The 110,695-nt window shown below is 72.4% G+C and carries 122 protein-coding genes, 4 tRNA genes and 2 pseudogenes (2 of these 128 only partly in view); 29 read left to right on the top strand and 99 right to left on the bottom strand.

Annotation, left to right across the window (positions count from 1 at the left end):
- Together eccCb and XF36_RS35060 are read right to left on the bottom strand one after the other, a co-directional pair.
- Positions 1-1,934 carry the 5' portion of a type VII secretion protein EccCb gene (gene eccCb / locus XF36_RS01370; protein WP_349675559.1) on the bottom strand. Its footprint begins 601 nt before the window's first position, so only the first 1,934 of its 2,535 coding nucleotides appear in the window; its start codon is at positions 1,932-1,934; its stop codon lies off the left edge, out of view.
- Positions 1,855-3,267 carry a hypothetical protein gene (locus XF36_RS35060; protein WP_349675524.1) on the bottom strand — a complete coding sequence of 471 codons (1,413 nt, stop codon included), beginning with the start codon at positions 3,265-3,267 and terminating at the stop codon, positions 1,855-1,857. Before XF36_RS35060 ends, eccCb begins: the two co-directional genes overlap by 80 nt.
- Positions 3,268-3,385: 118 nt before the next feature.
- Between XF36_RS35060 and eccD the strand changes: the two genes are divergently transcribed.
- On the top strand, positions 3,386-4,780 hold the full coding sequence (gene eccD / locus XF36_RS01365) for a type VII secretion integral membrane protein EccD (RefSeq protein WP_060710566.1): 1,395 nt from the start codon (positions 3,386-3,388) through the stop codon (positions 4,778-4,780).
- Positions 4,781-4,827: 47 nt separating this feature from the next.
- Entirely contained in the window at positions 4,828-6,201 is a 1,374-nt protein-coding gene (gene mycP / locus XF36_RS01360; RefSeq protein WP_082375087.1) for a type VII secretion-associated serine protease mycosin, read from the top strand.
- Positions 6,202-6,346: 145 nt separating this feature from the next.
- Here the strand turns inward: mycP and eccB are convergent, their stop codons facing one another.
- Together eccB and XF36_RS01350 are read right to left on the bottom strand one after the other, a co-directional pair.
- A complete protein-coding gene (eccB, locus tag XF36_RS01355) occupies positions 6,347-7,777 on the bottom strand; it encodes a type VII secretion protein EccB (RefSeq protein WP_060710564.1) in 1,431 nt (476 codons plus the stop codon).
- Positions 7,778-7,894: 117 nt separating this feature from the next.
- Entirely contained in the window at positions 7,895-8,800 is a 906-nt protein-coding gene (locus tag XF36_RS01350; protein ID WP_060710563.1) for a metal-dependent hydrolase, read from the bottom strand.
- Between the two features lie 130 nt (positions 8,801-8,930).
- Between XF36_RS01350 and XF36_RS01345 the strand changes: the two genes are divergently transcribed.
- Positions 8,931-9,584 (top strand): TetR/AcrR family transcriptional regulator, encoded by a 654-nt coding sequence (locus XF36_RS01345; RefSeq protein ID WP_238589062.1) that lies wholly within the window; start codon positions 8,931-8,933, stop codon positions 9,582-9,584.
- Positions 9,585-9,587: 3 nt separating this feature from the next.
- On the opposite strand, the gene XF36_RS01340 is transcribed toward XF36_RS01345, so the two are convergent.
- Genes XF36_RS01340 through XF36_RS01330 form a run of 3 tightly spaced genes read right to left on the bottom strand, consistent with a single transcriptional unit; the run spans position 9,588 to position 12,377 of the window.
- A complete protein-coding gene (locus XF36_RS01340) occupies positions 9,588-10,031 on the bottom strand; it encodes a nucleoside deaminase (RefSeq protein ID WP_060710562.1) in 444 nt (147 codons plus the stop codon).
- Between the two features lie 10 nt (positions 10,032-10,041).
- Positions 10,042-10,971 (bottom strand): isopenicillin N synthase family dioxygenase, encoded by a 930-nt coding sequence (locus XF36_RS01335; RefSeq protein WP_060710561.1) that lies wholly within the window; start codon positions 10,969-10,971, stop codon positions 10,042-10,044.
- Positions 10,968-12,377: a purine-cytosine permease family protein gene (locus XF36_RS01330; RefSeq protein ID WP_060710560.1), complete on the bottom strand. Its 1,410-nt coding sequence runs from the start codon at positions 12,375-12,377 to the stop codon at positions 10,968-10,970. The genes XF36_RS01335 and XF36_RS01330 overlap by 4 nt, the downstream gene beginning before the upstream one ends.
- A 127-nt stretch (positions 12,378-12,504) precedes the next feature.
- Between XF36_RS01330 and XF36_RS01325 the strand changes: the two genes are divergently transcribed.
- A complete protein-coding gene (locus tag XF36_RS01325) occupies positions 12,505-13,098 on the top strand; it encodes a hypothetical protein (RefSeq protein WP_060710559.1) in 594 nt (197 codons plus the stop codon).
- On the opposite strand, the gene truA is transcribed toward XF36_RS01325, so the two are convergent.
- The 36 genes from truA to rpsL form a co-directional block, all read right to left on the bottom strand.
- A complete protein-coding gene (truA, locus tag XF36_RS01320) occupies positions 13,026-13,832 on the bottom strand; it encodes a tRNA pseudouridine(38-40) synthase TruA (RefSeq protein WP_202968534.1) in 807 nt (268 codons plus the stop codon). The genes XF36_RS01325 and truA overlap by 73 nt on opposite strands.
- Positions 13,833-13,918: 86 nt before the next feature.
- A complete protein-coding gene (rplQ, locus tag XF36_RS01315; protein ID WP_060710557.1) occupies positions 13,919-14,641 on the bottom strand; it encodes a 50S ribosomal protein L17 in 723 nt (240 codons plus the stop codon).
- Positions 14,642-14,643: 2 nt separating this feature from the next.
- Positions 14,644-15,696: a DNA-directed RNA polymerase subunit alpha gene (locus XF36_RS01310; protein ID WP_060710556.1), complete on the bottom strand. Its 1,053-nt coding sequence runs from the start codon at positions 15,694-15,696 to the stop codon at positions 14,644-14,646.
- A gap of 91 nt (positions 15,697-15,787) precedes the next feature.
- Positions 15,788-16,393 (bottom strand): 30S ribosomal protein S4, encoded by a 606-nt coding sequence (rpsD, locus tag XF36_RS01305; RefSeq protein ID WP_060710555.1) that lies wholly within the window; start codon positions 16,391-16,393, stop codon positions 15,788-15,790.
- A gap of 17 nt (positions 16,394-16,410) precedes the next feature.
- Positions 16,411-16,818 carry a 30S ribosomal protein S11 gene (rpsK, locus tag XF36_RS01300; RefSeq protein WP_020622915.1) on the bottom strand — a complete coding sequence of 136 codons (408 nt, stop codon included), beginning with the start codon at positions 16,816-16,818 and terminating at the stop codon, positions 16,411-16,413.
- On the bottom strand, positions 16,818-17,198 hold the full coding sequence (gene rpsM / locus XF36_RS01295; protein WP_020622916.1) for a 30S ribosomal protein S13: 381 nt from the start codon (positions 17,196-17,198) through the stop codon (positions 16,818-16,820). Before rpsM ends, rpsK begins: the two co-directional genes overlap by 1 nt.
- A 175-nt stretch (positions 17,199-17,373) precedes the next feature.
- Entirely contained in the window at positions 17,374-17,487 is a 114-nt protein-coding gene (rpmJ, locus tag XF36_RS01290) for a 50S ribosomal protein L36 (protein ID WP_020622917.1), read from the bottom strand.
- 61 nt (positions 17,488-17,548) lie between these two features.
- Positions 17,549-17,770, bottom strand: a complete 222-nt coding sequence (gene infA, locus XF36_RS01285; RefSeq protein ID WP_010228514.1) for a translation initiation factor IF-1 — start codon at positions 17,768-17,770, stop codon at positions 17,549-17,551.
- Between the two features lie 286 nt (positions 17,771-18,056).
- On the bottom strand, positions 18,057-18,902 hold the full coding sequence (map, locus tag XF36_RS01280) for a type I methionyl aminopeptidase (RefSeq protein ID WP_060710554.1): 846 nt from the start codon (positions 18,900-18,902) through the stop codon (positions 18,057-18,059).
- Between the two features lie 54 nt (positions 18,903-18,956).
- Positions 18,957-19,514 carry an adenylate kinase gene (locus tag XF36_RS01275; protein ID WP_060710553.1) on the bottom strand — a complete coding sequence of 186 codons (558 nt, stop codon included), beginning with the start codon at positions 19,512-19,514 and terminating at the stop codon, positions 18,957-18,959.
- 129 nt (positions 19,515-19,643) lie between these two features.
- Positions 19,644-20,954: a preprotein translocase subunit SecY gene (gene secY, locus XF36_RS01270; RefSeq protein ID WP_060710552.1), complete on the bottom strand. Its 1,311-nt coding sequence runs from the start codon at positions 20,952-20,954 to the stop codon at positions 19,644-19,646.
- A gap of 280 nt (positions 20,955-21,234) precedes the next feature.
- Positions 21,235-21,675, bottom strand: a complete 441-nt coding sequence (gene rplO, locus XF36_RS01265) for a 50S ribosomal protein L15 (protein ID WP_060714324.1) — start codon at positions 21,673-21,675, stop codon at positions 21,235-21,237.
- A gap of 17 nt (positions 21,676-21,692) precedes the next feature.
- Positions 21,693-21,878 (bottom strand): 50S ribosomal protein L30, encoded by a 186-nt coding sequence (rpmD, locus tag XF36_RS01260; RefSeq protein ID WP_020622922.1) that lies wholly within the window; start codon positions 21,876-21,878, stop codon positions 21,693-21,695.
- Positions 21,879-21,883: 5 nt separating this feature from the next.
- The gene (gene rpsE, locus XF36_RS01255; RefSeq protein WP_020622923.1) at positions 21,884-22,519 is read right to left on the bottom strand and encodes a 30S ribosomal protein S5; all 636 of its coding nucleotides are present in this window, start codon (positions 22,517-22,519) and stop codon (positions 21,884-21,886) included.
- 34 nt (positions 22,520-22,553) lie between these two features.
- Positions 22,554-22,922: a 50S ribosomal protein L18 gene (gene rplR / locus XF36_RS01250; RefSeq protein WP_145981557.1), complete on the bottom strand. Its 369-nt coding sequence runs from the start codon at positions 22,920-22,922 to the stop codon at positions 22,554-22,556.
- A 44-nt stretch (positions 22,923-22,966) separates the two neighbouring features.
- On the bottom strand, positions 22,967-23,506 hold the full coding sequence (rplF, locus tag XF36_RS01245; protein WP_060710550.1) for a 50S ribosomal protein L6: 540 nt from the start codon (positions 23,504-23,506) through the stop codon (positions 22,967-22,969).
- Positions 23,507-23,523: 17 nt separating this feature from the next.
- The gene (rpsH, locus tag XF36_RS01240; protein ID WP_060710549.1) at positions 23,524-23,922 is read right to left on the bottom strand and encodes a 30S ribosomal protein S8; all 399 of its coding nucleotides are present in this window, start codon (positions 23,920-23,922) and stop codon (positions 23,524-23,526) included.
- A gap of 121 nt (positions 23,923-24,043) precedes the next feature.
- Positions 24,044-24,229 (bottom strand): type Z 30S ribosomal protein S14, encoded by a 186-nt coding sequence (locus tag XF36_RS01235; RefSeq protein ID WP_020622927.1) that lies wholly within the window; start codon positions 24,227-24,229, stop codon positions 24,044-24,046.
- A 4-nt stretch (positions 24,230-24,233) separates the two neighbouring features.
- On the bottom strand, positions 24,234-24,797 hold the full coding sequence (gene rplE, locus XF36_RS01230; protein WP_020622928.1) for a 50S ribosomal protein L5: 564 nt from the start codon (positions 24,795-24,797) through the stop codon (positions 24,234-24,236).
- 1 nt (position 24,798) lies between these two features.
- Positions 24,799-25,125, bottom strand: coding sequence for a 50S ribosomal protein L24 (rplX, locus tag XF36_RS01225; protein WP_043277204.1), 327 nt, complete (start codon positions 25,123-25,125; stop codon positions 24,799-24,801).
- Positions 25,126-25,138: 13 nt separating this feature from the next.
- Positions 25,139-25,507 (bottom strand): 50S ribosomal protein L14, encoded by a 369-nt coding sequence (gene rplN / locus XF36_RS01220; protein ID WP_010228481.1) that lies wholly within the window; start codon positions 25,505-25,507, stop codon positions 25,139-25,141.
- 8 nt (positions 25,508-25,515) lie between these two features.
- Positions 25,516-25,719: a 30S ribosomal protein S17 gene (gene rpsQ / locus XF36_RS01215; RefSeq protein WP_233147801.1), complete on the bottom strand. Its 204-nt coding sequence runs from the start codon at positions 25,717-25,719 to the stop codon at positions 25,516-25,518.
- An 80-nt stretch (positions 25,720-25,799) separates the two neighbouring features.
- Positions 25,800-26,045, bottom strand: coding sequence for a 50S ribosomal protein L29 (rpmC, locus tag XF36_RS01210; RefSeq protein ID WP_060710548.1), 246 nt, complete (start codon positions 26,043-26,045; stop codon positions 25,800-25,802).
- On the bottom strand, positions 26,045-26,464 hold the full coding sequence (gene rplP / locus XF36_RS01205; RefSeq protein ID WP_020622932.1) for a 50S ribosomal protein L16: 420 nt from the start codon (positions 26,462-26,464) through the stop codon (positions 26,045-26,047). The genes rpmC and rplP overlap by 1 nt, the downstream gene beginning before the upstream one ends.
- 3 nt (positions 26,465-26,467) lie before the next feature.
- Positions 26,468-27,313 (bottom strand): 30S ribosomal protein S3, encoded by an 846-nt coding sequence (rpsC, locus tag XF36_RS01200; protein ID WP_020622933.1) that lies wholly within the window; start codon positions 27,311-27,313, stop codon positions 26,468-26,470.
- A complete protein-coding gene (gene rplV / locus XF36_RS01195; RefSeq protein WP_043277206.1) occupies positions 27,313-27,729 on the bottom strand; it encodes a 50S ribosomal protein L22 in 417 nt (138 codons plus the stop codon). The genes rpsC and rplV overlap by 1 nt, the downstream gene beginning before the upstream one ends.
- A gap of 37 nt (positions 27,730-27,766) precedes the next feature.
- Positions 27,767-28,048: a 30S ribosomal protein S19 gene (rpsS, locus tag XF36_RS01190; protein WP_020622935.1), complete on the bottom strand. Its 282-nt coding sequence runs from the start codon at positions 28,046-28,048 to the stop codon at positions 27,767-27,769.
- A gap of 15 nt (positions 28,049-28,063) precedes the next feature.
- Positions 28,064-28,897, bottom strand: a complete 834-nt coding sequence (rplB, locus tag XF36_RS01185; RefSeq protein ID WP_060710547.1) for a 50S ribosomal protein L2 — start codon at positions 28,895-28,897, stop codon at positions 28,064-28,066.
- A 16-nt stretch (positions 28,898-28,913) separates the two neighbouring features.
- On the bottom strand, positions 28,914-29,213 hold the full coding sequence (gene rplW, locus XF36_RS01180; RefSeq protein ID WP_060710546.1) for a 50S ribosomal protein L23: 300 nt from the start codon (positions 29,211-29,213) through the stop codon (positions 28,914-28,916).
- Positions 29,210-29,884: a 50S ribosomal protein L4 gene (gene rplD, locus XF36_RS01175; protein WP_020622938.1), complete on the bottom strand. Its 675-nt coding sequence runs from the start codon at positions 29,882-29,884 to the stop codon at positions 29,210-29,212. Before rplD ends, rplW begins: the two co-directional genes overlap by 4 nt.
- Positions 29,881-30,567 (bottom strand): 50S ribosomal protein L3, encoded by a 687-nt coding sequence (gene rplC, locus XF36_RS01170; protein WP_060714323.1) that lies wholly within the window; start codon positions 30,565-30,567, stop codon positions 29,881-29,883. Before rplC ends, rplD begins: the two co-directional genes overlap by 4 nt.
- Positions 30,568-30,583: 16 nt before the next feature.
- The gene (rpsJ, locus tag XF36_RS01165) at positions 30,584-30,889 is read right to left on the bottom strand and encodes a 30S ribosomal protein S10 (RefSeq protein ID WP_003938093.1); all 306 of its coding nucleotides are present in this window, start codon (positions 30,887-30,889) and stop codon (positions 30,584-30,586) included.
- Between the two features lie 488 nt (positions 30,890-31,377).
- Complete coding sequence (gene tuf / locus XF36_RS01160) at positions 31,378-32,571, bottom strand: elongation factor Tu (RefSeq protein ID WP_020622940.1); 1,194 nt, start codon at positions 32,569-32,571, stop codon at positions 31,378-31,380.
- A gap of 145 nt (positions 32,572-32,716) precedes the next feature.
- Positions 32,717-34,765 carry an elongation factor G gene (gene fusA / locus XF36_RS01155; RefSeq protein ID WP_060714322.1) on the bottom strand — a complete coding sequence of 683 codons (2,049 nt, stop codon included), beginning with the start codon at positions 34,763-34,765 and terminating at the stop codon, positions 32,717-32,719.
- A gap of 102 nt (positions 34,766-34,867) precedes the next feature.
- The gene (gene rpsG / locus XF36_RS01150) at positions 34,868-35,338 is read right to left on the bottom strand and encodes a 30S ribosomal protein S7 (RefSeq protein ID WP_020622942.1); all 471 of its coding nucleotides are present in this window, start codon (positions 35,336-35,338) and stop codon (positions 34,868-34,870) included.
- Positions 35,338-35,712 (bottom strand): 30S ribosomal protein S12, encoded by a 375-nt coding sequence (gene rpsL, locus XF36_RS01145; RefSeq protein WP_020622943.1) that lies wholly within the window; start codon positions 35,710-35,712, stop codon positions 35,338-35,340. The genes rpsG and rpsL overlap by 1 nt, the downstream gene beginning before the upstream one ends.
- Before the next feature lie 852 nt (positions 35,713-36,564).
- On the opposite strand from rpsL, the gene XF36_RS01140 reads away from it, so the two are divergent.
- Positions 36,565-37,248, top strand: a complete 684-nt coding sequence (locus XF36_RS01140; RefSeq protein WP_060710545.1) for an alpha/beta hydrolase — start codon at positions 36,565-36,567, stop codon at positions 37,246-37,248.
- Between the two features lie 158 nt (positions 37,249-37,406).
- Here XF36_RS01140 and XF36_RS01135 read toward each other — a convergent pair whose 3' ends face one another.
- Both XF36_RS01135 and XF36_RS01130 read right to left on the bottom strand, forming a co-directional pair.
- Positions 37,407-41,318, bottom strand: coding sequence for a DNA-directed RNA polymerase subunit beta' (locus tag XF36_RS01135; protein ID WP_060710544.1), 3,912 nt, complete (start codon positions 41,316-41,318; stop codon positions 37,407-37,409).
- A gap of 52 nt (positions 41,319-41,370) precedes the next feature.
- Complete coding sequence (locus XF36_RS01130; protein WP_060710543.1) at positions 41,371-44,880, bottom strand: DNA-directed RNA polymerase subunit beta; 3,510 nt, start codon at positions 44,878-44,880, stop codon at positions 41,371-41,373.
- A 539-nt stretch (positions 44,881-45,419) separates the two neighbouring features.
- Between XF36_RS01130 and XF36_RS01125 the strand changes: the two genes are divergently transcribed.
- Together XF36_RS01125 and XF36_RS01120 are read left to right on the top strand one after the other, a co-directional pair.
- Entirely contained in the window at positions 45,420-46,370 is a 951-nt protein-coding gene (locus tag XF36_RS01125; protein WP_238589060.1) for a cyclase family protein, read from the top strand.
- Positions 46,370-48,022: pseudogene (locus XF36_RS01120) on the top strand (AMP-binding protein); the annotation flags it as partial. The gene XF36_RS01125 and the pseudogene XF36_RS01120, both read left to right, overlap by 1 nt.
- An 81-nt stretch (positions 48,023-48,103) precedes the next feature.
- Here XF36_RS01120 and rplL read toward each other — a convergent pair.
- The 14 genes and pseudogenes from rplL to XF36_RS01055 all read right to left on the bottom strand — a co-directional run bounded on the left by rplL (position 48,104) and on the right by XF36_RS01055 (position 62,439).
- The gene (gene rplL, locus XF36_RS29790; RefSeq protein ID WP_020622231.1) at positions 48,104-48,493 is read right to left on the bottom strand and encodes a 50S ribosomal protein L7/L12; all 390 of its coding nucleotides are present in this window, start codon (positions 48,491-48,493) and stop codon (positions 48,104-48,106) included.
- Between the two features lie 40 nt (positions 48,494-48,533).
- Positions 48,534-49,100, bottom strand: a complete 567-nt coding sequence (gene rplJ / locus XF36_RS01115; RefSeq protein ID WP_020622230.1) for a 50S ribosomal protein L10 — start codon at positions 49,098-49,100, stop codon at positions 48,534-48,536.
- A 322-nt stretch (positions 49,101-49,422) separates the two neighbouring features.
- Complete coding sequence (locus XF36_RS01110; protein WP_060710541.1) at positions 49,423-50,271, bottom strand: hypothetical protein; 849 nt, start codon at positions 50,269-50,271, stop codon at positions 49,423-49,425.
- Positions 50,272-50,351: 80 nt separating this feature from the next.
- Positions 50,352-50,987 carry a hypothetical protein gene (locus XF36_RS01105; RefSeq protein ID WP_060710540.1) on the bottom strand — a complete coding sequence of 212 codons (636 nt, stop codon included), beginning with the start codon at positions 50,985-50,987 and terminating at the stop codon, positions 50,352-50,354.
- A 190-nt stretch (positions 50,988-51,177) separates the two neighbouring features.
- Positions 51,178-52,473: an MCE family protein gene (locus XF36_RS01100; protein WP_060710539.1), complete on the bottom strand. Its 1,296-nt coding sequence runs from the start codon at positions 52,471-52,473 to the stop codon at positions 51,178-51,180.
- Positions 52,470-53,783 carry an MCE family protein gene (locus XF36_RS01095; protein WP_060710538.1) on the bottom strand — a complete coding sequence of 438 codons (1,314 nt, stop codon included), beginning with the start codon at positions 53,781-53,783 and terminating at the stop codon, positions 52,470-52,472. The genes XF36_RS01100 and XF36_RS01095 overlap by 4 nt, the downstream gene beginning before the upstream one ends.
- Complete coding sequence (locus XF36_RS01090; protein WP_060710537.1) at positions 53,780-55,174, bottom strand: MCE family protein; 1,395 nt, start codon at positions 55,172-55,174, stop codon at positions 53,780-53,782. The genes XF36_RS01095 and XF36_RS01090 overlap by 4 nt, the downstream gene beginning before the upstream one ends.
- Positions 55,174-56,139, bottom strand: coding sequence for an MCE family protein (locus XF36_RS01085; protein WP_060710536.1), 966 nt, complete (start codon positions 56,137-56,139; stop codon positions 55,174-55,176). Before XF36_RS01085 ends, XF36_RS01090 begins: the two co-directional genes overlap by 1 nt.
- A gap of 239 nt (positions 56,140-56,378) precedes the next feature.
- A pseudogene (locus XF36_RS01080) lies at positions 56,379-57,383 on the bottom strand (MCE family protein); the annotation flags it as partial.
- Positions 57,380-58,831: an MCE family protein gene (locus XF36_RS01075; RefSeq protein ID WP_060710534.1), complete on the bottom strand. Its 1,452-nt coding sequence runs from the start codon at positions 58,829-58,831 to the stop codon at positions 57,380-57,382. The gene XF36_RS01075 and the pseudogene XF36_RS01080, both read right to left, overlap by 4 nt.
- Positions 58,828-59,670 (bottom strand): MlaE family ABC transporter permease, encoded by an 843-nt coding sequence (locus XF36_RS01070; protein WP_060710533.1) that lies wholly within the window; start codon positions 59,668-59,670, stop codon positions 58,828-58,830. Before XF36_RS01070 ends, XF36_RS01075 begins: the two co-directional genes overlap by 4 nt.
- Complete coding sequence (locus XF36_RS01065; protein WP_020622220.1) at positions 59,670-60,443, bottom strand: MlaE family ABC transporter permease; 774 nt, start codon at positions 60,441-60,443, stop codon at positions 59,670-59,672. Before XF36_RS01065 ends, XF36_RS01070 begins: the two co-directional genes overlap by 1 nt.
- Positions 60,440-61,552: an ABC transporter ATP-binding protein gene (locus tag XF36_RS01060; RefSeq protein ID WP_060710532.1), complete on the bottom strand. Its 1,113-nt coding sequence runs from the start codon at positions 61,550-61,552 to the stop codon at positions 60,440-60,442. Before XF36_RS01060 ends, XF36_RS01065 begins: the two co-directional genes overlap by 4 nt.
- 308 nt (positions 61,553-61,860) lie before the next feature.
- Positions 61,861-62,439 carry a TetR/AcrR family transcriptional regulator gene (locus XF36_RS01055; protein WP_145981224.1) on the bottom strand — a complete coding sequence of 193 codons (579 nt, stop codon included), beginning with the start codon at positions 62,437-62,439 and terminating at the stop codon, positions 61,861-61,863.
- A gap of 466 nt (positions 62,440-62,905) precedes the next feature.
- On the opposite strand from XF36_RS01055, the gene XF36_RS01050 reads away from it, so the two are divergent.
- Genes XF36_RS01050 through XF36_RS01035 form a run of 4 tightly spaced genes read left to right on the top strand, consistent with a single transcriptional unit; the run spans position 62,906 to position 66,423 of the window.
- On the top strand, positions 62,906-63,322 hold the full coding sequence (locus tag XF36_RS01050; protein WP_060710531.1) for an SCP2 sterol-binding domain-containing protein: 417 nt from the start codon (positions 62,906-62,908) through the stop codon (positions 63,320-63,322).
- Positions 63,319-64,098, top strand: coding sequence for a coniferyl-alcohol dehydrogenase (locus XF36_RS01045; protein ID WP_060710530.1), 780 nt, complete (start codon positions 63,319-63,321; stop codon positions 64,096-64,098). The genes XF36_RS01050 and XF36_RS01045 overlap by 4 nt, the downstream gene beginning before the upstream one ends.
- A 37-nt stretch (positions 64,099-64,135) precedes the next feature.
- A complete protein-coding gene (locus XF36_RS01040) occupies positions 64,136-65,410 on the top strand; it encodes a cytochrome P450 (protein WP_060710529.1) in 1,275 nt (424 codons plus the stop codon).
- The gene (locus XF36_RS01035) at positions 65,407-66,423 is read left to right on the top strand and encodes an LLM class F420-dependent oxidoreductase (RefSeq protein ID WP_060710528.1); all 1,017 of its coding nucleotides are present in this window, start codon (positions 65,407-65,409) and stop codon (positions 66,421-66,423) included. Before XF36_RS01040 ends, XF36_RS01035 begins: the two co-directional genes overlap by 4 nt.
- A 48-nt stretch (positions 66,424-66,471) precedes the next feature.
- On the opposite strand, the gene XF36_RS01030 is transcribed toward XF36_RS01035, so the two are convergent.
- The 9 genes from XF36_RS01030 to XF36_RS00990 all read right to left on the bottom strand — a co-directional run bounded on the left by XF36_RS01030 (position 66,472) and on the right by XF36_RS00990 (position 75,058).
- A complete protein-coding gene (locus tag XF36_RS01030; protein ID WP_060710527.1) occupies positions 66,472-66,849 on the bottom strand; it encodes an allophanate hydrolase-related protein in 378 nt (125 codons plus the stop codon).
- Positions 66,843-67,247 carry an AtzH-like domain-containing protein gene (locus XF36_RS01025; protein WP_060710526.1) on the bottom strand — a complete coding sequence of 135 codons (405 nt, stop codon included), beginning with the start codon at positions 67,245-67,247 and terminating at the stop codon, positions 66,843-66,845. Before XF36_RS01025 ends, XF36_RS01030 begins: the two co-directional genes overlap by 7 nt.
- A complete protein-coding gene (locus XF36_RS01020) occupies positions 67,244-68,881 on the bottom strand; it encodes a regulator (RefSeq protein ID WP_238589059.1) in 1,638 nt (545 codons plus the stop codon). The genes XF36_RS01025 and XF36_RS01020 overlap by 4 nt, the downstream gene beginning before the upstream one ends.
- Before the next feature lie 26 nt (positions 68,882-68,907).
- On the bottom strand, positions 68,908-69,585 hold the full coding sequence (locus XF36_RS01015) for a cysteine hydrolase family protein (RefSeq protein WP_060710524.1): 678 nt from the start codon (positions 69,583-69,585) through the stop codon (positions 68,908-68,910).
- Positions 69,582-70,325 (bottom strand): cysteine hydrolase family protein, encoded by a 744-nt coding sequence (locus tag XF36_RS01010; RefSeq protein ID WP_193393997.1) that lies wholly within the window; start codon positions 70,323-70,325, stop codon positions 69,582-69,584. The genes XF36_RS01015 and XF36_RS01010 overlap by 4 nt, the downstream gene beginning before the upstream one ends.
- A gap of 59 nt (positions 70,326-70,384) precedes the next feature.
- On the bottom strand, positions 70,385-71,740 hold the full coding sequence (locus XF36_RS01005; RefSeq protein WP_060710523.1) for an allophanate hydrolase: 1,356 nt from the start codon (positions 71,738-71,740) through the stop codon (positions 70,385-70,387).
- A 65-nt stretch (positions 71,741-71,805) separates the two neighbouring features.
- Positions 71,806-72,498 (bottom strand): GntR family transcriptional regulator, encoded by a 693-nt coding sequence (locus XF36_RS01000; protein ID WP_060710522.1) that lies wholly within the window; start codon positions 72,496-72,498, stop codon positions 71,806-71,808.
- 86 nt (positions 72,499-72,584) lie between these two features.
- The gene (locus XF36_RS00995) at positions 72,585-73,691 is read right to left on the bottom strand and encodes an NDMA-dependent alcohol dehydrogenase (RefSeq protein ID WP_060710521.1); all 1,107 of its coding nucleotides are present in this window, start codon (positions 73,689-73,691) and stop codon (positions 72,585-72,587) included.
- Between the two features lie 83 nt (positions 73,692-73,774).
- Positions 73,775-75,058: a sensor histidine kinase gene (locus tag XF36_RS00990; protein WP_060714319.1), complete on the bottom strand. Its 1,284-nt coding sequence runs from the start codon at positions 75,056-75,058 to the stop codon at positions 73,775-73,777.
- Positions 75,059-75,111: 53 nt separating this feature from the next.
- Between XF36_RS00990 and XF36_RS00985 the strand changes: the two genes are divergently transcribed.
- From XF36_RS00985 to XF36_RS00970, 4 genes are all read left to right on the top strand, one after another.
- Complete coding sequence (locus XF36_RS00985) at positions 75,112-75,786, top strand: response regulator (protein WP_060710520.1); 675 nt, start codon at positions 75,112-75,114, stop codon at positions 75,784-75,786.
- A 130-nt stretch (positions 75,787-75,916) separates the two neighbouring features.
- A complete protein-coding gene (locus XF36_RS00980; RefSeq protein WP_060710519.1) occupies positions 75,917-76,327 on the top strand; it encodes a sterol carrier protein in 411 nt (136 codons plus the stop codon).
- A gap of 92 nt (positions 76,328-76,419) precedes the next feature.
- Positions 76,420-76,704 (top strand): hypothetical protein, encoded by a 285-nt coding sequence (locus XF36_RS00975; RefSeq protein WP_060710518.1) that lies wholly within the window; start codon positions 76,420-76,422, stop codon positions 76,702-76,704.
- A gap of 59 nt (positions 76,705-76,763) precedes the next feature.
- Positions 76,764-77,864 carry a CaiB/BaiF CoA transferase family protein gene (locus tag XF36_RS00970; RefSeq protein WP_060710517.1) on the top strand — a complete coding sequence of 367 codons (1,101 nt, stop codon included), beginning with the start codon at positions 76,764-76,766 and terminating at the stop codon, positions 77,862-77,864.
- A 72-nt stretch (positions 77,865-77,936) separates the two neighbouring features.
- Here the strand turns inward: XF36_RS00970 and rplA are convergent, their stop codons facing one another.
- From rplA to rpmG (XF36_RS00900), 14 genes are all read right to left on the bottom strand, one after another.
- A complete protein-coding gene (gene rplA, locus XF36_RS00965) occupies positions 77,937-78,659 on the bottom strand; it encodes a 50S ribosomal protein L1 (protein WP_060710516.1) in 723 nt (240 codons plus the stop codon).
- 83 nt (positions 78,660-78,742) lie between these two features.
- A complete protein-coding gene (gene rplK / locus XF36_RS00960) occupies positions 78,743-79,177 on the bottom strand; it encodes a 50S ribosomal protein L11 (RefSeq protein ID WP_020623288.1) in 435 nt (144 codons plus the stop codon).
- Positions 79,178-79,248: 71 nt separating this feature from the next.
- Positions 79,249-80,079, bottom strand: a complete 831-nt coding sequence (nusG, locus tag XF36_RS00955) for a transcription termination/antitermination protein NusG (RefSeq protein WP_145981556.1) — start codon at positions 80,077-80,079, stop codon at positions 79,249-79,251.
- A 142-nt stretch (positions 80,080-80,221) separates the two neighbouring features.
- On the bottom strand, positions 80,222-80,569 hold the full coding sequence (gene secE / locus XF36_RS00950) for a preprotein translocase subunit SecE (protein ID WP_060710515.1): 348 nt from the start codon (positions 80,567-80,569) through the stop codon (positions 80,222-80,224).
- Between the two features lie 129 nt (positions 80,570-80,698).
- A tRNA-Trp gene (locus XF36_RS00945) sits at positions 80,699-80,774 on the bottom strand.
- Between the two features lie 109 nt (positions 80,775-80,883).
- The gene (locus XF36_RS00940) at positions 80,884-81,333 is read right to left on the bottom strand and encodes a MaoC family dehydratase (RefSeq protein WP_020623291.1); all 450 of its coding nucleotides are present in this window, start codon (positions 81,331-81,333) and stop codon (positions 80,884-80,886) included.
- The gene (locus tag XF36_RS00935; RefSeq protein WP_020623292.1) at positions 81,330-81,797 is read right to left on the bottom strand and encodes a MaoC family dehydratase N-terminal domain-containing protein; all 468 of its coding nucleotides are present in this window, start codon (positions 81,795-81,797) and stop codon (positions 81,330-81,332) included. The genes XF36_RS00940 and XF36_RS00935 overlap by 4 nt, the downstream gene beginning before the upstream one ends.
- Positions 81,798-81,823: 26 nt before the next feature.
- Positions 81,824-81,991 (bottom strand): 50S ribosomal protein L33, encoded by a 168-nt coding sequence (rpmG, locus tag XF36_RS00930; RefSeq protein WP_020623293.1) that lies wholly within the window; start codon positions 81,989-81,991, stop codon positions 81,824-81,826.
- A 42-nt stretch (positions 81,992-82,033) separates the two neighbouring features.
- A tRNA-Met gene (locus tag XF36_RS00925) sits at positions 82,034-82,109 on the bottom strand.
- Positions 82,110-82,149: 40 nt separating this feature from the next.
- Positions 82,150-82,222, bottom strand: a tRNA-Thr gene (locus XF36_RS00920).
- A 126-nt stretch (positions 82,223-82,348) separates the two neighbouring features.
- Positions 82,349-82,654 (bottom strand): 30S ribosomal protein S14, encoded by a 306-nt coding sequence (gene rpsN, locus XF36_RS00915; protein WP_020623294.1) that lies wholly within the window; start codon positions 82,652-82,654, stop codon positions 82,349-82,351.
- A complete protein-coding gene (gene rpmB / locus XF36_RS00910) occupies positions 82,654-82,890 on the bottom strand; it encodes a 50S ribosomal protein L28 (RefSeq protein ID WP_020623295.1) in 237 nt (78 codons plus the stop codon). Before rpmB ends, rpsN begins: the two co-directional genes overlap by 1 nt.
- A 3-nt stretch (positions 82,891-82,893) precedes the next feature.
- Positions 82,894-83,136, bottom strand: coding sequence for a 30S ribosomal protein S18 (gene rpsR, locus XF36_RS00905; protein ID WP_020623296.1), 243 nt, complete (start codon positions 83,134-83,136; stop codon positions 82,894-82,896).
- Complete coding sequence (gene rpmG / locus XF36_RS00900) at positions 83,136-83,303, bottom strand: 50S ribosomal protein L33 (protein ID WP_020623297.1); 168 nt, start codon at positions 83,301-83,303, stop codon at positions 83,136-83,138. The genes rpsR and rpmG (XF36_RS00900) overlap by 1 nt, the downstream gene beginning before the upstream one ends.
- An 81-nt stretch (positions 83,304-83,384) precedes the next feature.
- Between rpmG (XF36_RS00900) and mrf the strand changes: the two genes are divergently transcribed.
- From mrf to XF36_RS00870, 6 genes are all read left to right on the top strand, one after another.
- On the top strand, positions 83,385-84,635 hold the full coding sequence (mrf, locus tag XF36_RS00895; RefSeq protein WP_060710514.1) for a ribosome hibernation factor-recruiting GTPase MRF: 1,251 nt from the start codon (positions 83,385-83,387) through the stop codon (positions 84,633-84,635).
- A complete protein-coding gene (gene rpmF / locus XF36_RS00890) occupies positions 84,635-84,814 on the top strand; it encodes a 50S ribosomal protein L32 (RefSeq protein WP_060710513.1) in 180 nt (59 codons plus the stop codon). Before mrf ends, rpmF begins: the two co-directional genes overlap by 1 nt.
- A 91-nt stretch (positions 84,815-84,905) precedes the next feature.
- Positions 84,906-85,199 (top strand): hypothetical protein, encoded by a 294-nt coding sequence (locus tag XF36_RS00885; protein WP_060710512.1) that lies wholly within the window; start codon positions 84,906-84,908, stop codon positions 85,197-85,199.
- A 70-nt stretch (positions 85,200-85,269) separates the two neighbouring features.
- Positions 85,270-88,314 carry a helix-turn-helix transcriptional regulator gene (locus XF36_RS00880; RefSeq protein ID WP_064485355.1) on the top strand — a complete coding sequence of 1,015 codons (3,045 nt, stop codon included), beginning with the start codon at positions 85,270-85,272 and terminating at the stop codon, positions 88,312-88,314.
- Positions 88,315-88,479: 165 nt separating this feature from the next.
- Positions 88,480-90,180: a class I adenylate-forming enzyme family protein gene (locus XF36_RS00875; RefSeq protein ID WP_060710511.1), complete on the top strand. Its 1,701-nt coding sequence runs from the start codon at positions 88,480-88,482 to the stop codon at positions 90,178-90,180.
- A 210-nt stretch (positions 90,181-90,390) separates the two neighbouring features.
- Positions 90,391-91,002: a hypothetical protein gene (locus XF36_RS00870; protein ID WP_145981222.1), complete on the top strand. Its 612-nt coding sequence runs from the start codon at positions 90,391-90,393 to the stop codon at positions 91,000-91,002.
- Positions 91,003-91,009: 7 nt separating this feature from the next.
- Here XF36_RS00870 and XF36_RS00865 read toward each other — a convergent pair whose 3' ends face one another.
- Complete coding sequence (locus XF36_RS00865) at positions 91,010-91,240, bottom strand: hypothetical protein (protein ID WP_020623463.1); 231 nt, start codon at positions 91,238-91,240, stop codon at positions 91,010-91,012.
- Positions 91,241-91,450: 210 nt separating this feature from the next.
- On the opposite strand from XF36_RS00865, the gene tenA reads away from it, so the two are divergent.
- On the top strand, positions 91,451-92,119 hold the full coding sequence (tenA, locus tag XF36_RS00860; protein ID WP_060714316.1) for a thiaminase II: 669 nt from the start codon (positions 91,451-91,453) through the stop codon (positions 92,117-92,119).
- 5 nt (positions 92,120-92,124) lie between these two features.
- Here the strand turns inward: tenA and XF36_RS00855 are convergent, their stop codons facing one another.
- The 5 genes from XF36_RS00855 to XF36_RS33555 all read right to left on the bottom strand — a co-directional run bounded on the left by XF36_RS00855 (position 92,125) and on the right by XF36_RS33555 (position 95,952).
- A complete protein-coding gene (locus tag XF36_RS00855) occupies positions 92,125-92,529 on the bottom strand; it encodes a phage holin family protein (protein ID WP_060710509.1) in 405 nt (134 codons plus the stop codon).
- Positions 92,526-93,776: a serine hydrolase domain-containing protein gene (locus tag XF36_RS00850; RefSeq protein WP_202968463.1), complete on the bottom strand. Its 1,251-nt coding sequence runs from the start codon at positions 93,774-93,776 to the stop codon at positions 92,526-92,528. Before XF36_RS00850 ends, XF36_RS00855 begins: the two co-directional genes overlap by 4 nt.
- Before the next feature lie 57 nt (positions 93,777-93,833).
- Positions 93,834-94,634 (bottom strand): class I SAM-dependent methyltransferase, encoded by an 801-nt coding sequence (locus tag XF36_RS00845; RefSeq protein WP_168169443.1) that lies wholly within the window; start codon positions 94,632-94,634, stop codon positions 93,834-93,836.
- Positions 94,635-94,822: 188 nt separating this feature from the next.
- Positions 94,823-95,329 (bottom strand): hypothetical protein, encoded by a 507-nt coding sequence (locus XF36_RS33560; protein WP_238589058.1) that lies wholly within the window; start codon positions 95,327-95,329, stop codon positions 94,823-94,825.
- Entirely contained in the window at positions 95,326-95,952 is a 627-nt protein-coding gene (locus XF36_RS33555) for an amidase (RefSeq protein ID WP_238589057.1), read from the bottom strand. The genes XF36_RS33560 and XF36_RS33555 overlap by 4 nt, the downstream gene beginning before the upstream one ends.
- Before the next feature lie 364 nt (positions 95,953-96,316).
- Between XF36_RS33555 and XF36_RS00835 the strand changes: the two genes are divergently transcribed.
- Positions 96,317-96,580, top strand: a complete 264-nt coding sequence (locus tag XF36_RS00835) for a hypothetical protein (protein WP_060710506.1) — start codon at positions 96,317-96,319, stop codon at positions 96,578-96,580.
- 17 nt (positions 96,581-96,597) lie between these two features.
- Here the strand turns inward: XF36_RS00835 and XF36_RS00830 are convergent, their stop codons facing one another.
- Positions 96,598-96,807 (bottom strand): hypothetical protein, encoded by a 210-nt coding sequence (locus XF36_RS00830; RefSeq protein WP_238589267.1) that lies wholly within the window; start codon positions 96,805-96,807, stop codon positions 96,598-96,600.
- Between the two features lie 19 nt (positions 96,808-96,826).
- A complete protein-coding gene (locus tag XF36_RS00825; protein ID WP_145981220.1) occupies positions 96,827-97,993 on the bottom strand; it encodes a GNAT family N-acetyltransferase in 1,167 nt (388 codons plus the stop codon).
- Positions 97,994-98,085: 92 nt separating this feature from the next.
- Between XF36_RS00825 and XF36_RS00820 the strand changes: the two genes are divergently transcribed.
- Positions 98,086-99,723 carry a CocE/NonD family hydrolase gene (locus XF36_RS00820; RefSeq protein WP_060710504.1) on the top strand — a complete coding sequence of 546 codons (1,638 nt, stop codon included), beginning with the start codon at positions 98,086-98,088 and terminating at the stop codon, positions 99,721-99,723.
- 143 nt (positions 99,724-99,866) lie between these two features.
- Here XF36_RS00820 and XF36_RS00815 read toward each other — a convergent pair whose 3' ends face one another.
- Positions 99,867-100,235, bottom strand: a complete 369-nt coding sequence (locus XF36_RS00815) for a hypothetical protein (RefSeq protein ID WP_060710503.1) — start codon at positions 100,233-100,235, stop codon at positions 99,867-99,869.
- Between the two features lie 470 nt (positions 100,236-100,705).
- Between XF36_RS00815 and XF36_RS29785 the strand changes: the two genes are divergently transcribed.
- Positions 100,706-100,909: a hypothetical protein gene (locus XF36_RS29785; RefSeq protein WP_082375082.1), complete on the top strand. Its 204-nt coding sequence runs from the start codon at positions 100,706-100,708 to the stop codon at positions 100,907-100,909.
- A 117-nt stretch (positions 100,910-101,026) separates the two neighbouring features.
- On the top strand, positions 101,027-101,449 hold the full coding sequence (locus XF36_RS00810) for a hypothetical protein (protein WP_202968462.1): 423 nt from the start codon (positions 101,027-101,029) through the stop codon (positions 101,447-101,449).
- 214 nt (positions 101,450-101,663) lie between these two features.
- On the opposite strand, the gene XF36_RS00805 is transcribed toward XF36_RS00810, so the two are convergent.
- The 4 genes from XF36_RS00805 to XF36_RS00790 form a co-directional block, all read right to left on the bottom strand.
- Entirely contained in the window at positions 101,664-102,524 is an 861-nt protein-coding gene (locus XF36_RS00805) for an ABC transporter permease (RefSeq protein ID WP_060710501.1), read from the bottom strand.
- Entirely contained in the window at positions 102,521-103,396 is an 876-nt protein-coding gene (locus XF36_RS00800) for an ATP-binding cassette domain-containing protein (protein WP_060710500.1), read from the bottom strand. The genes XF36_RS00805 and XF36_RS00800 overlap by 4 nt, the downstream gene beginning before the upstream one ends.
- Positions 103,397-103,404: 8 nt before the next feature.
- Positions 103,405-103,785, bottom strand: a complete 381-nt coding sequence (locus XF36_RS00795; protein ID WP_060710499.1) for a GntR family transcriptional regulator — start codon at positions 103,783-103,785, stop codon at positions 103,405-103,407.
- Between the two features lie 171 nt (positions 103,786-103,956).
- A complete protein-coding gene (locus tag XF36_RS00790) occupies positions 103,957-104,205 on the bottom strand; it encodes a hypothetical protein (protein WP_060710498.1) in 249 nt (82 codons plus the stop codon).
- An 818-nt stretch (positions 104,206-105,023) separates the two neighbouring features.
- Between XF36_RS00790 and istA the strand changes: the two genes are divergently transcribed.
- Positions 105,024-106,283, top strand: coding sequence for an IS21 family transposase (gene istA, locus XF36_RS00780; protein ID WP_145981219.1), 1,260 nt, complete (start codon positions 105,024-105,026; stop codon positions 106,281-106,283).
- Complete coding sequence (gene istB, locus XF36_RS00775; protein WP_060713594.1) at positions 106,280-107,131, top strand: IS21-like element helper ATPase IstB; 852 nt, start codon at positions 106,280-106,282, stop codon at positions 107,129-107,131. The genes istA and istB overlap by 4 nt, the downstream gene beginning before the upstream one ends.
- A gap of 101 nt (positions 107,132-107,232) precedes the next feature.
- Here istB and XF36_RS00770 read toward each other — a convergent pair.
- Positions 107,233-107,314, bottom strand: a tRNA-Tyr gene (locus tag XF36_RS00770).
- 96 nt (positions 107,315-107,410) lie between these two features.
- On the opposite strand from XF36_RS00770, the gene XF36_RS00765 reads away from it, so the two are divergent.
- The gene (locus XF36_RS00765) at positions 107,411-107,902 is read left to right on the top strand and encodes a YajQ family cyclic di-GMP-binding protein (protein WP_060710495.1); all 492 of its coding nucleotides are present in this window, start codon (positions 107,411-107,413) and stop codon (positions 107,900-107,902) included.
- Positions 107,903-108,076: 174 nt separating this feature from the next.
- Here the strand turns inward: XF36_RS00765 and XF36_RS00760 are convergent, their stop codons facing one another.
- From XF36_RS00760 to htpX, 3 genes are all read right to left on the bottom strand, one after another.
- Positions 108,077-109,561 carry an amidase gene (locus XF36_RS00760; protein WP_060714313.1) on the bottom strand — a complete coding sequence of 495 codons (1,485 nt, stop codon included), beginning with the start codon at positions 109,559-109,561 and terminating at the stop codon, positions 108,077-108,079.
- A 28-nt stretch (positions 109,562-109,589) separates the two neighbouring features.
- Positions 109,590-110,276 carry a hypothetical protein gene (locus XF36_RS00755; RefSeq protein ID WP_145981218.1) on the bottom strand — a complete coding sequence of 229 codons (687 nt, stop codon included), beginning with the start codon at positions 110,274-110,276 and terminating at the stop codon, positions 109,590-109,592.
- 326 nt (positions 110,277-110,602) lie between these two features.
- On the bottom strand, positions 110,603-110,695 hold the end of the coding sequence (htpX, locus tag XF36_RS00745; RefSeq protein WP_060710492.1) for a zinc metalloprotease HtpX. Its footprint extends 768 nt past the window's final position; only the last 93 of its 861 coding nucleotides appear in the window; the start codon falls outside the window, past its right edge; the stop codon is at positions 110,603-110,605.

Raw genomic sequence — 110,695 nt, 5'->3', positions numbered from 1 at the left:
TTGCCGCCGCCGGAGTCGGCGAAGCAGAGCAGGTGCGGCTCGTCCGGGTCGAGCTCGACGGTGGCGAGCCGGTCCTCGTCGACGCCGAGCGCGGGCCCGCGGCCCGGTCCGGGCGGGAGCTCGGCGACCTCGATCCGGGCGGGCAGCAGCCGCACCGGGCCGACCGACGGGCCGTCCCAGGCGTCGTCGATCGCCCGGGCGGGGTCGGTGCCGGGGACCAGGCGGGGCGCGGCGAGGACGGTGGCCTCGCCGTCGGCGGACAGGCCGTGCCCGGGCAGCGCCGGCACGGCCGCGGCACGACGCCGGTCCACCTCGGAGTCCGACGGGTCGCCCAGCCGCAGCTCGACGCGGCTGCCGAGCTGGTCCTTGAGCGCCGGCCGGATCTCGGCCCAGCGGGCCGCGGACAGCGCGAGGTGCACGCCGTAGGCGAGCCCGCGGGCGGCGAGCGCGGTCAGCTTCTCGTCCAGGTCCTCGAACCCGGCGCGCAGCGCCGCGTAGCCGTCGACGACCAGCAGCAGGTCGGTGGCGGGCACCTCGACGAAGCCGCCCGCGGCGCGCCGGGCCCGGAACTCCTCGATCCCGGCGACGCCGTGCGCGGCGAACAGCTGCTCCCGCTCGTCGACGGCGGCGACGGTATCGGCCACCACCCGGCGCACCAGGTCGGTGCTGCGGCGGTCGGCGACGGTCCCGACGTGCGGCAGCCCGGCCAGCGGGGCCAGGGTCCCGCCACCCAGGTCGAGCACGTGCACACCCAGCTCGGCCGGGGTGTGGGTGAGCGCGAGCGCGGTGACGACGGTGCGCAGCGCGGTCGACTTCCCCGACCGCGGCCCCCCGACGACGGCGAGGTGCCCGGCCGCGCCGGACAGGTCCAGCACCAGCGGGTCGCGCCGCTGGGCGTAGGGCCGGTCGACCAGGCCGATCGGCGCGGCCAGCCGTCCCACCGGCCCCGGCGCACACAGCCCCCGCCCGGTCCGGACCAGCGGGTCGCCCAGCACCACCGGCAGCGGCGGCGGCTCCGCGAGCGGCGGCAGCCACACCCGGTGCGCGCGCGGGCCGGGCCCGGACACCGCCTCGGCGATGCGGTCGAGAACGGTGCCGGTGGGTGCCGGCTCGGGGTCCGGCGCCGGGAGCTGCGCCGAGGCGGGCAGCGCCACCGGGTCCGCGCGGAACGGCAGCGCGACCCGCGGCGCCCCCGGGGCCCGCCGGCGCGCGGGGCGCGGGGTGTCCGGGCCGGAGACGTAGGCGGCCCGGAAGCGCACGAGCTCGTCGGTGCCCGCGGACAGGAACGCGGCGCCGGGCGTCGGTGGGAGCAGGTGCGCGTCGGGCACACCCAGCACCGCGCGGGACTCCGCGGCGGAGAACGTGCGCAGCGCGATCCGGTAGGACAGGTGCGACTCCAGGCCACGCAGCCGGCCCTCCTCCAGGCGCTGCGAGGCCAGCAGCAGGTGGATCCCGAGGGAACGGCCGAGCCGGCCGATCGTCACCATCAGGTCGATCATCTCCGGCCGCTGGGCGAGCAGCTCGGAGAACTCGTCGACGACGACCAGCAGCGACGGCAGCGGGTCCAGCGGCGCCCCGTCCCGACGCAGCGTGTCGTGCTCGGCCAGCGACGACAGGTTCCCCGCGGCGCGCAGCACCTCCTGACGGCGGGTGATCTCCCCGGCGAGCGCGTCGGCCATCCGGTCGACCAGGGTCAGCTCCTCGGCCAGGTTGGTGATCACCGCGGAGGTGTGCGGCAGCCCGGCGAGCCCGAGGAACGTCGCGCCGCCCTTGAAGTCGACGAGCACCAGGTTGAGCTCGTCGGCGGTGTGCGTCGCGACCAGCCCGAGGACCAGCGTGCGCAGCAGCTCGCTCTTACCGGAGCCGGTCGCGCCGATGCACAGCCCGTGCGGCCCCGCACCGCCCTGTGCGGACTCCTTCAGGTCGAGCAGCACCGGTCGGCCGCCGCCGTCGGTGCCCAGCGGGACCCGCAGCCGCTCCGCGGGGCCCCGTCGCGACCGCAGCACCGCGACGCCGCCGGGGTCCGTCGTGGACAGACCGAGCAGCGACGGCAGCCCGCCCGCCGAACTGTCCACACCGGACGATTCGACGTCGGCGGTGCCGTCCGGGCGATAGCGCGCGAGCCGCCGCGCCAGCGCCAGCGCCTCGGCGACGACGAGCCCGTCGGGGACACCGACCTCCCGGCCGCCGGGCCCGCCGCGGCGCAGCGTGCGCACGCCGTCGGGCCCGGTGCCGGCGGCCAGGCGCAGCACCGACGCCGCGGGTCGGCGCCCGCCCGCGGGCCCCAGCCGCAGCACCGTCACACCGGGCAGCCCGGCCCAGGCACCGGGGGGGGTCGGCCGCCCCGTCCAGCACGACGAGCAGGTGCTGCTGGGCCGCGGACGGCTCGTCCACCCACCAGCGCCGCACCCGGTCCGGGTCGTCGGTGATCATCCGGACCGGCCCGACCGCGTCGGTGCGACGCGGGTGCGCCACGTGCGGCAGCCACTTTGCCCACTCCCAGCGCGCGGCCGCACCCCCCGGTGCGACGACGGCGAGCCGCGCGTCGTCGGGGCCGTGCCAGGTGACGTACTGGGCGACCAGGGCCCTGGCGAGGTCGAGCACCGGTGCGGCGTCCGGGGCCGGCTCGAGCCAGATCGTCGCCGACGCTCGGGTGTCGACGGCCACCGGGAGATCGTCCACCGTGGACCAACGGCGCAGGAACCGGCGCAGTGCCAGCGCGGACAGCGGTTCGAGTGTCTCCATCGGACCGGTGTGCGGTGCGGTGAGCCGGGTGGCGAGCCGCTGGGTGCCGCGCCCGGCCCGCAGGCGGCCGAAGTCGTCGTCGCCGGGGCGGCGCTCCCACAGCCGGTCCGCGGCGAGCACGTCCGGCCAGGCGGCCGGGTCGGGGTGCACGGTCTCCAGCGCGTGCCGCTGCTCGTCGGCGATCGCGCGGGCCCGCCCGCCCAGGACGTCGAGGTAGCGCAGGTAGTCGCGGCGGTCCTCGTCCATCGTCGCGGTGCGTGCTCCGGCGCCGCGGCCGCCGCCGGCCAGCATGCCCAGCGCGGACAACGCGAACATCCCGCCGAACAGCCACGTGCTCGTGTCCCCGCGCCCCAGCACGACGAACAGCAGCGCGCCGCCGACCATCGCCAGCGGCAGCAGCCGTTGCACGAGGCCGCCGGGGACCGGGCGCTCCGGCTCGGGCGGCGGTTCGAGCACCAGCTCGCCGCCGGGCAGCTCGGGCACCGAGCGCCGCGGACGTCGCATCCCGACGGTTCCCGCCATCGCCTGCCTCCCGTTCACGGTTCTCCCGAACGCCCACGGCGACACCGCGGCCGTCGGATACTCGCAGCCGCCCCGGGCCCGCCGGGGCCGTTCGGAGAGATCCGTCAGGGAGCCGCTCGTGACCTCCGTCCTGCCCGCACCGGCCGCGACCGACCCCGGCGACGCGACGTCCGCCGCCACGTCCGGGCCCGTGCCCGGCCGCTGGACCCGGGTCGGGGTGCACACCCCACGCGGACGGCTCGACGTGGCGCTGCCTGCCGATGTCGCCGTCGCCGAGCTGGTCCCGATGGTGCGTGAGCTGCTGGGCCGCGCCACCGCGGACACCCCGCAGGCGTGGCGGTTCACCGGACCCGCGGGCGGACCGCTGCCCGCGGCGGCCACCCTCGACGAACTCGGCGTCCGCGAGGGCGAGCTGCTGCACCTGGGCCCGCCGCGCCCGGCACCCGCGCCCCCCGTCCTCGACGACGCCGCCGAGACCGTCGCCGGGGCGGTGCGCGAGGCGGCCGACGCCGCCGGGACGGCGCGCTGGTCCGGCACCGCGGCGGCGGTCCTGGCGACGGCCGCCGCGGGCGCCGTGCTGTCCACGGTGGATGGAGTGTGGCGGCCGTGGGCGTGCGCGCTCGCCGCCGCGGGCGCCGTCGGTGCGCTGGTGGTCGCCCACCGTGGCCGCCACGACGACCGGCTCACGACCGCCGCCGCACTCTGCGCGGTTCCCGCCGCGGCGACGGCCGGGCTCACCGCGCTGCCAGGGCCGGCCGGGGCGGGGGCGCTGCTGCTCGCCGCCGCCGGGGCCGGGCTGGCCGCCGCCGCGGGCCAGGCGATCGCCCGGGCGGTGTCCCCGGTCCTGCTCGCGGTGGCCCTGGCCGCGTCCGGGACCGCCGTGGCGGCGCTGGCCCGGCTGCTGCTGGAGGCCCCGGTGACGGCCGTCGCCGCCGGTCTCGCGGCCCCGGCGCTCGCCGCCGGGCCGCTGCTGCCGCGGCTGGCGCTGCGCCTGGCCGGGATCCCGGCCCCGGCGGTCCCGACCGACGCCGACTCCGTCGCGGGCGCCGAGCAGGTGCTGCCCGGCGCGGAGCTGACCGCCCGGGCCGGGCTGGCCCGCGGGCTGCACACCGGGACGCTGGCCGGCACCGCGGTCGTCGCCGCCGGGGCGGGCGCCGTCGCCGCGACGGGGGGCTGGACCGGTGGTCTGCTGCTGGTGGTGACGACGGCGGTGCTGCTCCTGCGGGCCCGTGCGCTCGTCGAGCCGGCGCCGGCCCGCATCCTGACCGGGTCCGCGGTGGTCGCGGTCGCCACCGCCGCCGTCCCGGCGGCGCTCGCGCTGGACCCCGCGCCGCGGCTCGCCGTGGCGACCGGACTGCTGCTCGCCGTCGGGCTGGGGGCCGCGGCGGCGCGGGCGACGCCGTCGCCGCCGGCCCGCCGGGCGCTCGACGTGTGCGAGCTCGTCCTCACCGCCGCCGCGGTGCCCGCCGCGCTGGCCGCGATGGGCCTGTTCTCCCTGGTCCGCACTCTGTGACCGGACCGGCCCGACACCCCGCTGCCGCCCCACCGACGGCAGCACCGATGCGCCGAACGGTGCCGCTGCTGGCGGTACCCCTGCTGACGGTGCCGCTGCTGGCCGCGTCGGTCCTCGCGCTGCCCACCCCGCCCCGGTCCCCCGGCCCCGTCGCCCCCGCCATGTCCTGCGCCGTCCACACCCCCTGTGGCGTCGCCACACCCCACGCAGCAGGTGTGGGAGCAGGCGAAGGGGTGTGGACGCGGCCGGCCGTCGCGGCCGCCGAGCCCGGGCCGCCGGGACCGGCCGACGGGTTGCGGCAGACCCGCGCCTGCACCCCGCCCGGCGACGACGGCCCGGGCGCCGCCCGCGGTGCGGTCCCGCAGCCACCACCGGGGCTCGCGACCGGCGCGGGGCAGCTCGTCGCCGTCGTCGACACCGGGGTCGCGCCGCTGCCCCGACTGGCCGGACGGCTCGTCGGCGGCGGGGACTACCTCACCGGCGGCGACGGTCTCACCGACTGCGACGGCCACGGCTCCGACGTCGCGCTGCTCCTCGCCGGGGCCGCCGACCCCGTCACCGGGCTCGGCGCGGGCATGGCGCCCGGCGCGCGGATCCTGTCGCTACGCCAGTCCTCGGGGCGGTTCGCCGTGCGCGGCACCGACGGCGCCGAGCGACCCGCCGGCGAGATCCGCACCCTGGCAGCGGCGATCGACCGGGCCGTCGCACTCGGTGCGAGCGTCGTCAACGTGTCCGAGGTGGTGTGCGTGCCGTCCGCGCAGGTCGACTCCGCGGGGGGCGCACTGCGCGAGGCCGTCGACGACGCCGAACGGGCCGGGGTGCTGGTCGTCGCCGCCGCCGGGAACATCGACGAGGCGGGCACCTGCACCGGCGACCCGGACCTGCGGCCGCTGCCCGCGTCCTACGACTCGGTCCTCGCCGTCGGGGCGGTCGACGGCGACGACGTCCCCGGTGACTTCTCCGTGCCCGGTCCCTGGGTGGACCTCGCCGCCCCGGGCCAGGACCTGCCCCACCCGTCCGGACCGGACGGCGCGGTGGTCCGCGGGACGTCGTACTCGGCACCGCTGGTCGCGGGGACCGCGGCGCTGCTGCGCGAGCGGTTCCCGATGCTCACCCCGCGCCAGGTCGCCGACCGGTTGCGTGCCACGGCCCGCCCCACCGCGGGCGACGGCCGCACCGGCCACGGCGTGCTCGACCCCGGGGCCGCGCTGACCGCCGAGCCGCTGCTCCTGACCCCGGACGGTCCCGCCGGTCCCGGCGACCGCGCCGGCTCACCCGGGGCGGGCCGGGCGCCGCTGCCGCGCGCGACGACCCCGCCGCCGGACCTGCCGGCGGTGGCCGGGGTCGGGGCGGTCGCGGCGGTCGGCGGGGCGCTCGTCGCGGCGCTGGCGGGGCTGCGGCGCCGCCCCCGGCGCCCCTGAACTCCGGCCTCCGGCACTCCTTGCCCTGCACAGCCGCTCGCCCAGCAGCCGCCCGCAGCCCGCCGGTGTCGCCGCCGCCCCCGTGCGCGGCCGACCCCCTGTGGGCCGCCCCGTGTGGGGCCGATCCGTGCGCGGCGGCGCACGGTCAGCCCGGCAGGTCCGCCACCTCCCTCGCCGCCGCGACGCTCAGCACGCCCGCCCGCGGCAGCAGCCGCACCATCTCCGCCGGGGCGTCCCCCGCCACCCCGATCCCCAGCGCCCGCCCGGTCTCGGCGTCCGCGACGCCGTGCACCGCGCCGGAGGTGGCGAGCAGCAGGCGCGTCCCGCCGTCGCCGTCGCCGGTGTCGGCAGGCCCGGTCCGCAGCGGCCCCGGACCGGTCCCCGGCAGCACCACGGTGTCGAGGGCGGGCCCGGCGTCGTCGGCACCGGCCAGGCGTACCCGGACCGCGCCGGGCGCGACCGGCTCCTCGGTCCCCCCGACGAGTGCGCGCCGCCCCTCGCGCCATGTCCCGCACAGCACCGGCGGCACCTCGGCCACGGCGGTCATCTCGGCCCGGGCGGCGGGCCAGGCCTCGGCACCGGGCACCCGGGTCTGCGGGACGTCGTCGACCAGGCCGGGCGGCAGCGTCGCCGGCTCGGTCTGCCCGGTCCGGGAGCGGACGGCGTCGGCGAGGGTGACCGGGATCCGGGCGAGCCCGCCGTCGACCACCAGGAAGTACGTCGACCCGGCGCCGAGGGATTGGCTGCGCACGACCTCCCCGCTCCGCCCCAGCCCCGCGACGGGAGTCGGCTCCGGCGTGGGCACCCGCAGCGGCGCGCCCTCCGGGATCGCGGAGAGCAGACCGTCGCCGACCCGGCGGACGGGCGCCCCGAGCAGGCCGAGGCCGTCGAGGGCGTTCCGGTCGGCCGGGTCGAGCCGGTGCCGGGCGCCGTCGTGGACGAGGTAGGTGGCGCTGCCCTCGGCGGTCAGCAGGACGACCGGTTCCGGACCGGCCGGGGCGGGGCCGAGCGACCCCGCCAGCACCGTCGTGGTGCCGGCGCCGGCGCCCTCACCGCGGGTGTCGCAGACCGCCCACGCGGGCGGGACCGGGACCCCGTCGAGCGGCACGCCGACGGTGCCGGGCACCGCGGCGGGTGCGGTGCGCGGCGCCGCGGCCAGCGCGTCGTCGGGCACCGGGACGGGCACGGCGGTGGCGCCGTCGTCGCGTCCGTGCGCGGCCAGGACCAGCCGACCGGCGACCGGGTCGGGCACCGGCACGAGCAGCTCGGACCGGTCGGGAGCACGGAGCACGGCGTAGAGCACACCGCCGCGCTCCCCCTGCACCAGCGCCCGGGAACGCCAGTCGGTGGCCGGGTCGACCCGGGCCAGCAACGCCGCCACCGCGAGCGCGAGCAGCCCGACCAGCACTCCGGCGAACACCGCCCGATGCTGGGACCGGATCTGTTCGTGCCGCGGCACCGGGTCCGCCCGCACCAGGGCGGCCTCCATCCGGCGCACACCGAAGCGGTGGGCGTCGACCTGGTCGCGGGTCGCCGGGGCGCGCTGCACGCGCGCGGGGGCGGGATCGGTGCGCACCGCACGGACGGTAGGACGGCCGCGGCCCGACCGGACCCGATCCGCGGACGCTGCGTAGAAGTACGCCACCTGACCGCTGCGCGCGGCTCGGGCCGGTGCTGCGGCCGTGGAGCCGGGTCAGGAGTCCTCGCGGAGGGGACGGCGCAGCTGCTCGGCCAGGGCGCCGTCCTCGCCGAAGAGGGTGTCGCGCCAGCGCTGCTCCAGCTCGCGGGTGTCGTGCCGGTCGGGGTGGAAGCGCGGGTGCCCGAAGACGGGCATCCGGACCAGCACGCGGCGCAGGAACTGGCCGCGGCCGAACAGCAGGCGGTAGCCCTCGCGCAGGTCCCGCGGCCGCCGCCAGACGCCCTGCTGCACGAGCAGGTACACCCACCCGAACACGACCGCGGGCAGCACGGTGGCGACGACCAGCGGTGCGGCCCGGCCGCGCTCGGGGCCGTCGGTGCCGATGAGCTCGTAGACGTCCCAGGTCACGGACTTGTGCTCGAGCTCCTCGAGCGCATGCCAGTGCCACAGCTCGCGGATGTCGGCGTGCACCCGCTCGGCGAACTCGTCGCTGCCGAGGATGTCCTCGGCCATCACCGCGGTGAAGTGCTCCATCAGCGCCGTGCAGGCGAGCTGCTGACGCGGGGAGGTGCGGTCGAGGACCTTCAGGCCGAGCGCGACCGCGGCCTCCGGCACGTGCACCGGGAAACCGCGGGAGCGGAACGCCTCGTTGAGCCGGTCGTGCTCGCGGCTGTGGATGACCTCCTGCGCGGTGAACCCGGCGACCCTGGCGCGCAGCTCAGGCTCGGTCACCCGGTCCCGGAAGTGGATCACCGAGCGGACGAAGAAGTCCTCCCCCGGCGGGAAGATCGCCGAGAGCATCGCGAGGAACAGCGTCGCGGTCGCGTTGTCGGCGTAGGCCCAGCGGGCCATCTGCTCGGGCAGCCGGAAGTCCAGGTGACGTGGCGGGATGCCGACGTCGCCGCCGGTCAGCCTGCGCGGACGTGCGCCGGTTCCGTCATTGGTCGCCGTCTCGGTCACGTCGGTCCTCCGGTAGTCGACGAGTGGGTCGCATCCGGTACAGAATGTATCCCGTACATCGCGTACCCCTTACTGACCGATCATGGGTGGCGCCGGGCGCGGTGTCAACCAGGAGCGGGATGATGGCCGGGTGAACGGATCCGTGACCCCCGGCGACGGCCGCGCCCGTCGCTGGGCCGGGCAGCGGGCGGCCCGGCGGGCCGAGGTCGTCGAGGCCGCGATGGCCGCGATCGCCGAGCACGGACCGGAGGCCACGACCGAGCAGATCGCCGGTCGTGCCGGGGTCCCCCGGCCCGCGCTGTACCGGCACTTCGACGGCCTGGAGGACCTGCAGGGCGCGATCGCCGAGGCCGCGCTGGGCCTCTACTCCGAGGCGCTCGCACCGGTGTGGAGCCCGCGCGGGACGCCGCGGGAGATGCTCGTCGCCGCCATCGCGGCGCACGTGCGGTGGCTGGCCGCGCACACCGAGCTCTACCGCTACGTGCTGCGCGCCGCCGGGGTCACGACGGCCGTCACCGACATCCGGCACCGCATCGCCGACCGGATGACCGGCCTGCTGACCGGGGGCTACCCCGGGCTGCCCGCGACCGTCGCGGCGCCGCTGGCCGCGGGCGCGGTCGGGCTGGTCGACGGGGCGACCGAGCGCTGGCTCTCCTCGCCGGACCCGCTGCCGCTCGACGAGCTCGCCGAGCACCTGGCCCGGTGGGTCTGGTCGGTGCTCGACGCGGCGCTGCGCGAGGTCGCGATCGAGCTCGACCCGGACGTCCCGCTCACGGCGGGCTGAGCGCTACTCCGCGACGCCGATGTCCTCGTTCCACAGGTCGGGGCGCTCGGCGACGAACGCGGTCATCATGTCCACGCAACGCGCGTCGTCGAGCACCTGCACGCGCACCCCGTGCTCGGCCAGCCAGTCGTGGCCGCCGTGGAAGGTCCGGGCCTCCCCCACGAGCACCGCGCCGATCCCGAACTGCCGGATCAGCCCCGAGCAGTACCAGCAGGGCGAGAGCGTGGTGACCATCGTCGTGGACCGGTAGTCGCGGCGGCGGCCCGCGTCGCGGAACGCCGCGGTCTCGCCGTGCACCGTCGGGTCGCCGTCCTGCACGCGACGGTTGTGGCCGCGCCCGAGCACCTCCCCGTCCGGTCCGACGAGTGCGGCGCCGATCGGGATGCCCCCCGAGGCCAGCCCGGCCCTGGCCTGTTCCACCGCGACGTCCAGCCAGCTCGGATCCATGCGCGCGAACCTATACCGAGATCGCGTCGAGGCGTTGGCGCAGGAACGGCGCGGACACCACCGGCTCCAGCGCCGTCCGCCCGAGCGGCGGCGCCAGCGGCGTGACCACCGCGTCGTGGTCCAGCTCGAAGAAGAACACCAGCGACACCAGGTCCTCGGTCGGCGCGTGGGTCTGCGGCGGCAGCACCCGGTGCCGCCCGGCCCGCCAACGGTGCCCGGTCCAGTGCGCGAGCAGGTCGCCGACGTTCACCGTCAGCGCACCCGGGGTGTACGGCGCGTCGGTCCAGCCGTGCCCCTCGACGTCGACCTGCAGCCCGCCCGCCCCGGGCTCCCGGTCGAGCAGGGTGACGGTGCCGAAGTCGGTGTGCGGGCCGATCCGGAACTGACCGGGCAGCGGTGTCCCGGTCTCGGTCATCGGCGGGTAGCGGTTGATGTTGAACGTCCACGTCGGGTGGGTCGCGAGGTCGCGCAGCGTCGACGGCTCCTGCCCGAGCGCACCCGCACACAGCTCCAGCAGCGCGCCCGCGACGCGGGTCATCGCCGTGCAGTAGGCGGTCACTGCCTCCCGCAGCGCCGGGACCTGCGCCGGCCAGACGTTCGGCGGGAACCACACCGCGTCGGTGTCCGGGTCACCGGTCGGCGCGAAGGGCCCCACTGCGAAGGACTCCTTGAGGTCGGGCGGGGAGTCGCCGCCCTCGACGCGGTCGTTGGCCTCGACACCGGGGGGCAGCCACCCCCGCCCGCCGACGCCGACCGCGTAGCCGTGCTTGACCGGCTCGGGCAGCGCGAAGAACTCGCGCGCCGCGGCCCGCACCGCCTGCGCCGCGGCGTCCGGCACGCCGTGCCCGACGACCTGCAGGAACCCGGCCCGTTGCAACGCGATGTCCACCGCGGCCGGATCCGGCGCGGCCAGGTCCACGGTCGGGATGAGCTCGGTCACCGCGTCCCCCCGGGCGTCGCGACGGCGGTGCGGCGCACCAGCAGCGCGTAGAGCCCGGCCGAGAGCACCAGTCCGACCAGGAAGGTCACGTCGCCGATCCCAGGCAGCAGCCGCGGCACCAGCCCGGTGAACAGCTCCTGGTTCGCGAACAGCAGCACCGACACGACGACGCCGACGCCGAGCGCGATCGGACCCGCGTGGTTGCGGTACGTGCGGTCGTAGAGCAGATCGGGGTCGGTCGGGCGCAGCCACTGGTCGGTGAGCACCACGCCGAGCCACGGCCCGACCCAGTACACGACGACCAGCAGGAACGCCTCGTACCCGGACGCGGCGTCGCCGAGCGCGAACAGGGCGATCACGAACCCGACCGCCCCGAACGCCAGCGCGACGACGGCCCGCGCCCGCGCCAGCGGCACGTCGATGCCGAGGGCGAGGAACGCCATCGCCCCCGAGTAGACGTTGAGGACGTTCGCCGCGACCGCCCCGACCGCGATGGCGACCAGGGTCAGCACGGCCAGCCAGCCGGGCAGCAGGCCGGTGTAGTTCGCGACCGGGTTGTCAGAGTCGAGCCCGGCCGCGGTCGCCGCCCCGACCGACGCCGCGCCGACGGACATGAACACCGTGGTGGACAGGAACAGGCCGCCGCCCGCAGCGAGACCGGTGGCCCGCGCCGACACCGAGCGGGGCAGGTAACGGGAGTAGTCGGCGGCATACGGGCTCCAGCCCGCCGAGTACCCGACGACGGCGCCGACGGTCAGCAGGAACCCGCCGACCCCGCCCACCCCGTCCGGCGACGCGGCCGCCCCCGGGTCCGACCCGAGGAGCACCAGCACCGCCCCGACCCCGAGCACGAGCGCGAGCAGCGGGAACGCGAGCCGCTCGAACGCCTGCACCAGGTTGTGCCCGAAGAACGCGACGGCGACCTGGACGACGACCACCGCCACCAGCCACGCGACCGTCCCGCCGCCGGTGATCGCCGACAGCGCGAACGCGGCGCTGACGCTGTTCACCGCGAACCAGCCGAAGCCCGAGGTGATCGTCATCAGGGCGGCGGGCAGCGCGTTGCCGCGGTGACCGAAGGCGAGCCGCCCCAGCACCATCTGCGGCACCCCGGCGGCCGGTCCGCGGGCGGACAGGATCCCGTGGGCGATCGCGGCGAGCAGGTTCCCGACGACGATCGCCGCGATCGCCGCGGGCACCGTCTGCCCGAACGCCGTCACCGACAGCACGCCGACGAAGATCGTCGCGAACTCCAGGTTCGGCGAGGTCCACGTCCAGAACAGCTGGCGGGGCCTTCCGTGCCGCTCGGAGTCCGGTACGGGCTCGGTGGAGCCCGGTTCGACGGCGACGATGCGGTCGCCGTACCCGCGGTCCGCGGCCACGCCGACGGTGTTCTCGGTGGTCATCGGGCCACTCTGACTCCCGGGACACCCGAGACGGAACCTCGGTAACCGACTGTTGACACGGGTTGGGCCGTCCGGTCGGTAGTCCTGCGGATTCCGCCGGCAGGCCCGGTCCGCCACGATCGTCGGCATGCGGACGAACCTGAACGTGGCCCTGCAGGCCGGCGCCCTCCTGGCCTTCGTGGCCCTGCGGTTCACCGCGCCGGGCTGGTTCCTCATCATCCTGATCATGACCCTGGTGGGTCCGGCCCTGCTGATGGTCCCGACAGTCCTGTCGCTCACCGTGCTCCGACGCCGCGTGCTCACCCCCGCGGTGACGGCCCCGTTCCTCGCCTGCGCCGGATCCCTGCTCGCCGGCGGGCTGCTGATGCCCGACTTCGGCGACAGCGAGGACTCCGAGCGCGCCCCGCTGTCGGTGCTGCTCGAGTCCGCCGAGCTGTCCGCCGGGCCGACCGAGCCGCTGTACGTCCTCGGCTCGCTGGCCCTGCTCGGCTGGTCGGTGTCGCTGGTGTGGCTGGGGGGTGGCCCTGGCACTCGACGCCCGCTGGACCCACCGCGTCGCCGGGCCGCCGCACCCAGCGTGGGTGCGGCCGATCAACTGAGGCCGCTCGCCCCCGTCCGCGCGTCCGGGCCGGTCGCGACGGGGCCTGCTCAGCCCTCGCCCGGCACCCGGGTCCGCCGGGTCCGCTCGGCGCGGGCGGCGAGCTCGTCGTCGGCGGGGTAGTCGACGCCGGTCAGCGACAGGCCGTGCGGCGGCGCGACGGTCACCTCGGAGGCACGCACCTCGCGGCGCAGCAGCCCCGCGGGCCAGTCGACGGGCCTGCGTCCACGGCCGACCTCGAACACCGCGCCGACCAGGCTCCGGACCATCGAGTGGCAGAACGCGTCCGCCGAGACCGCCGCGACGAGCACACCCGGCTCACCCGGCGCGGGCGACCAGTCGAAGCGCTGCAGCGCGCGCACGGTCGTCGCGCCCTCGCGGCGCTTGCAGAACGCGGCGAAGTCGTGCTCGCCCAGCAGCAGCGCCGAGGCGGCGTTCATCGGCACCGGGTCCAATGGGTACGGCCAGGCGACGGTCTCCCGCGCCCGCAGCGGCTCGGCACCGAACGGGGCCGTGGTGACCCGGTAACGGTAGTGGCGGCGCAGCGCGGAGAAGCGGGCGTCGAAGGCGTCGGGCACCTGCCCGAGGTCGTGCACCCGCACGTCCGGCGGCAGCAGCCGGTTCAGCCGCCGGAGCAGACCGTCGATCTGCGGGGCGAGGGTCGCCGGGAGGTCGACGTGACAGACCTGCCCTGAGGCGTGCACCCCGGCGTCGGTACGTCCGGCGACGGTGAGCCGCAGCGGGGTGCGCAGCACGGTCGACAGTGCCTCGGTGAGCACGCCCTGCACGGTGCGCCGGGTCGGCTGCTGCGCCCACCCGGAGAAGTCGGTGCCGTCGTAGGCGACGTCGAGTCGCAGCCGCACGGTGCCCGGACCCGGACCACCGGAAACGCCGATGAGCCCGCCGTCGGTGACGGCGGGCTCATCGGAGTGGTGCGGACCGATCAGGAGTCGGAACCCTGCTGGGACGCCGGCTTCGCGAAGCCGGCCGCCTCGGCGGCCTCCTCGGTGGCGAACCAGACCTCGGCCACGGTGCGGTCGTAGAACGCCGAGCCGGGGACGTGGTAGAGCTTCGAGTCCTCGTTGCCCTTGATCTCGAAGCCCTCGGGGGCCTCGGCCAGGTCCTCCAGCGGGGCGTGCGAGCCCTCGCCGTAGGGCGCCTCGGACGTCTCGGACGCCTTCAGCTCCTCGGCGGCCGCGGTCGAGTCGGCCTGCGCCTGCTCGATCTTCTCCTCGGTCACCTCGACCGCAGCCGGGGCTTCCTGCGAGGCGGCCGCGCGACGGGCACGGTTGGCCTCGTCGGTGACCGTCTTCTGCTGGACCAGCTCGATGACCGCCATCGGGGCGTTGTCGCCCTTGCGCGGCATCGTCTTGGTGATCCGGGTGTAGCCACCGTTGCGGTCCGCAAAGAACGGGCCGATCTCGGTGACGAGGCGGTGCACGACCGACTTGTCGCGGATCACCTTCATGATCTCGCGCCCGTTGTGCAGGTCGCCGGCCTTGGCCTTGGTGATCAGCCGCTCCGCGTACGGACGCAACCGCCGGGCCTTGGCCTCGGTGGTGGTGATCCGGCCGTGTTCGAACAGCGAGGTCGCCAGGTTGGCCAGGATCAGCCGCTGGTGCGCGGGCGACCCGCCGAGGCGGGTACCCTTGGTGGGCTGGGGCATGGCTACAACTGCTCCGTTTCTGCGTAGTCCTGACCGTCGTCACCGAAGGTGTCCGGGTCGAACCCGCTCCCACCGTCGACGCCGTAGTCGCTCGCCGCCGCCGACGGGTCGAACCCGGGCGGGCTGTCCTTGAGGGCCAGGCCGAGACCGACGAGCTTCATCTTGACCTCGTCGATCGACTTGGCGCCGAAGTTGCGGATGTCGAGCAGGTCCGCCTCACTGCGGCCGACGAGCTCGCCGACCGTGTGGATGCCCTCGCGCTTGAGGCAGTTGTAGGACCGGACCGTGAGGTCCAGCTCCTCGATCGGCATCGCGAACGCCGCGATGGTGTCCGCCTCCTGCGGGGAGGGACCGATCTCGATGCCCTCGGCGTCCACGTTCAGCTCGCGGGCCAGGCCGAACAGCTCGACCAGGGTCTTGCCGGACGAGGCCAGCGCGTCCCGCGGGGTGATGGACGGCTTCGACTCGACGTCGAGGATGAGCTTGTCGAAGTCGGTGCGCTGCTCGACTCGCGTGGCCTCGACCTTGTAGGTCACCTTCAGCACCGGCGAGTAGATCGAGTCGACCGGGATCCGGCCGATCTCGGCACCGGTCGCCTTGTTCTGCATCGCCGGGACGTACCCGCGGCCGCGCTCGACGACGAGCTCGACCTCGAGCCGGCCCTTGTCGTTGAGCGAGGCGATGTGCAGGTCCGGGTTGTGCACGGTGACACCGGCGGGCGGGACGATGTCCCCCGCGGTGACCGCACCCGGGCCCTGCTTTCGCAGGTACATCGTCACCGGCTCGTCCTCCTCGGAGCTCACGACGAGCTCCTTGAGGTTGAGGATGATGTCGGTGACGTCCTCCTTGACCCCCGGCACGGTGGTGAACTCGTGCAGGACGCCGTCGATCCGGATGGACGTGACGGCGGCGCCGGGGATCGACGACAGCAGCGTCCGGCGCAGGGAGTTCCCGAGGGTGTAGCCGAAGCCCGGCTCCAGCGGCTCGATGACGAACCGCGACCGGGTCTCGGTGACGACGTCCTCGGAGAGTGAGGGTCGCTGAGAGATCAGCATGGGTGTGTGCCTCCTTCGCACCTGCGACAACCGCTATTTGATGTCGCAGCGGGAACCGCCGCCCCTCCCTGCGGGGCGGCGGCGGGTGAAGCTACTTCGAGTAGAACTCGACGATGAGCTGCTCGGTGACCTGGGTGTCGATCTGAGCGCGCTCGGGCAGCTGGTGGACGAGGATCCGCAAGGTCGACGGGACGACCTGCAGCCACGCCGGGACCGGGCGGTCGCCCTGGGTCTCCTTGGCGATGACGAACGGGTCGGTGTTCCGCGACTTGTCCTTGACGTCGATGATGTCGTAGCGCGACACCCGGTAGCTGGGGATGTCGACCTTCTTCCCGTTGACCAGGAAGTGGCCGTGGTTCACCAGCTGGCGGGCCATCCGCCGGGTGCGGGCGAGGCCCGCGCGGTACACGACGTTGTCGAGGCGCGACTCGAGGATCTGCAGCAGCTCGTCGCCGGTCTTGCCCTCCCGGCGGTGCGCCTCCTCGTAGTAGGCGCGGAGCTGCTTCTCCTGCAGGCCGTAGCCGAAGCGGGCCTTCTGCTTCTCCTGCAGCTGCAGGAGGTACTCGGTCTCCTTGATCCGGATCCGGCCGTGCTGGCCGGGCGGGTAAGGACGACGCTCGAACGCCTGGTCGCCGCCGACGAGGTCGGTCTTCAGTCGGCGGGACTTGCGGGTCATGGGGCCGGTGTAACGAGCCATGGTGGTTCTCCCTTCCCCTAGACCCGGCGCCGCTTGGGCGGGCGGCAGCCGTTGTGCGGCTGCGGGGTCACGTCGGAAATGGTGCCGACCTCGAGGCCGGCTGCCTGCAGCGAGCGGATCGCCGTCTCACGACCCGAGCCCGGGCCCTTGACGAAGACGTCGCACTTCTTCATGCCGTGGTCCATCGCCTTGCGGGCGGCGTTCTCGGCGGCCAGCTGCGCGGCGAACGGCGTCGACTTGCGCGACCCCTTGAGGCCGACGTGCCCGGACGAGGCCCAGGCGATGACGGCACCGGTCGGGTCGGTGATCGACACGATCGTGTTGTTGAACGTGGACTTGATGTGGGCGTGACCGTGCGCGACGTTCTTCTTCTCGCGACGGCGGACCTTCTTGGGTCCGGCACCCTGACGTGCGCGGGGCGGCATTACTTCTTACCTGCCTTCTTCTTACCGGCGACGGTCTTCTTCGGGCCCTTGCGGCCGCGCGCGTTGGTCTTCGTGCGCTGGCCGCGGACCGGAAGGCCGCGACGGTGACGGATGCCCTGGTACGAACCGATCTCGATCTTCCGGCGGATGTCCGCCTGGATCTCACGGCGCAGGTCACCCTCGACCTGCAGGTTCGCCTCGATGTACTCGCGGAGCTTGCTGACGTCCTCGTCGGTCAGGTCCTTCGACCGGAGGTCGGGGCTCAGCGCCGTGGCCTCGAGGATCTCCTTGGACCGGGTCCGTCCGACCCCGAAGATGTAGGTGAGCGCGATCTCCAACCGCTTTTCGCGGGGGAGGTCGACGCCGGCAACACGTGCCATGCGGCGTTGTCTCCTTGTTTGTCGTCCCAGGTCTTCCCGATGCCCGTCCCGTTCCGCCGCTGAGCTGAACGGGCCCCGGCCTGGTTCCGGGGGTGCTACCGGGCCCGTGTGGCCCGGCAGGTGCATCGGGGGCTTCTGCTGCGCGATCAGAGGATCGCGACCGGTACCGCTCTGCTCAGCCCTGGCGCTGCTTGTGGCGCAGGTTCGAGCAGATCACGATGATCCGGCCGTGACGGCGGATCACCTGGCACTTGTCGCAGATCTTCTTGACGCTCGGCTTGACCTTCACGTCGTCTGCCTCTGTGTGTCGTTCCTGTGGGTCTCGCGACCGACCGTGGTGGAGCTGGTCGTCACTTGTAGCGGTAGACGATGCGGCCGCGGCTCAGGTCGTAGGGCGACAGCTCGACGACCACCCGGTCCTCCGGAAGGATCCGGATGTAGTGCTGGCGCATCTTCCCGCTGATGTGTGCGAGCACCCGGTGGCCGTTCTCCAGCTCCACCCGGAACATCGCGTTCGGCAGGGGTTCGACGACCCGGCCCTCGACCTCGATCGCCCCGTCCTTCTTGGCCATGTCCTCCGCTATCCGTGACAGGTGTCGGTTGCCCCGATCGACAGCGGTGCCGACGACCGGTTCGGCGCACGAGGACGGAGCCGGACCGGGAACACTGTGGGGTACACGGAGCACACGGAGCGGACGTCACACGACGCGCCGAAGGTCCAGTGTACGGAGGCCGTGCGAGGCCGGCGCAGGCGGGGGTGACCGGCGTGGTAGACGTCCGGGCCGCCGACGGTAACGGACCGGCCCGGTCATGGACCAGTACCCGCGCGGAGCGCGTCGGACACCGGTGGGACGGCGCTCAGGCGCCGGGGCGGTCCGGTGCGCCGGCGGGCGCGGTCAGCAGCCACGGCCCGTCCTCGGTGACGGCGACGGTGTGCTCCCAGTGCACGGCGCGGCCGCCGGCCGCGGTGACGACCGTCCAGCCGTCCTCCAGCTCCAGGGTGTCCGGGTCCCCCGCGACGAGCATCGGCTCGACGGCCAGGGCCATGCCGGGGCGCAGCCGCGGGCCCTTGCCCGGCTCGCCGTGGTTGGGCAGGAACGGGTCCATGTGCATCGAGGTCCCGATGCCGTGGCCGCCGTACTCGGCGACGATCCCGTAGTCGGCGCGGTCGGCCGCGGCGGCGGCCCGGCACGCCTCCTGGATGGCGTAGGAGACGTCGGTCAGTCGGGCCCCGTCGCGGACGGCGAGGATGCCGGCGTCCATGGCGCCGCGGCAGGCGGCCGACAGCGCCAGGTCGGCGGGTGCGACGTCGCCGACGGCGATGGTCACGGCGGAGTCGCCGTGCCAGCCGTCGACGATCGCGCCGCAGTCCACCGAGATGAGGTCTCCGTCGGCGAGCACCTGCCCCGGCGACGGGATCCCGTGGACGATCTGCTCGTTCACCGAGGCGCAGATGCTCGCCGGGAAGCCGTGGTAGCCGAGGAACGAGGGGACGCCGTTGCCGTCGCGGATCGTCTGTTCGGCCAGCGCGTCGAGCTCCGCCGTGCTCACCCCGGGCTTCGCGTGCTCGGTGACCGCGGCCAGCGTGGCCGCGACCAGCGCGCCCGCCACCCGCATCGCCTCGAGCTGCCCGTGGGTCTTGAGCTCGATGTCCCGACCCCGGTAACGGGCGATCGCCCCGCGGATGCCGCCGCGACCGTTCATGTGCTCTTCCCTCGGTTCCCGTCGTGGTGCCGGTTCCGGCACCCCTCCGGGTCCTCAGCCGTCGTTGCGGTTCTGCAGCGCCGAGAAGACCCGGTCGGTGATCTCGTCGATCTCGCCGACGGCGTCGATCGTGACCAGCCGGTCACGGTAGTGGTCCAGCAGCGGAGCGGTCTCCTCGCGGTAGACCCGCTGCCGGTTGCGGATGGTGTCCTCGTTGTCGTCGCTGCGGCCGCGGCCGAGCAGCCGCTGGACCACGACCTCGTCGTCGACGTCGAACTGGACGACGGCGTCGAGCTCCAGCCCCTTCTCGGACAGGATCTTCTTCAGGGAGTCCGCCTGCGCCACGTTGCGCGGGAAGCCGTCGAGGATGAAGCCGTTCGCGGTGTCGGCGTCGCCGAGCCGGTCGCGCACCATCCCGACGGTCACCTCGTCGGGGACCAGGTCCCCGGCGTCCATGTAGCGCTTCGCCTCACGACCGAGCTCGGTCTCGTCCCGCAGGTTCGCCCGGAACAGGTCCCCGGTCGAGATGTGCGGGACGTCGAGCCGCTTGGCCATCTGCTCAGCCTGGGTCCCCTTGCCGGCACCGGGCGGTCCCACCAGAACGAGTCGCACGAGAACCCGACCTCCTGAAGTCTTGTCGTCCATGGCGCCGGCGTCCTCGCCGGCACACGATGCCCAAGGCACCACAATCGGGGCCGGGGCCCCGCACCGGGGTTCCCGCTCGGCCACGTTGCGGCGAGCCTAACGCAGGAAACCTTCGTAGTTACGCTGCATGAGCTGGCTCTCGATCTGCTTCAGGGTGTCGAGGCCCACGGTGACCATGATCAGCACGGCCGTGCCGCCGAACGGGAAGTTCTGGTTCTGGCCGCTACCGGTGATCCCGAGGAAGAAGTTCGGGAGCACCGCGATGAGCCCCAGGTACAGCGATCCCGGCAGCGTGATGCGGCTGAGCACGAAGTTCAGGTACTCCGCGGTGGGCCGGCCCGGGCGGATGCCCGGGATGAACCCGCCGTACTTCTTCATGTCCTCGGCGCGCTCGTCGGGGTTGAACGTGATGCCGACGTAGAAGTACGTGAAGAAGATGATCAGTGCTACGTACAACACGATGTGCACGGGATTGGACTGATCGACGAGATAGGTCTGCACGAACTGCTGGAACCAGCCGCCGTCGTTCCCGGCGAGCCGGGCGACCAGGTCGGGCAGGTAGAGCAGCGAGCTGCCGAAGATCACCGGCACGACGCCGGCCTGGTTGACCTTCAGCGGCAGGTAGGTCGAGGTGCCGCCGTACATGCGCCGGCCGACCATGCGCTTGGCGTACTGCACCGGGATCCGGCGCTGGCCGTTCTCCACGAACACGACGCTGGCGATGATCGCGAGCCCGAAGACGCAGACACCGGCGAATACCAGGCCGCCGGAGTTCTCCAGGATCAGCCGGCCCTCGGCGGGGATGCGGTGCGCGATCGAGGCGAAGATGAGCAGTGACATGCCGTTGCCGATGCCGCGCTCGGTGACCTGCTCGCCCAGCCACATCACCACCGTCGTCCCGGCGACCATCACGATCACGATGACGATCAGGGTGAAGACCGACGAGTCCGGGATGATCGGCAGCGCACAGCCCTGGAACAGCTGACCGCGCTCGGCCAGCGCCACGAAGCCGGTGGCCTGCAGCACGGCGATGCCGATCGTCAGGTACCGCGTGTACTGCGTGAGCTTGGCCTGGCCGGACTGGCCTTCCTTCTTCAACTGCTCGAACCGCGGGATGACGACCTGCAGCAGCTGCACGATGATGCTCGCGGTGATGTAGGGCATGATGCCCAGCGCGAAGATCGACAGCTGGAGCAGTGCCCCGCCGGAGAACAGGTTGATCAAGGAGTAGACGCTGGCGTTGTCGCCGCCCTCGACCTGACGGACACATTCCTGGATGTTGGGGTACGACACCCCCGGCGAGGGGATGTTCGCCCCGAGCCGGTACACCGCCACGATCGCCAGCGTGAAGAGGATCTTCCTGCGGAGATCCGGCGTGGTCAGGGCCGCCCGGACTGCGCTGAGCACTCGGTGATCCTCCTACGACGTCGGCGGCCCGACACCGCCTGCGCCGGCCCCTGAGGGGTCGGCCGGGTTGGTCGACGCGCGTTCCGCGCCTCGCGGGACACCCGGGCCGGTGTGTACCGGCGGGGGCTGCGCGCCTCGAGGCGCGCCAGGTAATCGGTGGACACTCGGTCCGGACGTGACTGTAACAGCGGCCCGGAAACGCCTCGGCGCCGCCCACGGGCCGGGTCCACCTGGGGTGGACCCGGCACCACGGACGGCGCCGGGGGACGTGCGGTGGGTTCTACAGCTCGGAGACGGAGCCGCCCGCCGCCGAGATCTTCTCGCGCGCGGACGCGGAGAACTTGTGGGCCTTCACGGTCAGGGCGACGCCCGAGAGCTCGCCCTCGCCGAGGACCTTCACGAGCTGGTTCTTGCGCACCGCGCCCGCCTCGACCAGCTCGGCCGGGCCGATCTCGCCACCCTGCGGGAACAGGACGGCCAGCTCGCCGACGTTCACGACCTGGTACTCGACCTTGAAGCGGTTCTTGAAGCCCTTGAGCTTCGGGAGCCGCATGTGCAGCGGCATCTGCCCGCCCTCGAAGCGCGGGGACACCGTCTTGCGGGCCTTGGTGCCCTTGGTACCGCGACCGGCGGTCTTGCCCTTGGAGCCCTCACCGCGACCCACACGGGTCCGCGCCTTCTTCGAGCCCGGGGCCGGCCGCAGGTCGTGCAGCTTGATCACGGAGTTCTCGTTCTCGCTCACGGCTGCACCTCCTCCACCGTCACGAGGTGGCGCACGGTGTGGACGTAACCGCGGGTCTGCGGGTCCGCCTCACGCACCACCGACTGCCGGATCTTGCGCAGACCGAGCGAACGCAGCGTGTCGCGCTGGTTCTGTTTGGTCCCGATCCGGCTCTTCACCTGGGTGATCTTCCACGTGGCCATGTCGCTCACACCTTCGCCGCGTCGGCCTCGGCGCGCTGGCGCATCATGCTCGCCGGGGCGACGTCCTCCAGCGGCAGACCGCGGCGGGCCGCGACCTCCTCCGGACGCTGCACCGACTGAAGCGCCGCCACCGTGGCGTGCACGATGTTGATGGCGTTGTCGGAGCCGAGGGACTTGGACAGGATGTCCGAGATCCCCGCGCACTCCAGCACCGCGCGGACCGGGCCGCCGGCGATGACACCGGTACCCGGGGAGGCCGGGCGCAGCATGACGACGCCGGCGGCGGCCTCACCCTGCACACGGTGCACGATCGTGCCGCCGATGCGGGGGACGCGGAAGAAGTTCTTCTTCGCCTCCTCCACGCCCTTGGCGATCGCGGCCGGCACCTCCTTGGCCTTGCCGTAGCCGACGCCCACCAGGCCGTCACCGTCGCCGACGATCATCAGCGCGGTGAAGCTGAACCGGCGGCCGCCCTTGACGACCTTGGCCACGCGGTTGATCGTGACCAGCCGCTCGATGTACGGGGTCTTGTCCTGGGCCGCCCCGCCACGGCCACCGTCCCGGCGGTCCCGGTTGTTGCGGTTGTCGTTCCCACCGCTGCCACCCGGGGCTCCGCCGTCACGCCGCGTACGTCCCGGCATCAGACAGTCCCTTCGATCTTCTCGGTCTGGTTCATCAGAACTCCAGGCCTCCCTCGCGGGCGGCGTCGGCCAGGGCCGCGATCCGGCCGTGGTAGGCCAGCCCGCCGCGGTCGAACACGACCGCGGAGATGCCCGCATCCTTGGCCCGAGCGGCGATGAGCTCGCCGACCTTGGCAGCCTTGGCCTTCTTGTCGCCCTCGACGCCACGCACCTCGGCGTCCAGGGAGGACGCGAAGGCCAGCGTGTGGCCCGCCAGGTCGTCGATCAGCTGGACGGTGATGTGCCGCGAGGAGCGGTTGACCGCCAGCCGCGGACGCACCGGCGTCCCGGAGATCTTCTTCCGGAGCCGGGCGTGCCGGCGGATGCGCGAGTCGCGGCGCTTGCGCGCCACCTGGGACGCCATCCGGCGGCGGGCGGCACCCGACACCGTCTCGTTCGTCTCGGCCATCACTTACCCGTCTTTCCGACCTTGCGGCGGACCTGCTCGCCGGCGTACCGCACACCCTTGCCCTTGTACGGGTCGGGGCGGCGCAGCTTCCGGATGTTGGCAGCGGTCTCGCCGACCAGCTGCTTGTCGATGCCGGAGACCGAGAACCGGGTCGGCGACTCGACCGCGAAGGTGATGCCCTCCGCCGGCTCGATGACGACCGGGTGCGAGTAGCCCAGGGCGAACTCAAGGTTCTTGCCCTTCAGCTGCACGCGGTAACCCACGCCGTGGATGTCCAGCTTCTTCTCGTAGCCGGCGCTGACGCCGACCACGATGTTGTTGACGAGGGAGCGGGTCAGGCCGTGGTAGGCCCGCACCTCACGCTCCTCGTTCGGGCGCTTCACCAGCACCGTGCCGTCGTCGTCACGCTCGATCGTGATCGGCTCGACAGCGGTGTGCGAGAGGGTGCCCTTGGGGCCCTTCGCGGTGACCGTGCGGCCGTCGATGGTGATCTCCACGCCCGACGGGACGGTGATGGGCAGCTTTCCGATGCGCGACATCGTTCGTTACCCCTCTCTCACCAGACGTAGGCGAGGACTTCCCCGCCCACGCCGCTCCGGTAGGCCTGCTGGTCGGTCATCAGACCCCGAGAGGTCGAGATGATCGCGATGCCGAGGCCCCCCAGGACCCGCGGCAGGTTCGTCGACTTCGCGTACACACGCAGACCGGGCTTGGACACCCGGCGCAGACCGGCGACGCTGCGCTCACGGTTGCGGCCGTACTTCAGCTCGACGACCAGGGACTTGCCGACCTCGGCGTCCTCGGTGTGGTGTGCCGCGATGTAGCCCTCCTTCTGAAGGATCTCCGCAATGGCGACCTTCAGCTTCGAGTGGGGCATCACGACGCGGTCGTGGTAGGCCGAGTTCGCGTTCCGCAGACGGGTCAACATGTCTGCGATCGGATCGGTCATCGTCATGGTGTATGTCTCTTTCCCGCCGTGGTTCCTCGTACCGGCGCGGTGCCCCTGTGCGGGGCACCGCGTCGATGCGGGCCTGCGGCGATCGGATCCGCTGCCCCGCGGACGCGGGGCGGTCGGATCACCAGCTGGACTTGCTCACACCCGGCAGCTCGCCGGCGTGCGCCATGTCTCGCAGGCACACGCGGCAGAGGCCGAACTTGCGGAACACGGCACGCGGCCGACCGCACTTGTTGCAACGGGTGTAACCCCGCACGGCGAACTTCGGCTTCGCGTTCGCCTTGTTGATGAGCGCCTTCTTCGCCATTCGCTCAGCTCTCCTTGAACGGGAAGCCCAGGTGGCGCAGCAGCGCCCGGCCCTCGGCGTTCGTGGTCGCGGTGGTCACGACCGTGATGTCCATGCCCCGCGGCCGGTCGATGGAATCCGGGTCGATCTCGTGGAACATCGACTGCTCGTTCAGGCCGAACGTGTAGTTGCCACGCCCGTCGAACTGGTTGCTCTCGAGGCCGCGGAAGTCGCGGATACGGGGCAGCGCGATGGTCAGCAGCCGGTCGAGGAACTCCCACATCCGGTCGTTGCGAAGAGTCACCTTCGCACCGATCGGCATGCCCTCACGCAGCTTGAACTGCGCGATGGACTTGGTGGCGCGACGCAGCTGCGGCTTCTGGCCGGTGATGGTGGCCAGGTCGCGCAGCGCACCGTCGATCAGCTTCGAGTCGCGGGCGGCGTCACCGACACCCATGTTCACCACGACCTTGGTCAGGCCGGGGATCTGCATGACGTTGGTGTAGCCGAACTCCTCGCGGAGCTTGTCGAGGATCTCGTCGCGGTAACGCTGCTTGAGCCTCGGCAGGGTCTTCTCAGCCGTGGTCATCTCAGATCTCCTTCCCGTTGCGCCTGGAGATCCGGACGCGGCGGGTGGTGCCGTCCTCGCCCTCGACGGTCTTCTTGCCGATGCGGGTCGGCTTGCCGTCGGAGTCGCACACCATCACGTTCGAGACATGGATGGCGGCCTCCTGGGTGACGATCCCGCCGCTCTCGGCCCCGCGCTGGTTCTGGCTGATCCGGGTGTGCTTCTTGATCCGGTTCACGCCCTCGACCAGCACGCGCTGGCGCTCCGGGTAGGCCGCGATGACCTTGCCCCGTGCACCCTTGTCCTTGCCGGCGATCACCAGAACGGTGTCGCCCTTCTTGACCTTCATCTTCGCCTTCATGTCAGAGCACCTCCGGGGCCAGGGAGATGATCCTCATGAACTTGCGGTCGCGCAGCTCGCGCCCGACCGGGCCGAAGATACGGGTCCCCCGAGGTCCGTTGTCCGCCTTGATCAGGACGGCGGCGTTCTCGTCGAAACGGATGTAGCTGCCGTCGGGACGGCGCTTCTCCTTCTTGGTGCGCACGATGACCGCCTTGACGACGTCACCACGCTTCACGCCGGCGCCGGGGATGGCCTCCTTGACCGTGGCGACGATGACGTCGCCGATCCCGGCGTAGCGCCGCGCGGAGCCGCCCAGCACCCGGATGCACAGGATCTCCTTGGCACCGGTGTTGTCGGCGACGCGCAGCCGCGACTCCTGCTGGATCACTTCGACTCCTACTTGGCCTTCTCGAGGATCTCCACCAGCCGCCAGCGCTTGGTCGCCGACAGCGGGCGGGTCTCCATGAGGCGGACACGGTCGCCGATACCGGCGGTGTTCCCCTCGTCGTGCGCCTTGACCTTGCTGGTCCGGCGGATGACCTTGCCGTACAGGGGGTGCTTCACCCGGTCCTCGAGGGAGACGACGATCGTCTTCTCCATCTTGTCGGACACGACCAGGCCCTCGCGGACCTTGCGCTCCCCGCGCTCCTCGTTCTTCGTCTCAGCCGAGTTATCGCTGCTCACGCCGCGCCCTCACTCTCGGTCGGTGCGGCGGAAAGGCCGAGCTCACGCTCGCGCATGACGGTGTAGCACCGCGCGATGTCGTGACGGACGGCCCGCAGCCGCCGGTTGTTGTCCAGCTGCCCGGTGGCCGTCTGGAAGCGGAGGTTGAACAGCTCCTCCTTGGCCTCCCGGACACGCACGACCAGCTCCTCGTCGGAGAGCTCGCGCAGCTCGGCGGCCTTGGTGTTGCCACTGCTCGCCATCAGATGTCACCACCCTCACGGGACACGATCCGGCACTTCATGGGCAGCTTGTGGATCGCACGGGTCAGAGCCTCGTGCGCCACCTCACGGTTCGGGAAGCTCATCTCGAAGAGCACCCGGCCCGGCTTGACGTTCGTGACCCACTTCTCGGGCGAACCCTTACCGGAACCCATGCGGACCTCGGCCGGCTTCTTGGTCATCGGGATGTCCGGGAAGACGTTGATCCAGATCTTCCCGCCACGACGGATGTGCCGGTTGATCGCGATACGCGCCGACTCGATCTGTCGGTTCGACACGTAGGCCGGCTCCAGCGCCTGGATGCCCCAGTCGCCGAAGGTGACCGCGGTACCACCGCTGGCCATGCCCTTGCGCTTGGGACGGTGCTGCTTGCGGTGCTTGACCTTGCGTGGGATCAGCATCGGTCAGCTCTCCCCACCGTTGCTCTGGTTCTCACCGGAGGCCGGGGCCTCGGCGGTCGCCGTCGCGGCGCCGCCGGCCTGGCCCGCGCTCTGCGCGGCACGCCCGGCCTCGGTGCTGGTCGCAGTGGTGCCCGAGGCACCGGAACGGCGCCGGGCCGGACGCTCGCGGCGCGGACCGCGGCCCGGGGCCTCGGCAGCGGCCGGGACGCCCTCGCGGCGGCCGCCGACGACGTCGCCCTTGTAGATCCAGACCTTGACCCCGATGCGGCCGAAGGAGGTCCGGGCCTCGAACAGGCCGTAGTCGATGTCGGCGCGCAGCGTGTGCAGCGGGACCCGACCCTCGCGGTAGAACTCCGACCGCGACATCTCGGCACCGCCGAGGCGGCCCGAGCACTGGACCCGGATGCCCTTGACCTGCGGGCTGCGCATGGCCGACTGGATGGCCTTGCGCATCGCACGCCGGAAGGCGACCCGGTTCGACAGCTGCTCGGCGACGCCCTGGGCGACGAGCTGCGCGTCGGACTCGGAGTTCTTGACCTCGAGGATGTTCAGCTGGACCTGCTTCTTGGTCAGCTTCTCGAGGTTGCCCCGGATCCGGTCGGCCTCCGCGCCACGGCGGCCGATCACGATGCCCGGACGCGCGGTGTGGATGTCCACCCGCACGCGGTCCCGGGTCCGCTCGATCTCGACCTTGGAGATGCCGGCCCGCTCCATGCCCTTGGAGAGCATGCGGCGGATCTCGACGTCCTCCTTGACGTACTCGGAGTACTGCTTGTCGGCGTACCAGCGCGACTTCCAGTCCGTGGTGATGCCCAGGCGGAAGCCGTGCGGGTTGATCTTCTGCCCCATCAGCGGGCCCTCCCCTTCGCACCACGACGGCCGGCCTTCTGCGGAACCGACTCGACCTCGATGGTGATGTGGCTCGTCCGCTTGCGGATGCGGTACGCACGCCCCTGGGCGCGCGGCCGGATCCGCTTCAGCGTCGGGCCCTCGTCGACCATCGCCACGGCGACCACGAGGGTCTCCGGGTCCAGGTCCAGGTTGTTCTCGGCGTTGGCCGCGGCGCTCGCCACGACCTTCGCGACGGGCTCCGCCGCGGCCTGCGGCGAGAACCGCAGGATCGCCAGCGCCTCGTCGACCGGCAGGCCGCGGACCAGGTCCACGACGCGGCGGGTCTTCATCGGCGAGCTACGGACGAACCGTGCCACGGCGCGCGCACGAGTCGGCTCGAGCGCAGCGCCGGTGGTCTCGGCAGTGTCTGCCATCTTCTCCACCTCTCCTTGTCGCTACTCGGGCCGGCTTCTAGCGCCGACGCGCCTTGCGGTCGTCCTTGATGTGACCCCGGAACGTGCGGGTCGGGGCGAACTCGCCCAGCTTGTGCCCGACCATCGAGTCGGAGACGAAGACCGGGACGTGCTTGCGGCCGTCGTGCACCGCGATGGTGTGACCGATCATGTCCGGGATGATCGTGGACCGACGGGACCACGTGCGGATCACGGTCTTCTTGCCGGACTCGTTGAGGGCGTCCACCTTCTTGAGCAGGTGGTCGTCCACGAAGGGGCCCTTCTTCAGGCTGCGCGGCATGTCTTACCTCCCTGCTCAGCGCTTCTTGCCGGTACGGCGCCGGCGGACGATCAACTTGTCGGACGGCTTGTTCTTGCGGGTACGGCCCTCGGGCGTGCCCGCCGGGTTCACCGGGTGGCGGCCACCGGAGGTCTTGCCCTCACCACCACCGTGCGGGTGGTCCACCGGGTTCATGACGACACCACGGACGGTCGGGCGCTTGCCCTTCCACCGCATACGGCCGGCCTTGCCCCAGTTGATGTTGGCGTGCTCCGAGTTGCCCACCTCGCCGACGGTGGCGCGGCAGCGCACGTCGACGTAGCGGATCTCGCCGGAGGGCATCCGCAGCTGCGCGTAGGGCCCGTCCTTGGCGACCAGCTGGACGCCGACACCGGCCGAGCGCGCGATCTTCGCGCCGCCACCGGGGCGGAGCTCGATCGCGTGCACCACGGTGCCCGTCGGGATGTTGCGCAGCGGCAGGTTGTTACCCACCTTGATGTCGGCCCGGGGACCGTTCTCGATCTTGTCCCCCTGCTTGAGCTTCGCCGGCGCGATGATGTAGCGCTTCTCGCCGTCGGCGTAGTGCAGCAGTGCGATCCGCGAGGTGCGGTTCGGGTCGTACTCGATGTGCGCGACCTTCGCCGGCACGCCGTCCTTGTCGTGACGACGGAAGTCGATCAGACGGTAGGCGCGCTTGTGCCCGCCCCCCTGGTGACGGGTGGTGATCCGCCCGTGCACGTTGCGGCCGCCCTTGTTGTGCAGCGGACGCAGCAGCGACTTCTCGGGGGTGTCGCGGGTGATCTCGGCGAAGTCCGACACGCTCGAGCCACGACGGCCCGGGGTGGTCGGCTTGTACTTACGAATGGCCATGGGTCAGCTCGCTCCCTCAGCTCGCCGGGCCACCGAAGACGTCGATCGCCTTGCTCTCCTCGGAGAGCGTGACGATCGCGCGCTTGGTGTCCTTGCGCTTGCCGTAGCCGGTGCGGGAGCGCTTGCGCTTGCCCGGGCGGTTCAGCGTGTTCACGCTGGTCACCTTGACCCCGAACACCTTCTCCACGGCGATCTTGATCTGGGTCTTGTTCGCGTCCGGTGCCACGACGAAGGTGTACTGGCGCTCGTCGAGCAGCCCGTAGCTCTTCTCCGAGACGACCGGCGCGAGCAGCACGTCCCGCGGGTCCGCGATCACTTGTCGGCCTCCTCAGCGCGGCGGCCGGCAGCCTTCGGCTTCGCGATCGGGCCGGCCAGGAACTCGTCCAGCGCCGCCTGCGTGAACAGCACGACGTCGTTGACGAGCACGTCGTGGGTGTTCAGCTGGTCGGGCGCGATCAGGTGGACCTGCGGCAGGTTGCGCAGGCTCAGCAGGGCGTTCTCGGCGGAACGCTCGACGACCGCGAGCACCCGGCGGGCGTCGGGCACGACGGCCTCGATCACCTTGCGGGCGGACTTGGTCGACGGCGCGTCACCCTCGGCGAAGGCGGACACGACGTGCACGGCTCCGGCGCGGGCCCGGTCGGAGAGGGCGCCACGCAGGGCGGCGGCCTTCATCTTCTTCGGGGTCCGCTGCGAGTAGTCGCGCGGGGTCGGGCCGTGGACGATGCCACCACCGGCGAACTGCGGCGCGCGGATCGAGCCCTGACGGGCGCGACCGGTGCCCTTCTGCCGGTACGGCTTCTTGCCACCGCCGCGGACCTCGCCGCGACCCTTCACGTCGTGCGTGCCCTGACGCGCGGCGTTGAGCTGCGCGGTCACCACCTGGTGCATGAGGGCGATGTTCGCCGTCACGTCGAAGACGTGGTCCGGGAGCTCGACGCTGCCGGAGGCGGAACCCTCGGGGGTCTTGATCTGCACGGTGCTCACTTGCCATCACCCTTCGCGGGGGTCTTCACCACGACGAGGCCACCGCGCGGACCGGGGACGGCGCCCTTGACGAGCAGCAGCCCGCGCTCGGCGTCCACCCGGTGGACCTTCAGGTTCTGCGTGGTCTGGCGGTCGGAACCCATCCGGCCGGCCATCCGCACACCCTTGAACACGCGGCCCGGGGTGGCGCAGCCGCCGATGGAGCCCGGCGAACGGTGCTTGCGCTGCGTGCCGTGCGAGGCGCCCAGGCCCTTGAACCCGTGGCGCTTCATGACACCGGCGAAGCCCTTGCCCTTGGTCACGCCCACCACGTCGACCTCGGCCACCTCGGCGAACGCCTCGACGGTGACCTCCTGGCCGGTGGTGTACTCGGCGGCGTCGGAGGTGCGGAGCTCCAGGACGTGGCGACGGGGGGTGACGCCGACCTTGGCGAAGTGGCCGGACTCCGGCTTGTTCACCTTGCGCGGGTCGATGGCCCCGTAGGCCAGCTGGACGGCGGTGTAGCCGTCGGTCTCCTGCGAGCGCACCTGCGTCACGACGTTCGGTCCGAGCTGGACCACGGTGACCGGCACGATGCGGTTGTTCTCGTCGAACAACTGGGTCATCCCGAGCTTGGTGCCCAGGAGGCCGGTGACCTTCTTCGTCTGCTTGGTGGCAGTCGTCTTCTTGAATGCAGCAGTCATCGTCTCCACCCCGCCGTCACTGAATGTTGACGTCGACGCTCGCCGGCAGGTCGATGCGCATGAGCGCGTCGACCGTCTTGGGCGTCGGGTCGAGGATGTCGATGAGTCGCTTGTGCGTGCGCATCTCGAAGTGCTCGCGCGAGTCCTTGTACTTGTGCGGCGAGCGGATGACGCAGTACACGTTCTTCTCGGTAGGCAGCGGCACGGGGCCGACGACCCGGGCACCGGTACGCGTCACGGTCTCCACGATCTTGCGAGCAGACGCGTCGATTGCCTCGTGGTCATAGGCCTTGAGCCTGATGCGGATCTTCTGTCCCGCCATGGTCGTCGGTCGTCCTCTTCTTCCTGCCGCGGGGGTGTCGCGGTTCGGCCCCGTAAGAACTCGCGCCGTGCTGCCACCGGATGTCCGGCGGGCCGGCTGCGGCCCGTGCTCTGTTCAGGTCTCTGTCGGCCCGGAGTCGCGCGTCCAGTTCCCTGGAGCACTCGTCCTGCCGGGGCTCTCCGGTCCACGAGGTCGGGCGTGTCGCGCCCTACCCGCATGGTTCTGCCCGGGTCACCGCGTCCCACCCCCGTCTGGGGCGGGCATGTCGCTCGGAATCTCCCCGGCTTCAAGGCGGACCGTGGAACCGGGGCTGACAACGAACATGGCGCGTGGTTCGCGACCTCTGAACTACCGGGAACCGGGAACAGGGGCGGCGCTCCCACGCGCCATGCTCATCGTGCAACCCGTCAAGGATGACACACCGCTGTGCGGCACCCTCGACCGGGGGGTGGGTAACGGGGCCGCCCTGGTGGGACGACCCCGTCACGTCACGCGTTGATCTTGGTGACCTGGCCGGCGCCCACGGTGCGGCCACCCTCACGGATGGCGAACTGCAGGCCCTCCTCCATGGCGATCGGCTGGATCAGCTGAACGCTCATGGTGGTGTTGTCACCCGGCATGACCATCTCGGTGCCCTGCGGGAGGGTCACGACACCGGTCACGTCGGTCGTCCGGAAGTAGAACTGCGGACGGTAGTTGTTGAAGAACGGCGTGTGACGGCCGCCCTCGTCCTTGCCCAGGATGTACACCTGGCCCTCGAACTCGGTGTGCGGGGTGATCGAACCCGGCTTCACGACGACCTGGCCGCGCTCCACGTCCTCACGCTTGATACCGCGCAGGAGCAGACCGACGTTCTCGCCGGCGCGACCCTCGTCGAGGATCTTGCGGAACATCTCGACACCGGTGACGGTGGTCGAGGTCTTGTTCGGCCGGATCCCGACGATGTCGACGGTCTCGTTGACCTTGACGATGCCGCGCTCGATACGGCCGGTGACGACCGTGCCGCGACCGGTGATCGTGAAGACGTCCTCGACGGGCATGAGGAACGGCTTCTCGACGTCGCGCTCGGGCTCCGGGATGGCCTCGTCGACCGCGTCCATGAGCTCGACGATGGCCTCGGCCCACTTGTCGTCGCCCTCGAGCGCCTTCAGCGCCGAGACGCGCACGATCGGGAGGTCGTCGCCCGGGTAGTCCTGAGCCGACAGCAGCTCGCGGACCTCCATCTCGACGAGCTCCATGATCTCCTCGTCGTCGACCATGTCCGCCTTGTTCAGGGCGACGACGATGTACGGCACGCCGACCTGACGCGCGAGCAGCACGTGCTCACGGGTCTGGGGCATCGGGCCGTCGGTCGCGGCGACCACCAGGATCGCGCCGTCCATCTGGGCGGCACCGGTGATCATGTTCTTCACGTAGTCGGCGTGCCCGGGGCAGTCGACGTGCGCGTAGTGCCGCTTCTCGGTCTGGTACTCGACGTGCGCGATCGAGATCGTGATACCGCGCTGACGCTCTTCGGGCGCCTTGTCGATCATGTCGAACGCCGACGCCTCGTTGAGGGTCGGGAACTTGTCGTGCAGAACCTTGGTGATGGCCGCCGTCAGCGTGGTCTTGCCGTGGTCGATGTGACCGATGGTGCCGATGTTGACGTGCGGCTTGGTCCGCTCGAACTTCGCCTTCGCCACTGCTGGGTCCTCCTGGACTCGTGTCTGTACTCCGCCGTGCTGACGGCAGGTCTGTCGGTGTCGGGTGTGCGGGCCGCGGACCTTACCGATCCGCGGACCGCACCCTCCGAGCAGGTCGAGCACTGGGGCCCGCCCCGGGGAGCTCTTACTCGCCCGTGGCCTTCGCGATGATCTCCTTCGCCACGTTCGCCGGAACCTCGGCGTAGGAGTCGAAGACCATCGTGTAGTTCGCCCGGCCCTGGGTCCGCGACCGCAGGTCGCCGACGTAGCCGAACATCTCGGACAGCGGCACGGTCGCCTTGACGACACGGGCACCGGCCCGCTCCTCCATGGCCTGGATCTGGCCGCGGCGGGAGTTCAGGTCACCGATGACGTCGCCCATGTAGTCCTCGGGCGTCATCACCTCGACGGCCATCATCGGCTCGAGTATGGCGGGGCTCGCCTTGCGGGCCGCCTCCTTGAACGCCATGGAACCGGCGACCTTGAAGGCCATCTCCGAGGAGTCGACCTCGTGGTACTGACCGTCCAGCAGCGTGAGCTTCACACCGACCACGGGGTAGCCGGCCTGGATGCCGTACTGCATGGCGTCCTGGGCACCGGCGTCGACCGACGGGATGTACTCCCGCGGGACACGGCCACCGGTGACCTTGTTCTCGAACTCGTACAGCGCACCGTCACCGCTGGTGAGCGGCTCGAGCTTGATGATGACGCGGGCGAACTGGCCCGAACCACCGGTCTGCTTCTTGTGCGTGTACTCGAACTTCTCGACGGCCTTCTTGATGGTCTCCCGGTAGGCCACCTGCGGCTTGCCGATGTTGGCCTCGACCTTGTAGTCGGACTTCATCCGGTTGACCAGCACCTCGAGGTGCAGCTCGCCCATGCCGGCGATGATGGTCTGGCCGGTCTCGTCGTCCAGGGAGACCTGGAACGTCGGGTCCTCCTCGGCCAGCTTCTGGATCGCCAGGGAGAGCTTCTCCTGGTCCGCCTTCGACTTGGGCTCGACGGCGACCTGGATGACCGGGTCCGGGAAGGTCATCGACTCGAGGACGATCGGGTTCTGCGGGTCGCAGAGCGTGTCGCCGGTGGTCGTGTCCTTCAGACCGATGACCGCGTAGATGTGGCCGGCCACGGCCTCGTCGACCGGGTTCTCCTTGTTGGAGTGCATCTGGAAGAGCTTCCCGATGCGCTCCTTCCGGTCCTTGGTCGAGTTGATGACCTGGGCGCCGGCGGCGACCTGACCCGAGTAGACCCGGATGTAGGTCAGCTTGCCGAAGAACGGGTGCGCGGAGATCTTGAAGGCCAGCGCCGAGAACGGCTCGTCCTTCGACGGCTTGCGGCTCGCCGGCGTCTCACCGTCGGTGAGGAAACCCTCGACCGGCGGCACGTCGTACGGCGACGGCAGGTAGTCGATCACCGCGTCCAGCATCGGCTGGACACCCTTGTTCTTGAACGCCGAGCCGCAGAGGACCGGGTACGCGGCGCGGTCGTTGACCAGCCGGCGCACGCCGTTCTTGATCTGCTCGACGGTCAGGTCCTCGCCACCGAGGTAGAGCTCCATGAGCTCGTCGTCGGTCTCGGCGACCGCCTCGAGGAGCTGGGTGCGGTACTCCTCGGCCTTGGCCTGGAGCTCCGCCGGGATCTCCTCGACGGTGTAGTCCTCGCCCTTGGCGACCTCGCCGCGCCAGGTGAGGGCACGCATCTCGACCAGGTCCACGACACCGATGAAGTCGTTCTCGGAGCCGATCGGGATCTGCAGCGGGAGCGGCGTCGCGTTCAGCCGGTCCTTGATGGTCTGGATGGTGAAGTAGAAGTCCGCGCCCAGCTTGTCCATCTTGTTGACGAAGCAGATGCGGGGGACGTCGTACTTGGTGGCCTGCCGCCAGACCTGCTCGGACTGCGGCTCGACCCCCTCCTTGCCGTCGAAGACCGCGACCGCACCGTCGAGCACCCGCAGCGACCGCTCCACCTCGACGGTGAAGTCGACGTGCCCGGGGGTGTCGATGATGTTGATCTGGTGGTTCTTCCAGAAGCAGGTCGTCGCGGCGGACGTGATCGTGATGCCGCGCTTCTGCTCCTCCTCCATCCAGTCCATCGTGGCGCCGCCGTCGTGGACCTCACCGATCTTGTAGTTGATCCCGGTGTAGAACAGGATCCGCTCGGTGGTGGTCGTCTTACCGGCGTCGATGTGGGCCATGATGCCGATGTTGCGGACCTTGGTCAGGTCCGTCAGCACGTCCTGTGCTGCCACTAGCTCAGCTCTCCCTCGATCGCGAGATGGCGCCCGACGGTCGGCCGGTCACCAGCGGTAGTGGGCGAAGGCGCGGTTCGACTCCGCCATCTTGTGCATGTCCTCGCGCCGCTTGACGCTGGCGCCGAGGCCGTTGCTGGCGTCGAGCAGCTCGTTCATGAGGCGCTCGACCATGGTCTTCTCGCGGCGCTGACCGGAGTAGGTGACCAGCCAACGCAGCCCCAGGGTGGTCTGCCGGACGGCACGGACCTCGACGGGGACCTGGTAGGTCGCGCCACCGACGCGGCGGCTGCGGACCTCGAGGGCCGGCTTCACGTTGTCGAGAGCGCGCTTCAGCGTGACGACCGGGTCGGTGCCGGTCTTGTCACGGGTGCCCTCGAGGGCGGCGTAGACGATGCGCTCGGCGAGCGACCGCTTTCCGTCCTTGAGGACCTTGTTCACCAGCTGGGTGACCAGCGGCGAGCCGTAGACCGGGTCCGAGACCAGCGGACGCTTCGGGGCGGGGCCCTTGCGGGGCATCAGCTCTTCTCCTTCTTCGCGCCGTAGCGGCTGCGGGACTGCTTGCGGTTCTTCACGCCCTGGGTGTCCAGCGACCCCCGGATGACCTTGTAGCGCACGCCGGGGAGGTCCTTCACACGACCACCACGCACGAGCACGATGCTGTGCTCCTGCAGGTTGTGGCCCTCACCGGGGATGTACGCGGTGACCTCGATGCCACTGGACAGGCGCACACGGGCGACCTTGCGCAGGGCCGAGTTCGGCTTCTTGGGCGTGGTGGTGTACACGCGGGTGCAGACCCCGCGGCGCTGGGGGCTTCCCTTCAGCGCGGCGGTCTTGGTCTTGGAGACCTTGTCCTCGCGGCCCTTGCGGACCAGCTGCTGGATCGTGGGCATGAACCGTCTACTTCTTCCCGTCGACGTGGCTCGACTGTCTTGCTCGCCGTGACACTGGTGATCGTGGTTCGGTGTCCCGGACTCCGGGCGCCGGCGTGGCTGCCGGCTCTCACCGGACTCCGCCACCGTCGCGCCGGACCCCGAGGTCGGGCGTGTCGTCCCGGGCACGCTCGGGGCCGGAAGGGCCCCGCGGAGGCTGTCGGGACGTCCGGCGTGCCCTGCTCCGGGGCGCAACCACAGACCTGAGGGTCGGAACCATCGGATCGGTGCACACCACGGGACACGCGGACCTGCCCGACCGGAGCCGAGCACAGAACACGAGAGTACCCGGCCCTCTTCAAGGCGGTCAAAGCGGGTCCGTTCCGGGCGTTCGCCTCGGACCTGCCTTCGGGTCCATCGGGGGCTTCGATGGTCCTCGGATCCCCCGGATGACACTCCGGAGGAGACCTGTGGTGACCCGACCATGCCGCACGACGCCGCCTCTGGCAAGCGGACTCACCCGCTCGTCGCAGATCGACGGCCGCTCGTCGCGGTCGGATCGGTGGTGGGCGATGACTGTGTCCCAACGGGATCCCGCCGTGTCGATCACGGTGTGGATCACCCTGTGGACGATGGCGACGGAGGGACGGTTACGGTCCGGTATGCACCTGCCGACGGCCGTCAACCGCCTCGCCACGCGAGCACTCATCGCGCCCTTGCTCGGTCCCACACTACCCGTCGCCCTCCGACGGCGTGGACGCGACCTGGTCGGCGCGGCCCTCCCGCTCCCCGCGGCACCCGCCGGAGCCTCGGGACGCTCGGCGGGGTGCCCACCGCGGTCGTCGCACCGCCCGGGCCGCTCGCCCCGCACCGGTGCTCTACCTGCACGGCGGCGGGTACCTCGTGGGGTCGTCGTCCTCGCACCGGCCGCTGCTCGCGGGGCTCGCGCACGCCACCGGGAGCGCCGTCCTCGCACCGCACTACCGGCTCGCGCCGGAGCACCCGTTCCCGGCCGCCCTCGACGACGCGAACGCAGCCTGGACCGCCCTGCGCGCCGCGGGGATCCCGGCCCGGCACATCGCGGTGGCCGGCGACTCGGCGGGCGGCGGGCTGACGATGTCGCTGCTGCTGCGACTGCGCGCCGCCGGTGAGGACCTCCCCGGCTCGATCGGGCTGATCTCGCCGTGGCTGGACCTGTCCTGCACCGCCGACGCGCTCACCCGCAACGTCGCCTCCGACGCGATGCTGGACCCGTCATGGCTGCCCGACGCCGTCGCCGACTACGCGGGCCCGCACACCGGGGCCCCCGAACTCCTGCCGCTGGACGCCGATCTGGCCGGGCTGCCACCGCTGCACGTCGTCGCCGGCGTCGACGAGATCCTCGTCGACGACGCCGACACCCTCGTCGAGCGTGCCCGCGCGGCCGGGACCCCGGTCACCTACGAGCGCGCACCCGGCATGTGGCACGCCTTCCCGACCCTGGCCGGGCTGCTCGCCGAGGCCGACGCCTCGCTGCGCACGCTGGGCTCCGCCCTGCGCGCGGACTGCCTGCGCTGAGGCCCGCACCGGGGCACAGACACGACAGTGCTGCCTGCGGCCCCGGGACGCACGAACGGGGCCGGTCACCGCCACGGGAGAGCGGTGTCCGGCCCCGTCCGGGACCTCCTCGGTCACGGTCCGGACCCACCGTCGCGGGTCCGGACCGAGCGGCTACCTCAGCGGTAGTCGCGACCGAAGTCGTAGTCGTCCAGCGGCACCGCGGCACCGGTGCCCGTGCCGAAGACGTCCGGGCTGTAGTAGCCGTCGTCGTAGCTCGGCAGCGCGTAGGCGGCCGCGCGGGCCTCCTCGGTCGGCTGGACCTGGATGTTGCGGTACCGGTTGATGCCGGTACCGGCCGGGATCAGCTTACCGATGATCACGTTCTCCTTGAGCCCGACGAGCTTGTCGCGCTTTCCGTTGATCGCGGCATCGGTGAGGATGCGGGTGGTCTCCTGGAACGACGCCGCGGACAGCCACGACTCCGTCGCCAGCGAGGCCTTGGTGATCCCCATCAGGACCGGACGGCCCGACGCCGGCTCCAGCCCCTCGGCGACGACCCGGCGGTTCTCGGACTCGAACTCGCCCCGCTCGGCCAGTGCGCCGGGCAGGAACTCGGTCGCACCCGAGTCGATGATCGTGACCCGGCGCAGCATCTGCCGGACGATGACCTCGATGTGCTTGTCGTGGATGTCCACGCTCTGCGTGCGGTACACCTTCTGCACCTCACGCACGAGGTGCAGCTGCACCTCACGCGGGCCCATGACACGCAGCACCTCGTGCGGGTCCGCCATGCCCTCGAGGAGCAGCTGGCCGACCGTCACGTGGTCGCCGTCCGCAAGCGGACGCTCGGTGCCGTCGACGGTGGTCATCCCGAGCCACTGCCGCTTGGACAGCTTCTCGTAGACGATCTCCTCGCCGCCGTCGTCCGGGATCAGCGTGATCTTCCAGAACCGGTCGCCGTCCTCGATGCGGATGCGGCCGTCGACGTCGGCGATCGGCGCCTTGCCGCGCGGGACCCGGGCCTCGAACAGCTCGGTGACACGCGGCAGACCCGTCGTGATGTCGTCGCCCGCGACGCCACCCTGCTTGAACGTACGCATCGTCAGCTGGGTGCCGGGCTCACCGATGGACTGCGCGGCGACGATGCCGACGGCCTCGCCGACGTCCACCAGCTTGCCGGTGGCCATCGAGCGGCCGTAGCACATCGCGCAGATACCGGTGGCCGAGGCGCAGGTCAGCGCGGACCGGACCCGGACCGTCTTGACACCGGCCGCCACGAGCGCGTCGAGCACGGTGTCGCCGAGGTCGTCGCCCTTGCGGACGAGCACCGTGCCGTCCGGTCCGGTGATCTCCTCGCCGGAGGTCCGGGCGTACACCGAGGTGCGCAGGTAACGGTGCGGGATGAACCGACCGTCGCTCGTCTCCTCGGTGACCGCCATCGGGATGGCGCGCTCGGTGCCACAGTCGACCTCGCGGACGATGACGTCCTGCGACACGTCGACCAGACGACGGGTCAGGTACCCGGAGTCCGCGGTCCGCAGCGCGGTGTCCGCCAGACCCTTACGAGTGCCGTGCGTGGAGATGAAGTACTCCAGCACAGACAGACCCTCGCGGTACGAGGCCTTGATCGGACGCGGGATGAACTCGCCCTTGGGGTTCGCGACCAGACCCTTCATACCCGCCAGCTGGCGGATCTGGGTCATGTTGCCCGCGGCCCCGGACTGCACGATCGTCGGGATCGGGTTGTCCTCGGGGAAGTTCTGCTCCATCGCCTTGGCGACCTCCTCGGTCGCCCGGCTCCAGATCTTGACCATCTCGTCGTTGCGCTCCTGGTGCGACAGGGCACCACGCTGGTAGCGCTTGTTGATCTGGTCGGCCTTCGCCTCGTACTCCTCGAGGATGCCCGCCTTGGCCGGCGGGACCAGCACGTCCGCGATCGAGATCGTGACGCCGGAACGCGTGGCCCAGTAGAAGCCCGCGTCCTTCAGCCGGTCCAGGACCTGCGCGACCTCGGTCATCGAGTAGCGCTCGGCCAGCTCGTTGACGATCGTGGCCTGACGCTTCTTCGGCAGCGGCTCGTTGACGAACGGGTAGTCCGCCGGCAGGAGCTCGTTGAACAGCACCCGCCCGAGCGTGGTCTCCGCGGTCCAGACGCCGTCCTCGGTCACGGCCTCGGCCGCGGCGCCCGGGGTCGGCGTGACGTGCGGGAGCCGGATTCTGATCGGCGCCTGCAGGTGGAGGACCTTGCGATCGTAGGCCATGATCGCCTCGGCCGCGGAGCCGTAGTGGTTCCCGGCGCCGTGGGCGTCCTCGCGGAGACGGGTCAGGTGGTACAGACCCGTGACCATGTCCAGACGTGGCATCGCCAGCGGGCGACCCGACGCCGGGGACAGGATGTTGTTCGACGACAGCATCAGGACCCGGGCCTCGGACTGCGCCTCGGCCGACAGCGGCAGGTGCACCGCCATCTGGTCACCGTCGAAGTCCGCGTTGAACGCCTCGCAGACCAGCGGGTGCAGCTGGATGGCCTTGCCCTCCACCAGCTGCGGCTCGAAGGCCTGGATGCCGAGACGGTGCAGCGTGGGCGCACGGTTCAGCAGCACGGGGTGCTCGGAGATGACCTCCTCGAGCACGTCCCACACCTGCGAGCGGCCGCGCTCGACCATCCGCTTGGCCGACTTGATGTTCTGCGCGTGGTTGAGGTCCACCAGGCGCTTCATCACGAACGGCTTGAACAGCTCCAGCGCCATCTGCTTGGGCAGACCGCACTGGTGCAGCTTCAGCTGCGGGCCGACGACGATGACCGAACGGCCTGAGTAGTCGACGCGCTTGCCGAGCAGGTTCTGGCGGAACCGGCCCTGCTTGCCCTTGAGCAGGTCGGACAGCGACTTGAGCGGGCGGTTGCCCGGCCCGGTCACCGGCCGGCCGCGACGGCCGTTGTCGAACAGCGCGTCGACGGACTCCTGGAGCATCCGCTTCTCGTTGTTGACGATGATCTCGGGCGCGCCGAGGTCGATCAGTCGCTTGAGGCGGTTGTTCCGGTTGATGACCCGGCGGTACAGGTCGTTCAGGTCCGAGGTCGCGAAGCGGCCACCGTCGAGCTGCACCATCGGGCGCAGGTCCGGCGGGATGACCGGGACGCAGTCGAGCACCATGCCCATCGGCGAGTTGCCGGTGGTCTGGAACGCCGCGACGACCTTGAGGCGCTTGAGCGCACGCAGCTTCTTCTGGCCCTTGCCGGACCGGATGATCTCGCGCAGCTTCTCGGCCTCGGCCGGGATGTCGAAGTTCTCCAGCAGCTTCTGGATCGCCTCGGCGCCCATGGCACCGGTGAAGTAGTCGCCGTAGCGGTCGTACAGCTCGCGGTAGATGGACTCGTCCGCGATGAGCTGCTGGACGTCGAGCTTGGTGAACGTCGTCCAGATCTCGTCGAGGCGGTCCAGCTCGCGCTGGGCACGGTCGCGCAGCTGACGCATCTCGCGCTCGCCGCCGTCCTTGACCTTGCGGCGGACGTCGCCCTTGGCGCCCTCGGCCTCGAGCTCGGCGATGTCGGTCTCGAGCTTCTGCGCGCGGGCCTCGAGGTCCGCGTCGCGGGTCTGCTCGACCCGGCGGCGCTCCACGCTCATCTCGTTCTCGAGCGTGGACATGTCGTTGTGTCGCAGCTCGGTGTTCACCGAGGTGATCACGTAGGCCGCGAAGTAGATGATCTTCTCGAGGTCCTTGGGAGCCAGGTCGAGCAGGTAGCCCAGCCGGCTCGGGACGCCCTTGAAGTACCAGATGTGCGTGACCGGGGCGGCCAGCTCGATGTGGCCCATCCGCTCACGACGCACCTTGGCGCGTGTGACCTCCACGCCACAGCGCTCGCAGATGATGCCCTTGAAGCGGACACGCTTGTACTTGCCGCAGTAGCACTCCCAGTCCCGGGTCGGACCGAAGATCTTCTCGCAGAAGAGCCCGTCCTTCTCCGGCTTCAGGGTGCGGTAGTTGATGGTCTCCGGCTTCTTGACCTCACCGTGCGACCACTGGCGGATGCCCTCGGCGGTGGCCAGGCCGATGCGCAGTTCGTCGAAGAAGTTGACGTCGAGCACGTAGGTGTCCTCTGTTTCTTCGTTATCTCGGCTTGATCGGTCTACGGCGGGGTCAGTTGACGACGTCGTCGACGGTCATCGACTCCGAGCCCGGGCGGCTGGACAGGTTGATGCCCAGGTTCGCCGCGGCACGCTCGAGGTCCTCGTCGTCGGCGTCCCGCATCTCGATCGCCGCACCGTCGCTGGAGAGCACCTCGACGTTCAGGCAGAGCGACTGCAGCTCCTTGAGGAGCACCTTGAACGACTCGGGGATCCCCGGCTCCGGGATGTTCTCGCCCTTGACGATCGCCTCGTAGACCTTCACGCGACCCACGACGTCGTCGGACTTGATCGTCAGCAGCTCCTGCAGGGTGTAGGCCGCGCCGTACGCCTGCATCGCCCAGCACTCCATCTCACCGAAGCGCTGGCCACCGAACTGCGCCTTACCGCCCAGCGGCTGCTGGGTGATCATCGAGTAGGGGCCGGTCGACCGGGCGTGGATCTTGTCGTCCACCAGGTGCGCCAGCTTCAGGATGTACATGTACCCGACCGCGACCGGGAACGGGTACGGCTCACCGGAGCGGCCGTCGAGCAGCTGTGCCTTGCCGTCCGGACCGACCATGCGCTCGCCGTCCCGGTTGGGGCGGGTCGAGCCGAGCAGACCCGTGATCTCGTGCTCGCGCGCACCGTCGAACACCGGCGTCGCGGTGTTCGTGTCGGCGGGCACCGAGTAGAGCTCCTCGGGCATCTGCGCCGCCCACTCCGGGGTGCCCTCGATCTCCCAGCCCGACTTGGCGATCCACCCGAGGTGGGTCTCCAGGATCTGGCCGATGTTCATACGACGCGGCACACCGTGGGTGTTCAGGATGATGTCGACCGGCGTGCCGTCCGGGAGGAACGGCATGTCCTCCTGCGGGAGGATCTTGCCGATGACGCCCTTGTTGCCGTGCCGGCCGGCGAGCTTGTCGCCGTCGGAGATCTTGCGCTTCTGGGCCACGTAGACGCGGACCAGCTCGTTGACGCCCGGGGCCAGCTCGTCGTCGTCGTCGCGGGAGAAGACCCGGATGCCGATGACCTTGCCGTTCTCGCCGTGCGGGACCTTCAGCGAGGTGTCGCGGACCTCGCGCGCCTTCTCACCGAAGATCGCGCGGAGCAGGCGCTCCTCCGGGGTCAGCTCGGTCTCGCCCTTGGGCGTGACCTTGCCGACCAGGATGTCGCCGGGCTGGACCTCGGCGCCGATCCGGATGATGCCGCGCTCGTCGAGGTCGGCCAGCACGTCCTCGGAGACGTTCGGGATGTCCCGGGTGATCTCCTCGGCGCCCAGCTTCGTGTCGCGCGCGTCGATCTCGTGCTCCTCGATGTGGATCGAGGTGAGCACGTCGTCCTGCACGAGGCGCTGCGACAGGATGATCGCGTCCTCGTAGTTGTGGCCCTCCCACGGCATGATCGCCACGAGCAGGTTCTTGCCCAGCGCCATCTCACCGTTCTCGGTGCAGGGACCGTCGGCGAGCACCTGGCCCACCTCGACCCGCTGCCCCTCGTCGACGATGGGCTTCTGGTTGTTGCAGGTGCCCTGGTTCGAGCGGCGGAACTTGTTCAGACGGTAGGTCTGACGCTGGCCCTCGTCGTCCATGACGGTGATGTAGTCGGCGCACAGCTCCTCGACGACACCGGCGGACTCGGCGGTGACGACGTCACCGGCGTCGACGGCGGCACGCAGCTCCATGCCGGTACCGACCAGCGGCGACTCCGAGCGCAGCAGCGGCACGGACTGGCGCTGCATGTTCGCGCCCATCAGCGCGCGGTTCGCGTCGTCGTGCTCGAGGAACGGGATCATCGCCGTCGCGACCGACACCATCTGGCGCGGCGAGACGTCGATGTACTCCACGCCCGAGGGCGAGATCAGGTCGACCTCGCCGCCCTTGCGGCGGACCAGCACGCGCTCGTCGGCGAAGGAACCGTCCTCGTTGAGCTGGGCGTTCGCCTGGGCGACGACGAAGCGGTCCTCCTCGTCGGCGGTCAGGTAGTCGATCTGCGAGGTGACGACACCGTCGACGACCTTGCGGTACGGCGTCTCGATGAAGCCGAACGGGTTGACCCGCGCGAAGGAGGCCAGCGAGCCGATCAGACCGATGTTCGGACCCTCGGGGGTCTCGATCGGGCACATGCGGCCGTAGTGCGACGGGTGGACGTCGCGGACCTCCATGCCGGCGCGCTCACGGGACAGACCGCCCGGGCCGAGCGCCGACAGTCGACGCTTGTGGGTCAGTCCGGCCAGCGGGTTGTGCTGGTCCATGAACTGCGACAGCTGCGAGGTGCCGAAGAACTCCCGGATCGCGGCCGTGATCGGCCGGGTGTTGATCAGGGTCTGCGGCGTGATGGCCTCGACGTCCTGGGTGGTCATCCGCTCGCGGACGACCCGCTCGGTGCGGGACAGACCGACCCGGACCTGGTTCTGGATCAGCTCGCCGACGGTGCGCAGGCGCCGGTTGCCGAAGTGGTCGATGTCATCGGTCTCGACCGGGATCTCCCGCGCGGAGTCACCGGAACCCACGGTCATCGTGGTCTCGCCGGCGTGCAGCCGGACGAGGTACTCGATGGTGGTGGCGACGTCCTCCTCGGTCAGCGTGCCGACCGAGTTGTCGATGTCGAGACCGAGCTTCTTGTTGGCCTTGTAGCGACCGACCTTGGCCATGTCGTAGCGCTTGTCCTTGAAGAACAGGTTCTCCAGGAGCGCCTGGGCCGACTCGCGCGTCGGCGGCTCGCCGGGGCGCAGCTTGCGGTAGATGTCGAGCAGCGCCTCGTCCTGGCCCGCGGTGTTGTCCTTCTCGAGCGTCGTCATGATCGTCTCGGAGAACCCGAAACGCTCACCGATCTGCTCGGCGGTCCAGCCCAGGGCCTTCAGCAGCACGGTGACCGGCTGGCGGCGCTTGCGGTCGATGCGGACACCGACGGTGTCGCGCTTGTCGACGTCGAACTCCAGCCACGCACCCCGGCTCGGGATGATCTTGACCGAGTAGACGTCCTTCTCGGTCGTCTTGTCGATCGCGTGGTCGAAGTAGACACCCGGCGAACGGACGAGCTGCGACACGACGACGCGCTCGGTGCCGTTGATGATGAACGTGCCCTTGTCGGTCATCACGGGGAACTCACCCATGAAGACCGTCTGGGACTTGATCTCACCGGTGGTGTTGTTGGTGAACTCCGCCGTCACGAACAGCGGGGCGCCGTAGGTCATGTCCTTGTCCCGGCACTCCTCGACCGAGGCCTTGACCTCGTCGAAGCGCGGGTCGGAGAAGGACAGCGACATCGACCCGGAGAAGTCCTCGATCGGCGAGATCTCGGTGAGGATCTCCTCCAGACCGCTGACCGGGAGCTCGTCACCGGCCTCGATCCGACGCTGGAACCATGCCTCGCTGCCGACCAGCCACTCGTAGGACTGGATCTGCAGGTCGAGAAGGTCGGGGACCTCCAACGGCTGGGCGATCTTCGCGAAGGTGACCCGGGTGGGTGCGCCGGGGTAGTTCGGGTTCGCCGAAGCGGAGAGGGTCGAGGTGGTCGCGGCGGCGCGGGAGACAGCCAAGATGCGTCCTTCCGAGAACTGCGCTTCTCGTCTGGCGTGCGCCGGTGGCGGGCGCTACCGTCTCCCTCGATCAGATCGGGGTCCCCCCCCCGGATCGCGAGCCGGTAGCCGGCCACGTCGCACGCCGTCTGTTGTCGGGCACTGACGGACGACCGAACCCCCGTGCCCATGTCCGCCGAACCCTCTCCGGCGGCCGACGGATCGGTCCGGAAGTCTTCCCCGGTCATGAGCGCGTGAGCCTGGACGCAGACAGCGCAAAGAATGACTATAGACGCTGCGAGCGCAGCTGTCGAGACAGGTCGCCGATTCCAGCATGCAGGCAACCACCGTTGCCCAAGAGTGACCTGCACGCCGCACCGAGTCAAGTCCCACTTCGTCGACGAGCGGTCATCCTGTCGGGACGACCGGTCCACCGACGACCGTTCAGGTCGATCCGCGTGATGGTTGACACGGCGTCGTCGCGGCGCCAACGATCAGCCACGGGTCGGCGACCGCCGACGGCGACAGAAGGGACGACGATGTCCGACGCTACCCCTCCCATGCGCGAGCTCCTCGGTGACGACGCCCCCAGCAACTGGGGCAGGTGGGGCCCCGACGACGAGCTCGGCTGCCTCAACTACCTCGACGCGGGCGAGGTCCTGCGGGGTGTGCAGCACGTCCGCTCCGGCGAGGTCTTCACCCTGCAGATCCAGATGGGACGCACCGAGTCCCCGGGCGACCCGCTGTGGCCGGGTCGCGAGGGCATCAAGCGGCAGAACGTCATGGACGAGGGGACCTGGGACGGCGACTCCGCCCCGCAGTTCCCCGGCGGACTGCACTACGCCGACGACACCGCGCTCATCTTCCTGCAGGGCTCAACGCAGTACGACGCGCTCGGCCACGTCTGGTACGACGGCAAGCTCTGGAACGGATACGACGCCCGCACCACCGTCGACGCGATGGACCGGGCGTCGGTGCTGCCGATCGCGGAGAAGGGCGTCGTCGGCCGCGGGGTCCTCATCGACATCGCCCGGCACCGCGGCAAGGAGTGGCTGGACAAGGGCGAGACCTTCGACCACACCGACCTCGAGGCCGCAGCACGGGCGCAGGGCGTCACGATCGAGCCGCACGACGTGCTCGTCATCCGCACCGGATGGATGAAGTACTGGTACGAGCTGAACGACCCGGCCACCTTCTACACCGACTTCACCGAGCCGGGGCTCACCTACTCGCGCGAGCTCGTGGAGTGGTTCCAGCGCAAGGAGATCCCGAACCTCGTCACCGACACCATCGCGAACGAGGTGACCAGCGAGCCGCACACCGGCGTCGCGCTCCCGCTGCACTGCGCGCTGATGCGCAACCTCGGCGTCGCCCTCACCGAGATCGCCTGGCTCGACGACCTCGCCGACGCCTGCGCCGCCGACGGCCGGTGGAGCTTCCTCTACGCCGCCGCCCCGCTGAAGGTCGTCAACGGCACGGGGGCACCGGTCAACCCGATCGTGATCCGCTGATGTCCTACGCCGACCGCCCCTGGCTGGCCCGGTACGCGTCGGGCCAGCCGCACGACATCACCCCGGACCTCCCGGACGGGCTGTCGATGTTCCGTGCCGCGGTGGCACGGAACATCGACGGCGACGCCGTCCGCTACTTCGACGGCCGCATCACCTACCGCGAGCTCGACGCGCTCACCGACGCGTTCGCGACCGGACTGCTCGACGGCGGCTTCACCGCGGGCGAGCGGGTCGCGATGTACCTGCAGAACGTCCCGCAGTTCGTGATCGGGCTCGTCGGGACGTGGAAGGCGGGCGGGATCGCCGTCCCGATCAACCCGATGAACCGCGAGCGGGAGCTGGAGCTGCTGCTGCGCGACTCCGGCTCGTCGGTGCTGGTCTGCCTGGAGTCGCTGTACGCCGACGTCGCCGCGTCGGTGCTGCCGGGCACCGACATGCGGCTGGTGCTCACGACTTCCGAGCTCGACCTGCAGACCCGCGACGAGCCGCGGGCGTTCCCGGCGACGCAGCGGCCGGACCTGTCCGGCGCCGGCGTCACGGACCTGACGGCGTTCCTCGACCGGCACCGCGGGGGCGTTCCCCCGCCGGTGTCGTTCGACCCCGGCGACACCGCCGTCCTGACCTACACCTCCGGGACGACCGGGCCGCCGAAGGGCGCCATGAACACCCACCGCAACGTGGTGTTCAACAGCCAGGCCTACGCCGTCTGGTGTGGGCTCGGCGACGACGAGGTCGTGCTCGGCATCGCCCCGCTGTTCCACATCACCGGGCTGATCGCGCACGTCACGGTGGCCCAGTACCTCGCCGCCCCACTGGTGCTGTTCCACCGGTTCGAGCCCTCGCTCGGCGTCGACGTGATCCGCGAGCAGCGGCCGACGTTCGCCGTCGGGGCGATCACGGTGTTCATCGCGCTGATGAACGCCCCGAACGCCGACCGCTCCGCGCTGGAGTCGCTGCGCACGATCTGTTCCGGCGGTGCCCCGATCCCACCGTCCACGGTGACCGCGTTCCACGACTTCTACGGGCACTGGATCCACAACGTCTACGGGCTCACCGAGACGACGTCGCCGTCGCACGGCACGCCGATCGGCACGCAGAGGCCGGTCGACCCGGAGTCCGGGGCGCTGTCGGTGGGGGTGCCGATCTACAACACCGTGGTGCGGATCGTCGGCGACGACGGCGCGGAGCTCCCGCCCGGCGAGGTCGGCGAGATCTGCACGGGTGGACCGCAGGTCGTGTCGGGCTACTGGAACAAGCCCGCGGAGACGGCGAACGCGCTGCCCGGGGGCGAGCTCCACACCGGCGACGTCGGCTACATGGACGACCAGGGCTGGTTCTACATCGTCGACCGGAAGAAGGACCAGATCAACGCGGGCGGCTACAAGGTCTGGCCGCGGGAGGTCGAGGACGTCCTCTACGAGCACCCGGCGGTGCGGGAGGCGGCCGTCGTCGGTGTCCCGGACGAGTACCGCGGGGAGACCGTGAAGGCGTTCGTGTCGCTGCGGGAGGGCGCGAGCGCCACCCCGGAGGAGATCATCGCCTTCACGAAGGAACGGATGGCCGCCTACAAGTACCCGCGGCAGCTGGAGCTCCTCGACGAGATTCCGAAGACGGTCACCGGCAAGGTCCTGCGCCGGGAGCTGAGGGCGCGCGGGCGGCCGGGCCGACGCGTGGACGACGAAGGGGCGCCGATCCGTGCGGATCGGCGCCCCTTCGTGCGAGCGGTGCTCAGGTCACTTGAGCGAGACCTTGGCGCCGGCCTCCTCGAGCTTCGTCTTGGCGGCCTCGGCGGCCTCCTTGGCGACACCCTCGAGCAGCGGCTTCGGCGCGGACTCGACGAGGTCCTTCGCCTCCTTCAGGCCCAGGCCCGAGACGACCTCGCGGACGACCTTGATGACCTGGATCTTCTTGTCACCGGCGGCCTCGAGGACGACGTCGAACTCGTCCTTCTCCTCCTCGGCGGGGGCGGCACCGGCGGCGGGGGCACCCGCGGCGGCGACGGCGACCGGGGCGGCCGCGGTGACCTCGAAGGTGTCCTCGAACTTCTTCACGAAGTCCGAGAGCTCCAGCAGGGTGAGCTCCTTGAAGGCGTCGAGCAGCTCGTCGGTGGACAGCTTCGCCATGGTGGCGGTCCTTTCTACGAAAGACAGATGGGGGTGGTGGTCAGCTCTCGGCGGAGTCGCCGTCGGCCTCGGCCGGAGCGGCGGACTCGCCGGACTCGGCCTTCTTGTCGGCCAGCGCCTGCGCGAGGCGGGCGACCTGCGAGGCCGGGGCGTTGAACAGCCCGGCGGCCTTGGACAGGTTGGCCTTCATCGCGCCGGCCAGCTTGGCCAGCAGGACCTCACGGGTCTCGAGGTCCGCCAGCTGCTCGACCTCGGCGGTGGACAGGGCGCGCCCGTCCATGTACCCGCCCTTGATCGTCAGACCGGGGTTGTCCTTCGCGAACTGCTTGATCGCCTTCGCGGCCTCGACGGGCTCACCCTTGATGAAGGTGATGGCCGTCGGGCCGGCGAGCAGGTCGTCCAGGCCCTGGACCCCGGCCTCCGCCGCCGCGCGCTTGACCAGGGTGTTCTTCGCGACGCGGAAGTTCGCGTCCGAACCCAGGTCCCGGCGCAGCTGGGTCAGCTTGGCGACGCTGAGCCCGCGGTACTCGGTCACGACCGAGGCGTCCGACTCGCGGAAGCGGTTGGTGATCTCCTCGACCGCTGCGACCTTCTCAGGTGCTGCCATCGCTGCCCTCCTCTCGGGGGTCGGTCTCGTGCACGTGGGACGTGCTTGGGGGTGCCACCGACGCAGTTCCCACTCCGACCCCGGAGACGACGAACGCCCCGTGCGCAGCAGCACGGGGCGTCGGAAGTTCGTTGGGGCGCTCGCGCGCCCGGTGTCGCCTCGTCCTCCTGCGCTGGCCGTCCGGTTGTTCCCGGAACCTTCGTGCACCCGGAACCCGGGCGCGGACCTGCGGTCTTCGGTGGATCGTGGACCACCATACGCCGGTGCCCCGCACCCCCGTCGACCGGGGGTACGGGGCACCGTGGCGGGCGCGTGGGCCGGGTCAGGCCGGCGTCATCGCGGAGATCTTCCAGCGGCCGTCGACGAACTGGGCGTCGACCCGCAGCCGGGCCGCCGCGGCCCCCTCCTGCGGGGCACCGCCGTCGGCCTGGCGCCGGATGACCTGGTTGACGAAGGCGTAGACGGTCGCGCGGTCCCCGTCGATGCTGGCCGCGGCGAGCTTCGGGATCGTCGCGGTGACCACGGCCTTCTGCTGCGGGGCGAGGTCCTTCACGCTGCCGAAGATCTTGTCGAACTCCGGCTGGAAGCCCGGGGTGATGACGGCCCGGGCGTCGTCCTCGGCCTGCTGGAGGCGGGCGTAGTCGAACGAGTAGACCTTCGTGATCGCCTCGCCGACCTGCTCGCTGACCTGGGTGGTGGTGCCGACGTCGCTCAGCGCGGTGTTGGCCGCCGAGCCGGTGAAGCTCGTGCGGTACCACTCGGCGCCGAAGAACGCGGCCGCCGCGACGAGCAGCACCGTGACGGCGAGCAGCAGCCCGGTCGCCCGCCGGGTCGTCGGGGCGGACAGCAACGACCGGCGGCGCGGGGTGCCGTCGGCATAGGCCGCACCGGCATCGGCCGCGTCGCCGGCGTCGGCCGCGTCGCCGGCGTCGGCCGGGTCGGAGGCGTCGGCCGGGTCGGAGGCGTCGGTCGTGCCGGAGGCGTCGGTGCGTCCGGCGCCTCCGGAGCGGACCGGGGCGGCGGGCGGGACCGCGGCACCGGAGCGCTCGTCGAGGGCGACACCGCCGGTGCCGGTCTCCTCCTCGTCGGGCTCGTCGGTGCGGGTGCGCGGGCGGCCCGCGACCTGGGGCCTGCGGATGCCGCCCGCGGGGCGGCGGCGGGGGGTGGACATGCGGTGACCTCCTGGGGTGGTCGACCTGGGTGCGGGGCGGCGCGGGGCACCGCCGGGGGGCCGGGGGTCGGGCCGGAGGGTCAGCCCGTGCCCGGGCTGACCAGCGGCTTCAGGGCGTCGACCTTCCAGCCGTCGTCGGTACGGACCATGCCGAGCTCGATGCGCTGGCGGGTCACGGTGGGCTGACCGCCCTCGGGCGTGACGTTCACGTCGACGCCGGCGAGTACCCGGGCGGTCCCGGCGCGCGGGTCGACCTCGGTCACCGCGGCGTCGGTGACGGTCGCGGTGGTGGTGCGCTTCTGGTCGGTGACCAGCTTGGCGTAGGCGTCGCGGTTGGACACGAACTCGTCGCGGACCGACCCGGCCGAGGACTGGATCCACAGGTCCAGTCCCTTCTGGGCGTCCTTGTGGTCCAGGGTGTTCAGGTTGATCACCGCCTGGCGGGCGTCACGGAGTGCCGCGTCGCGGGCCTGCGCGACCTGGGTGGCGTCGCTGTTCAGCGCGAACAGCCACAGGCAGCCCAGCACGACCGCGAGCACCCCCGCCACGACGGCGGCCACGGGCAGCGCCCTGGCGAGCGGCCCGGGCGGGGTCTGGCCGCCGTCCCGGCCGGTGGCAGGCTCCACGGGCGGGGAACCGTCGGGGGTGTCCGCCGTCGTGTCGGCCTTCGGGTCGGCCTTCGTGTCGGCGTCGGAGCCGGCAACGTCGGTGTTCATCGGGGAGCGTTCCTCCTCCCGGCTGCGGGGGCACAGCCGCTCGGCGACCGCACCGGGCGGCCGTGGGCCGGCCGTGGGGGTCCGCGTCGTCCGGCGGACGGCGGTCCCCCGCGGTCGTCGTGCCGGCCGGGCCCGGGTGTGGCCCGGCCGTCGTGCCGGTCGCGCCCCGGACGGGGCACGACCGTCGTGCTCAACCGCCCAGGATCTGGGCGAAGCTCGTCACCAGGCCCGGCATCGCGACCCGCTCGGCACGGTCGTCGCCGAGCGACCCGGCATTCGGCCGCGGGGCCGGCCCGTCGGCGGGGTCGCCGCCGCCGTGCTGACCGTCACCGTGGCCGCCGAACCCCGAGTTGCCGGAGTAGTCCGGCACCTCGAGCGGCTGGGGCCTGGGCACATTCTGCATTCCGCGCACGTTGGTGGGGCTGCCGGGGGGCTCGGCGCAGCGGGCGTCCTCGTTCACCGGTCGCTCGGAGACGTCGAGGCCACCGCGGTTGGGCGTGCCCTCGTAGCCCCGGGTGCAGACCGGCGGGTCGGCGATGTTGACGACCAGGCCGAGGTGCGCGGTCCCGTCGCCGGGCACGACCTTCGGCGCGACCGACACCAGGCCGGGGTAGGTGACGAGCAGCTGACGCAGGCCCGCCTGACGCGGGGCCAGCAGCTCGGTCACCGTCCGCAGGTTCGCGATCGACTCGCCGAGCCCGGGGCCGCTCTCCCGGAGGAGGCCGCTGACCTGGTCGCCGAGGCGCGGGCCGTCGTCGATGATCCGACGCAGGTCCGGGTCGGACTGCTTGAGCTGCTCGGTGACCTCGCGCAGGCCGCGGCTGAACTCCTGGAACTGCGGGGCCACCTCGTTCTGCGTGGTGAGTACCGGGCGGGCGTCGCGGATCAGCGCGGTCGTCTGCGGCAGCGCGTCGGTGGCGGCCCGGGTGAACTCCCCGGTGGTGTCGAGCAGCTGCTGCAGCGGCTGCGCGGTGCCCTCGAAGCCCTGGCCGAGCTCGCGGACGACGGTCTGCAGCGAGTCCTTCGGCACCGTCGACACGAGCTGGTCCAGCTCGGTCAGGAAGGTGTTGATCTGGACCGGGGTCCGGGTGCGGTCCTGCGGGATGACCGAGCCGGAGGCGAGCGCCTCGCCGCCGTCGGCCACCGGCTGGAGGTCGACGTACTGCTCGCCGATCGGCGAGAGGTTCCCGACGACGGCCCGGGCGTCGGCCGGGATGGACGGCGCGGAGTTCTCGATGTCGAGCTGGACGTCGACGCCGCGGGCGGTCAGCGACAGCTGCCCGACCCGGCCGACGCTCACGCCGCGGTAGGTGACGTCGGCGCCGCTGAAGATCCCGCCGGAGTCGGCGAGCTCCACCGTGACCGGGTAGGTCGTCGCGCCGAATATGCGGTCGAGGCCCGCATAGCGGAAGCCCGCGTAGCCGACCGCCACGACGGTGACGAGCACCAGCGCGATCAGCTGCCAGCGGACGGTCTTGGTGATCACGATCCGCCTCCGAAGAGTCCGCCGAGCAGGCCGCCGCTACCGGAGCCCTGCTCCGGCGTCGGGCTCGGTGCCGGGGTCGCCGCCGGTGCCGGGGTGGCCGTCGCGGTGCCCGAGGCGGGCGGCGCCGGCGCGGTGGTGGGCTGCTCGGTCCCGAGCAGCGGCAGCGCGGGCGCACCCGGGACCGCCGGGGCCGACTGCCGCGGCGTCGCGCCGAGCAGCGGCGTCAGCAGCTGCGCGGTGGGCGGCAGCTGGGCCAGCTGCGTCGGGTCGAGCGGGAGCCCGAGCTGGTTGGAGTTGAGGATGTTGCGCAGGATCGAACCGAGGTCCAGGTCCAGCTTCACGTAGAGGTTGGCGTAGTCACCGGCGACAGCGTCGGTGGCCGCGTCGGTGAACGGGATGGACAGCAGCAGCTGCAGCGAGTCCGGCAGGTTCTGGCCGGAGTCGGCCAGGTTCCGCAGCACCGGGCGCAGCGCCTCCAGGTCGGCGAGCAGGTCGTCGCGGGACCGGTTGACGACGTTCGTCGCGACGCCGGACAGCCGGTCGAGCGCCTGCAGCATGCCGACCAGCTGGGTGCGCTGGGACTCGAGCTCGCGCAGGCCGGGGCTGATGTTCTGCAGGGCGTTCTCGATCTGCGGGCGACGCTCGGCGAGCGTGGCCGACAGCCGGTTGAGCCCGTCGAGCGCCCGGTTGATGTCGTCCTTGGAGCTGTCGAGCGAGCCGACGAGCCGGTCGAGGTTGTCCAGCAGCGCCCGCACCTGCGGCTCGCGCCCGGACAGTGCGTTGTTCAGCTCGGTGGAGATGGTCCGGATCTGGGCCACGCCGCCGCCGTTGAGCAGCAGCGACAGGGCCCCGAGGACCTCCTCGACCTCGGCCGCGCGCCCGCTGGCCTGCAGCCCGATCTTCCCGCTCCGCGCGAGGTCGCCCTCGGCGGGAACGGTCGGCGGGGACAGCTCGACGAACTTCTCACCGAGCAGCGAGGTCGTGCGGACCCGCGCGGTGGCGTTGGCCGGGAGCGTGACGTCGCGGTTCACCGCGACGGTGACCAGCGCGTTCCACGACCCCGGCTCGACGGCGACGGTCTCGACCGCGCCGACCGGCACGTCACCGACGCGCACGATCGACTGCGGGACGAGGTCGACGACGTCGGCGAACTCGATCTGCACCGAGTACGGGTCGTCGCCCAGGTTCGCGCCACCGGGCAGCGGGATGCCCCGGAGACCGCCGTCCACCGCGCCGCAGCCGCCCGCGAACAGCGCCACCGCCGTCAGCAGCGCCGACACCCGGCCGACGCGGCCGCTGGAGCCGATCACGATCCACCTCCGAACAGGCCGAACAGTCCGCCGCCCCCGCGCTCCTCGGTCTCGGGGACCGGGGTGGGAGTGGCCTGCGGGGCCGTCGTGGTCGACGGCGCCGGTGTGGCCGGGGTGCTGGTGGCACCCGGTGCGGGCTGCCCGGCGGGGGCGGGAGCCTGCGGGTCGGCCGGGGCGCGCAGCTGGGAGCCCGGGTCGGTCAACGACAGCGGCGAGCCCCGCATCAGCTGCGGCACGGCCGGGTTGACCCCGGAGCCGCCGGCCTGCAGCTGCTCGAGCACCTGCTGCGGGGTCGGCAGCGGCACGGCGCCGTCGAGGATCGGCGCGAGGCCGTCGCACAGGGCGGCCGTGGGCTGGTCGAGGCCGCCCGGGAGCTGGCCCGCGCCGCGGCGGAGGATCTCGCAGATCGCGACCGGCAGCGGGTAGGCCAGCTCGTTGATGTTGGCCCGGGTGTCCAGGGTCTCCGAGGCACCGTTGTAGATGTTGGTGAGGTTGCTCAGTGCCGCCGGGGCGACGTCGGCGATCTCGGACAGCGCCCGCTGGTGGTCGACGACCTCCTGCGACACGCTCGCGAGCTTGTCGACGTTCGACCGCAGGGTCGCCCGGTTGTCCTGCACGAAGTCCGCGACCTCGCCGAGCGCGTAGGACAGCTGGTTCAGCGCGCCGCCGAGCTCGCCGCGCTGGCTCGCGAGGAAGCCGGTGACGTCGGCCAGCTTCCCGTTGAGCTCGCGGATGCCGGGGTCGTTCTCCCGCAGCGTCCCGACGAACTTCTGCAGCTCGGTGACGGTGCCGAACAGGTCACCGCTGGAGCCGTTCAGGGTCGCCGAGAGTCCGCCGAGGTTGCGGATGGTGTCGTTGAGCGCCCGGCCGTTGCCGTCGAGGTTCTGGGCGGTGACGTCCAGGACGTCGTTGAGCGCACCGGTCTTGTTCGCCCCCTGCGGGCCGAGCGCCCGGGAGAGCTCGGTGGCGGTCCGGGTGAGGTCGTCGACGCCGAGCGGGAACGCGGTGCGCTCCAGCGGGATCGGCTCGCCGTTCCACTCGGGGCCGCCGGTCCACACCGGGGTCAGCTGCACGTAGCGACCGGTGACCAGGCTCGGCGAGACGACAGCGGCCTTGACGTCGGCGGGCAGGCGCACCTCGTCGTCGGTGATGGTCATGTCGACCCGCACCCGGTCGCCCTCGGGCGTGATCCGGTCGATCTTGCCGACCGGGACGCCGAGCACCCGCACGTCGTTGTCCTGGAAGAGCGCGGCGGAGCTGGTGAAGTACGCGGTGACCTGACGGCCGCCGCCCGAGGTGATCAGCCAGATCGCGCTCGCCACCAGCACGGCGACGACGGCGATCAGGGCACCGAACTGGATCTGGCGCCGGTCGTTGGCCCAGGACCCCATCAGCAGTCACCCCCGAGCGGCACCGCCGGCGGCAGCAGGCCGCACAGGTAGTTGTCGAACCAGCGGCCGTTGCCGAGGGCGTTGCCGAACACGCGGACGAACACCGCTTCCTTGTCGAGGATCTCGCCGAGGTTGTCGCGGTTCTCCTCGAGCACCGCGAGCACGCGGTCGAGGGTCTCGAGGGCCGGGCGCAGCTGCGCCTGGTTGTCGGCGACGAGACCGCGCAGCTGGATCGACAGGCGCTGCACCCCGTCGAGCAGGTTCGCGATCGCGTCCTTGCGCCGCTGCAGCTCGGCGAGCAGCAGGTTGCCGTCGTTCACCAGCCGGACGACGTCCCCGCGGCGGTCGGCCAGCGTGGTCGACAGCTGCCGGGTGTTGGCGAGCAGCTGCTTCAGCTCCGCGTCGCGGCTGGAGATGGTGTTGGACAGCCGCGACAGCCCGTCGAGCGCCCCGCGGGTCTCCGGCGGGGTGTCGCGGAAGGTGTCCGACAGCGTCGTGAGGCTGGTCGCCAGCTGCCCGGTGTCGAGCCCGTCGATGGTGCCGGACAGACCGTTGAACGCGTCCACGACGTCGAACGGGGACTTGGTCCGGTCCCGGCCGATCGGCTGGTCGGGATCCTGCTCGGCGTCGCCGCGCGGGTCCAGGGCGAGGAACTTCGAACCCAGCAGGGTCGCGATCTCGATCGAGGCCGTGGTGCGGTTGCCGACCCAGGCGTCCTCGACGGAGAACTCGACCCTCACGCGGTCACCGTCGAGTTCGACGCTCTGCACCCGGCCCGCCTCCACGCCCGCGACGGTGACCCGGTCGTTCGCCTGCAGCCCGGCGGCCTCGGGGAACTCCGCGGAGTAGCGGGTCGCACCGGAGAAGATCGCCTCGTAGTTGAACGCGGCGAGTGTGAGCGCCGCGATCAGCACGAGGCCGACCACCGCCGTCAGGACGGGGCGCTTCTGCCCTGCCTGTGCCATCAGTTTCCTCCCGGCTGCAGCGCCGCGGTCGGGTCGCCGCTGGAGTCGACCGGCCCCCGGCCGAGCTGCTGGGTCGCCAGCTGCTGGAGGGAGTCGGTGGTCGGCTCACGCAGCATCGGGTTGTCCTGGGCCCGGTTGTCGCCGTCCGGCTGGGAGCCGTCGGTCGGCACGGTGTTGCCCGCGCCGATCCCGGACGGGTCCGGGCCGCAGCGCCGCTCGGGGTTGCGGATCGGGCCGATGCCCAGGTCCTCCAGTGAGGTCGGCGGCAGGATCGGCGAGATGCCGATCTGGCCGTCGAGGCCGCAGAGGTAGAAGTTGAACCAGCTGCCGTAGGAGCCGACGCGGGCGATCCGGTTCAGCTTGAACGGCGTGTACTGCAGGAACCGCTCGATCGTGGGGCGTCCCTGGTCGAGCTGGGTCGCGAGGTCGCCGAGGTTGCGGATGTCGTCGCGCAGCGGCGGGCGAGCGTCCTCCAGGAACGACCCGGTGACCTGGGTCAGCTCGCCGATGGACTGGATCGCGTTGCCGATGGGCTCGCGGTCCTGGGCGAGTCCGGACACCAGCGCCTGCAGCGAGCTGATCAGCTCGTTGAGACCCTCGTCGTTGCGGTTGACGGTGTCGAGGGTCAGGTTCAGGTTGTCGATGACCTGGCCGATGACCTGGTCGCGGTCGGCGATCGAGTTGGTCAGCGACGACGTCGAGGCCAGCAGGCTCTGCACCGTGCCGCCCTCGCCCTGCAGGACCTGCACGATCTCCATCGACAGCTTGTTGATCTGGTCCGGGTCCAGGCCCTGGAACAGCGGCTGGAACCCGTTGAACAGCACGGTCAGGTTGACCGCGGGACGGGTCCGGTCGATCGGGATCTGGCCGTCGGCCGGGAGAGTCTCGCCGGTCGGGCCCGCGCCCTGGTCCAGCGCCATGTACCGCTGGCCGATGAGGTTCTTGTACTTCAGGGTCGCGTTGACCGACGCCGGCAGCGGGGTCGAGGAGTCGACGTCGAACGCCACCTCGGCGACCCGCTGGTCGACGATCCGGACGTCCTTCACCGAGCCGACGACGACACCGGCGATGCGGACGTCGTCGCCGGCGAGCAGACCGGTCGCGTCGGTGAAGCGCGCGGTGTACTCGGTGACGTCGCCGCCGCGGGCGTTGGCGATCGTCAGGCCGAGCAGCGTGGTGCCCACCGCGGTGACCAGCGCGAACACCAGGAACTTGACGAGCGGGGAGATCGGGAGCCTGCTCACGTCAGCGTCACCTCCGTCCCGCGCAGCAGCGGGCCGACCATCGTGCTGCTCCAGGCCGGGACGGCCTCCGGGGAACCGCCCTGCTGGGCGGCGAGCAGCTGGGCGACGACCTCCTGCTCACCGGCGGAGTTGGCGACGCCCATGTCGACCGAGCCGCTCTGCTGCGTCCCGTCGTAGGACGACGGCTGGATGCCGATCTGGCCGAGTGCGGTGGTCAGCGGGGGCAGCACGCCCGCGCCGTTCTCCGCGCTCTGGTCCTGGATGAGATCGAAGCTGTCCGTCCCGTCGTAGGTGCCGAAGGTGTCGACCCCGAAGTCCTCGGGGTTGCCCATCGGCTGGCCGTCCGGGGCCGGGCCCGGGACGGAGCCGTCGCGGAACGGGCCGTCCGGCGGGTACTGCGTGCCCTCGGGGGCCGGGATCGGGTAGCAGCGCGGGCCGCGGTCGTCGCCGTACTCCGGCTCGTCCTGGTCGGGCAGGTACTTGCCCTTGCTGGCGACGATCTCGAGGGTGATGTTGATACCGACCCGGTCGGTGCCCGGCCGGATGGCGTTGTCGATCTTCGGGATCAGCTCGACGAGCTGGCGGGTCAGACAGGGGAACTCGGGCGAGTAGCGCGCGAGCGTCTCCAGCGTCGGCCGGCTTGCCGCCGACAGCCCGATGATGTTCTCCCCGTTGGCGTCGAGGAAGGCCCGTAGATCGTCCGAGGCGCCGGTGACGGAGCGGTAGAGGTTGCGCAGCCCCTCGCGCTTCTCGACGATCGTGCGGCTGGTGACCGTGAGGTTGTCGAGTGCGTCGAGCAGGTCCGGCGCCGCCTGGTCCAGGTTGTCGGAGAACGTCGCCAGCTGGCGGATGTCCTCCTGCAGGTCCGGTACGGCCGGGTCGAGGCCCTCGACCAGCGTGTTGAGCTGGGTCAGGGTCTCCCCGAGCTGGTCGCCGCGGCCCTGCAGCGCCTGGGACAGCGCGCCGAGGGTGGTCGCGAGGTCCTGCGGGCGGACGGTCTGCAGCAGGGGCAGCAGCTCGTCGAGCACCCGCTCGACCTCCAGCGCGGCCGCGCTGCGGTCCTCGGGGATCACGTCGCCGGCGGCGAGTCGGGCCGTCGACGGCGCGGCCGGCGGGACCAGCGACACGAACTTCTCGCCGAACAGCGTCTTGGGGAGGAGCTGCGCGGTGACGTTCTCGGGGATCTGGTCGAGGAACTGCGGCTCCATCGACATCTCGATGCTGGTGTCGGTCCCGTTCGAGACGACCTGGTCGACCTGCCCGACGATCAGGCCGTTGACCTTGACGTCGGACCGCTCCTGCATCTGGGTCCCGACCCGGGCCACGTTCAGCGTGACCGGGACGCCGGAGGAGAAGGCCCCGACGTACTGGGCGACGGCCAGGCCGAGCAGGACGACGATGACGGTGACGAAGGCCAGGCCCTGCAGCACGCGCTTGGTGGACCTCATCCGGCCACCCGCACCGAGGTCGAGGTCCCGAACATGACCAGCGTCAGGAAGAAGTCCAGGATCGCCGTGCTGACGATCGACAGCCGCACCGCGCGCCCCACCGCGACACCGACGCCCGCCGGGCCGCCCTTGGCCGAGTAGCCGTAGTGGCAGTGGATCAGGATGATCACCGTCGCGAAGACGATGACCTTGAGGTAGGACAGGAGGACGTCACTGACCGGCAGGAACAGGTCGAAGTAGTGGTCGTACGTGCCGCCGGGCAGGCCGTTGATCAGCGTGACGTTGATCCGGGAGGCGGCGTAGCTGGCGAGCAGGCCCAGGGTGTAGATCGGGATGATCGCGACGATGCCGGCGACCACCCGGGTGGTGACCAGGTAGGGCACCGAGGGCACCGCCATGACCTCGAGGGCGTCGATCTCCTCGGAGATCCGCATCGCGCCGAGCTGGGCGGTGAAGCCCGCGCCGAGCGTCGCGGTCAGCGCCGAGGCGGCGACCAGCGGGGCGATCGAGCGGGTGTTGAAGTAGGCGGTGATGAAGCCGGTCAGCGCCTCGACGCCCAGGGCGTCCAGGGCGCGGAAGCCCTGCAGACCGACCAGCGAGCCGACGAACAGCGACAGCGACGCCATGACACCGACGGTGCCGAGGATGACGATCAGCGCGCCGGACCCGAAGGAGACCTCGGCGAGCAGCCGGGCGACCTCCTTCTTGTAGCGGGTCAGCGTCTTCGGGATCCAGAGGATGGACCGGATGTAGAGCGAGAGCTGGTCGCCCAGCTCCTCCAGCTGGTTGAGCGGCGCCTGGGCGGCCCGGCGGGTCCGCGCTCCGAGTCGGGTAACCATCAGAAGCCCTTCGGCGGGACGAGCTCGAGGTACAGGGCGGTGAGCACGAGGTTGATGAGGAAGACGAGGACGAAGGAGATGACGACGGCCTGGTTCACCGCGTCACCGACCCCCTTCGCACCGGGCGGCGGGTTCAGCCCGCGGAACGCGGCGACGACGCCGGCGACGATGCCGAAGAGGAACGCCTTCAGCTCGGACACGACGATGTCGCTGACCTGCGCGATCGCCGAGAAGCTGGAGATGTAGGCGCCGGGCGAGCCGCCCTGGATGATGACGTTGAAGAAGTACCCGCCCGCGACGCCGACGCAGGTCGCGAGGCCGTTCAGGACGACCGCGGTGATGCCCATGGCGAGCACCCGCGGAACGACGAGGCGCTGGATCGGCGAGATGCCGAGCACCTCCATCGCCGCGATCTCCTCGCGGATGGTCCGCGCACCGAGGTCGGCGCACACGGCGGAGCCGCCGGCGCCGGAGATCAGCAGCGCGGTGACGATCGGTGCTGCCTGCTGGACGATCGCGAGGACCGCGCCGGCGCCGGTCTGGGACTGGGCGCCGAACTGGCGGGTCAGCTCACCGAGCAGCAGCGCGATCGTCGCGCCGAAGGGGATGGTGAACAGCGCGGTCGGCAGCGCGGAGACCTTGGTGACGAACCAGGTCTGCTCGACGAGCTCACGCCACTGGAACGGCCGGCGCAGTCCCTGGCGGCCGATCTCGGCGAACAGGCCGAAGAACTTGCCGACCGGGGTGAGCGCCCGGGTGACGGGACTGGTCATCGGTCACCGCCGGAGAGCTGGTGCCGGCCACGGGGGTCGGGGGTGTCGTCGGTGATCCGCGGGTGGATGTCGGTCGGGTGCTCGTCGCGGGGCTCGGAGATCGTGCTCCCGTCCTGCGCGGGGCGGGCGAACCGGGAGGTCGCGTCGGTCTCGGCGTGCTGCTCGCGGATCGCCTCCTGCGCCGACTGCGGCAGCTCGTGCAGCATCGCCTCGACGCGCTCCCGGCGACGGTGGACCGCCTTCCGGTCCGGCATCCCCGTCGAGGCCACCAGCTGCGGCTTCATCGGCGGACGACCCTCCAGCTCACCCGCCTCCTCCATCTCCCGGGCGGCCTGCGCGGCGTCCTTCTCCTCCGACATCCCGATCGGACCCTCACGACGACCGTTCAGGAACTGCGCCACCACCGGCTCGTCCGAGGTCAACAACACCTCCCGCGGACCGAACATCGCCAGATGCTTGCGATACAGCAGACCGATGTTGTCCGGCACCGTCTGCGCCGAGTTGATGTCATGGGTCACGATCAGGAACGTCGAGTCCGTCATCGCGTTCAGATCGATGATCAACTGGTTCAGGTACGCCGTCCGCACCGGATCCAGACCCGAGTCCGGCTCATCGAACAGAATGATCTTCGGATCCAGCACCAACGCCCGCGCCAACCCCGCACGCTTGCGCATACCACCCGAGATCTCCCCCGGCAGCTTCCCCTCCGCACCCACCAGACCGACCATGTCGATCTTCTCCATGACGATGTCCCGGATCGCCGACTCCGACTTGCGCGTGTGCTCCCGCAACGGGAACGCGATGTTGTCGAACAGGTTCATCGACCCGAACAACGCACCGTCCTGGAACAGCACCCCGAACAGCTTCCGGATCTCGTACAGCTCGGACTCCGAGCACTTGCACAGATCCACACCCTCGATGACGATCGATCCCCGCTCGGGCTTCAGCAGCCCGATCAGCGACTTCAGGAACACCGACTTGCCGGTACCCGACGGCCCGAGCAACACCGACACCTCGCCCGCGGGCAGGGTCAGGCTCACGTCCGACCAGATGTTGGCCCGACCGAAGGACTTCGTCAGCCCCTCGACCTTCACCTCGACACCGGTCACGTGTCGCCTCCTCGCGCAATAGACCGACGAACCGCACCGGGGCCCGGGAACGCTGGGGAGCGGGGGCCAGTCGTCGGTGCTGAACGGCACAACGAGTCTGCGCGTCAGGGGTTACTTGCGGGTCGGCGGGGTCGCCGATCAGCGACTGTACCGTAGTCTACGTTACGGTTACCGAGGGTTACAGATCACCGCAGATTGTTGCGGACCGTGGGTAACGGTGCTCCCGGTCGGGTAGCAGGGCTGGTCCGAACGGCCTGAATGGGCGCGGTCGGCCGGTTCGGCCACCACCGCCCCACCCGCACAGAGGATCACCCGATCGGCGGCGTCACGTGCGGGGCGTACGACAGGATGAGGCGCTGGTAGTCGTCGAACAGGGCACGCAGGAGATCGCGGTCGCGGGGGTCGCAGGTCTGCTGGTACCCGGCCATCAGCGAGATGCCGAAGACGGCGAGCCTGCGGGCGTCGTCCGGGTCGGGCACCACCTCGGCCACCACCTGTTCCAGCGCGATCCGGCGCTGCACGTCCACGCGCCCCTGGGCACGACCGACCTCCGGGTCGATCTGGGCCCACGCCCGGATCGCGGCCTCGGCGTCGTGGCGCAGGGCCACCGTGAGCTGCTTGACCACGTCGATCCGCTCGACCGGGTCCGCGGTCGCTCGGGCCAGCTCGACGATCCGGTCGGTCTGCTCGGCCTCCCAGTAGCGCAGCAGCCCGCGGACGAAGCCCGCCCAGCCGCCGAAGTGGTGGTAGAACGACCCGCTGGTCACGCCGAGGGACCGGCACAGCGGGCCGATCTTCAGCCCGGCCGCACCCTCGCGCGCGAGGATCGACATCGCGGCGTCGTAGTACTGCTCGGCAGCGATCTGCCGACCCGTCCTCCTGGCCACCCCGCCCCCTCCTCACCACCCGTGCCGGCCCACCAGGGTGCCACGCCGGACGCGCGTTCGATCAGAAGATCCTGCGCGGCGGGCGTCCGGTCCGCGCGTCACGCGTCGGGCGGACGGGACCAGGAGCAGGGCCGGACCGGCCGCCCGCGCTGCCCGCCGGGGCGGGACGGCGTCGGTCCCGAACGACCGTGGCGGGCGGCGGAGCCGCTGCTCCCCACTCCCCCGGAAGGCCCGCCGGCCACCGGCACGCGGACCGTCGGGCCGTCGGGCCGTCGGGCCGTCGGGCCGTCGGGCCGTCGGGCCGTCGGGCCGTCGGGCCGTCGGGCCGTCGGGCACCGTCGTCGACGCGTCCACGACCACGTCCACGCCGACCTCCGCGTCCTCCGAGCCGGGTACTTCCCCAGTAACGTAATCTACGTTACGTTCCGGTGGCAACGACGCACACTCACGACGACGTGGAGGAACCGTGCCCGGATTCACCGACGAGGACGAGCTGTACCGCTACATCGGCGGCATCTTCGAGACCGCGCTGGCGGACCCCGAGCTGTCGCCGAAGCTCCGCAGCACCGGCCTGGTCCTGCGTCAGCAGTGCACCGCCCCGGACTCCGCGCTGATCATCGACCTGCCCGGGGCCACGGTCTGGAAGGGCTCCGACGCCGGCGCCCCCGAGCCACAGGCCACGATGACCATGTCCACCGAGACCGCGAACGCCTACTGGCAGGGCACGGTCAACCTGACCTTCGCCATGGCCAAGGGCAAGGTGAAGGTCGACGGCACGGTCACCAAGCTCCTGCAGCTCGCGCCGTTGTCCAAGCGCCTGTTCCCCACCTACGTCGAACGTCTCAAGGCCGACGGCCGCGAGGACCTCCTGGTCACCAAGTGAGCCGCCGGGTACTGGTGACCGGTGCCGCGTCCGGGATCGGCGCCGAGGTCACGCGCCGGTTCGTCGATGCCGGCGACGAGGTCGTCTCGCTGGACCTGAAGGACGCCCCCGTCGGCGTCGCGCGGCACGTGCACTGCGACCTGTCCGACGTCGCGTCGATCGACTCCGCCGTCGCCGCGCTCGGCGGGGAGTTCGACGCCCTGTGCAACGTGGCCGGAGTGCCCGGCACCGCGCCCGCCGAGCTCGTGCTGCGGGTGAACCTGCTCGGGCTCCGTCACCTGACCGAGTCGATCGTCGAACGGATCCGCCCGGGTGGCGCGATCGTGAACGTCGCCTCCATCGCCGGCTACGGCTGGGCCGACCGGCTGGCGGCGCTGCGTGAGCTGCTCGCCACCGACACCGTCGACGAGGGGCTCGCCTGGTTCGCGGCGCATCCCCAGGCGGGCAACGCCTACAACTTCTCCAAGGAGGCCCTGATCGTCTACACGATGCTCATGGCCCCCGTGTTCGGCGAGAACGGGGTGCGGATGAACGCCGTCTGCCCCGGCCCGGTCGAGACCCCCATCCTCGGCGACTTCGAGGAGTCGATGGGCAAGGAGAACCTCGACGCGCTCGCCGCGTTCCTCGGCAGGCACGCCACCCCCACCGACATCGCCGGTCCGGTCCTGTTCCTGGCCGGTCCGGAGTCCGCCTGGATCAACGGACACGCGCTCGTCGCCGATGGCGGCATCAGCGGTGCCGTGCTGACGGGCATGATCCCCCCACCCGAGATCTGATCCGGTTCCGACGACGCAACCGCGAGGAGGCAATCCCGTGACCACCACGGAGAAGCGCCCGTACGACCCGCTCGACATCTCCACCCAGGCGTTCTGGGCCCAGACCCCCGACGCCCGCGAGGAGCGGTTCGCCGAGCTGCGCCGCGAGCGCCCGCTGTCCTGGCACCCGCCGGCCGAGACCGACCTGCTGCCCGACCCCGACGCCCCCGGGTTCTGGGCGCTGGTCACCCACGCCGACATCCAGGCCGTCAGCCGCGACGCCGAGACCTTCGCCTCCGGCCAGCAGTACGGCGGCGTCATGCTGGAGGACGCGCCGGAGGACGTCCTCGAGGCAGCGCACTCCATCCTCGCGATGGACGCGCCGCGCCACCACCGGCTGCGCAAGGTCATCAGCTCGGTGTTCACGCCGCGTCGGGTCCGCCAGATCGAGGAGCAGATCGCCGAGCAGGCCCGTCTGATCGTCGACGACCTCCTGGCCCGGCCCGGCCCGGCCGACTTCGTGTCGGCCGTCTCCGCCCGCCTCCCGATGTGGACGATCTCGCAGATGATCGGCATCCCGCAGGAGAGGCGGCAGGAGGTCGCCGACGCGGCCAACGCCATGGTCGGGTGGAACGACCCCGACTACGTCGGCGACGGCGACGCGATGGCCGTGCTGCTCAACGGGCTGATGACCCTGCACACCACCTGCTTCGAGCTGTCCGCGGCACGCCGCGAGACGCCCGAGGACGACCTCATGACGGCGCTGGTCCAGGCCGAGGTCGACGGGGACGCGCTCACCGACGAGGAGATCGCGGCGTTCTTCGTGCTGCTGTGCGTCGCGGGCAACGACACCACCCGGCAGACCTCCAGCCACGCCATCCTCGCGCTGGACCGCAACCCGGACCAGAAGCGGCTGCTGACCGAGGAGTTCGACGACCGGATCAAGCCCGCCGTCGAGGAGTTCGTCCGCTGGGCCAGCCCGGTGCTGACCTTCCGGCGCACCGCGACCCGCGACACCGAGATCCGCGGGCAGCGGATCGCCGAGGGCGAGCGGGTCGTGCTCTTCTACCACTCCGGCAACCGCGACGAGTCCGTCTTCACCGACCCGCACGTCTTCGACATCACCCGCGCCGAGAACCCGCACGTCGGCTTCGGCGGCGGCGGCCCGCACTTCTGCCTGGGTCACCACCTGGCCAAGACCCAGCTGCGCGCGCTGTTCCACCAGCTCCTCACCCGGGTCCCGGACCTGTCGGTGGGCGAGCCGGAGTTCCTGACCGGGAACTTCATCAACGGCATCAAGCGGCTACCGGTGACGTTCGGGACGGCGTCGTGAAGCTCGGTCTGGCGCTGGGCTACTGGGGCGCCGGGCCGCCGCCCGGAACGGTGGAGAAGGTCGACGCCGCCGAGGACCTCGGCTTCGACTCGATGTGGACGGCCGAGGCGTACGGCTCGGACGCGTTCACCCCGCTGTCCTGGCTCGGCTCCCGCACCACGCGGATGCGCCTGGGCACCTCGGTCGTGCAGATGTCCGCGCGCACCCCGACCGCGACGGCGATGGCCGCCATGACGCTGGACCACCTCTCCGGCGGCCGGATGGTGCTGGGCATCGGCGCGTCCGGGCCACAGGTCGTCGAGGGCTGGTACGGGCAGCCGTACCCGAAGCCGCTCGCCCGCACCCGGGAGTACGTCCGGATCCTGCGCGCCGCGATCGCGCGGGAGAATGTGCTCTCCGACGGCCCGCACCACCCGATCCCGTACCCGGGCGGCACCGGGCTGGGCAAGCCGCTGCGCTCGACGCTGCACCCGTACCGGACCGACCTGCCGATCCTGCTCGCCGCCGAGGGCCCGAAGAACGTCGCGCTGGCCGCCGAGATCGCCGACGGCTGGCAGCCGCTGTTCTACGCACCCCGGAACGACGCGCACTACCGCGAGTCCCTCGACGCCGGGTTCGCCGCCCGCGGCGGGCGCCCGGACGGCTTCGAGGTCGTCTGCATGGTGCAGGTCGTCGTCGACGACGACGTCGAGGCCGCCGCGGACCGGATCCGCCCGTTCCTCGCGCTCTACGTCGGCGGGATGGGCGCCAGGGGCGCGAACTTCCACTACGAGGTCTTCGCCCGCATGGGCTACGAGCAGGAGTGCGCCCGTATCCAGGAGCTCTACCTCGCCGGTGACAAGGACGCGGCCGCGAAGGCCGTCCCGACCTCGATGGTCGAGCAGGTGGCACTCATCGGTCCGACGGCGAAGATCGCCGAGGAGCTGCCGGTGTTCCGCGACTCGCTGATCACGACGATGGTCGTGGACGGCGCACCCGACCACCTGCGCACGATCCGCGACCTGGTCGGCTGAGGCCCCGGGGCCGTCCCACCCGCACGGATGCGGTGGGACGGCCCCGGATCACCGTGCGGCGAGGTAGGCGGGCCAGCTGCCGTGCTCGGTGACGTCCCGGGCCCCGGGCGTCGCCGTCGTGCAGACGATCCCGGCGACCGGATCGCCGTCGTCGAGCAGGACCCGGCCCCGCGCGAGCGGCGCGGGCAGCACCAGGCCCGCGGGGGCCGCGGCGGGCAGGTCGAACACCTCCACCTCGATCGCCGCACCGCCCGCGCCGACCCGGAGCAGCCCGCCGCGCGGGACGTCACCGTCGAGGGCGAGCAGCCGGTACTCCGGCGCGGTCACCCGCACCGCCCGGAACCGGGCCCCGAGGGCGAGCAGCTCGTGGTGCAGCGGCTGGCCCCGCCGGTGCGCGGCGACGACCGCGAACCCCCCGGTCAGCACGGCACCTCCGAGACGTGTGCTGCCACGATCCGCCAGGCGCCGCCGAGCCGCGCCCAGGTCTGGGTCTGCCGGCCCTCCCTCGCGCCGTCCGGGTAGCCGAACCGTGTGCTGACGACGGCCGCGTCGCTCCCGAGGGCGAGGACCGTCGTGCCGGACAGCGTCCGCCCGGCCGGGACCCCGGGGTTCGCCCGGCGCCACGCGTCGATCTGGGCGCCGCCCTGCTGGCGGTCGGCGACGCCGTAGCGGACGCAGCGGTCGTCGTCCCAGAACAGCTCGGTGAGGACGGCGACGTCGGCGTCGCGCAGCGCCCGCTCGTACCGGTCGAACACCGCCCGCACCTGCGCGACGACGTCGGGCCGGTCGAGCTCGTCGGCCGTGGTGACCGTGCCGCGGGTCATGCCGTGGCCGGGCGGGGTCCGCCGACGGCGTCGGGGCCCTCGGTCGTGGCCGGGGCCGCGGCCGGCCGAGCCGGCCGCGGCTCCGCCGGGGCGACCGGCGCGGCGGGCTCCGGCGCGACGGCCTGCCGGGCGGTGGCGCCACGTCGGGTGCCCCACCCGAACGCGGCCAGCACGATCGCCGCGAACAGGTAGCCGAGCGCGATCTGCCCACCCACGTTCCAGCCGACGGCCTCGGCGTGCATCAGCCCGAGGAACCCGAGCACCGCCCCGGCGGCGGAGTACGCGGCCGCGGCGAAGAAGTTCTTGTCGATGACGAACGCGGTGATCGAGCCGAGCACCAGACCGGCGAGGATCGCGCCACCGCCGAGCAGCACGGTGCCGTGGTAGACCAGCCCGGCCCCGGCGAGTGCCTCCTCGCCGACCCGGGCCGCGGTCGTCCCCGCGGCCGACAGCGCGTTGTTCATCAGCCCGGTGGCCCAGGCCGCGATGTTCGGGACGATCGCGATGACGACGGCGACGGCGTGGCGGCGCGGGGTCTCCTGAAACGCCTGGGCACCGATCAGCAGGCCGATGTAGAGCAGGATCGGCACGATCGCCGGGGTCGGCAGCAGCGCTCCGAGCAGCGCGAACAGCCCGAGGAAGCACATCAGGGAGATGAACACCCCGGACGCCAGCGAGTACGTCGTCCGGCCGCCGGCCGCCTTCCAACCCGGGTGTCCGATGTAGACCGCGGGCGGGAACGGGCAGCCCATCGCGGCACCGACGACGGCGCCGGCGCCGTCCGCGGCGAGCACCGCGCGCATGTTGTACTCGTCGCCTGCGACGGCCGCGGACTCGCTGTTCGTCATGCCCTCGGTGAAGTTGTAGATGCCCAGCGGGATCGCCGTGGCGAGCAGCGGGGCGACGTCGGCGAGCCCGGCACCGAGCCGGGCGAGGTCGACGGTCGGGAGGCTGATCGCGACGTCGCCGGCGGCGGAGACGACGTCGGGCACCGACATGTACCCGCCGACCCAGCCGATCGCGGTGCCGACGAGCAGCGCTGCCAGCCCCACCGGGATGTTCCCGGGCAGCTTCAGGTCGGTGAAGAACCCGATCAGGATGATCACCATGACCGGCAGCGCGATCCACAGGGCCTCGAACATCTGCGCGGCCGGGCGCATCGAGATGAACGCGATCGAGACGCCGGCGAGCGTGCCGAGCATCGCGGCCTGCGGGGTGAACCGCCGGATCCACGGCCCGACGAACGCGCCGAGCAGCACGATCAGCCCGATGATGAACGACCAGGCGAGACCGGCCGCCCACGCGGTGAGCGGGTTCCCGGTGGCCAGCGCGATCGGCAGCATGATCACGAAGACGACGATGAACATGTGCGGCACGGACGGGCCGTAGGGCATGGCGCAGACGTCCGTGCGGCCCTCGCGGTGGGCCAGCCGGCGGGCGAGGTAGGTGTAGTAGACGTTGCCGATCAGCAGCTGGACGCCGAGCGCCGGGAGGATCACCCCGAACACCTCGGCGCCGGGGATGTTCACCACCCCGATGCACAGCCCGGTCAGGGTCAGCACGTTGACCAGCGTGTTGAACCCGAGCCCGAAGAACGCGTTGGTGTCCCCCGCGACCCACCATGAGAGCCTCATCGGCTGGGGTGCGGTATCCGTCGTGGTCATGCCACGGCATCCCTGGTCAGTGCGGTGAGCAGGGCGGACGAGGGCGCGACCCAGCCGAAGATGCCGCCCTGGGCGGCCACCATCTCCAGTGCGACGCGGTGGAACTCGGGGAAGTAGGAGCCGGTGCAGTCCGAGAGCACGAGGCACTCGTGGCCCCGGTCGTTGGCCTCCCGGACGGTCGTCTGCACACAGACCTCGGTGGTCACGCCGGCCACGACCAGGCTGGTGATGCCGCGGGACCGCAGCTCGGCGCCGAAGGTGGTGCCGTGGAACGAGCCCTTGCCGGGTTTGTCGATCACGAGCTCGCCGGGCTCGGGCCTCAGCTCGTCGATGATGTCGTGGCCGTACTCGCCGCGGACCAGGATGCGGCCCTTGGGCCCCGGGTCGCCGATGCGCAGGCTCGGCTCGCCGCGGTTGAGCTTGGCGGGCGGGCAGTCGCTGAGGTCCGGGACGTGGCCCTCGCGGGTGTGGATCACGGTCATGCCCAGCGCGCGGACGACGCGCAGGACCTCCTGCAGCGGCGGGATGACGCTGCGCAGCAACGACACGTCGTTGCCCAGGGTCTCGCCGAAGCCCCCGGGCTCGCAGAAGTCCCGCTGCATGTCGATGATCAGCAGGGCGGTGGTCGCGGGGTCGAAGGTGAAGGCGCCGGGGTCGGCGTCGACCGAGATCACGAGTCACTCCAGGTGGTCGCCTCGACGACGGCGTCGGACGACCCGACGGCCCCGAACACCCCGCCCTGCATGGTCACCATGTGCAGGGCGGCGTCGTGGTTGACGGGGTCGGTGGCGCCGGTGCAGTCGGCGAGGATCAGGCACTCGTAGCCGCGGTCGTTCGCCTCGCGCACGGTGGTGTGCACGCAGACGTCGGTGGTGATGCCGGTCAGCAGGATGTGGGTGATCCCGTTGGAGCGGAGGACCAGGTCGAGCTGCGTGGCGTAGAACGCGCCCTTGCCGGGCTTGTCGATCAGCACCTCGCCGGGTACCGGGGCGACCTCCGGCACGATCTCCCAGCCGGGTTCGCCGCGGACGAGGATCCGCCCGGCCGGTCCGGGGCTGCCGATCTCCGCCCCGATCCGCCGCGACCGCCAGCGCTTGTTCGCAGGCAGGTCGGACAGGTCCGCGGCGTGTCCCTCCCGGGTGTGGACGACGAGCATCCCGGTCTCGCGGGCGTGCGCCAGCAGCCGGGCGGTCGGGGCGAGGCCCTGTCGGGTGAGCCCGATGTCGTAGCCCATCCGGTCGACGTAACCGCCGGGCCCACAGAAGTCGACCTGCCAGTCGATGCAGATCAGCGCGGTGCGGGCGGCGGGGACGGTGCCGTCGTAGGGCCAGGGGTAGGGACGGGCGGCGACCGGCCCGATGGTGGCGGTGCGGGTCGCGGTGTCGGGTGCGGTGTCGGGTGCGTCGGTCGTCATGGCGCCTCCGGTTCCGGTGGTCGGTGCGGGCAGAGGGGACGGGCACGGTGCGGGCGGTCTCATCGCGGCGGCCCGAGCAGCGCAGCCGCGGCGTGCAGCAGCCGGGCCTCGGAGAAGGCGGGGCCGAGCAGGGTGACCCCGAACGGCCGCCCGTCGTCGGTGGTCCCGGCGGGCACCGCGACGGCGGAGAGGTCCAGCAGGTTGGTGGCCTGGGTGTAGCGGCCCAGGACGAGGTTGCGCATGACCGGCTCGGCCGCCAGCTCCGCCCGGGTGAACGTCGTCGGCACGGTCGGGAGCAGCAGGACGTCCGCGGTCGCGAACAGCCGGGCGACCTCGGCGCGCAGCTCCTGCAGCCGGTACCGGGCGCGGAACGCCTCGACGGCGGAGAACCGGGCGCCCGCCTCGATCACCGCGCGGGTCACCGGCAGCACGGCGTCGCGGTGGGTGTCGAGGACGTCGGCGAGGACGGCGAGCCGCTCGGCCACCCACGGCCCGCCGTAGAGCAGGTCCCCGGCCTCGCGCAGGGCCGCGGTGGGTGTGCCGACGGTGCCCGCCCGGGCGGCGACGGTCGCGGCGACCCGGGCGAAGGCGTCGGCGAACCCGGTGTCGACCGTCCCGTCACCGCGGTCGAGATCCAGGTCCTCCGGCAGCGCGACGACGACCGGGCGGGCGCCGGGGGCCTCCGGCGGGGCGGCCCGGGACCACGGGTCGTCCGGGTCCGGCCCGGCCAGCACCGCGAGCACCTCGGCGGCCCCGGTGAGGTCGCGGGTGAACACGCTGACGCAGTCGAGCGACCGGCAGGCGGGCAGCATCCCGGCCGTGCCGACCAGGCCGCGGGTGGGCTTGAGCCCGACGACGCCGTTCAGCGCGGCGGGCACCCGCCCGGAACCGGCGGTGTCGGTGCCCAGCGCGACCGGCACCAATCCGGCCGCGACGGCGACGGCGCTGCCCGAGCTGGACCCGCCGGAGATCAGGTCGCCGCCGAAGACGCTCTCCGGCGCCCCGTAGGGCGAGCGGCCCCCGTTCAGACCGGTGGCGAACTGGTCCAGGTTGGTCTTCCCGACGACGATCGCGCCCGCCGCGCGCAGCCGCCGGACCGCGGTGGCGTCGGCGTCGGGGGTGCGGGTGAACGCCGGGCAGGCGGCGGTGGTGGGGAGCCCGACGGCGTCGATGTTGTCCTTCACCGCCACCGGCACGCCCCACAGCGGGTGGCCGGCCGGGTCGAGCCCCTCCAGCTCACGGGCCCGCCGGTGCAGCTCGTCGACCGGGGTGCGGGAGATCCAGACGTGGTCGTCGCCGCGGGCGTCGATCCTGGCGGTCAGCTCCGCGACGACGTCCGCGGGCCGGAGGGCGCCGGAGGCGTAGCCGGCACGGAGGCCGGACACCGTCGCCGAGGGGCTGGACAGCAGCTGCATTCCGTCGATTGTCGACAGTTTAGTGTCACCTCGAGGTGTCCGAGGTAACAGCTGCGTGACGTCTGCTACTGCTCGTGCAGCTCGGGGCCGAGGTAGGCGCGGCCCCCGTGGTGGGCCAGCGCGTCGAGCACAGCCGCCCGGTCCCCGGCCACGACCGCCTCGTACAGCCGGCAGTGCCGTCGCGCCCCCTCGGCCGGGGAGCGCTGCTCGGCCTCCCGGCGCATGTTGGTCGCCATGTACAGCTGCAGCTGCAGGATGACCGGCTCGAAGACCCGGACGAGGTGCCGGTGCCCGGCCAGTCCGACCAGGGCCAGGTGGAACTCGCGGTGTGCCTCGGCGCGGTCGACCGCGGCGCCCTCGCCGTCGTCGGCCGCGGCGCGTTCGATCCGTTCGGTGGCCCGCTGGAGGCGGGCGAGCCGAGCCGGGTCCCGGCGCCCGCTCCCGGCGAACATCTCGTCCACGGCGAACCGCTCCAGCGCGTCGCGCAGCCCGAACAGCTCGGTCATGTCCCGGGCCGAGAGTTCGCAGACCCGAACCCCGCGCCGCGGGAGGTGCTCGACGAGTCCCTGCTCGCCGAGCTGACGCAGCGCCTCGCGCACCGGCGCCCGGCTGATGCCGAACCGGCGGGTCAGCTGCTCCTCGACCAGCCGCTCCCCCGGCGCGAACACACCCCGCAGGATGTCCCGGCGGATCCGGTCGAGCGCCAGCTCCACCAGGCTCGGGGAACCGAGCTCCTCGAGCGGGGCCTCCGAGCTCACCGGGACGACTCCTGGGGACGACGGGACGGGAGGGTGACCCCACCAGCCTGTCAGATCCGGGTCGGTGCGAGTCGCCCCGGTCGTGCTCAGTACCGGATGAGCCCGCGGATGTTGCGCCCGGAACGCATGTCCTCGTAGCCATCGTTGACCTGGTCGAGGGTGTACTCCTTGGTGATCAGCTCACGCAGCTTGAGCTGTCCCAGATTGTGCATCTCCAGCAGCCGCGGGATGTCGAACTGCGCCGCGGAGCTGCCGAACAGCGCGCCGCGGATCTGCTTCTCGTAGAGCGTGAGGTCGAGCAGCGACAGCGACGCCGTCTCCTCCTCGGCCCGGGCCAGCGCGGTGACGACGACCCGGCCGCGCTTGCCGACCAGCTGCAGCGCGGGCTGCAGGTCCTCACCCATCGCGACGCCGGTGCACAGGATCGCCGCCTCGGCCATCTGCCCGCGGGTCACCTCGCTGACGATCTCCCAGGCCTCGTCGATGCTCGCGGCGACGTGCGTGGCGCCCAGCTCGCGGGAGCGTTCCCGCTTGTGCTCGACCGGGTCGACGGCCACGACGTACCGGCACCCGGCCGCGCGGGCGCCCTGCACCGCGTTCGCGCCGATGCCGCCGATGCCGACGACCACGGCGGTGTCCCCGGCCCGCAGGTCCGCGGTGCGGACCGAGGAGCCGAAGCCGGTGGTGACGCCGCAGCCGACCAGCGCCGCCAGGTCGAGCGGGAAGCCCTCGTCGATCTTCACGGCGGACTTCACCGGGACGACGGTGTGCCGGGCGAACGTGCCGAGCAGACACATCTGGCCCAGGTCCTCGCCGCGGGCGTGGAACCGGTAGGTGCCGTCGAGCTGCGGGCCGAGGGTGGCTCCGGCGCCGTCGTTGCAGAGGTTCGGCTGGCCCTTGGAGCAGTACGGGCAGCGCCCGCAGGAGGGCAGGAAGGTCATCACGACCGGGTCGCCGACCTCGAGCTCGGTGACACCCGGGCCGACCTCGATGACCCGGCCGGCGCCCTCGTGGCCGCCGACCATCGGCAGGACCGCGGGCAGGTCACCGGTCACGAGGTGTTCGTCGGAGTGGCACAGCCCCGATGCGGTCAGCTCGACCATCACCTCGCCGGCGTTCGGGGAGTCGAGCTCGACCTCCTCGATCTCCCACTTGCCACCGGGTTCCCACAGCACCGCTGCCGTCGTACGCATGGTGGTGGATCCTGGTCGCGCCGAGACCTCCGGCACACCCGTCGTCCGCGCCAGCGCTGGCCCCCGGGTGCCAGGGGAGGTCCTCAGGCGCCGGCGAGCGGGAGGGTGAGCCGGGCGACGAGGCCACCGCCCTCGCGCGGCAGCAGGCTCAGCTCACCGTCCATCGCGGACGCGAGCGCCTCCGCGATCCACAGGCCCAGCCCGGCCGTGCCGCGGCGCTCCCCCAGCGCGACGTCCTTGGCCGTCACGACGCCCTCCTGGCCCGCGGGCAGGCCGGGACCGCGGTCCCGGACCTCGGCGGTGAGCACGGCGCCGTCGTGGGACAGGTGCAGCTCCACGACCTCGCCGCCCGAGTGCCGGGCGGCGTTCTCGGCCAGGTTGGTGAGCATCCGGCGCAGCCGCTGCGGGTCGCAGTGGACCGCGGCCCCGGCCGGTTCGACGACCGGGTGTCGCCGGTGGGCGGCGATCCCGGCGGCGTCGAGCACGGCGTCGGCGAGCTCGGCGAGCGCGACGCGGCGGGGCCGGTCGCGCCCGAGCGGGCTGCCGTCGGCGACGGCCAGGTCGGCCAGCCCGTCGAGCATGTCCTGGAGGTGGGCGGCGTGGTCGGCGAGCAGCCGCGACGCACGCCGGGCCGCGTCACCGTCGAGCCTGCCCGCCGCGAGGTCCGACGACAGCGCGGTCAGCGAGGCGACCGGGGTCCGGAACTCGTGCAGCACGACGCGGGCACCGTCGAGCCGGGCCCGGCTCTGGGACACGATCCGGTCCCGCAGTGCACGCTCGGACAGGTAGCGCTCGTGTTCGTTCTCCGCGCGGGCCCGGGTGGTCGCGATGTCGGCCAGCTGGTGTTCCAGTAGCCGCACCTGCACCCCGGTGAGCACGGCGGTCGCGAACAGGAAGCCGGTCCACCACAGCCCGGCCAGGAGCGCGTCGGCGACGGCGACGCGCGGCCCGGACCCGAGCAGGACCGCGACGGTGTAGCCGGCACCGAGCCCGAGCGCGGCGAACCGCGCGACGCGCGGCCCCCCACGCAACGCGATCGCGATGACGACCAGCGGCAGCGCCCCCACCATCGGACTCGCGACGCCGCCGGTGAAGCCGCAGGCGAGCACGCTGAGCACGCCGTCGAGCCCGGTCAACACGGCCGGGGGCACCGGCAGTCGCCCCCGCACCAGCGAGACGACGCCGAGCACCGCCGCGTACACCGTGCTCAGCCCGACCAGCACCGCGGCGACGACCGGCCGCTCGCCGGTCAGGTCCGGGCGGCTCACGACCAGGCCCACGGCGGCGAGCACCACGCAGAGCCGCAGCACGACGGCCTGGCGTTCCTCCCGGGTGCGTCCGGGGAGCTCACCGGGGTGCGCGGTCACGGTCGGGACCTCTCGGACGGGGACGCGGGTCGGGGCCACATTAGGCTCGGGGCATGCCGCCCGCGCCGACAGCGCCGCACGTCGTCGTCATCGTCGACGACCACGCCCTGTTCGCGCAGGGGCTCGCCCTGTTGCTGGAGTCCCGCGCCGGGGACACCTTCCGGGTCGCGGGCTCCACCACGGCCGGGGAGGAGGCCGTCGCGCTGGTCGGGCGGCACCGGGCCGGGATCGCGATCGTCGACCTCGCGCTGCCGCCGCTGGGCGGGGTGGAGACGATCCGCCGGATCAAGGCCGCCTACCCCGCCACCCGGGTGCTGGCGCTGTCGGGCACCGAGGACCTGGACCTGGCCGCGGCCGCGATGCGCGCCGGCGCCGACGGCTACCTGGGCAAGTCCGCCGACCCGGAGGTGCTGGTCGCCCCGCTGCTGTCGATCGCGGCCGGCGTGCGGGTGCTGCGCGCGGAGCTGCTCGACGCGCTGCTCGTCGCGGCCGACCGCACCGCCGACGGCCTGCTCGACCGGCTCGGTGAGCGCGACGTCGAGCTGTGGACGCTGCTGGCCCGGGGCCTGGAGACCGCCGACATCGCGCGCCCGATGCTGGTCAGCGAGCGCACCGCCAAGCGCATGATCGCCTCGCTGCTGCACAAGCTGGGCGCGGCCAACCGGATCGAGGCGGCCGCGCTCGCCGGGCGCTGCGGGCTGCTCGACGAGCACCCGGCCGGGCGCTGAGGGGCGGCGCGGCCCGGGCGGGCCAACCCTGGCCCGGTGATCGGCTGCGCGCCCCCGACCACACCGGACACACTCGCCGCGACGCACCGGGCGACCCCACGTCCGGCCCCCATCCCGCGAGGAGGCGCTGATGGCCGTGTTCGCCGACGAGGCCGAGGTCTACGAGTACCTGGGCGGGGTGTTCCGGATCGGCATGGCCGACCCGGACCTGGTCGCGAAGCTGCAGCCGTCGGGCGTCGTCCTGCGGATCACCTACACCAACCCGGACGCGGTGCTCACCGTGGACATGCCGAACTCGGAGATCCACACCGGCGCCGGGCAGGGCCCCGACCCGAACATCGAGCTGTTCATGTCCGCCGACACCGGCAACCGGTTCTGGCTGGGCAAGGTCATCCTCCCGGTCGCGCTGGCCAAGGGCGACGTCCGCGCCAAGGGCCCGGTCTCGAAGGTCCTCAAGCTGCTGCCGATCGCCAAGCAGCTCTTCGGCCCGTACAAGGCCAAGCTCCAGGCCGAGGGCCGGGAGGACCTGCTCAAGGCCTGACCACGATCGGGTGAAGACCCCCCGGCCGTCCGGCCCGCCGCGACGGCGCCCGGCGAGACTGGGGGCCGACCCACCCGACGGAGGCGCCGGCGATGGACGACATCTGGCTGGACGTGCAGGCCTGGCAGCCGCTGCGGGGTGTGCTGCACCGGATGACCGAGATCCAGTGCGACGCACCCGACCCGCTGCCCGACGGCTTCGACGAGTGGCACGACTGGGCCGAGGCCTGCCTGCTCGAGGTCGCGCTGCGCGACGGCTGGCAGCACGGGCGCTACGCGTACACGATCCAGGAGCGGGACGCGACCGGCCATCCCGTCCGTGAGATCGGCAAGGACATCTGGGACTACGAGGAGCCGGCTCGCGAGCCGACCGGCTGACCACCGGCGCCGGGCCGCTACCGTCGCCGGGAACCATTCGCGTGACGAGGAGGTCCACGGTGACACGGGGCAGGGGTCCGCTGGCCGGACTGAAGGTGATCGAGCTGGCCGGGATCGGGCCGGGGCCGCACGCGGCGATGATCCTGGGCGACCTCGGGGCGGACGTCGTCCGCATCGACCGGCCGTCGGGCGGGCTGAAGCTCGGGTCCGACTCGGTACCCGACCCGACGGCACGCGGCCGCCGATCGGTCACCGCGGACCTGAAGGACCCGGCTGGCAGGGAGACCGTGCTCCGGCTGGTCGAGTCCGCCGACGTCCTGCTGGAGGGCTACCGGCCAGGCGTCACCGAGCGCCTCGGCGTCGGCCCCGAGGACTGCCACGCCCGCAACCCGCGCCTGGTCTACGGCCGGATGACCGGCTGGGGCCAGGACGGCCCGATGGCGCCGCGCGCCGGGCACGACCTGAACTACATCTCGCTGACCGGCGCGCTGCACGCCATCGGCCGCGCCGGGGAACGCCCGGTCCCACCGCTGAACCTGGTCGGTGACTTCGGCGGCGGCTCCATGCTGCTCGTCGTCGGCGTGCTGGCCGCGCTCTGGGAGGCGAAGGCCTCCGGGCAGGGCCAGGTCGTCGACGCCGCCATGGTCGACGGCGTCAGCGTCCTCAACCAGATGTTCTGGGGCTTCCTGGCCCAGGACGCCTGGGTCGACGAGCGCGGCTCGAACCTGCTCGACGGGCACGCCCCGTTCTACGACACCTACACCTGCGCCGACGGCGGCCACATGGCCGTCGGGGCCCTGGAGCCGCAGTTCTACGCCCAGCTCATCGTCGGGCTCGGGCTCACCGAGGACGAGCTGGGCCCGCAGTACGACCGCGCCGGCTGGCCCGCCATGCGGGCCCGGTTCACCGAGGTGTTCGCCTCCAAGCCCCGCGACGAGTGGGCCGCGGTCTTCGAGGGCACCGACGCGTGCACCACCCCGGTGCTGTCGTTCGCCGAGGCCCGCGAGAACGCGCACCTGACCGCGCGCGGCACCATCGTCACCTCCGACGGCGTGCCCCAGGCCGCACCGGCGCCGCGGTTCTCCCGCACGGTCACCGAGACCGCCGGTCGCGGCACCGGCCCGGAGGGCGTCGAGGACGTCCTGCGCGACTGGGCCTGACCCCGTACACGACGACGCCCCCGGTTCCGCAGGGAACCGGGGGCGTCGTCGTGTCAGGCGCTGATCAGGCGATCAGTCGGTCTCCTCGTCCGCGACCAGCAGGTTGCGGGTGCGGTTCGGGTCCACCGGGATGCCCGGCCCGGTGGTGGTGGAGACGGTGATCTTCTTGACGTAGCGGCCCTTGGCGGCCGACGGCTTGAGCCGCAGGATCTCGTCGTAGGCGGCGCCGTAGTTCTCCACCAGCTTCTCGGTGTCGAACGAGGCCTTGCCGATGACGAGGTGCAGGTTAGCCTGCTTGTCGACCCGGAAGTTGACCTTGCCGCCCTTGATCTCGTTGATGGCCTTCGTGACGTCCGGCGTCACGGTGCCCGTCTTCGGGTTCGGCATCAGGCCACGCGGGCCGAGGATGCGGGCGATGCGGCCGACCTTGGCCATCTGGTCCGGGGTCGCGATGGCGGCGTCGAAGTCGAGCCACCCGCCCTGGATCCGCTCGATGAGGTCCTCGGCGCCCACGGCGTCGGCGCCGACGGCCTCGGCCTCGGCGGCCTTGTCGCCGGTGGCGAACACGATGACCCGGGCGGTCTTGCCGGTACCGTGCGGCAGGTTCACGGTGCCGCGGACCATCTGGTCCGCCTTACGGGGGTCGACGCCCAGCCGCATCGCGACCTCGACGGTCGCGTCGGTGTTCTTGCTGGACGTCTCCTGGGCCAGCTTCGCTGCGGCGAGCGGCGAGTAGAGGCGGTCCGCGTCGATCTTCGCGGCGGCCTCACGATAGGCGTTGCTGCGCTGTGCCATCTGTCCTCGTCTCCTCTGAGGTCAGGTCGTGGTAGGAGCCGCGCCCGGCTCTCCCACGCGTACGGGTGGTGTGGGGGGCTCGCTCAGCCGTCGACCGTGATGCCCATCGACCGGGCGGTGCCGGCGATGATCTTGGCGGCCTGGTCGAGGTCGTTCGCGTTCAGGTCGTTCATCTTGACCTGGGCGATCTCCCGGACCTGGGCCATGGTCACGCTGGCGACCTTGGTCTTGTGCGGCTCGCCGGAGCCCTTCTCGACACCGGCCGCCTTGAGCAGGAGCCGCGCCGCGGGCGGGGTCTTCAGCTCGAAGGTGAACGACCGGTCCTCGAAGACCGAGATCTCGACCGGCACGATGTTTCCGCGCTGGGCCTCGGTCGCCGCGTTGTAGGCCTTGCAGAACTCCATGATGTTGACGCCGTGCTGGCCCAGTGCGGGGCCGACCGGCGGGGCCGGCGTCGCTGCGCCTGCCTGGATCTGGAGCTTGATGATCGCGGAGAGCTTCCGCTTCTTGGGGGGCATGTCCGTTCCTCAGTGATCGATGTCCACGCCACGCGGCCCTGCCATGCCGCGGACGTTCCTCACGGGTGCGATCAGATCTTGGAGACCTGGTTGAACCCGAGCTCGACCGGGGTCTCCCGGCCGAAGATCGAGACCAGCACCTTGAGCTTCTGGGCGTCGACGTTGACCTCGGAGATGCTCGCGGGGAGCGTGGCGAACGGGCCGTCCATGACGGTGACCGACTCGCCGACCTCGAAGTCGACCTCGACGGTGGGGGCGCCGCCGGAGGAGGCGGAGCCGCCGGACGCGGACCTGCCGGCCTCGGCCTCCTTCTTGGGGGCCTCGACCTTGGGCAGCAGGAACTTCACGACCTCGTTGATCGTCAGCGGCGACGGCTTGGACGTCGCGCCGACGAACCCGGTGACGCCCGGCGTGTTCCGCACCGCGCCCCAGGACTGGTCGTTGAGCTCCATCCGCACCAGGATGTAGCCGGGCAGCACCTTGCGCTGGACCTTCTTGCGCTGCCCGTTCTTGATCTCGGTGACCTCCTCGGTGGGCACCTCGACCTGGAAGATGTAGTCCTCGACGTCCAGGGTCTGCGCCCGGGTCTCCAGGTTCGACTTCACCTTGTTCTCGTAGCCCGCGTAGGAGTGGACGACGTACCAGTCGCCGGGCGCGCGACGCAGCGCGGCGCGCAGCTCCTCCTCCGGATCCACGTCCTCGTCCGGCTCCTCCGCGACGGCCTCGGCCTCGTCGGCCTCATCGGCCTCGTCGGCGGTCGGGACCGTCCCGCCCGCGCCCTCCAGCGTCTCCGCCTCGGCGCCGGGGGTGCTGTGGTCGTCGGCCTCGGTGTAGTCACCGGAGACGGCGTCCGCACCGTGCGCCGCCGCGACGTCGGCGTCCTGGACGGACTGCTCGGGCAGCGTCTCGTCGGCCGCGTTCTCGGCGACGGCGTCGATCGCGGCCTCGTCGGCCGCCTCGTCGTACGCCTTGCTGTCGGAGGTCACGTCCTACTCGCTTCCATTGTTCGGTGTCGGTCGGAGCCGGTCGGCGTTCGTACTCGCGTCAGTTGCCGAACAGCAGGGCGACGCCCTCGGCGAACGCCGAGTCCAGCACGAACACCAGCGCCACCATGATCGACACGAAGATCAGGACCGCGATGGTGTACTTCACCATCTGGCTGCGGTCGGGCCAGATGACCTTGCGGAGTTCCGCGACGACCTCGCGCAGGAACCGGGCGAGCCGGGCGAAGAGCGACGGCTTCTTCTCCTTCGTCGCCGCGGTGGCGCGACCTGGGGTGGCGCGCCCCTTGCCGGGGGTGCTCGAGGGCCCGGAGGCCCGCCGTCCACGACGGTCGGCGGCGTTGCTCGGGCGCTCCCGCCCGGGCCGCTCCGACTCGTGCTCGTCGCTCACGCGTGTCGCCCTCCGCAGATGGCGGGCATCCGCCCGCCCTCGGTCACGTCCTCCGCTTCGGGAGAACCCTCGTCGCTTCGTCCGTGCCGTCTGCCGTGCCGCCGTGATCTCCGGTGGCCTGCGGCGTCGTGGCAGGGGTGACAGGACTTGAACCTGCAACCTGCGGTTTTGGAGACCGCTGCTCTGCCAATTGAGCTACACCCCTTTGCCCCGGTCCACCAGGTGGCCGCGGGGCGGACGCAACGGATCATCCGGTGCGCCCGGCTGGAACGAGTGTACGCACCCGCTCCCGCGGGCCCGTACGCCGGGTCGTCTCAGCCGGGGAGGACGACCTCGGCGCGGGCGCGGCCGAGCACCGTCTTCCCCTCGAAGGTCGCCTTGAGATCGACGACGGCGATCCGCTCGCCGTCCTGTTCGCGCACCTCGGCGACGGTGCCGGAGAGCTCGACGGTCGCACCGGTGTCGTCGTCCGGGACGACGACGGGCCGGGTGAAGCGGGTGCCGTAGCTGCGGATCGCGGCCGGGTCGCCGGTCCACGCGGTCAGCACGCGCCCGGCGAGCGCCATCGAGAGCATCCCGTGCGCGATCACACCCGGCAGCCCGGCGACCGCGGCGACGCGGTCGCTCCAGTGGATCGGGTTCAGGTCGCCGGAGGCACCGGCGTAGCGCACCAGGTCGGCGCGGGTGACCTGGACGGTCAGCGACGGCAGTGCATCGCCCTTGGCGCAGTCGGCGGCGGTCCGCGAGGTCAGCGGTGCGCTCACGCGTCCCCCTCGGTGCCCGTGTCCTCGCCGGCGGGGCTGACCAGCATCGAGTGCGTGGTCGCGACCGGCTCGCCCGCCGCGTCGGTGATCTCGCACCGCAGCGTCAGCATGTGGTTGCCGGCCCGGGTGCGCAGCTCGTCGACGTGCAGCACCGTGGTGAGTTCGTCGCCGGCGACGAGCGGCCTGCGGAACGTGACCCGCTGGTCGCCGTGGACCATGCGGGTGTAGTCCCACCCGAAGGCGGGGTCCCGGAGGAAGTCCTCGATGACCGGCATCGTGAAGCAGGTCGAGAACGTCGGCGGGGCCACCAGGTCGGCATGACCCGCGGCACGCGCCGCGTCCACCTCACGGAAGAGCGGGTCGTCGTCACCGATGGCGACGGCGAACTCGCGGATCTTCTCGCGACCGACCTGGTAGGGCCCGACCGGGTCCGAGCTGTGCCCGACCCAGGACTGGTCGACCACCGTCAGCTCCGGGAGTCGCTACGCACTCAGCGGGTCTCGCGGTGCGCCCGGTGGGTGCCGCAGTTCGGGCAGAACTTCTTGATCTCGAGCCGGTCGGGGTCGTTCCGCCGGTTCTTCTTGGTGATGTAGTTGCGGTGCTTGCACTCCTCGCAGGCCAGAGTGATCTTCGGCCGCACGTCCGTGGCCTTGGCCATCGCGGGTGCCTCCCAGCATGTCTCGTGAATGATGCGCCAACGTGGTGACGATGGCCGGACTTGAACCGGCGACACAGCGATTATGAGCCGCTTGCTCTACCAACTGAGCTACACCGTCATGCAAGGGGCCCCGCCGCATGCGGCGGGGCCCCTTGTCGAGCCCCCTTACGGAATCGAACCGTAGACCTTCTCCTTACCATGGAGACGCTCTGCCGACTGAGCTAAGGGGGCGGCAGTATCGGTGTCCCGCGGGGCCCGAGGGGCTCGCTCTCACCGACGGGAAGAACTTTACACCGGGGTTCCAGGGCCCCGAACGGGGGCCCCGGAACCCGGTCACCGCACGTCAACCACTGTTCGTCACCAGCTCGACTTGCGGACACCCGGCAGTGCGCCGTCGTGCGCGAGCTCGCGCAGGCGGACCCGGGACACCCCGAACTTGCGGAGGTGTCCACGCGGGCGGCCGTCGACCGAGTCGCGGTTGCGGACCCGGGTCGCACTGGCGTCGCGCGGCTGGCGGCGCAGCTCGGCGACCGCGGCGGCCCGCTCGGACTCCGGCGTCGTGGGGCGGGCGATGATCGCCTTCAGCTCGGCGCGGCGCTCGGCGTAGCGGGCGACGATCGCCTTCCGCCGCTCGTTCTTCGCGATCTGTCCGGTCGTGGCCATCAGACCTTCACCCCGTTCGCCCGGACCTTCGCCACCGCGGCGGAGACGCCGATCCGGTCCACCGTCCTGATCCCCTTGACCGAGAGCGTGAGCTTCACCCAGCGGTTCTCCTCGGCCAGCCAGTAGCGACGGGTCTGCACGTTGGGGTCCCAGCGCCGGCTGGTCCGCCGGTGGGAGTGCGAGACCGACTTGCCGAAGCCCGGCTCACGGCCGGTCAGGTCACAGCGCTTGGCCATCGCTCACCGTCCCGCGTGCGGGTAGGGCAGCAGGGCCATCTCCCGCGCGTTGCGGATCGCGGTGGCCACCTGCCGCTGCTGCTGGCCGGTGAGCCCGGTCACCCGGCGGGCGCGGATCTTGCCGCGGTCGGATATGAACGTGCGCAGCAGCGCGGCGTCCTTCCAGTCCACGTGCTCGATCCCCCGCTGCTTCAACGGGTTGGCCTTGCGGCGCGGCGCGCGCACCGGCTTGGCGCGTGCGGGCATCAGCGCTCCTCCTTGAACTCGACGTGCCTGCGCACCTTCGGGTCGTACTTGCGCAGGACCAGGCGGTCGGGGTCGTTGCGGCGGTTCTTGCGGGTCACGTACGTCGTGCCCGTCCCCGCCGTCGAGCGCAGCTTCACGATCGGCCGGACGTCGGTCGACTTGGCCATCGCGCCCCTCCTCTCAACATGGGAATCGTTTTCGTTTACGATACACCGGACCGCGACCACGTCCGACTCCGGGAGGAAGACATGACCGAGCTGGTGGTCCTGTGCGGGACCGAGGCCGACGGGGTGGAGCGGACGATCACGCGGATGCGCGAGCTGGACCCGGGTGTCGTCGTGCTCCACCACGACCTGCGCGACCTGGGCCGCGGTGTGGTGCACCGGCGGCTGCGCGACGCGGACCGCGACGAGCGCACCGTCCTGGAGCTCGCCCACGGCTGTGTCAGCTGCACCATCCGCGAGGACGTGCTGCCGACCCTGGCCGCGCTGGCCGGGACGGTGGACCGAGTGGTGCTGCACCTGGACCCGCGTCTGGAGCCCGAGCCGGTGTGCTGGGCGCTGGGGGCGGTGGTGTTCGAGCCGCCGGGGCGCGAGGCCTGCACCGCGACCGACCTCGTCGACCTGCGCGGCGTGGTGGCCGTGCTCGACCCGGACAGCTGGCTGGACGACGCCACCGGGGACGCGACCCTGCCCGAGCGCGGGCTGTCCACGCTGCCCGACGACGAGCGGACCGTCGCCCAGCTCGCCGTCGGCCAGGCCGAGTTCGCCGACGTCCTCGTGCTGACCCGCGCGGTCGGGCCCGGGGGTGCGGACCGGACCGCCGCCGTCCTGGACCGGCTGTGCCCGACCGCACCCCGGCTGCTCGCCGGGCGTGCCGACCACCGGGTCTTCTGCGACGGGCTCGGCCCCGAGTCCCGCCGCGGCGTCCCCGGCGGGGTGCACGACCCGCTGCTGCGCGGCGCACCCTCGCTGGACGCCGCCAGTGGCGTCCGCACCCTGCTGTTCTCCGCCCGTCGCCCGTTCCACCCGGACCGGCTGCACGAGGCCCTCGACAGCCTGCTCGACGGCGTCGTCCGGGCCCGCGGCCGGATCTGGCTGGCCACCCGGCCGGACGCCGTGCTGTGGCTGGAGAGCGCGGGCGGCGGCATGCGGATCGGGCACGCCGGTGACTGGCTCGCCGGCGCCGACGAGCAGGCCTGGACCGAGGCCGGCGACCAGCGCCGAGCGATGGCCGCGCTGGCCTGGCACCCGCGCTGGGGCGACCGCGCCCAGGACGTCGTCGCGATCTGCCACGACGCCGACCCCGACGAGATGGACGCCGCCCTGCGCGCCGCACTGCTCACCGACGCCGAGATCGCGGCCGGCGAGGACGCCTGGTCCGCCCTGCCCGACCCGTTCGGCTGGGCCCACGACGAGCCCTGCGCCGAGTCCGAGCCCGTGGGGCCCGCCGCCCTGGACGACCCCACCGTCCGTTCCGACCGAGAAGGAGACCTCTGATGGCCGTTCCCAAGCGACGGACGTCGCGATCGAACACCCGACACCGCCGGTCGCAGTGGAAGGCGACCACGCCCGATCTGGTGCCGGTCACCCTGGAGGGACGCCGACACCTGGTGCCGCGCGCGCTCGTCCCGGCCTACCGACGGGGTCTGCTGCCGCCACCCACCGGGCGGGACTGAGGAGACCCCTTACCCGCGGGCCCCGCGCGGCCCGCGGGACGGCGTGATCGCCCGATGCCCGGGCGGTCCCCTCAGCCGCAGTGTCGTCACCATGCTGATGACACACATCCCGATGGACCCCCTCGTCGCCCTCGCCGAGCAGCGGCAGGCCCGGCTGCGGGAGGAGGCGGACCGGTACCGCGCGGCGCGGCTGCTGCGCGGCGCGGCCGGCCCGTCGGCGGTGGGACGGCTGTGGCTGCGGCTGCGTGCCCGGCTCACCGCCTCCCGGCGGCCGAGACAGGCCCCCGGACCGGCCGGGCCAGCGACGCTCCCGCCCGGGGCCACCGCGGCCGCACCGGAACCGGGCCGTGCGCCGCACCCGGTGCGGGCCGGGACTCGTGGCTGAGCCGCGCGTCCGGGCCGTGCCCGCCGTCGTGGGCCCGGGAGTGTCGGTGTCCCGTGCCACGATGCGCTCCATGACGGCGGCAGCGACCCACGGGTGCGGCCCCAGCGGCCCGGACACGGACGAGCTGGTCGGCCGCGCGGAGGAGCTCTCCGGGCTGCTCCGCGACCTCGACGCGGCCCGGGCCGGGCGGGCCCGCGCCGTGCTGCTCGCCGGGGAGGCGGGGATCGGCAAGTCCCGGCTCGCCGCCGCGCTCGGCCGGGCCGCCGCGGAGGCGGGCGTGCAGGTAGTCGTCGGGCGGTGCCTGGACGAGGGCGGCGCGGCACTCCCCTACCTGCCCTTCTCCGAGGTGCTCGGCGCGCTGGACCGGGCCGGCACCGCGCTGCGGCCGGTGCTGCACGGGCTGCTGCCCGGTGCGCCGGAGGCGCCCCGCCCCACGGGAGGGGACGGGGACTCCGGGCGCCTGCAGGTGTTCGACGCGGTGGCCGGTGCCGTGCGCGACGCGGCGGCGGCGGCGCCGCTGCTCGTCGTGCTGGAGGACCTGCACTGGGCGGACCGCTCGACCCGGGAGCTGCTCGCCTTCCTGCTGGCCCGACTGGGCTCGCAGCGGCTGCTGGTGCTGGGCACCTACCGCTCCGACGACCTGCACCGCAGGCATCCGCTGCGCGCGTCGCTGGCGGAGCTCGTCCGGCTGCCCGCCGTCCATCGGGTCGAGCTCGGACCCCTCGCGCCCGACGCCGTGCTGGCGCTGGTCCGGGCCCGGGCGGCCACCGGGGGCGTCGACGAGGCCACCCTGCGCCGGATCGCCGCCCGCAGCGAGGGCAACGCCTTCTACGCCGAGGAGCTCGTCGCGGCGGGGTCCGACGGGCTGCCGGGCGGACTGGCCGACGTGCTGCTGACCCGGCTGGACCGGCTCGGTCCATCGGCGCGGGAGGTGCTGCGGGTGGCCTCGCTGGCCGAGCGGAGCATCTCCCACGACCTGCTGCGCGACGCGTCCGGGCTCTCCGCCGTCGATCTGGAGGTGGGCCTGCGGGAGGCGGTGTCGCACCACCTGCTCGTCGCGGATCCGGCGCCCGGCGCGGAGTCCTACGCCTTCCGGCACGCCCTGCTCCGCGAGGCCGTGCACGACGACCTGCTCCCGGGCGAACGGGTACGGCTGCACTCCCGGCTCGCCGCGCTGCTCGCCCGTCGGGACGACGCCCCCGGGGTGGCCGCCGCGCTCGCCCGGCACGCGCTGGCCGCCCACGACCTGCCGCGGGCGCTCGCGGCGTCGGTGCGGGCCGCCGAGGAGGCCCGCCGGCGGCACGGCCCGGCCGAGATGTTGGCCCACGCCGAGCGGGCACTGGAGCTGTGGTCCGCCGTCGAGGACCCCGAGCGGCTCACCGGGGTCACCGAGAGCGCGCTGACCCGGGAGGCGGCCTGGGCGGCGAGTGCCTCGGGCGATCCGGAACGGGGCACCACCCTCGGGGCCCGGGCGGTCCAGGTCGCCGATCTCGGCGGGGACCCACGGGCCAGGGCCGAGGCTCGCCGGCACTACGCGATGCGGCTGCTCGACAGCGGCTCCCGGGTGGACGCGGCGGTGGCCGCGGCCACGGAGGCCGTCGAGCTGCACTCCGGGGGCCCGCCCGACACGGAGCTGGCCTGGTCGCACGCCGTGCTCGCGCGGGCGCACCTGAACACCGACCACGCCGAGCCCGCCTGGTCGCACGCCCGCGCGTCGCTGGCGGTGGCCCGGGCGGTGCACGCCATCGCGCCCCCCGCGGACGGGTCGGCCGGGTACCGCGACCTCAGCGCGGTCTGCGCGGACGCACTGATCACCCTGGCCTTCTGCGCCCGGATGGAGGGGGACCCGCAGGCCGCCCGGGACCGGCTCGCCGGGGCGGCCTCGCTGGCCGCCGCCTCCGGGAACCGGGTCGTCGAGCTGCGGACCGTGTGGAACCGCGGGGTGTCGTTCATCGAGGACGGCCTGCTCGACGCCGCCGCGGAGGAGCTCGCCGAGGGGGCCCGCCGGGCGGCCGCCCACGGGCTGCTCTGGGGCGGGTACGGCCTGGAGTTCCGGATCGCGCAGGTCCGCGTCGACGCGCAGCGCGGGGAGTGGGACGCCGCCGTCCGCACCGCGGCGGACATCGACCCCACGCTGCCGCTGCGCGTCACCGGGCTGCTGGCGGTGGCGGGTGCGCTGGTCGGCGTGGCCCGCGGAGATCTCGACGGCGCCGAGGAGCTGCTCGCCGCGCTGGCCGCCGAGCCGCCGGCGCACGACCAGGCCGCGTTGTTGCAGGGCGTCGTCGGGGCCGAGTCGGCGCGCTGGCGCGGGGATCCCGCCCTGGCCGTGGACCGGGTCGCCGGCGCGCTCGGGGTGCTGCGGGCGGAGTACCCGCACCACCTCGGCGAGCTGGCGCTGTGTGCGCTGGGCGCGGCGGCCCGGGCCGACCTCGCGGAGGCGGCCCGTACCGCGGGCGACCCCGCGGGGGCGGACGCGCACGCCGGGGCGGCGGCCGGGCTCGTCGACGAGGCGGCACGCACCGCCGAGCGCGGCCTGCCCCGCGGCACCTCGGTCGGGCCGGAGGGCCGGGCGTGGCTGGCCAGGGCCCGCGCCGAGGCCGCCCGGGCCCGCGGCGACACGGCACCGCAGGTCTGGGATCCCGTGGTAGAGACCTTCGCCGGGTACGGCGACCTCTACCGCGCCGCGGAGGCCCGGTGGCGGCGGGCCGAGGCCCTGCTCGGACGGGCGCACCGTGGTGGCCCCGGCAGCCACCGCGAGGCCGATCGCCGCGCCGCTGCCGAGGACCTGGCGGTCGCGGCGACCGAGGCCGACCGGCTCGGCGCCCGCCCGCTGGCCGAGGCCGTCACCGCGCTGCGGGTGCGGGCCGGCGACGGCGGTCCCCGGCCCGGTCCGGCAGCCGGTGGTGGTGGTTCCCCGCTCACCCCACGCGAGCACGCCGTGCTGGAGCTGGTCGCGCACGGGCTGACCAACCGGGCCGTCGGCGAGCGGCTGTTCATCTCCGAGAAGACCGTGAGCGTGCACCTGTCCCGGGCGATGGCGAAGCTCGGCGCCGCCGGCCGCGCCGAGGCGGTCGCGCTCGCGCACTCCCGGGGTCTGCTCGCCCCACGGGAGTGAACCCTGCCCACCGGCTGTCCCCTCCCCGTGCGGGCCGTGACGTGCGCCACCGGTCGTGCCTAGGGTCGGCCGTACCGCACGTCACCAGCAGACCGATGGAGGTCGCATGGTCGCCCACGGGGTCGTCCCACCGTCCCGGACCGGCAACGGAGCGGGGGTGCCCGCATGATCGCCCGCTCGCCCGCCCCGGACCTGGACCTGCCCGCGCTGCCGGCCTCCGCGACGCTCCGCGGCGCCGCCGACCGGTTCGGCGACACCACGGTGCTGCACCAGGCCGGGCACGAGCTCTCGTTCCGCGGGCTGCTGGAGCGCGCCTCGGCGTTCGCGCACGCGCTGCACGCCGACGGGGTTGGCCGCGGCGACGTCGTCGCGCTGCACCTGCCGAACTGCCCGCAGTACGCGATCGCCTACTGGGGGACGCTCCTGGCCGGGGCCACCGTGACCCCGGCGAACCCGCTGCTCGCCCCGGACGACCTGGGGGCACAGCTCGCCGACGCGGGGGCCGTCGTCGTCCTCAGCTGGGAGGCGGCGCTGCCCGCGGCACTCGCCGCGCGGCCGGCGACCTCGCTGAAGCGCGTGCTCGTCACCGGCGCCCACGGGGACCCGGAGCAGCCGGGGCCGGAGGTGACCGGGCTCGGTGCGTACCTCGACGGCAGGCCGTCGACACCGCCGGGCACCGACCTGGAGGTGGACCCGGACCGCGACCTCGCCCACCTGGCCTACACCGGTGGGACCACCGGCCGGTCCAAGGGCGTGCGGGTCACCCACCGGCACGTGCTCACCAACGCCCTGCAGGCCGCCTGCTGGGGCACCGGCGCCCGGCCGGACGTGACCACCACCGGGTACGGGCCCGGCGTCGTCCTGGCCGACCCCGGCCCCGTCTCGGAGTTCCCGACCCCGATCGGCACCGGACGGGCGATCGGCATCGCCCCCTGGTTCCACGCGATGGGGACGATCGGCGGGCTCAACGTCCCGCTGCTCACCGGGACGACGACCATCGTGCACGCCCGCTTCGACCCGCGCGCCTACCTGGCCGACGCCACCCGGTTCGCCGTCACCACGCTGTCCGGGGCGCCACCGGTCTACGCCGCGCTCCTCGCCCACCGCGAGACGGCCGGGGACCTGTCGTCGGTGCGGTCGCTGACCTCGGGCGCGGCACCGTTGCCGGCCGAGATCATCCGGGCGCTGCGCGACTGGCTCGGCGAGGACCTGGTCATCTCCGAGGGCTACGGCCTGACCGAGGTGACGATGGCCGCCACCCTCGGCCCCGCCGCCCGGTCGGCGGACCGGCGACCGGGCACCGTCGGGCTGCCGGTCGCGGGCACCGAGATCCGCATCTCCGGACCGGACGGGGAGGAGCTCGACGCCGGGGCCGAGGGCGAGGTGTGGATCCGCGGGCCGCAGGTCACCGGCGGCTACCACCGGCGCCCGGCCGAGACCGCGGCCGCCTTCGACGGCGACGGGTGGCTGCACACCGGCGACGTCGGCGTCCTCGACGAGGACGGCTACCTGCGCATCGTGGACCGGCTCAAGGACATGCTGCTCCACAAGGGCTACAACGTGTACCCGCGCGACCTGGAGGAGCGGCTGCTGGCGCTGCCCGGCGTCACCGGTGCGGCCGTCGTCGGGCGCCCGGTCGGGGTCGACGGCGAGCACCCGGTCGCGTTCCTGACCACCGCACCCGACGTCGACGAGGGCACGGTCCGCGCCGCCGTCGACGGGCTGAACGAGCGTCTGCTGCCCTACCAACGTCTGCGGGAGGTGCATCTGGTCGGGGCGATCCCGGTCTCGGCGGCGGGCAAGGTGCTCAAGCGGGACCTCCGCGAGCAGCTGCCGACGCCGCCTCCGCGCGCAGCGAAGGAGTGATGTATGACCACGCTGCGTGATGGACGGACCGCTACACGGGTGGGTGTGCACCCCCAACGAGTGGAGTGATCACTCCGACGGTTGGCGTAGAGGGTGACCGGATAACAGGGTGGTCGTACGACACGACAGACGGGTGGAAGCAGGAGCCGGCGGCGCGCACCGGGTCCCGAAGAACCCCGTATCGACTCCCCCGAGATCGTGGTGATCGTCATGTCCGCGCCAGCCGTCCGCATCCCCAGCCCGCGCCGCCCCCTGGGCGCCCTCCCCGCCACCCCGTCGGTCCCCGCACCGCGGGTCGGTGGGGCCGTGCCGACGGAGCGGGTCGAGGGGCGGCACCGTCGTCGCGAGGACCACGTCGACCTTCCCGCGCCCCGCCGGGAGCGTCCGCGGTCGACCTCCCCGCAGGCACCAGGCGTCCCCGCACCGCGGCCGGCGTCGGCGGGGCGTGCGGGTGCGGCGCAGGAGCACCGGGCCACGCAGCAGCAGCGCGCACAGCAGTACCGCGCCATTCCGAGTCAGGCTCAGCGTCCGGCCCCGCGTCCGGCCGGCACGCCCGCGCTGCCCACGGGCAGTCCCGTCCCGGCACCCCATACCGGAACTCCCGACCGGCCGCACGGCGTCGTCGCGGCTCAGGGCGCCGCCGGGCACGGACGCGCCGACGGGCCATCACCCGTCGCCCGCACCCTGGACGTCCTGGGCCGGGTCGGCAGCATCACCACGATCGCGGCCATGCTGGTCCTGTCCGCCGCGCTGGCCGGGCTCGCCGACGGCACCCCGCCGACCGGAGCCGCCGCCGAGGTCGCCGTGACGACCCTGCGCTGAGCAGGGGTCAGGCCGCGTCGGAGCGCGTCGCCCGCTCCGGCGGCACCGCCTTCATGACATGGTCCACCAGGTTCAGGACCATCCGGTTGCCGCCGAGGCGGTATCCGAAGTCCTCCCAGCCGAGCAGCTCGCGCGAGATCAGCTCGCCGACCGGTCCGGGGTAGATCCGGGTCGCACGGAACGCGGCCGCGCGGATCCGCATCTTCTCGTGGTGATCCATGGGCTGCGGGTCGGTCATACCCTCACCTCCACGTCAGGGGGACTGGACGTGGCGCGTCCTCCACACTGAGTGGCTCGCCTGCCCTCCATGGTGACACCCCCACGCCCGAGCAGCAGACGACGTGCGCAGGATCTCAGGGCCCGCGTCACCGCGGTGTTCCTCCCCGGTCACGCCGACGTTGCACGGGCGATCACCCGACCGGCCGAGCCCGGTGGATACCGTGGCCGCATGGCCGACCGCACCCGGGACCTGCTGTGGTCCGACGTCGACACCCTGTACCAGGCGATCCTCGCCCACCCGTTCGTCACCGGGCTGACCGACGGCTCGCTGCCGCACGAGACGTTCCGGCACTACATCGTCCAGGACGCGCACTACCTGCGCGGCTACGCCACGGCGCTCACCGTGTGCGCGGCGAAGGCCCCGACCGACGACGACACCCTGATGTTCGCCGAGCACGCCGCCGGTGCCATCGCCGCCGAGCGCGAGCTGCACGCCGACCTGCTCGGCGCGCTCGGGCTCACCGCGGAGCAGGCCCGCGAGATCCCGGTCGCCCCGGCCACCCGCGCCTACGTCAGCTACCTGCTCGCGACCGCGTACGGCGGGTCCTACGCCGAGGGCGTCGCCGCGGTGCTGCCCTGCTACTGGATCTACGGCCGGGTCGGTGAGCACCTGGTCGGCGCCGGCTCTCCGGACCCGGTCTACCAGCGCTGGATCGACATGTACGCGGGTGAGGAGTACCACGCCGTCGTCGAGGCCGTGCTGGACGCGACCGACCGGGTCGGCGCCGCCGCGTCGCCGACCGAGCTCGGTCGCATGCGTGAGCACTTCACGACGACCTCGCGCTACGAGTGGATGTTCTGGGACGGCGCCTACCGCCGCGAGACCTGGCCGGTCTGACCGCCTCAGCGGTCGTCGAACCGGTCCGGGATCACCAGGTGCAGGAAGAACGACACGATCCCGACGACGATCGCGCCCCAGAACGCCGCCCAGAAGCCGTCGACGGCGAACGGCAGGTTCAGCACCGACGACAGCCAGCCCGTCAGCAGGAACATGAGCGCGTTCACCACGAGCGCGAACAGTCCCAGCGTGAGGATGTAGAGCGGGCAGCCCAGCGTCGCCACGATCGGCTTCACCACGGCGTTGACCAGGCCGAACACCAGGGCGACGCCGATCAGCGTGAGGATCGAGGTGGTGGTGCCCCCACTCTCCAGCCGGATGCCGCCGACCAGCACCGTCGCCACCCACAGCGAGGCGGCGACGACGAGCGTGCGGATGGTGAAGGTGAGCACGGGGCTCGGTGGGGTCATCGGACGGTCACCGCCTGCTGGACCAGCGTCTGGAGCTGGGATCGGATCGGGTAGGTGCTGGAGGGGACGAGCTGGGTCATGAAGACGACCGCGATGTCGTCGACCGGGTCCACCCAGAACGCGGTGGAGGCCAGCCCGCCCCAGGCGAACGTGCCCTCGTTGGCGAAGCCCTTCGTCGCCGGGCCGTCGACCACGGTGGAGAAGCCGAGGCCGAAGCCGACACCGGAGAACGCGGACTCGGAGAAGATGGGGCGCCCGACGGTGTCGAGGTCCCCGCCGCCGGGCAGGTGGTTGCGGGTTGCCCTGGCCAGCGTGCGCGGGCCGAGGATCCGGGCGCCGTCGAGCTCACCGCCGCGGGCGAGCATCCGGGCGAACCGCAGGTAGTCGCCGGTGGTGGACAGCAGTCCGCCGCCGCCGGAGAGGAACGTGGGCTCGCGGGTCGCGGCCCGGGCGAGCACCTTGTTCTCGACCAGGCCGCCGCCGGGCCGGGCGTTGTAGAGCGTGGCGAGCCTGCCGGCCTGCGGGGAGTCCTCCGGCACCCAGAACGCGGTGTCGGTCATGCCGAGCGGCTCGGTGATCTCCTCGCGGAGGAACTCGTCGAGACGGCGCCCGGAGGCGACCTCGACGACCCGGCCGAGCACGTCGGTGGCCACCGAGTAGTTCCATTCGGTGCCCGGCTGGAACAGCAGCGGGAACGACGCGAACTGCTCGCTCGCGGCCGCGAGGTCCATCCCGGACGGTGCGCCGAACTCGAAGCCCTTGGCCCGGTACATCTCGTCGACGGGGTGGGCGTGGTGGAAGCCGTAGGTCAGGCCCGCGGTGTGGTTCAGCAGGTGGTGCACCCGCACCGGTTCGAGCGCGGCCACGGTGCCCGGGTTCTGCGCGGAGCCGCCGCTGTAGACGCGCTGCTCGGCGAACGCCGGGATGTAGCGCGACACCGGGTCGGTGAGCTCCAGCGCGCCACGCTCGGCCAGTATCAGCGTGGCGACCGAGGTGATCGGCTTGGTCATCGAGTAGATGCGCCACAGCGTGTCGTCGGTCACCGGGGCCGCGGAGTCGAGGTCGCGGACGCCGAGGTGGGTCAGGTGCGCGAGCCGGTCGTGGCGGGCGACGGCGATCGTCGCGCCGGCGAGGCGGCCGTCGTCGATGTAGCGGCGGAAGTGGGTGTCGATCCGGGCCAGCCGGGCGGGGTCGAGGCCGACCTCCGCCGGGTCCGCCTCGAGCGTGCCGAAGGTCGGGGAGGTCACGGTCACGACCCTACCCGCGAGCCGCGTCCACGGTTCTGACGATCCTGCCGCCCCGGCTCAGACCGGCACGATCTCGTAGCGGGCCAGGCGTTCGCCGCGCAGCGCGGTCGCCCGCAGCGCCGCCGCCAGTGCCCGCGACGCCCGCGGCAGCCGGGCCGCGACCTCGGCGGGTGGGGACGCCGCGTCGCAGGAGGCGGCCAGGCGCAGCCCCCACGGCTCGAGCTCGCGCGGGTCCTCGCAGGTCCAGTCGACCTCCAGCTCGCGCAGCGGGCCCGCGGCGAGCCGCCCGGCCGCGCCGCGGGAGAGCAGGTCGGTGACGAGCTCGGCGCCCGGGAGCATCCGGGCGGCGGTGAACACGATCCGCTGCACGCCCTGCTCGGGCAGCAGCGTCAGTACCCGGTCGGAGACGACCAGGTGCGGGCCGGGCAGGTCGCGGGCCAGCTCCAGCCAGTCCTCGTCGAGCGCGGACCCGGCCACCAGGTGCGCCGGGCCCGCCAGCAGCTCGCGGCGCAGCTCGGCCACCCCGGGCAGCTCGACGTCGACCCAGTGCGCCGGGCCCTCGTCGCCGAGTCGTCCCGCGCGGTCGCCCAGCCCCGGCCCCAGCTCGACCACGGTGCCGCCCGGGTGCCGGCGCGCGAACTCGCGCACCCACTCGTCGAACACGGCGACCCGCAGCAACGTGGACAGCGTGTCGGCCCGTCCGGGCGCCGAGCCCAGGTCCAGGTCCTCGGCGACGACGGCGGCGGCGTGGTCCCCGACCACCGGATGGCGGCGACGGGCGTCGCGGGCCCTGGCGTGTGCCGCGGGCAGCGACGTCGCCTCGAGCGCGTGCAACCGCGGACGGCGTCGTTGCGTCACGGTGTCCTTCCCCCCCTCCAGCGGGCCTCCGCGTGGCGTCGGCGCTGGTCGCGCGAACGTACTAGTTGCCCGGCAGGGCGCCCGAGCCGGGAGGCGCCGGGCGGTGGGTGGCTCGCGGTCGGAGGCACACGAGCGGCCCCCGGATGCCGGACTCCGCAGCGGTGCCCCGGTCGCTGAGCACAGCGACGTCACCGCCGGCTCTCGGCACCACCTGCCCCGGAAGGACGACGGTGACGCACCGGGCTGACCGCCTCGAGCTGCTCGGCGAGGTCGAGCAGCGACACGTCCGCCCCCCGACGTGCGACCAGCTGGACCCCGATCGGCATCCCGGCATCATCGGCGCCGAACGGAACGGTCACCTCCGGCGCGGGAAAGGGCGTCACCGGCAGCAGCAGCGCATCGCATGAGTCGAACCAGCGCTCGGCATCTGCCCGAAGGGTCGCGACCGCACGCTCCGCGTGCTGGAGTACCGAGGCCTCTGCGACCTCGGCGGCAAGCACCGCACGGGTGACCTGGTGGAGTTCGACGGTGCTCCCGGCCACGAGCTGCTCGAGGTAGGGCTGCATCTCGGCGGTGGAGAGCTGGGCGGACACACTCGTCCAGTCGCGGTGGGCGAGCCACTCCGGCGAGGTCCGGTGCACACGGTGCCCCAGTTCGTCCAGCGCTTCTGCGGCGCTGCGCACGGTGTCGGTCACGGAGGGAGCCAGGGGGCCGACGGCATCCCCGACCAGCCGATGCGCCACTGCTGACGAGCCCCCGGCGCCGCGGGCGGACGAGGGCCTCGACCCGCCGACCCGTCCATGACGGCCAGCGCGAGCCGCAGGTCCCGCACACTGCGCGCCATGGGGCCCGCGTGCCACCAGCGCAGGAGCGCAGCCGGAAAGTGCCCCTCGAGCGGGATGCGGCCGTAGGACGGCTTGAGCGCGGCGATCCCCGTGTCGTGGGCCGGCCCACGGACCGAGATCGCGACGTCGCTCCCCAGGCCGAGGGGCGAGAGACCGGCAGCGATCGCAGCGGATTCCCCGCCGCTGGAACCTCCGGGGGTACGGCTCGGGTCGTACGGGTTGACGGTGCGCCCGCTCAGGCAGTTGTCGGTCTCGGTCCAGTACGACATGTCGGGCAGGTTCGTCTTGCCGATGAGTACCGCGCCGGCTGCCCGGAGCCGCGCGACCGCACTCGCATCCACCGGCGGCACCCGTTCGGCGAACAGCCTCGACCCACGAGCGGTGCGCACACACTCGGTGTCGAAGGAGTCCTTGACGGTGAACGGGACACCCGAGAGCGGGCCCGGACGGGGGTTCGCGGCCTCGGCCAGCACGCTCGGCGACCACGGTGACGAAGGCGTTGAGGGTCGGATCGTGCCGGTCGATGCGCGCGAGGTACGTCTCGACGACCTCGGTCGCAGAGAGTTCGCCGGACGCGATGCCCGCGGCCCATCCCGTCGCGTCCCGCCACTCATGATCGTGCGCAGGCATCGGTCCACTCGCCTCTCCGTGAACCGCTCGTGATCGCGTGATGTTCCGTCACCCGACGGGCGCCGTGGCTCCCCACCGGACGTCCGGGTGCTGGGCATCCCGGGGCTGTCCTGGGTTCGAGCGAACAGGCCGATGACTTGGGGCCGGACGGCCGGTCGGAGCTGGTGCGGGCACGACGCCCGCACCGGACCGGGCAGGTGATGATCGATGCACGACGACGCGCCGTCGCGGACATGGACCCGCACCGTCGTGCTCGCCCCCGGTGAGGTCCGCCCGCACGTCGAGGACGAGTGGCGGGGCGCCGTCGTCGTGGTCGACGCCGGGCGGATCGAGCTGTGCTGCGCCGCAGGCGGGAGCCGGACCTTCGGTGCCGGTTCGGTGCTGTGGTTCACCGGGCTGAGCCTGGTCCGGATCCGCAATCCTGGCCCGGACGAGGCGGTGTTCCGCGGCATCACCCGCGGGCCGCCCTGACCGCCGGTCCCCTCTGCTCAGCAGGCCGCGTCGAGCGCCCGCTGCCAGATCCCGTTGCGGGTCGCGACGAGCCCGAGCTCGCGCGGGTCGGTCACACACACGCCTCGGGGGCGGTGGGTGTCCCACAGCGCCGCGTCGTCGAAGACGGCTCCGCAGCCACCGAACCTGCGGCAGCAGTGCGCCCGGTCCGGCCCCACCCACTCGGTCCCGCAACAGGACATCCGCATGATCCGCACGGCGGGCAGGCTACGGGGCACCCCCGACAGTTCCGGTGGGCGGCGGGACCCGGTCGGTTGCGAGCAGGTCGTACCAGACCCCGTCGTCGACGATCTCGTTCTCCGTGCCGTGCACGCCGTCGGCCCGCGGGCGGCCCCACAGCCGGAACCCGGCGCGCTCGGCGACGCGGCGGCTGGCGGTGTTGTCCGCCGCGGCGCCGAGCTGCAGCCGGTGCCGGCCCATCCCGCCGTCGGCGACCGGAGTGAACGCGTGCCGCACGACGCGCCGGACCGCCGCGGACACCGCGCCGCGGCCGCGGGCGTCGGGGTGGGCGCGGTAGCCGACCTCGCCACCGGTCGGGGAGTAGGGCCGGTCGGTGCCGAACACCGACAGAGTGCCGAGGTAGCAGTCGTCGTCCGGGTCGGCGATCACCCAGCCGACGCCGGCGCCCAGGGAGCGCTCCAGCGGATGGTCGCGCAGCCAACGACGGGCGTCGTCGTCGGTGTAGGGCACCGGCAGTGTGGCGCTCCACCAGCGGGCGACGGGGTCGTTGCACGCCTCGACGTGCCGGGCGAGGTCGGCCTCGGTGGGCGGGCGGAGCCGGACGCCGTCGCCGTCGAGCACCGGGTGCGTCCACCACGTCGTCGCGGGGGGACGGTCGGCGACGGGTGTGCCGGGCAGCAGGACGGCGGTCCAGGCGTCGACCAGGCCGCCCTCGGCAGGCAGGGCCAGGGTCCGGACACCCTCGAACCGGAACCCGCAGGCGTGTGCCACCCGCCAGGACGCGACGTGCCCGGCACGGCAGTCCCAGTGCAGCGCGGCGAACCCGGCGACGTCGAAGCCCCAGTCGGCGGCCAGCCGCAGCGCACGGCTCGCGAGCCCTCGTCCACGCGCCCAGGGTGCGAGCAGGTAGCCGACCGACGGCACCGGGTTGCGACGCAGGTCGATCGAACCCGCGTAGCGGGGGCGGCCGTCGTGCTCGGCCTCCACCGCCCACACGTACTGCCGGCCGGTGTCCCACTCCCGCCCGGTGAGGTCGATCCACTCCCGGGCCCCGCGTTCGCCGGTGGTCGGGGTGAGCGAGGTCCAGCGCTGCACGACGGGATCGCGGTACACCTCGAGCATCCCGGGGACGTCGGCGTCGGTGTGCGCGCGCAGGGTCACGACCCCGTCGGTCAGTACGGGAGGGACGGTCACCACGTGACCGTCACCGGCCACGCCCGGTCGGTGCAACCGGGTTCTCCTACGATCGACGGTGTCCGCAGGGGGCGGGCGGGGGGGGAGGTCTCATGACCGCGCTCACGGAGCGACTGGTCGACCGCAGGCTCGGCTTCGGTACCGACGAGCCGTACGTGCGCGAGCGTGACCTGCGGGTCCCGCTCTCCGACGGTGTCGTCCTGCTCGCCGACCTGTACCGGGCGCCCGGCCCGCTGCGGCCGCGTCCGACGGTCCTGATGCGCACCCCCTACGGCCGCGACGGCCTCGGGTCGATCATCGGTTCGCTGCTGGCCCGCCGCGGGTTCCAGGTGCTGGTCCAGTCCACCCGGGGCACCTTCGGCTCGGGCGGGCAGTTCCGCCCGTTCCTGCACGAGAGCTCCGACGGTCTCGACACGCTCGCCTGGGTGCGCGGACAGGACTGGTGCGACGGCCGCGTCTCGATGGTGGGCCCCAGCTACGTCGGACACACCCAGTGGGCGGTCGCCCCCTACGCCGACCCGGGTCTGTGCTCGATGAACGCCGACATCACCGCGTCGGAGTTCACCAGCACCTTCTACCCCGGCGGCGCGCCCGGCCTGCTGAACCTCGCGACCTGGGTGAACCAGATCGGCCGTCAGGAGCGCATCGGCGCGGTCACCGGCTTCCTCGCGACGCCGGTGTTCAGCCGTCGCAAGCGGCGTGCGGTGACCTCCCAGCCGCTGCAGGCCGCGGACGTCGCGCTGACCGGGGCGCCGGTGGTGTTCTGGCGGGACTTCGTCGAGCACGCCGAGCAGCCGCGCGAGTTCTGGGCGCCCGCCGAGCACGACGGTTTCGACGCCGCCGCGATGCCGCCGGTCTGCATGGTGACCGGCTGGTGGGACCTGTTCCTGGACCGTCAGCTGGTGGACTTCACCGCGCTGCAGCGGGGCGGGGCGACGGCGCGGATCACGATCGGCCCCTGGTCCCACGGCGACCGCGGATCGCTGTCGACCATCGCCCACGAGATGGTCCACTGGCTGGGCGTGCACCTGCACGGCGGTGAGCACGACGGCCGCGCCCCGGTCCGGGTGTACGTCCAGCACGCCGACCGCTGGACCGACCTGCCGTGCTGGCCACCGCCGGAGGCCCGCCCGACCGAGTGGTACCTCGACGCCGGTGGCGGGCTGGGTCCGGACCGACCGGCCGGGACCTCTCCGCCGTCACGGTTCGTCTACGACCCGGCCGACCCGACACCGACGGTCGGGGGCCCGATGCTCCAGCCGCCGTCCAAGCAGCTGGACAACCGCGCCGTCGAGGCCCGCGACGACGTGCGCGTCTGGACCGGCCCGCCGCTGGAGTCCGACCTGGACCTGCTCGGTCCGGTGTCGGCCGTGGTCTACGTGCGGACCGGGACGGGAATCGGCGACGTGTTCGTACGGCTGTGCGACGTCGGCCCCGACGGGGCCTCGATGAACATCACCGACGCGATGCACCGGCTGGTCCCGGGCGACGAGGCCACGGCCCCGGACGGCACGACGGTCGTCCGGATGACGCTGAGCCCGACCGGATACCGCGTGCGGGCCGGGCACCGGCTGCGCGTGCAGGTCGCCGGCGCGGCGTTCCCGCGTTTCGCCCGCAATCCGGGAACCGGTGAGCGGACGGCGACCGCGGTCGACGGGGAACGGATCCCCTACGAGATCCTGCACGATTCCGAGCACCCGTCGCACGTGGTTCTGCCGCACCATCCCTGAACCGTTCCGACACGCATTCCCGAGCGTTCCCGGAAACGCGGAGGTCCCCCGCTCCAGTCGGAAGAGCGGGGGACCTTCGGACGTGCGGGGTCACGGATGACGGGAAGACGGCCCCGTCAACGGGCCCGGTGGTGCAAGTGCACTCAGTCCTGGAAGTTGGCCTGGCGGTCACCCTGCGAGCAGTCGTTCGCGCTCGGGGCGTCCTCACCGTTGACGGCCTGGCCGCCGAGGATGCCCAGCACGCTGGCGGCGACGTCGGCGTTGTTCAGCGAGCAGCCCAGGACGTTGGCGTTGTTCAGGGCGTTGACGTCGCCGAGGTTGACCAGACCGGTCTGGTCGCCGCTCACGCGGTCCTTCTCCAGGTTGTTGATCTGGTCGGCGTTGATGCGGTCGCCGCCGTGGCCGTGCCCGTGGCCCTTGTCCCAGCCGCCGTCACCCGCGAAGGCGAGCGGGGAGATGGCGAGCAGACCAGCGGTGACGCCGGCGGTCAGGATTCCAGCCTTCTTCAGCACAGTTACTTCTCCGTTGTGTACGGGGTCCGAGTCGGACCGGCGTGTTCGGCGTGGGTTCGGGAGCCCCGCCGATGCACAGAACGCTATCCGGTCCGTCCCCGATCCGACGAATTTTCTACCACTATCGGACGAGAGGCATTACCGACCGCAAGGTTATTGCTCTCATCCGGCAGCCGAAGAGCCGTGAGAACATCGCGTCCGGACGCCGTCGGCGACGGATCGTCACCACAGTGGACCCGAACGGACGCGCATCCTTCGTGTGGATCACGCTCCGTAACACGTCTCCGCTCGACCGCGTCCGCACGTCACTCCGTCGCGCAGTCGCCTCCTGTGCCCCGCCCGGGACCGACGCACATCACGCGATCGGGGGTCACGAACGGGGACGGCCGCGACCGCCCTCCCGTCCCGTCGCCGCCGGCTCGCCGGTCCGCCCCTGAACGGCGCGCTGGAGGCGGGCCGACGGCCGGGTCGTGCCCACCTGGAACCACGTGACGGCGCACGTCCGCGGGACCGTGCACGTGCACGACGACGTGGACCGTGTCTCCGGGGATTCACATCGACGGGGTCGTGGCCGCTCCTCCCTCCCCCGGCGGCACACGCCGCGATGGCACGGTCACGGTCGGCGCAGGCGTAGCGCAGCGATCCCGCCGGTACCGTGCGGCCGTCGCCCGTGACGTGGACGATTCTCGGCCGGGGGCGTCGTGATCCGGTCTACGTCCAGCAGCCCTTGCCCACGCATCCGGAAGAGATCCGTGAACGAAGTGCCCAGGCTCGAAGGACGTGTCGCCGTCGTGACGGGAGCGATGGTCGGTGCAGCGGGCGGCGTCGGCGACTCGCTCGTCGTCGACCATCTCGACATCGCACCGGTCCGCCGGCTGGCCGAGTACGTGCGATCCGAGCACGGGCGCGTGGACGTGCTGGTCACCCCCGGCCGGCTGCGCTCGGAGATGATGTTGGACAACTACGGGGTCGGCGAGAGCAACTGGCGGGACGCCCTAATACAGATGCGGTCCCGGGCGCCCCGACGGCGCCCGACGGGTTTCGCGCGCTCGGAGAGCCCGCGCTACATCGGACGCGGCGTCGCGGCCATTGCCGCCGACCCGGGCCGGGCCCGCTGGAATCAGAGGTCCGTCGGCTCGGCCGAGCTGGCGACGGTCTACGGATTCACCGACCTCGACGGGACGCAGCCGGACAGCTGGGCACGACACGACTGATCGCTCACCCGCCGGCCGGCCCCGGCTCGCCGCGGTGTCGTGTGGCCGGACCGACGTCCCGATCCGAGACGGCTCCGCCGACGAACGACCGTGCGGTCCGGGTGGGCGGGCATCGGTGTCACCTCGTTCGCCCGTCGCCGATCGGCCGTGTGCCACGACGGCATGGCCACACCGCACTCGTACCGGACACCGGCCCGTCGATCCCGGGCGCGCGCTATCGACCCAGAGGGCTGCGTAGACGCATGAACAGCAGCGCCAGGACGACGCCGGCGCATGCCAGATGCAGACCCGTCTCGACCCAGTGCATCGGCCAGCGCAGGTCGAGGGGGCGGACGAGGACCCAGGTGCCGTCGACCCCGGCTGCCTGCTGGCAGGGAAGGTCGACCGGTGTGCAGTTCGGCACGACCGTGGCGGGGGCACCGGCGACGGTGGGTCCGTAGTCGACGAGCTGGTCGCGGGTGGAGTCGACGTCACCGCCGTACGGCGAGGCACCGACGCGCAGGACCGGCGGGACGAGCACGTCCCGCAGCACGACCAGCGCCACCTCGGTGATCGTCGCGACGGCCAACGTCAGCGCCGAGGCCGCCCTGGCTCGCCGCACGAGCAACCCGATCAAGGCACCGATCGCGAACGCGGACACGGTACGCGCGAACGGTACGGCGCCGCTGGTCGAGAAGCTCTCGAACGGATACCAGGCGTCCGAGGAGTTGAGCGGCCGGAGAAGGAGCGTCCCCACCGTCACGGCGGCCACCGTGACCCCGCCCACGACCAGCAGCGACGTGGTGGCCCACCGTCGCCGGGACACCGACTGGGTCAACAGCAGCACGTGGGTGCCGCGCTCCAGATCGGCGGCGAACAGTGGGGCGCCGAGGAACGCGCCCGCCAGCGCCGGGGCGAGCGTGGCGAACCAGACCGCGGCCTGAGCGGACTGCCGTGCTGAGCCGCCCGGGTCGGCGAGAAGACCATCGAGGCTGCCGGTGATCGACAGGGTGGCCATCAGCAGGGCGAGCCCGGCGACGAGCAGTGTGACGGCGAGCATCGCGGCGCGGTGGCTGCGCCAGATCACCCAGGTCATCGGGCCTCCTCACGGTCGGCGCAGGTGCGCAGGTAGGCGGTGACCACCTCGAGCAGGTCAGGGGCGCTCGCCCGCCACCCCCGGGGTGGTGTGAACGACGGCCCCCGGAGCAGCACGGTCTGGTTGCGGCCGTGCACCCGCTGCTCGACCAGGGTGTGCTCAGCCGACCAGACGCAGGTTCCGGCGGGGCCGTCGAGGATCCGGTGCTGAGCGAGCAGGTCGTCGATGTCGGCGTCGAGCAGGACGTGGCCTTTCTCGAGGAACAGCACGTGGTCGCAGCTGTCCCGCAGGTCCTCGATCTCGTGAGAGGCGAGCAGGGCGGCCGCCCCGGTCTCCGCGACGTAGGCGGTGACCTCGGTCAGTACCCGTCGTCGGGTCAGTGGGTCGAGGCCGGCGAGAGGCTCGTCGAGCAGGAGCAGGTCCGGGGAGCTCCCGAGCACCAACGCGAGCGCGAGCAGTGCCCGCTGCCCACCGGAGAGCGCCGAGGTGTGTCTGTCCTGTGGTAGTGCACCGGCGAGGGCGGCCACCCGGCCTGCGTCCCACCGTCCCCGGTTCAACGATGCGCCCAGGCGCACGACCTCGGCGACGGTGAACGCCACGGGCAGAGGCTGGGACTGGTCGAGGTAGCCGACGGCCGGGTGCGGCCCGCTGAGGGGGACCGCTGCGCCGAGGACCTCGGCACTGCCCTCGGAGGGCAGATCGAGCCCGGCCAGCAGGCCGAGCAGCGTGGACTTGCCCGCACCCGGCGCCCCGATCAGGGCGACCACCGAGCCGGGCTCGACGGACAGGGTGCAGTCGCGCAGTACCGGGGTGTGGCCGTAACGGTGGCCGAGTCCGCGGGTGTGGGCGGCGGAGGTCGCTGCGGAGGCCATGCCCCTCCTCAGTCGTAGTGTCGGTCGAGTGTGGCGCGCACGAGCGCGTCGATCTCCGCGCGGGACAGCCCGGCCGCGACGGCGCGGGCGGTCCAGTCCTCCAGCTCGCCTCGCAGTGGCGAGTTCGCGCCCGGTCCGGCTGCGACGGCGTCGGACCGGATGAACGTCCCCACCCCGCGTTTGGCCTCCACCAGTCCGTCGCGTTCCAGCTCGCGGTAGGCCTTGAGCACGGTGTTCGGGTTGATCGCGGTGGCTTCGACGACCTCGCGGGCCGTCGGCAACCGGTCGTTGGGCTGCAGCGTCCCGAGCAGCAGAGCCTCCTTGGTCTGCAGGACGATCTGGGCGAACGGGGCGACCCCGGATCGACGATCGATCCGATACTCGATCAACAGGGTCCCCTTCCGACGCTGTGCTCTCCCATGGTCGCGGGCCGGGTGCCGAATCCCGTGTCGACACCCGGCCCGCCACTGACCGGGCTCTTCGCACCCCCCGTCCGAAGTGCCCGGTCGTGCTCGGGGCCGGCGGCCACGTCGCGGCACCTCCGACGCCGGCCCCGCCGATCAGGAGGTGCGCAGCGCCACCTGCGGGTACTGCGCGCTGCCCAGCATGTCGAACCGCATCACCTGGTCCGGCCGGACGTCGTAGGTCTGCCCCTGCTCCACACCCTCGAAGGTGAAGGTGACGCTACTGGCGAAGTCCGGCGTCGTCGGGAACACCTCGTGCGACCGCGGAGCGATCTGCTGCTGGTGGCCGGCCTTCGGCCCCGAGGTCACCGTCATCGTCACCGGGTAGTCGCTCGTCTGGATCACCAGCGGTGTCGGGTCGTGCCCCCAGACCGGCGAAGGAACAGGAGACGGAGCCGGGGCCGGCCCGACAGCGGGAGCCGCGACGGGGGACGCCATCGCCCCGGTGGCTGTGCCGAGAGCGAGGCCGGCACCCATGACGAGGGCGCACACGGTCGTGACGGCGCGGCCGCTGGTAGCGGTCACATCATCCTCCACGAGAGCTGTTCACTGTTTCACTAGTTCTCTAGTGAATAAGGTGAATCTAGCAGACGTGTGCGAGTCGTCAACCCACACGCTCACCGAGCCGGTGGCCGCCGATCGACGCCGCGTCCCCAGCACGGGCGTCGGGCAGGCCGCTGGCCCCGACCACACCGCGACGTCTCGCCAGCGGGGGCAGGCCCGCCGAACTGGCGATCACGCCGTCCTCGTCGCGTTGCCCGACCTGACCGCTCCACGGGACGAGGAGGCCGCGTCACCCCTCGCGCGAAGGCCCTGCGAACTCACGTCACGCCGCGGAGTCCACCTGACCCGTCGGCGGCGTCCCGCGCAGGTCGCGTCCTGGGCCGGACACGGCGTGGACGTCCTGCTGCGGGTCTACGCCCAGTGCATCGCCGGTCAGGACGACGCCCTGCGCCGCCGAGTCGAGCAGGCTCTCCGCGACGGCCGTTCATGATCGCGTCCGTGATGCGTCCGTGAACACCCGTAGAAGCCCGGTCACAGCCGGACGGACCCGGACAACGAAAGAGACCCCCGGTTCCAGCGTTTCCGCTTGTCGACGACGGGCTCAGACTGACCCCCTAGCGTCGGCTTGGGATTGACCCCCTCTGCACGACGCTGAGGGGGTGTTGTCGGTGGAGGACTGGGCCGAGATCCGTCGTCTGCATCGGGCCGAGGGTGTCCCGATCAAGGAGATCGCCCGCCGGCTGGGGGTGGCCCGCAACACGGTGCGCTCCGCGTTGCGGGCGCCGGGCCCGCCGAAGCGGGAACGGGGCCCGCGGGGATCGCTGGCGGATGCGGTCGAGCCGCAGGTGCGGGCATTGCTGGCGCAGTTCCCACGCATGCCGGCCACGGTGATCGCAGAGCGGATCGGGTGGGAGCACTCGCTGACCGTGCTCAAGGACCGGATCCGCCAGATCCGCCCCGAGTATGTCGGGATCGACCCGGTCGACCGGGTCGCCTACGCACCGGGCGAGATCACCCAGTGCGACCTGTGGTTCCCCGAGACCACGATCCCCGTCGGCCCAGGCCAGGAACGGGTCCTACCGGTGCTGGTGATGACGCTGGGCTACTCGCGGTTCTTGTCCGCGACGATGATCCCCTCGCGCCAGGCCGGGGACATCCTGTCCGGGATGTGGCAGCTGATCAGCGACGTCGGGCGGGTGACCCGCACGCTGGTCTGGGACCGGGAGTCTGCGATCGGCGGGACCGGGCGGGTCTCGGCACCGGCCGCTGCGTTCGCCGGCACTCTGGCCACCCGGATCCGGCTTGCCCCACCGCGGGATCCGGAGTTCAAGGGGCTGGTCGAACGCAACAACGGCTACTTCGAGACCTCGTTCCTGCCCGGACGTCGCTTCGCCTCCCCAGCCGACTTCAACCACCAGATCGACGACTGGCTGGCCCGGGCCAACACCCGCACCGTCCGAGCGATCGGCGGCCGCCCGGTGGACGTGCTCGCCCACGACTACGCGGCGATGACTCCGCTGCCGCCGCTGGACCCGCCGATCGGGCTGGCCCAGCGGATCCGGCTGGCACGGGACTACTACGTCCGCGTCGATGCCAACGACTACTCCGTGGATCCGCAGATGATCGGCCGGTTCGTCGATGTCGCCGCCTCACCGCGCGAGGTCGTCGTCTACTGCGCCGGCCAGGTCGTCGCCCGTCACGACCGCAGCTGGGCCCGCCACGCGGTGATCACCGACCCGGCGCACCAGCACACCGCCGCGGCGATGCGCCGCGCCCTGGCCCACGACCGCAACACCCGACAGGCCGCAGCACGCCGTCACCTCGACGGCCACCCGGTGACCCTGCGCGCACTGCCCGACTACGACGCCCTGTTCGGTGTCGACTTCGTCTCCACTGCCGAGGAAGCGAGCAGCTCATGACAACCACACCACCGAAGATCACCACCGACCCCGCTGGGAGCTCGGGGCCGGCCGGTCCGGTGCTGGCCGCGGTCCCCGACGGACTGCCGGCGATGATCGCCTACCTGACCCGGGTCCTGAAGACCCCGACCATCGCGGCCAGCTGGGAACAGCTTGCAGCCCAGGCCCGTGAGGAGAACTGGTCGCACGAGGAGTATCTGGGCGCGCTGCTGCAGCGCCAGGTCGCCGACCGCGAGTCCAAGGGCACGGTCATGCGGATCCGCACCGCGCACTTCCCCCAGGTCAAGACCTTGGAGGACTTCAACCTCGACCATCTGCCCTCGCTGCGCCGCGACATCCTGGCCCACCTGGCCACGAGCACGTTCGTCGCCAAGTGCGAGAACGTGATCCTGCTCGGCCCGCCCGGGATCGGGAAGACCCACCTCGCGATCGGGCTCGGCGTCAAAGCCGCCCACGCCGGCTACTCGGTCCTGTTCGACACCGCCAGCAACTGGATCACCAGACTCGCCGCCGCGCACCAGAGCGGCCGGCTCGAGGCCGAGCTGAAGAAGATCCGCCGCTACAAACTGATCATCATCGACGAGGTCGGCTACATCCCGTTCGACCAGGACGCAGCGAACCTGTTCTTCCAGCTCATCGCTTCCCGCTATGAACAAGGCAGCGTCATGGTCACCAGCAATCTGCCCTTCGGCCGCTGGGGCGAGACCTTCTCCGACGACGTCGTCGCCGCAGCCATGATCGACCGCCTCGTCCACCACGCCGAAGTCCTGACCCTGTCCGGGGACTCCTACCGCACCCGCGCCCGACGCGAGCTCCTGGCCAAACACAACCGCGCCAGCAACGACTGACCATCACCACACCACGCCGGGGGTCAGTTCCAATCCGTCGCTACGGGGTCACTCCCAACCCGCCGTTGACACCGCTGGTCGGGGGTCTCTTTCACCTGCTGTGGCTGGTCCAGGATTCGAACCTGGGAAGGCTACGCCGACGGATTTACAGTCCGCTCCCTTTGGCCGCTCGGGCAACCAGCCGGGGTGCATCTCGGTCTCGCTGAGTGCGTGAACGAGGATACGACACGACCTGAACGACCCCGCCGAGGGGTCCCCGACCGACCCGGAGGAGAGACGATGGCCGACCCGTCGTTCGACGTCGTGAGCAAGGTGGACCGCCAGGAGGTCGACAACGCCCTGAACCAGGCCGCGAAGGAGCTGTCGCAGCGCTTCGACTTCCGCGGCACCAACACCACGATCGCCTGGGCCGGCGAGGAGGCTCTGACCTTCGAGTCGGAGACCGAGGAGCGACTGCTCGCCGGGATCGAGGTCTTCAAGGAGAAGCTGATCAAGCGGCAAATCTCCCTGAAGGCGTTCGAGGCCGATGAGCCGCAGATCTCCGGCAAGACCTACAAGGCGAGCGGCAAGATCCTCCAGGGCATCGCACAGGACAAGGCCAAGGAGATCGGCAAGGCCATCCGCGACGAGAAGCTCAAGGGCGTCCAGGCGCAGATCCAGGGCGACCAGCTGCGCGTCTCGGGCAAGAAGAAGGACGACCTGCAGGCCGTCATCGCGCTGCTCAAATCCAAGGACTTCGGCATCGCGCTGCAGTTCACCAACTACCGGTGACCAACCGGCCCTGAGCTGCTGAAACCCTGGCTCAGGGGGTGCCGGGTACGGACCAGGCGGCGGGCCCGGCTGGAGCTCGCGCGGACGCTGGTGCCCGCCGTCGACGGGCTGCTGGACCACCCCCGGCGGACACAGCCGTGCAGCGACCCGGGCCCGTGACCTGACCCGGCTCCCCTAGGCCGGCGGCGCCGGCCGCAGGTGCGCCCACGGCCGCGCCCGCTCCAGCTGCGCCGCCAGCGCCAGCAGCAGCGGCTCCGAGCCCGGCGGCCCGACGAACTGCACGCCCAGCGGCAGCCCGAACGCCGTCCGGTACAGCGGCACCGAGGACGCGGGCCGCCCGGTCAGGTTCGCCAGCTGGGTGAAGGGGACCGGGGCGAAGTTGGCGTCGACCAGGCTCTCCACCAGCCCGAGCCGTCCGAACAGACCGGACGCGCCGGCCCTCAGGAGCGCCTGCGCCCCGATCCGGGCCGCGGCCGGCAGCCCCAGCTCCCCGATCGGCCACGGCGGCCGGGCCAGGGTCGGGGTGAGGAGCAGGTCGTAGCGCTCGTGGAACGTGGCCAGTGCGCGGGTGTGGTCCTGGCGGCGGGCGAGCGCGGCGAGGTAGTCCGGCGCCGGCGTGGCACGCCCGATCGCGGCCATCACCCGCGTCTCCGTCTCGAAGGCGTCGTCGCCGCAGCCGGTCAGCGCCCGCGCCGAGGCCACCTGGGCCGAGATCGTGGAGAACCAGGTGGTGAGGAAGTCGGTGGCCAGCGCCCGGCCGTCGAGGGCGGGGGCGGACTCCTCCACCACGTGCCCGAGCGAGGTCAACAGCTCGGCGGCGTCGGTGGCCGCGGCGACCGCCTCCGGGGCGACCTCGGTACCCAGCGGCGACGCGGTGGCCAGCCCGATCCGCAGCGGCGCCGGGTCGTCCCGGACGGCGTCGGCGTAGGGGCGCTCCGGCGGGCGCACGACGTAGGGACCCTCCGGTTCCGGCCCGGCCGTCACGTCGAGCAGCGCGGCCGAGTCCCGCACGGTCCGCGACAGCACGCCCTGTACCGCGGCGCCGTGGAAGCCCTCCGCGACGTCCGGCCCGGACGGCGTCACGCCGCGGCCGGGCTTGAGCCCGAACAGCCCGCAGGCGGCGGCCGGGATGCGGATGGAGCCGCCGCCGTCGCTCGCGCCGGCTGCGGGGACGATCCCGGCGGCGACGGCCGCGGCGGACCCCCCGGAGCTGCCGCCGGGAGTGCGGGCGGGGTCCCACGGGTTGCGGGTCGGCCCGCCGAGCGCGGGCTCGGTGACGGCACGGGCCCCGAACTCGGGCGTGGCCGTCCGTCCGAACACCACGAGACCGGCCTCGGTCCAGCGCCGGACCACCGTCGACGTCTGGGGTCGCGGGTGGTCGGCGAGCGGGCGGGAACCGGACGCCGTCGGGACCCCGGCGATGTGCTGGGCGAGGTCCTTCACCAGGAACGGGACACCCGCGAACGGCCCGCTCAGCGGGCCGCGTGCGCGGGAGCGGGCGGCGTCGTCGAGCCGCAGCCGGATGGCGTTGATGCCCGGTTCGACGACGTCGGCGCGGGCGACGGCGGCCTCCAGCAGGTCGGCTGCGCTCACCTCACCCGCCGCGACGAGCGCGGCCAGCCCGACGGCGTCGTGGTTGCGGTAGTCGTCCCAGGAGATCCCCACGGCGGGGATACAAACAGATCGGTCAGGGCGTGGACACCGGGGCGGGCGCCGGCGCCGGGGACGCGTCCGAGGTACCGGTGACCCCGACGACGATGCCGAGAGCCAGGACGACCGCGGCCGCGGCACCCAGGACGGCCGGCAGCACCGGCCGGGTGCGAGCCGGGAAGTCGGGCAGCCGGAACCCGCCGGAGCTCCGGGTCGCGCCACCCTCGGGGAGCGGGACCTGACGGACCGGCTCGGGAAGCGGGGCCCGGCGGACCGGCTCGGGGTGCCGCCGGACGGGCGGGGCCTGGGCCGGGGGGCCCGACGGGAACCGCGCGTGCGGGCGCTGGCCCGCCGGGGGCCGGCCCGTGAGGGGATGCCGGGCCACGGGCGGGCGGGCCGGGTGTCGCGGGCCCGCCGGGGCGTACTGCGCGGGGACGTGACCGCCCGAGGCCTGCCGGGGCGGAACGTGGCCGGGGACGTAGCCGCCGGGGACCTGCCGTGGCGGGACCTGGCCGGGACGACGGCCGCCGGGCCCGGCTGCGTCGCGGGGGCGCGGGACGACGGGCAGCACGGTGGTCGGTGCGTCGTCGGAGGACCCGCCGTCCGGCGCGGTGTGCGGCGCCGCGGGGCGGGAGGAGCGGGGCTCCGGCGGCGTCGTCCACGGCCGGGGTGGGTGCGGCCGGAGCGTCAGCGTCCGGGTCGGAGGGGGTCGTGGCGTCCGCATCGGCGACCGTCGGCGCGACCGGGGTGTCGGCGTCCGAGGACGGTCGGGCCGACGGCAGCGCGACCGGCTCGTCGGGGCCGGCCTCGGTGACCACGTCGTCCCCCGGGCGGGCCGGTGACGGGACCTCGACCGGGCCACCCTGGAGCGGCACCGACGGGGTCTCGCCGGTGTCGGTGAGCGCGTGGCGGGGCTTCTGGGACGGGGTCTCGCTCATGGGTCCTCTTCCGCAGGGGGAGCTCTGCTCTGAGAGCTTCATCGCTCCCGGCACCCCGAACCGTTACGGAACAGCGACCCGGGGTCGCGCAACCACCCCCGGAACGGTCCGGTCAGCGGCGGACCATCTGCTGGAGCCGCGCGATCCGGTCGTCGATCGGCGGGTGGGTGGAGAACCACCTCGCCATCTTCTCGCCGGGCCGGAA

This window comes from Pseudonocardia sp. HH130629-09, assembly GCF_001294645.1.
Taxonomy (GTDB): Bacteria; Actinomycetota; Actinomycetes; order Mycobacteriales; family Pseudonocardiaceae; genus Pseudonocardia.
The sequence above is the reverse complement of the archived record's forward strand: the minus strand, read 5'-3'. Positions and strand labels throughout refer to the sequence as shown.

What these genes read in the sequence shown, in the direction of transcription:
- rplL (WP_020622231.1), bottom strand. Translation starts at nt 48,493, where the DNA reads ATGGCGAAGCTGTCCACCGACGAGCTGCTCGACGCCTTCAAGGAGCTC.
- rpsH (WP_060710549.1), bottom strand. Translation starts at nt 23,922, where the DNA reads ATGACGATGACCGATCCGATCGCAGACATGTTGACCCGTCTGCGGAAC.
- rplF (WP_060710550.1), bottom strand. Translation starts at nt 23,506, where the DNA reads ATGTCGCGCATCGGAAAGCTGCCCATCACCGTCCCGTCGGGCGTGGAG.
- rpsM (WP_020622916.1), bottom strand. Translation starts at nt 17,198, where the DNA reads ATGGCACGTGTTGCCGGCGTCGACCTCCCCCGCGAAAAGCGGTTGGAG.
- XF36_RS00835 (WP_060710506.1), top strand. Translation starts at nt 96,317, where the DNA reads ATGCACGACGACGCGCCGTCGCGGACATGGACCCGCACCGTCGTGCTC.
- rpsK (WP_020622915.1), bottom strand. Translation starts at nt 16,818, where the DNA reads ATGCCGCCCCGCGCACGTCAGGGTGCCGGACCCAAGAAGGTCCGCCGT.
- rplV (WP_043277206.1), bottom strand. Translation starts at nt 27,729, where the DNA reads ATGGCAGACACTGCCGAGACCACCGGCGCTGCGCTCGAGCCGACTCGT.
- XF36_RS00985 (WP_060710520.1), top strand. Translation starts at nt 75,112, where the DNA reads ATGCCGCCCGCGCCGACAGCGCCGCACGTCGTCGTCATCGTCGACGAC.
- XF36_RS01025 (WP_060710526.1), bottom strand. Translation starts at nt 67,247, where the DNA reads ATGACCCGCGGCACGGTCACCACGGCCGACGAGCTCGACCGGCCCGAC.
- rpsS (WP_020622935.1), bottom strand. Translation starts at nt 28,048, where the DNA reads ATGCCGCGCAGCCTGAAGAAGGGCCCCTTCGTGGACGACCACCTGCTC.
- XF36_RS00765 (WP_060710495.1), top strand. Translation starts at nt 107,411, where the DNA reads ATGGCCGACCCGTCGTTCGACGTCGTGAGCAAGGTGGACCGCCAGGAG.
- XF36_RS01330 (WP_060710560.1), bottom strand. Translation starts at nt 12,377, where the DNA reads ATGACCACCGAGAACACCGTCGGCGTGGCCGCGGACCGCGGGTACGGC.
- XF36_RS00975 (WP_060710518.1), top strand. Translation starts at nt 76,420, where the DNA reads ATGGACGACATCTGGCTGGACGTGCAGGCCTGGCAGCCGCTGCGGGGT.
- XF36_RS01020 (WP_238589059.1), bottom strand. Translation starts at nt 68,881, where the DNA reads ATGAGGCTCTCATGGTGGGTCGCGGGGGACACCAACGCGTTCTTCGGG.
- XF36_RS01340 (WP_060710562.1), bottom strand. Translation starts at nt 10,031, where the DNA reads ATGGATCCGAGCTGGCTGGACGTCGCGGTGGAACAGGCCAGGGCCGGG.
- rpsL (WP_020622943.1), bottom strand. Translation starts at nt 35,712, where the DNA reads ATGCCCACGATCCAGCAGCTGGTCCGCAAGGGCCGCGAGGACAAGGTC.
- XF36_RS00755 (WP_145981218.1), bottom strand. Translation starts at nt 110,276, where the DNA reads ATGCGGACGCCACGACCCCCTCCGACCCGGACGCTGACGCTCCGGCCG.
- XF36_RS01085 (WP_060710536.1), bottom strand. Translation starts at nt 56,139, where the DNA reads ATGGCACAGGCAGGGCAGAAGCGCCCCGTCCTGACGGCGGTGGTCGGC.
- XF36_RS01105 (WP_060710540.1), bottom strand. Translation starts at nt 50,987, where the DNA reads ATGAACACCGACGTTGCCGGCTCCGACGCCGACACGAAGGCCGACCCG.
- rpmF (WP_060710513.1), top strand. Translation starts at nt 84,635, where the DNA reads ATGGCCGTTCCCAAGCGACGGACGTCGCGATCGAACACCCGACACCGC.
- XF36_RS00820 (WP_060710504.1), top strand. Translation starts at nt 98,086, where the DNA reads ATGACCGCGCTCACGGAGCGACTGGTCGACCGCAGGCTCGGCTTCGGT.
- XF36_RS01325 (WP_060710559.1), top strand. Translation starts at nt 12,505, where the DNA reads ATGCGGACGAACCTGAACGTGGCCCTGCAGGCCGGCGCCCTCCTGGCC.
- istB (WP_060713594.1), top strand. Translation starts at nt 106,280, where the DNA reads ATGACAACCACACCACCGAAGATCACCACCGACCCCGCTGGGAGCTCG.
- mrf (WP_060710514.1), top strand. Translation starts at nt 83,385, where the DNA reads ATGACCGAGCTGGTGGTCCTGTGCGGGACCGAGGCCGACGGGGTGGAG.
- rpmG (WP_020623293.1), bottom strand. Translation starts at nt 81,991, where the DNA reads ATGGCCAAGGCCACGGACGTGCGGCCGAAGATCACTCTGGCCTGCGAG.
- rpsN (WP_020623294.1), bottom strand. Translation starts at nt 82,654, where the DNA reads ATGGCCACGACCGGACAGATCGCGAAGAACGAGCGGCGGAAGGCGATC.
- XF36_RS00830 (WP_238589267.1), bottom strand. Translation starts at nt 96,807, where the DNA reads ATGCGGATGTCCTGTTGCGGGACCGAGTGGGTGGGGCCGGACCGGGCG.
- XF36_RS00870 (WP_145981222.1), top strand. Translation starts at nt 90,391, where the DNA reads ATGTCCGCGCCAGCCGTCCGCATCCCCAGCCCGCGCCGCCCCCTGGGC.
- XF36_RS00880 (WP_064485355.1), top strand. Translation starts at nt 85,270, where the DNA reads ATGACGGCGGCAGCGACCCACGGGTGCGGCCCCAGCGGCCCGGACACG.
- XF36_RS00980 (WP_060710519.1), top strand. Translation starts at nt 75,917, where the DNA reads ATGGCCGTGTTCGCCGACGAGGCCGAGGTCTACGAGTACCTGGGCGGG.
- rpmD (WP_020622922.1), bottom strand. Translation starts at nt 21,878, where the DNA reads ATGGCCACGTGGAAGATCACCCAGGTGAAGAGCCGGATCGGGACCAAA.
- rplR (WP_145981557.1), bottom strand. Translation starts at nt 22,922, where the DNA reads ATGGCGTCCCAGGTGGCGCGCAAGCGCCGCGACTCGCGCATCCGCCGG.
- rpsG (WP_020622942.1), bottom strand. Translation starts at nt 35,338, where the DNA reads ATGCCCCGCAAGGGCCCCGCCCCGAAGCGTCCGCTGGTCTCGGACCCG.
- rpsJ (WP_003938093.1), bottom strand. Translation starts at nt 30,889, where the DNA reads ATGGCGGGACAGAAGATCCGCATCAGGCTCAAGGCCTATGACCACGAG.
- rpsE (WP_020622923.1), bottom strand. Translation starts at nt 22,519, where the DNA reads ATGCCGGGACGTACGCGGCGTGACGGCGGAGCCCCGGGTGGCAGCGGT.
- rpsD (WP_060710555.1), bottom strand. Translation starts at nt 16,393, where the DNA reads ATGGCTCGTTACACCGGCCCCATGACCCGCAAGTCCCGCCGACTGAAG.
- rpsQ (WP_233147801.1), bottom strand. Translation starts at nt 25,719, where the DNA reads ATGGAGAAGACGATCGTCGTCTCCCTCGAGGACCGGGTGAAGCACCCC.
- rplE (WP_020622928.1), bottom strand. Translation starts at nt 24,797, where the DNA reads ATGACCACGGCTGAGAAGACCCTGCCGAGGCTCAAGCAGCGTTACCGC.
- map (WP_060710554.1), bottom strand. Translation starts at nt 18,902, where the DNA reads ATGAACGGTCGCGGCGGCATCCGCGGGGCGATCGCCCGTTACCGGGGT.
- XF36_RS01110 (WP_060710541.1), bottom strand. Translation starts at nt 50,271, where the DNA reads ATGTCCACCCCCCGCCGCCGCCCCGCGGGCGGCATCCGCAGGCCCCAG.
- XF36_RS00865 (WP_020623463.1), bottom strand. Translation starts at nt 91,240, where the DNA reads ATGACCGACCCGCAGCCCATGGATCACCACGAGAAGATGCGGATCCGC.
- tenA (WP_060714316.1), top strand. Translation starts at nt 91,451, where the DNA reads ATGGCCGACCGCACCCGGGACCTGCTGTGGTCCGACGTCGACACCCTG.
- XF36_RS00875 (WP_060710511.1), top strand. Translation starts at nt 88,480, where the DNA reads ATGATCGCCCGCTCGCCCGCCCCGGACCTGGACCTGCCCGCGCTGCCG.
- rplB (WP_060710547.1), bottom strand. Translation starts at nt 28,897, where the DNA reads ATGGCCATTCGTAAGTACAAGCCGACCACCCCGGGCCGTCGTGGCTCG.
- XF36_RS00885 (WP_060710512.1), top strand. Translation starts at nt 84,906, where the DNA reads ATGCTGATGACACACATCCCGATGGACCCCCTCGTCGCCCTCGCCGAG.
- XF36_RS35060 (WP_349675524.1), bottom strand. Translation starts at nt 3,267, where the DNA reads ATGGCGGGAACCGTCGGGATGCGACGTCCGCGGCGCTCGGTGCCCGAG.
- XF36_RS01090 (WP_060710537.1), bottom strand. Translation starts at nt 55,174, where the DNA reads ATGGGGTCCTGGGCCAACGACCGGCGCCAGATCCAGTTCGGTGCCCTG.
- rplP (WP_020622932.1), bottom strand. Translation starts at nt 26,464, where the DNA reads ATGCTGATCCCACGCAAGGTCAAGCACCGCAAGCAGCACCGTCCCAAG.
- infA (WP_010228514.1), bottom strand. Translation starts at nt 17,770, where the DNA reads ATGGCCAAGAAGGACGGGGCGATCGAGGTCGAGGGCCGGGTCGTCGAA.
- XF36_RS01065 (WP_020622220.1), bottom strand. Translation starts at nt 60,443, where the DNA reads ATGACCAGTCCCGTCACCCGGGCGCTCACCCCGGTCGGCAAGTTCTTC.
- XF36_RS01075 (WP_060710534.1), bottom strand. Translation starts at nt 58,831, where the DNA reads ATGAGGTCCACCAAGCGCGTGCTGCAGGGCCTGGCCTTCGTCACCGTC.
- rplJ (WP_020622230.1), bottom strand. Translation starts at nt 49,100, where the DNA reads ATGGCAGCACCTGAGAAGGTCGCAGCGGTCGAGGAGATCACCAACCGC.
- rpsR (WP_020623296.1), bottom strand. Translation starts at nt 83,136, where the DNA reads ATGCCCGCACGCGCCAAGCCGGTGCGCGCGCCGCGCCGCAAGGCCAAC.
- rplQ (WP_060710557.1), bottom strand. Translation starts at nt 14,641, where the DNA reads ATGCCCCAGCCCACCAAGGGTACCCGCCTCGGCGGGTCGCCCGCGCAC.
- XF36_RS00995 (WP_060710521.1), bottom strand. Translation starts at nt 73,691, where the DNA reads ATGCGTACGACGGCAGCGGTGCTGTGGGAACCCGGTGGCAAGTGGGAG.
- XF36_RS00800 (WP_060710500.1), bottom strand. Translation starts at nt 103,396, where the DNA reads ATGGCCTCCGCAGCGACCTCCGCCGCCCACACCCGCGGACTCGGCCAC.
- rpmB (WP_020623295.1), bottom strand. Translation starts at nt 82,890, where the DNA reads ATGGCCAAGCGCTGTGACCTGACCGGCCGTGAGCCGGGCTTCGGCAAG.
- rplX (WP_043277204.1), bottom strand. Translation starts at nt 25,125, where the DNA reads ATGAAGGTCAAGAAGGGCGACACCGTTCTGGTGATCGCCGGCAAGGAC.
- XF36_RS01005 (WP_060710523.1), bottom strand. Translation starts at nt 71,740, where the DNA reads ATGCAGCTGCTGTCCAGCCCCTCGGCGACGGTGTCCGGCCTCCGTGCC.
- rplC (WP_060714323.1), bottom strand. Translation starts at nt 30,567, where the DNA reads ATGACTGCTGCATTCAAGAAGACGACTGCCACCAAGCAGACGAAGAAG.
- rplA (WP_060710516.1), bottom strand. Translation starts at nt 78,659, where the DNA reads ATGGCACAGCGCAGCAACGCCTATCGTGAGGCCGCCGCGAAGATCGAC.
- XF36_RS01235 (WP_020622927.1), bottom strand. Translation starts at nt 24,229, where the DNA reads ATGGCGAAGAAGGCGCTCATCAACAAGGCGAACGCGAAGCCGAAGTTC.
- rplK (WP_020623288.1), bottom strand. Translation starts at nt 79,177, where the DNA reads ATGCCCCCCAAGAAGCGGAAGCTCTCCGCGATCATCAAGCTCCAGATC.
- rpmC (WP_060710548.1), bottom strand. Translation starts at nt 26,045, where the DNA reads ATGGCGAGCAGTGGCAACACCAAGGCCGCCGAGCTGCGCGAGCTCTCC.
- XF36_RS01010 (WP_193393997.1), bottom strand. Translation starts at nt 70,325, where the DNA reads ATGACGACCGACGCACCCGACACCGCACCCGACACCGCGACCCGCACC.
- XF36_RS01125 (WP_238589060.1), top strand. Translation starts at nt 45,420, where the DNA reads ATGCGCGAGCTCCTCGGTGACGACGCCCCCAGCAACTGGGGCAGGTGG.
- rpsC (WP_020622933.1), bottom strand. Translation starts at nt 27,313, where the DNA reads ATGGGGCAGAAGATCAACCCGCACGGCTTCCGCCTGGGCATCACCACG.
- XF36_RS01070 (WP_060710533.1), bottom strand. Translation starts at nt 59,670, where the DNA reads ATGGTTACCCGACTCGGAGCGCGGACCCGCCGGGCCGCCCAGGCGCCG.
- rpmG (WP_020623297.1), bottom strand. Translation starts at nt 83,303, where the DNA reads ATGGCCAAGTCGACCGACGTCCGGCCGATCGTGAAGCTGCGCTCGACG.
- XF36_RS01310 (WP_060710556.1), bottom strand. Translation starts at nt 15,696, where the DNA reads ATGCTGATCTCTCAGCGACCCTCACTCTCCGAGGACGTCGTCACCGAG.
- fusA (WP_060714322.1), bottom strand. Translation starts at nt 34,765, where the DNA reads ATGGCCCACATCGACGCCGGTAAGACGACCACCACCGAGCGGATCCTG.
- mycP (WP_082375087.1), top strand. Translation starts at nt 4,828, where the DNA reads ATGCGCCGAACGGTGCCGCTGCTGGCGGTACCCCTGCTGACGGTGCCG.
- XF36_RS00855 (WP_060710509.1), bottom strand. Translation starts at nt 92,529, where the DNA reads ATGACCCCACCGAGCCCCGTGCTCACCTTCACCATCCGCACGCTCGTC.
- XF36_RS00805 (WP_060710501.1), bottom strand. Translation starts at nt 102,524, where the DNA reads ATGACCTGGGTGATCTGGCGCAGCCACCGCGCCGCGATGCTCGCCGTC.